Genomic DNA, 87,078 nt, shown 5'->3' on the forward strand with positions numbered 1-87,078 from the left:
TTCGCCAATGTTATCGGTCGGTAACTATCCAAAAAGCACTGTTTCAGTGACCTTAAAACTGTTTAACTTTTCGGTTCTAGAGCAGTAGACTAGCGGGAGCATCTACTGGTAGGTCTTGAACACTTGCCGATAACGTAGTCAATTAAGACTTAAGCTGGTCAGAATGGCTTGTTAGATTTCTCTTTCAAGCCTCATGCCTTTAGGCTGAGGTTCCTGACTAGGACTCAACTGCTATTGCCTACACCCTGGCTGTGGTTTTTTCCCATACTCTATTAATATTACAGCAGTTGGCGACTCTCTTAATACACAACCCTAACTCAAACTGCCAAGAATGTCAGCTTTTGTGTGAGTGATTTTTTTTTATGCCTATCATATTAAATAATTAAATCTCCCAGAATCGTGAGTGATGTACTCAGACTTTGCCTCTGGGAGATTGCCCTTACTCTAGCTAATGTCTTACCAAAAATTTATTTTGTATTACAAAACTTTGACATAAAATATCTAAAAGGGAACCACCAGAGCCTGAGTATGAATAGTAGATGCACCCTTTTTACCCAACCTCTGTTAACCATCTCTCAACCAGGATCGGAACCTGTAGCTAACAGAGGCTTTCTGTAACAACGGCGATTTGAGAAAATCTTTTGATTTTGATGCCGCTGTAATACAGTTGGGTCATACAAACCATCATACACAGTTTGAAACGTAAATATGGGTAGAAGTTTACGTTTGTTCATATTACGTTGTATTACGCAAACTTTCTCAGTCTGGCACAACTAAAGATTACAAGTATTTCTGTAAAAAGAGGCTTAACTTCTGCTTCGTCGCCTCTGGCACTTTGTCGAGGGGGGTCAAAATCGCGTACTTTAACGCTGAGTGTGCCTCGGATGGGGGCGGATTTTGGGCGATACGCCGCACGGTTTCTTGAATCACCTGTTGAGCATTGGTCGCATTGCGCTGTAAATTGCCAATTACCATTTCTACGGTTACGCTGTCATGATCGGGATGCCAGCAATCATAATCGGTGACGAGGGCTAATGTGGCGTAGGCGATTTCCGCTTCTCGTGCCAGTTTTGCCTCAGGTAAATTGGTCATCCCAATCACCGTTGCGCCCCAACTACGGTAGAGATGGGATTCCGCTTGGGTAGAAAAAGCAGGTCCTTCCATACAGATGTATGTGCCACCGCGATGGAGGGTGACATCGGTTAACTGCAAGCTAGCCACCGCTTCGGCTAAAACCCCGGCTAGTTGGTTACAAACGGGTTCAGCAAAGCCAATATGCACCACAATTCCATCACCGAAAAAGGTAGACACGCGATTTTTGGTGCGGTCAATAAATTGATCGGGTATCACCATATCTAAGGGTTTTGCCGCTTCCTGGAGGGAACCCACGGCGGAGGCGGAAATCAGATATTTGACGCCTAACTGCTTCATCGCGTGGATATTGGCGCGGAAGGGTAATTCCGTGGGCATGAGATGATGGTTACGACCATGACGGGCGAGAAAGGCGACAGAGGTTCCTTCTAGAGTCCCCACAATTAAGGCATCAGACGGTTTACCAAAGGGGGTATCGAGTTGCACCTCTTGCACATCTTTGAGGGCATCCATTTTGTAAAGTCCGCTACCGCCAATAATGCCAATTGTTGCTTGTGCCATGATGCCTACCTTTTGCTGCTACAATGCCCAGATATTGTATCGGGAAATGGGTCGCGATCGCTCAATTTGATTGGTATTGGCGTGCTGCATTTTCTGATATCAGATTGTATTGCGATCGCGTCTGGGCAAGATAGTCTAAATTAATCCCGATCAGGGATTGAAACCTCCTACCGTTCATTTCCCCAACTTCTGACGCAAACGACTCACTAAAATATCCACTTCTGGTAACTTCAACCGAGTCACCAAAACCGCAAAAATCCCCAACGCCACCGACATCGCCAAACTAAGCTGTAAAACTTGCAGTAGTAAATTCCCACTCCCAAAAACCTCTTGCCAACCCCAGTTAACCGCCCAACTGCCCAATCCAGCCACAAAACTACTCAGAGCCAACGCCACCAGCGCCATTCCCCATTCCCCTAAGGGTAAGCCATGCAGCCGACGATTCAGCACCCACAACAGCCAGCCCATAGAAATAATATTGACGCCAATCGTGGCAAAAATTAAACCCGGTGTCGCAAAAGCATTCACCAACAAATAATCCAGCACAGCATTAATAAAGATATTGGCAATACTGATCCGAAACGGCGTCTCCCCATCCCCCAAGGCATAAAATACCCGCACCAAAACATCCCGTGCTAAATAAAAGAACATGCCGAATCCATAAGCCATCAGTACCGGGGCGACAATCTGGGAAGCCTCCGCACTAAAGGCATAGCGTTCATAAATCACTCGGACAATTGGCACGGATAGGGAGATAAAAATAGCCGTCAAGGGTAACATCGTCAAAGCCGTAAGCAGTAATCCCTGACGAATCCGCACTTTCAACTCCGCCCAATTCTCCGGCGCCGCTAACCGGGAAAATACAGGCAGCATCGGCACCAATATCATATTAGAAATAATCCCCAGAGGCGTCAGTACAATAAAGTTGGAATAGCGCATCGCCGCCGCCGCATTGGGGATAAATGAGGCGAAAAATAGATCCGTATACACATTGATATGTAGCATCCCAGAGGATAGCGTCGCCGGTGCCATAACGCGCATCACCTCCTTTACCCCTGGAAGCTGCCAATTAAACCGTAACCGTAACCGCCCCATTCCCGATCGCGACTGGGCAATTAGTTGCATCACCCACTGCCAAATTGCCCCCGCCAGAGTGCCAACGGCTAAAACAATACTACCCAAGCGGATATACTCAGGCTGATTAACTTGTCCTCCAGAATACAGTGCCAATATCCCTAAGCCACCAATCACCGCCACACTGGAAAATAAAGGGCTAACACTGGGTAACCAATATTGATCTGAAGCATTCAGCGTCCCGAAACCAATGCCAATCAACCCCGCCAGAACCGCCAACGGTGCCATAATTTGCAACTGTTGAACTGCTAGCGATCGCGCGGGTTCCTCTAATCCTGGGGCGAGGATATCGATAAAGGTTGGCGCAAATAGAATTAAGATAATCGTAACCAGCAATAATATGCCACTTACCAAGGTGGTAACCGTTTCCACCAAGGGGGCGGCTTCCGATTTATCCCGTTTTGCCAGCACACTCACCAAGGCGCTGTGAAAGGGTCCATTAATCCCACCGAGTAAGATCAGCAGAAAGCCTGGAATCACGTAGGCGTAGGCATAAGCATTCACCACCGGACCCACACCAAACGCCGCCGCGATCGCTTGTTCACGGACTAAGCCAAAAATTTTACTAATCAGTGTAGCAATTGCCACAATAGAGGCAATTCCAGCAAGGGAACGAGACGGTTTAGACTTGTCAGACACGAAAGGTTACTATTTTTAGTGACTTATCCTATTTAATCCTGAATCGGGTCACACGCTTCAGGTAAATCTCACTAATTATCCACCAACACTTGCACCTCTGGAGTTACAGTAATCTAATCTGCCCGCACAGACGCTTCTGTGCCTTAACTACAATCTTTCACCAATCAACGGTCAGCCAATTGTATGTAAGGTGTTACATAAGGTAATCGTTTTCTTGAATAACACTGACAGCAGCAATGACACAAGTTATCCCCGCCCATGAACTAACACTGGCACAGGTTGAAAACCAATTCAATCTTCGGCAAGTTCTAGACAATTCCACCTTCTTCCCTGAAGCGCAGGACAATTTATCAGAACTCAACGATTTAGAAAAGCAAACCTTAGATCGGGTCAAAACAGAGTTTCTCTATCTCAACAAATATCCGATGTTAGAAGATTTGGTAAAAATGGTGGTACTTTCGCCCCTACTATCACTCGCCGGATTTTACCGTCCTCTGCTACATCCAGTCTTGGAAAAACGGGTAGATGTAGCGATAGAGACTAAAGAAAGAACGGTTTGGGGGCGAATTGATATCCTGCTGTTACAGCAACAACTATGGGTTGCAGTTGTTGAGTCAAAACAAGCCGGATTTGCTCTAAAAGATGCAACAGCGCAAACCCTATTTTACATGATGGCAAATCCAAATACTGAGCAACCCACTGTTGGATTAGTCACGAATGGTAGTCATTTTATGTTCATTAAAGTATTGTTCGGTGAGATACCCCAATATACCTTTTCCACAGAGTTCTCTCTATATCGACCAGAGAATGAGTTATATCCTGTCCTTCAGATTTTACAGAGGTTAGCGGCGTTGGCGACAAGGTAGCGATCGCGGATTTTTGTATTTGTTATGACTAACATTTTGCACCTGTCGCTGTCTTACCGCCTTGGGTTCAAACCCAAGGATCAAATCTCAAGTTGTCTAAAGACGACTAAATTCAGTGGTGGTGACAATAGGCAATAGAGAATCGTTGTAGTGTGAGCGTCTCGCTCGCTATTTTGTTGAGTTTTAAACCGATAAATGCTTAGGCTAAAGCCCTGACTACAAACCCTAGAAAAAACACCTGTATCAACCATGTAGGGGCGACCCGCTTGCACTAATGAACAACTGTAGTCCAGTCAATTGACTTGGGTCGCCCTTTCCCATCATTTGATATCGCGACTTCGTGTTACTATTCTGATGTTCCATCAGTCGATTGACGTTCTAGAATCAAATCTATTGCTATTTCAATGATTTCTTCTCGGTTAACCATAACACCGATTTCTTCAGTTTCATAGATTCCCTTGAACGCTTCTAGGGCTGCATTTCTCAGCGCTGATTCATAAGCATCCTGTAATGTTTCCCGTAATTCGTCTTCCGTTAAATAAGTTCCTTTTGCCTTATGGCGTCGATTCGTGCGTTGAATTTGCTTAACCGAATTTAATATAGAAACCTGCCAGGATTTCCTGGTGCGGTTTTCAGCAGCTTTTTTAATTAGATGCAATAATAAAATGATGCCATAGCTAAATATTTTATTGAGTTTATCGGATTTGCTCATCTCCTCTAATTCTTCAACAAGTTCCAAGGCTTCCGTAATTTTGCCTTGCTGGATAAATTCCTTTAAGGTTATGAGTTCTTCCATTCGCCTTTATTCCTCCGCTTCTCGATTTAGTTAATAGGTAATAATGTCGTACCATGACACAGCATCCAAGCCTGGTACTGGTGGCTGATGGACATCCTTATATTAATCCTCGAAGCCTTTTTAGTTGGGCTTGTGGAAAAGTCGGCTGATGGACTTCTAACTTGGCTGATGAAGCGGTTAAATGGTCAAAAAAAGGGCGATCGCGAAATCCATCCCCCCGAATCCTCTCACCCCACCGAATATCCAGAGACAGACTAACTCATAACTGACGCGATCGCACTTTCCCTTAATTAGGGCTTGCTGCACAACTCCCAAACCCTTAGCTATTAAGGCTTTGAGTGGCATTGATATTTGCTCCTGTTCAAGGAAAAAGGGTTTAACCCTTTTATACCCTTGCACCGCTATCAGGGAAAATGTACTATGGCTCCCCCAGCTCCCAGACGTAGCATGCTACGTCTCTACATGCTCCCCCGGCTCCCTACCCCCACCACAAGACTTATTCAGCAGACCCTAATTACCCTGCGGTTGGCGAAACTTATAGATATCCTGGATTACCCGTACCCAACCGGATACTAAAGACTCCAAGATGCGATCGCCTTTTTCCTTCGTTGCGAGTGTGGGATCACCCAATGTCCCACTCTGACTCAATTCTTGCGTCAACCAAGCAAAAGGTAACTTCCCCTCCATACTCAATAAACTATCCTCTGGTAACCCTTTAGGATATTCAGCAACCGCCCGTTCCATTTTCACCTGTTCCGGTAATAGGGATAACATCAAACTTGTTTCCGCATCCCCCGCATGAATTCCCAATTCCAACTCCTTGGCTGAAATTAAATCTTTTGCTACATTTGGCACCCGCCACGTAAACAGCGGAAACACCAGAAAATCCCCATACTTTTGATGAATATCTCGCGCCGCAATTTCCATCACCTGGGGTTGTCCACCGTGGGAATTCATCAGCACTAATTTACGAAATCCCGCCCGATAAATACTATCCGCCATCTCCATCAGCACCGCCAGCAACGTTTGGGCGCTGAGAGTAATCGTTCCGGGAAAATGCCAATGTTCATTCGATTTCCCGTAAAATAAATTCGGCAACGCATAAGCGGGTATATCTGGTTCTAGTTGGGCTAGGGCTTTACCCAGAACCCCGACACCAATCGCTGAATCCACAATTAAGGGCAAATGATGACCATGTTGTTCAATCGCGCCAACGGGTTGAATAATCACCACATTTGCCTTATCGGGCATTGTTTGGATATCTGCCCAAGTGAGATAAGGAAAGAAGCGTTCTGGGGGAATAAAACTGTGCATTTTAGTGTTTGAGTTCTTTGTATGGGCACACAGACGTGCGCCCGATTTAATCGTAAAATCTATGCCACAATTTTAGCTGTGTCAGTCCAGTAGTAGATGTTCGATTATTGAAATTGATAAGAACTCTCTTATCGCTCCTCCCATCCTCGCATTTTACCTGGATTCATCAACCCATACGGATCAACCTGTTCCTTAAACTGCACCTGTTCCACATCAATCATCTTACGTCCCCCATCTTCCAGAATATAAGTATGGGGATTAGCAATAAACGCCCCCTGTTCTTCGTGATAGCGAATAATCTCATTTAACCGTTCCTCCGTGGTATAGCGAACCAGTTGCAATCCGGCTGGAATCGCTTGACCATTCACCCGCATAAATTCCAAATGCATCATCACTTCATCACCAAAATGATCATACAGTTGCTCCACCCGTTCTAATGTAAAAAAGAAGGTTTGCAAATACGTCAGTGTCGGGTCAAGACTACGAGCATGTAATGTGGTATGATTCCAAGTAAACTCGGCTAAACTTGTGCCTTTGCTCCCCTCTTGGGCAGATTTTTGATAAGTAATTTCCCCGCCATACTCCCGCACTAATTCCTGAAACGGTTCTAAACAAGACTCCGCTATCATTAATAAAGCACAGTCTTTCCCATCGGGCAGATATTCCTTCAACCCACTAAAAAATGTGGGGATGGGATGAGCATGAATACTAATCAACTTTTTCACTAACCCATCTGCATCACCTAAAGCCTGACCAAAATGGGCAGCCGTGATAAAGTTATCGAAAATAACAATAACCTCTACCCAGGCATAAGCCGGGGCGAGAGGAACTTCTAACTCCGTAATAATCCCATTCGTGCCATAGGCGTGATTCACCTTCTGCACATCATCTCCCCGTAACTCAATCACACGGGGTTCATCCTCCAGTGTAACCACACGCACCGCCAAAAGATTGCCGCGATCGCGCAATTGCCCATAATTAATTGAACCAATTCCCCCACTTCCGCCACCAATAAAGCCACCAATCGTGGCACTACGATACGTCGAAGGCACCATCCGCCATTCCCAGCCGATTTCCCGCGCCTGTTTATCAAACGCCGCCAACTTCACCCCTGGTTCCATACAAGCTAAACCGGGCTTAATCCAACGAATCCCATTCATCCGGGTGGTATCCAAAATCACCCCACCGTGCAGTGGAATACATTGCCCATAATTCCCGGTTCCCGCACCTCGGATAGTCAGGGGAACTTTATGCTTGACACATATTTGTGCCACCTGTATCACCTGTGCTTCAGTCTGAGGGCGTACCACCAGATTCCCTCGCTTATCCCTTAAAAGGGGTTGCAGAACCGGACTGAAATGGTAGTAGTCTAGGGATAATTTAGCCACCTGAGTGGGCTCAGTAATCGTTTCTATCCCGGCGAATTCCGAGGCTAAAGCATCCCAGTCAAAGGATTGGGTAAGAGTTGAGTTCATTGCTGGTTAAGAATGGGAACAATAACAACTATTGATGAACTGCTGATTTTGACTTCACGTTAACCTTCTATCTTACCGTCCTCGTTCCCAGGCTTTGCCTGGGAATGCTCATCTTGAGGCTCCGCCTCCCCTACTCCTTTCGAGCTCTAATACCTACACTTTTGAAGCTGGGGAAGCTGGGGGAGCTGGGGGAGCTGGGGGAGCTGGGGAAGCTGGGGAAGCTGGGGGAGCTGGGGGAGATAAAAATAGGTAATCTTCTACCGGGAAGGGAGTAATAAGACACTCTAGGACTTCTGATAAGCGCGAATCATTGCCTGAGTGCCCTGTTCCCCTCCCGTACCGCCATCAAGCTGTTGAACCATCTTAAACAAACGCTCAGCAATATCCACTCCTGGCAATTCCTGACCCGATGAATTTAACGTCTCGGCTACCAACCTTAAATCCTTAAGGATATGCTTAATCATAAAACCCGGTTGGAAATCCGACGCCGCAATTTTCGGTCCCAAATTCGACAGCGCCCAAGAACCAGCCGCCCCCGTACTGCAAACCTCTACAATTAAGTTCGGGTCAATATCCTGGTGCTGTGCCAACTGCATCGCTTCACACAACGCCACCCCATGAACCGCCGCCAAAACCTGGTTACAAAGTTTGACCGCTTGACCACTCCCCATCGGTCCACACAGGCGAATGGTTTTACCCAAAACCTCCAACAACGGTTTACTTTCCTGAAAATCCTCAGCATCTCCGCCAACCATAATCGTCAGTGTGCCATTTTTTGCACCAATATCACCCCCAGAAATTGGCGCATCCAAAAAGCGCAACTTATGGTTTTGCAGTTGAATGCCTATTTCACGCGCCGCCTCTGGACCAATCGTACTGGTATCAATCACCAGCGTACCTGGACGCGCTGATTCGGCAACGCCTCCCGTTCCCAAAAGGACTTCTTTGACATCAGGAACGTCACTCACACAAGAAAAGACAATATCTGCTGATGCGACAGCCTCACGAATAGAAGACACCACTGATACCCCAGCCTGAGCCGCCATCTCGACACCAGGACGGTTAGGCGTTCGATTCCACGCCTTAACCAAGTAACCCGATGGCGCCAAATTTGCCGCCATAGGTCCCCCCATGACGCCGAGTCCGATAAAGGCAACCTGTTGATTCATATCTATTGACTCCATTGTCTGTACTTCTGATAAGTTGCTCTTGGTGTCATGCCTTTGTCATACTAGAATCTCTTGGAAGAAAATCGGCGAGTCTCAGTTTCACGCCAATCATCGAGTTGGTTTGCCAGAAAAGCTACAGGAAATAAGCAGTACTGGGTAAGCCGACGTAATCGAAAATAATCTATAAAAATAACCAGAATACTTTAGAAATACTATGGTAAATCCCAGCGAGATTCAAGATTCCACCCTTCAAGAGCGACAACTCGCTCATCAGCAGGTTGGGAAAATGGCGTTCGCCCTATCCATTGGCATCACGCTAATTTATCTGGCATTTCTCAAACCGGGGATTTGGGGCTTTGATGGCAATGACATGCTGGATGTTTCCAAGTCATTAGTTACCGAATTTGATTTTAGCGTGCCGCCCGGTTCCGGAGCATTAGGTCGCGATGGGCAATATTACTCAATTCGATATCCATTATTACCGATTATTGCCACACCCTTTGTTGCCGTGGGACTGGTGTTAGGTCACTGGTTCAATATACCGACGAACTATTCATCGGCAGTTTGTGCCTTAGTTGTATCTGTCTTATTAACAGCTTTAACCACATCACTTGTGGCTTTGTTGGCATTGCGCTTGGGAAGCAGTCGCACGGGTGCGTACTTAGCCGCCTTATGTTTTGCCTTGGGTACGACAGCGTTAGTCTATTCCAGAGAGTTCTTTGCCGAACCCCTACTCTCATTCATCACCGCCTCCAGCCTCTATCTCGCCCTAGGAAAAACCAGTCGTGAACATGCGGGTGCGAGTATTCTTTCCGGCTTAGCCTTGACCGCTAAACCTGCTGGTATTGTCATTGGACCGGTGTTGTCCGCCTATCTCCTGCTCAAGCGGTATCCCCTGCGGAATGCTCTAGGTCCCCTACTCGGTACAATTATGGGGTTCATGCTGTTCATGGCTTATAATTACCTGCGGTTTGGTAGTTTACTATCCAGTGGACAAAATGCCTCGAAATTTACCCTGGACGGAATGCTAGAACGATTTATCGGTTTGATCTTGAGTCCCGGCGCCGGGGGGGGGTTAATCTGGTACTGTCCGCCGACAATTCTGGCAATTATTGGGTTCCGCAACGCTCTCAAATCTAAACCCTTAGAAGCCTTAGCCATTGTGGGTATATTTGGTGGGTATTGGCTGCTCCATTCTTTTTGGGAATTTGGCGGCTGGAGTTGGGGACCTCGATTTTTAGTTCCCGCACTCCCAGGATTGATGGCGCTAGTCGCACTGATTGGGAAAAAGTGGTGGAAGTGGTTAATTGGTTTGACGGTACTCGGGTTCCTCGCCAACGCCCCTACTTTGGTATCGTATTTCCAACGCTACTATGCCGAAGCCTTAGATGGAGGATATATCAACCGTGCTAGAGCCTTGTGGGATTCGCCCAGCTATGCCCCCTTATTCAATGCTTGGGGCGCCGCCTATCGCCAGGTTAGCAGTGCTTTAAGTACAAATATTCGAGATGTCCTAGGGCAAGTTGGAGAACCACCGCCCGGTGACCAAATGACCAGCGCTCAATTGTTACATATTGTGGCGGTGTGGTGGTGGGTATTGCCTGCTGTGGGTATCCCGATTTGGGTGGGTGGACTTTTAGCCGCCCTGTTGATTGGAGCAGGGGTTTGGGTATTGCGTTGGGGCTGGCTGCAAGCTAGTGCCACAGAGCAAACAAATTTGACCAGACTTAGGTAGAAATACCTCCGTTTAGGGAGAGCCGAAAGATGAAATTAATTATCCAAATTCCTTGTTACAACGAAGAAGCCACTCTAGGACTAACACTGTCCGAACTTCCCCGTCAAGTTCCTGGAGTCGATACAGTCGAGTGGCTAATTATCAATGATGGTAGTCTTGACCGGACGGTTGAAGTTGCTAAAGCCTGTGGCGTGGATCACATTGTTAGCTTTGATCACAATCAGGGTTTAGCTAAGGGGTTTATGGCGGGGATAGAAGCCTGTTTAAAGGCGGGAGCTGATATTATCGTGAATACAGATGCCGATAATCAGTACTGTGCGGCAGATATTCCTAAGCTAATTGAACCTATTCTACAAGGTCAGGCAGAAATTGTCGTGGGTGCCAGACCCATCCAGCAAATTAAGCATTTTTCTCCCGCCAAAAAGTTTTTGCAAAAATTAGGAAGCTGGGTAGTACGAATCGCGAGTAAAACCAATATCCCAGATGCTCCAAGTGGCTTCCGTGCCATCAGTCGGAATGCGGCGCTGCAACTGAATGTCTTTAGCCAATATACTTATACTTTAGAAATGATTATTCAGGCGGGACAGAAAAACATAGCCATTGCTTCGGTGCCAATCCGAACCAACGATTACCTGCGCCCTTCCCGTTTAGTCAAGAGCATTCCGGCTTATATTCAGCGTTCTATTCTCACTATTATTCGCATCTTCATGACCTATCAACCGCTCCAGTTCTTCACCGTCCTGGGGACAGTTCCTTTAGGCTTGGGGTTGATTCTATGCGTGCGTTGGTTAGTGGTATTCGATCCCGATAGAAGTCGTGCGCCCAGCTTAATTGTGGCAGCCATTTTCATTCTGATTGGCTTTCAACTGTTGATGTTTGGATTAATTGCTGACTTAATGGCGGTGAATCGTAAGCTTTTAGAAGATATCCAACTGCGGCGGCGACGCGCCGATATTGAAGAGTACATTAAACAGAAATTATAAATCATCAATAAAGGCATAGTAAAAGGCTTTTATGAAACGAAAAAGATGAAAGACGTAGCTTGCTTCTGCAAAAGCGAGTATAACAAATGACGAATGACAAATGACATCCCTGTTCCCTTATTTACAATGAATAGAGACCTGTTTGCCCGCGAAGCCCTTGCCCAAATTCCCAAACTTCTCACCCTGCTAGACCGCAACCCACACAGTCCCACTTATGGCTGTTTTGACCGCAACTTCTGGCAGTATAAAATTATTGACTTTCCTAGCGGAATGGCTCAAGAGTTTGTTCTGCCCCTGGCATTGGCATATAATACCCGATTATCCGATAACCCTTTCTACCAACAACGAGCGATTCAAGATTGGGTGGAAGCTGGAATTCTTTATGGGGCTAAAAGCGCCCATCCTGATGGGTCTTGTGATGACTATTTCCCTTATGAACGAGCCGGAGGCGCAGCGGCATTTTCATTGCTTGCCTGTATTGACAGTTATCAAGAATTAGGGTTAAATAACCCAGTAGCGCTGAGGTTTTTTGAACAACGAGCCGATTGGCTAGCCCATCATCAGGAAAGTGGACGCCTGACCAATCACCAAGCGTTAATTGTTCTTTGCCTAGACTTACTGTCTACCCTATTACAAACAACAAAGTGGGATAGAGCCAGAGTACAACGTTTAGAACAAGTATTATCTTGGCAAAATCCCGAAGGTTGGTTTATTGAGTACGAAGGCTGTGACCCCGGTTACCATACGTTAACGATTTCTTGTTTAGCGCGGATTTATCAACTCAGACCTGATCCCCGTCTAAAAGAAGCATTAGTCAAAGCGGTTGATTTAGCGGCAGAATTTGTGCATCCTGATGGCTCTTATGGAGGAGAATATACCAGTCGCAATACTTACAATTTCTTTCCCCATGGCTTTGAACTGGTGGGACAGTGGTATCCCCAAGCCCTAGAAATTAATGATCGCGTTCTGGTGGGACTGGCGAAGGGACTAGCTCCCTGCTATGCTGACGATCACATTATCGGTCACCATACCTGGAACTATCTCCTTGCATGGCGAGATTTTGTGCAAACTCGACCTGATCCCACCCCCCGTTCTCCCGGTCGAGTTTGGTTTAGGGAGGCGCAAGTTTTAATTGACCGCCGCCAAAACACGGAACTGTATTTAGCGTTAAACAAAGGGGGAGTATTTAAACTGTTTCAAGATAACCGTTTAGTCGCCTCTGATACCCAATTTTCCTTGCAAGTGTCAACGGGGAAAAAGGTGAAAAATGCTGTGGGTCATTTGGTCGATACCTATCAGGTTAAGGTTGAGGAAAATGAAATTACGATTGAAGGAGAATTGGGATGGGCAAAACAGAAACAAATGACACCCATAAATTTACTAATTTTGCGAGTCGTCATGCTGACAGTGGGTCGCTTCTTCCCCAACTTAATCCGCAAACTCTTGCAAAAAATGCTAATTACAGGCAAGCAAAAAGCGCCGTTCCATTTCCGGCGTTCTTTCGAGTGGGAAAATGGACAATGGCATGTCAGCGATGAGTTGCAAGGCAAGTCCTGGAAAGATGTGATCGCAGCGGGAATTGGGGGCGACCAAACGTCGATTTATGTGGTCATGAGTCGCACGTTTCAACGGGGGCAATTACAGCCCTGGCTAGATTTAACGAATGAAATTAAGAAACTAGATGCTTATGAATGGCTGCGATTAGATCGGAAATTTTAGAATTATGAATGTTAATTCACTGTTCTGTGACCAATGACCAATGACCAATGACTAATTCATGAAACGACTAATTTCAATCGCTGTCAGCCTAATTATCCTGGCGGTAATTTACTCAAAAATTGATTTTCCCGAACTCGTTGCCGTTTTTCAAAATAGCGATCGCGTCTGGATGCCCGTGAGTCTGGGAATGGTTGTTCCCCTGACGTTATTCACGTCTTGGCGGTTGCAACAATTGATGCCCAGTGGCTCTCGCTTGGGCTTTTTTGAGGCAAATCGTTTAATCTTAGCGGCAAGTGTTTTAAATATGGTATTGCCGTCCAAGATGGGAGATATTGCCAAAGCCTATTTCATGAAACAGCGCGGTCATTTAAGTGGGACTCTTTCGTTATCACTGGTGATTTTTGAGAAAGCTTGTGATCTTTTATCCCTGCTGTTATGGTGTGTCTTTGGTTTATTGCTCTATGACCCGAAAGATTTGCTATTTTGGAGCATGACACTGGCTGTGAGCATCGGTTTAGTTCTGGGAATTTTTCTGTTGTCGTCTCGGAAATTTGCTTATTTTTTCTTTGTCGTGGCTCGCAAGATTGCCCCAAAAAAAATGCGTTCCAAATTAGAAACGATGCAAGGGTCTTGGGGCGATATGCATGACTATTTCTGGCGCGATAAACGTCAACTCTTAAAAGTTGCCGGAACGTCAATTTTTATTTGGTTTTTACACTTATTACAAATTTGGTTCTTTATCCTAGCGCTTCAGGCGACGACTCCGTTTCTGGTGAATCTAGCCTTGTCTCCCCTCGCCATTTTAGCCGGATTATTGCCCCTCACCTTTGCCGGAGTTGGCACACGCGATGCAGCATTAGTGTTGTTTTATCAAGACTATTTAGACACCCCAACCGCCGTCGCGTTGGGATTGCTGTGTACCTCGCGTTACTTTTTACCGGCTATTGGCGGGCTACCGTTCCTGAGTCAATTTTTAGCAACAGTACGTACAATCAAGGGCAATCAAAACGATTAGGGCTGATTGTAACTCATATCACTCCATTTAGTGATTTAAATCACAAGTCTTCCGGACTACATATCACTGAAGGAGTGATCCAAATCCTAGAAGCTAGTAGTAATGCCCATATATGCTTAGCAACGCCCCCATGTTACTTCCCAGCAGCGACCGTTTACTGAACAGTCCATCTGATTGGTCGGAGTCGGACAAGCCATTGTCCCCTAATTTTGTTGTTAAGCGAACTCGGCAGTTACAAGCGTTGAATGAGGAATTAGCTGATCAAATTCCAGAATGTCAAGATATGGAGTTAGCCCTCAAGAAGTATCGTAGTATGTTTGAGGGTGCCGTCGAGGGTATCTTTCAAACGACTCCAGACGGGCACTTTATCGACTGCAATCCAGCGTTGGCAAAGATTTATGGTTATGCATCGCCAGGGGAACTGTTGGAGGAGCTAACCGACATTGGACAACAACTTTACGTTAGTCCGAATCGGCGTCGGGACTTCATTGAGAAACTGCGATCGCACGATGCAGTCACGGAATTTGAATCCCAGGTGTATCGCAAAGATGGGCAGATCATCTGGATTTGTGAGAATGCTAGGGCGGTGCGCGATCGCGAAGGGACATTACTCTACTATGAAGGATTCGTCACAGATATCACCCAGCGCAAACTCGCCGAAGAATCCTTGCAGCGATCGCAAGCAAAATATAAAGCCCAAGCCGAACAACTTGAGGAGACATTAAATCAACTGCAACGCACGCAACAACAGCTCATCGAAAAAGAAAATCTTTCCACCTTAGGCAAATTGCTAGCTGGAGTTGCCCACGAAATTAATAATCCTGTTAATTTCTTATGTAACAATTTTCCCCATGCTCAACAATATACCAACGACTTATTAAAGTTACTCCAACTCTACAGCAAATATAACCCCCAACCTGCACCAGAAATTCAACAAGAAGCCGAACAAATTGATCTAGAGTTTCTGATCAAAGATTTTCCCAAAACCCTGTCATCTATGCAAATGGGGGCTGAACGTTTGCGCCAACTTGTTTATTCCCTCAAAACCTTATCTGGAGCAGACGAAGAGCAATCGATAGATATCCACCAAGGGCTAGATAGCACCCTAGTCATGCTCTACTATCGTTTGAAATCCAAAGGAAACAAACAAGAGATTCAAGTATTCAAGGATTATAGTAAACTGCCTTTAGTCACTTGTTATCCTGGTGGGTTAAATCAAGTCTTTATGAATGTGCTGTGCAATGCCATTGATGCCCTAAGAGACATGCGTTCTCAACCCCCTAATGAGGATAGTGAGCAAACGATAACGCCATCTATCTGGATTCGCACAGAATTAATTAATAATCAGCAATCGGGGGCGAATGCCGTTATTCGTATTATTGATAACGGACCGGGAATGGATGCAGAACTCCAACAGCGAATCTTTGAACCTTTTTTTACCACAAAACCACCCGGAAAAGGCACGGGTTTAGGATTATCAATTAGCCATCAAATTATTGTTGAAAAACATAGAGGAAAATTCACCTGTAATTCGTCACTGGGTCAAGGAACAGAGTTTGTGATCGAAATTCCGATTTAATTACTTGAAAAGTGCTGTATTACTAGATTGACACTCTAGCGGATGGGCAACTTGTTTCAGTTTCAGATAAAAGTCCGAATCATCCGGCAATGGTGTAAATTGATCAATGGGGTGTTGCTTAGCTTCGCGACGTGACCCATCCACTGGCTCAGGAAGACTGGTATGATCGGGAGAAGTTAGGTCTGGTGGTGTGCGATCGCACTCCCCCGTCAGTTCCATTTCCGTTTCAGTTTGGGCGGGTGTTTGCGGCAGGGCTTCAACGGATTCCGTTGCTGATTGAGTCACAACAAACTCCTCTGACTGTGCCACTTCAACCGTAGAACTTGACTCAAACCTATCCAGGAAACTCCCCATCAAGGACATCGATTCAGACGTCCTATCAACGGGGGCGTTCAAATCTTGCGGCAGTTTGCGACAAATCAACCGTTCAAACTCATGATTAAATCGATAGATAGGCTGTTCTCGTCGCCCCCAGACGGCTAAAATTTGCTCAACGGAAATCGCCTTATACCGTCCCTGATACAAAGCTTCAATGACCGCTAAACGAATCCATTGGGCGGGATACTCCTCCAACCAAAACTCAACTAATTCTGTCGCAGAATATCCCCTCAGTTCAAATCCATAGTGACTGAGTAACTCCACGGCATAAAAAATAGCTGAATCTATCTCATTGGTCATTGGTTATTGGTCATTGGACATTGGTTATTGGTTATTGGACATTGGTTATTGGTTATTGGTTATTGGACATTGGTTATTGGTTATTGGTTATTGGACATTGGTTATTGGTTATTGGACATTGGTTATTGGACATTGGTTATTGGACATTGGTTATTGGACATTGGTTATTGGACATTGGTTATTGGACATTGGTTATTGGACATTGGTTATTGGGCGAAGCATTCGCGTTGAAACTTGATTAAAAAACCGATATATCTGTGCGCGAATGCTTCGCCCCTACGATACTACGATACGAATCGAATGTATGTTCTCCTGCCTCCCTACCTCCCTGTGTCCCTGCGCTTCCTCATCCTCATGCTTGAACAATATACTGGGAATTGATAGCATTGACACGCCCTCGTTGCACCAATGCTTGATACAGAAACGCCGTGGCATCGGCGCGAGTGGCGGCTTGTTTTGGGTTTAACCAGGTGGGTTTAGGATAATTGACGATAATGCCGGCTTGAGTAGCCGCCGCTACAGCAAATTTGGCATAGATGGGAATATTATCTTGATCCTGATAAAATTCCAAGAGATTTTCCTCTGCCTCTGGTAAAGACAGCCCTTGGACTAAGGAGACAATCAATTCAACCCGCCGTAAACTTTGCTGGGGGTGAAAAGTTTGGTCGGGGAAGCCGGAGAGGAAGCCACCGCGATAGGCTTGAGTAATGACGGCTGACGCCCAGAAGTTCGTGGGAACGTCGATAAATTGAGTGGCGGGGCGGATGGGTGTGGGGTTAAAGACTTTGACCACTAACGCCGCATATTGCGCCCGATTTAATGGGGCATCCGGTTTAAAGCTACCATCAGCAAAGCCGCTAATCAAGTTTAATCCGGCGAGGGGGCGAATAAAATCAGCCGCCCAATGATTTTGAATATCACTAAATGAGGGAACATAACCCTCCGGGTTGACGATATAAGGGGATGTGATGGCTGAGGCTTTGCCAGTTGAGACTAACGCCTGGTAAATTAAGGCGGCGACTTCGGCGCGGCTAATCGCTTGCATGGGAACAAGTTCTTCAGGGCGGGGATAATTCACCACCAATTGCCGTTGTGTCGCCGTAGCAATGGCATCTGTAGCATAGCTGGGAATCTGGGCGCGATCGCGGTAAAACAAAAGTATGTTGCCATTCCCACCCCCTAATCCCAACCCATTCACCACAGATACCAGCGCCTGTATCCGCGTCAGATTTTCCTGGGGGCGAAACGTACCATCGGGGAATCCAGAGATAAATCCCATACTCGCCGCCTTGCGAATCGCCGCCGCCGCCCAAAAGTTATCCGCCACATCGCGAAATGATCCCGATGTCGCCCCAACCTGGCGGGGTAAGTTAAAGGTTTTGGCAAGAATCGCCGCATACTGGGCGCGGGTAATATTTGCTTCGGGCTTAAATGTGCCATCAGGAAAGCCACTAATTAACTCCCGTTTAACTAATTCCTGAATAAACATACTTGCCCAATGATTGCCCAAATCACTAAACTGAATGGGACCCAGGGCTGATGCGGGAACCTGTGCCGCACCAAAGGTAACCGCACCGGAAATACGGGCAGGATTTAACAAGTTGCCCACCGAAACCAAGGTTAAAGACGTACTATTTTGCAAATCAATTTTGCCATTATTTTGCAGAATATTCCCGGCTGGGTCTTGGCGATTCCCTAAATCCGGTTGGGCAGACCCATTGACAATTAGCCCCCCATCGGTATTATTTTCAATCCGATTCCGGCGCAAGACGGGTTGAGCTTGGCGAGATAGAACAATTCCTGCCTTATTATTAATTAAGGTATTATCGGCAATTAAGGGAGCCGCATTATCACTTAGGGCAATGCCATACCCCGTGCGTTGACAGCGATTGCGCCGCAGTTCCCCTTTGGCATTTCGCACCAGAAAGATACCACTAGAGGCATTTTCGCTTAATTCATTATCCATAATTACGGGTTTTGCCGTCCCTGTGACAAAAATCCCCTCACGACCGCAACGGGTTAGGGTAGTATTGGCGATAATCGGGGCGCTGGATTCAATCCAAATCCCAGTTCCCTTGGTGACTGGATTCGTCACCGTTACCCCGCGCAGTTCGGCTTGAGAGTCGGCTCTGACGGTAATGGATTGAGCGCCAAAACTGGGGCTATCATAATCACCACTCCCCACAATAGAGATATCCTTGCCTTTACTAGGTTCGTCGCCGATGACTCGGATTCCAGAGGGAATCACAATCGGGAATTGCTCACCGTTAGCCGCATTGTACATCCCCGCTGCCAAGGAAATCATGGTTCCAGCCGTGGCTTGTCTGATGGCGTGGGTTAAGGTGCGGTATGGAGCATCCACCGAGCCTGTATTCGCATCCTTCCCGGTGGCTGGGTTGACATAGAGAGTCGATTGAACCATTCGTTTAGAATTTCCGATATTAAAGTAACCTATTTCAGCTTAAGTGGTTGGACTGGAATAGATTTGTTTTGTCGTGAGGGAACTTTAGCCCTCTCCAGCTAGACTTTAAAGCACTCTTTATGCTTACTACAAAGCCCTATTTTACCTGTGTCACGCCAGTAGAAGCTAGGAGATTAAACAAATGAGTTTCGATAATTCATCGGTGACATAATTTATCAGTTCCATCTGTTACCCCATCCGCCGCCAATTTTTCCCAGCCACTTCCATCAGCGCCATCAGGGAGAATGGTCTAATCTATAGTGCAGGATTTGCAAATTATTACGGTAGAGAATAGTATTGGGATGATTAGAGCCTAACCGTTGTTCAGCAATGGCTAAGGCTTCTAGATAAAGAGGTTCTGCTTCCTCGTACCGTCCTTGAAAAAGGTAGAGTTCTGCTAAATTATTCAGGCTAGTCGCAACATCGGAATGATTGTCTCCCAGTCGGCGTTTTCTCAGTGCTAAAGCTTCTAGAAAAAGCGGTTCCGCTTCCTGGTAGCGTCCTTGAGATTTGTAGAGTCCTGCTAAATTATTTAGGCTAGTAACAACATAGGGATGATTGTCTCCCAGCAGACGTTTGTACAGTGCTAAAGCTTCTAGAAAAAGCGGTTCTGCTTCCTGGTAGCGTCCTTGAGATTTGTAGAGTCCTGCTAAATTATTCAGGCTTTGTGCGATATCTGGATGATTTTCTCCCAGCAGGCGTTTTCTCAGTGCTAAAGCCTCTAGATAAACAGGTTCAGCTTTTTCATAGCGTCCTTGAGAATTGTAGAGTAATGCTAAATTATTCAGGCTTTGTGCGATATCTGGATGATGGTCTCCCAGCAGGCGTTTTCTCAGTGCTAAAGCTTCTAGATAAACAGGTTCAGCTTTTTCATAGCGTCCTTGAGAATTGTAGAGTCCTGCTAAATTATTCAGGCTTTGTGCGATATCTGGATGATTTTCTCCCAGCAGGCGTTTTCTCAGTGCTAAAGCTTCTAGATAAACAGGTTCAGCTTTTTCATAGCGTCCTTGAGATTTGTAGAGTAATGCTAAATTATTCAGGCTAGTAGCAACATGGGGATGATGGTCTCCCAGCAGGCGTTTGAACAGTGCTAAAGCCTCTAGATAAACAGGTTCTGCTTTTTCATAGCGTCCTTGAGAATTGTAGAGTAATGCTAAATTATTCAGGCTAGTAGCAACATGGGGATGATTTTCTCCCAGCAGGCATTTTCTCAGTGCTAAAGCCTCTAGATAAACAGGTTCTGCTTTCTGGTAGCGTCCTTGAGAATAGTAGAGATAGGCTAAATTATTCAGGCTAGTGGCGACAGAGGGATGATTATCTCCCAGCAGGCGTTTTTTTAGTGCTAAAGCTTCTAGATAAAGAGGTTCTGCTTCCTGGTAGCGTCCTTGAGATTCGTAGACTACTGCTAAATTATTCAGGCTAGTAGCAACATCGGGATGATTTTCTCCCAAACGCTGGTGGGTGACAGATAGACAATCCTTACGCCAAGGTTCAGCTTGCTCATAGAGTCCTTGACCTTCGTAAAAACGACCCAACCCAACAAAAGACCAAATTAAATCATCATCCGTCAACCAATCTTGTTGACTCGTCGCCGCTTCTGCAAGATGAGGAATAACCGGATTTACCGCCTTAATCTCTGCTAGTGTCGGCGTCTCTGGAATTTTATCTGCCTCCCCTACCATCACCCGACAAAAATCCCGCTTCAACTTATCCGCTATCCCTGACGCTTCCCGCTTACTAATCAAAAATTCCCGAATCAGGGGATGTAATTGATACAAATCCTTCCCTTGACGCTGCACTAAATGCAGATACACCAACCCATAATCCCTAATTTCCTCCCACTCCTCATCAATCTCCGCCAAACACCCCTCCACCAATCGCCAGGGAATTGGCGTAGCTGCAAATAAACTTAACCCTATCCCCAATTCCTGCGCCGACTCATCCAAATCTTGCCAACTCAACTCAAACGCATCTCTTACCCCCAATTGCGCTGTCATATCATCCTCTGACTTCGGCTTTTTCAGCGCTAACTGTTCCAACCGTTTTGCCTGCAACCGAGATAACATTTCCTGTAAGCATAAATCCGGTTTTCGTCCCAAATATCGCCCCACCAACTCCAAACCCAAGGGCAAATATCCCAACCAGCGACAGAGTTTTCGCCCTTCCCAGGGTTCCTGTTGCAGCCGTTCTCGTCCAATCAGCGATTTCAACAACGCCAGTGCTGCTCTGGGTTTCAGCACATCCAGGGGTAACTGGCGAATCGACGCCCCCAAGTCTAACCGCGTCGTGATGAGCATCCTAAACCGAGAAGCATCCGAGGGCAAATACTGCCGCACTTGCTGAAAATCCGTGACATCATCAATAATAATCAGCACATGTCCCAGCGGTACCCAATTTCGCCAGCAGTACGCCACCTGAAGCGGAAACTTTAACCCCTCTGGAATCGATAAGGGTAAATAAGTTCTGGCAAATTGGACTATCTGAACCCCTAAATCCACACCTCGCCCATCCAACCAGCACACCCCACCCTCATACACCGATTCTGGCGGAATGTTTTCCCGATGGGAATAGCGCCTAGCATATTGCAGCGCCAATTCCGTTTTCCCCACACCTCCCATCCCCGCGACAGCAGAAATGGCAACCTGCTGATTATCTTGTAACTGGTGATGTAACGTATTTAATGCCTCTTCCCGTCCAAAAAATTGATCGTGGCGTACACCACTCCAAGGAAGATTGTGAGGCGGATTTACCGTTACCCGTTCCGCTACGGGCGACTGTAGTCAAAAGTGAACGCCACCGCTAAAATCCTTGAAAGTATTGCCAAAAACCGCTTTATCCACGACTTCTGCAACCTTACCAAATTCCTGTTTTGTCGTCGGTTGTTGCGCCTGAATTGCTGCTTCTAGGGCTTGCAGTTTTGCCAAAATTTCCCCATTGGCATTTTCCTGCGCCGCCGTCGCTACATCTTGCACCGCTTGCGCCACCTCTTGATCCTGCTGCGCGGCGGCTTCAAGTTCCAGTACCGCTTCTCCCCAATCTTCCGGTTGTTCCTCAACCCGCGCCAAGGCTGCATCGGCGTTAGGAAATCGCGCTTTGAGCAATGTTACCAACTTCCCACCCTGGGCTAATGCCTTTTCACCCAAAACCTCGCCCGTTTTCTCAAATGCTTTGGTAATCACCAGAGTTGCGATCGCAGCTGCCGATAGCGTCAGTGGTTCCATATTTTTATCCTAAGTCACCGCCATAGTTTTATTCTAAATCAGGGAGTCTCCCAGCAAGATCCCCGATTGGAGACGTCGGAAACCTGTCTGACTTTTCACGTTATGTGGCGCCTCTGTAGGGGCGGGTTTCACCACTATCTTTTCGGTTGCACCCAGATTTTACTAAACCCGCCCCGACGTTGCATGCAACGTCTCTACAACTTTTTGGTTGCACTCAGGTTTCTAGACTTCCAGTGAAAAGTTAGGGGAACCTGTAGGGGCGCACCGACGTGCGCCCGATTTAATCGTAAAATCTATCCATTTTCTTGTAGCCAGTTTGATAAGTCCTCTAAACTATTGAACCCTAAAACATCATTTCCTAGATGTTCGACTTGTTCAAACGATAAGTTTTGAATCTGGTTAAGAATTTCTGGAGCAATTAAGCCAAACTGCCGCTCCAGTAAACGTAATGTCCATCGGATTCCTTCCTCTCGACGCCCTCGCTCTAATCCTTGCTCTAATCCTTGCTCTAATCCTGGCTCCAAGCCTTGTTCTAATCCTCGCTCCAAGCCTTTGGCTAATCCATCCTGCTCTGCCTGAATAATAAATCCCCGTTGGTCTTCGAGAAACATTTCTTGTTTACGCAATTTTTCCAATTCCTCTACACTTAAATTCGCTTGATTCGCTATATTCATCGCTTTATCCAGTTCTGGAAGTTGACTAAATGTGGGTGGAATCACTTCCAAGCTGGGAGCTTCTTTAATAAAGTAAATCCATTTATCCGTTAAACTGTCTAATTCATCCAGAGTTTTAGTAAATTTGGGTAATTCCACAAAGATTAACTCGATTTCCGGATCAGGATAATCAAACAACTCCTGTGTTTCCTTTAAGCCAAAGCGTGTCAGGAACCGTTGAGTTTGGTTAAACATAGGGAAATCAGTAATAGTTAAGGCAATAGCGGGTTTAATATAAGAGTATCCTTCCCCATACTTGAGTTGATTCGCATAAGTTTTGGTCAGGTTATAAATGACGCGCTTCTCAAAGCACGCCACGTTGAGTACCTGCATTTTAATTAAGACTCTTGACCCATTATCTAGTAAGGCTTTGACATCTAGATAGCTATCTTTGAGATCAACGACATCTCTGGGATTATAAGGATCAATGATTTCTAAATCCTGAATTACAGGATTGGCGTCATAAATTAAGGCGTTTAAAAAGCTAATCAAGATATCTTTGCTGTCGTTTGACCCAAATATTTTCTTGAAAGCAAAGTCAGTTTTGGGGCTAATAAATCTCAGAGTCATAATTCTTCAACCATTTAATCAGGGTAAACATGATTATATCGTTTCCGTTGCACCCAAATGCAACTAAGCTGTCACGCATTTAAGTTGGGAATGGGTAGCGAGCAAGATGCTCGCACTACAAGAATTTTGTCATTATTGATATTAAACTTTAAATGGCAAACAGCTTAGGCTTAACCGCCGCGATTTGCAGTTCCTGGGTGATTCCAGAGGTAGCTTTAGCGATGTGCGATCGCGTGACATCTTTGCACTCTACTCCTAACCAGGATACCTCTCGAACATCTCCCGATCAATTGATTCCTGAAGACAGTAATACCGAGACTCAAGATGAAACCAATAGCACTCAGGATATCGATATAAAAATGCTCATCAACAATTCAGAATACCCTTAAAGGGCATAGCTAAAACTCCCAAAATCCGGCTCACCTCATTAATAAAATAGTCGCGTTTATCAATAAAAACCCTCTTATCGCTTAACTTGAGAAATTTCCAATCCGTTCCTGTAGTTACCGCCCCATAAATACTCTCCCTTGGCTCCTCGTTGCTTTGGTTAAACAGTTGAGCGGCAATCATTTCGGCAATACACTGTGCTAAACCTGACTTAATGCTTTCATTCTTGGCTTCCACCAGGGTGAGAACGGGAGTCCGAATTTCATAAGATTCTGGGGAAGCGGTCAGAATATAATCACAATATCCATTTAAGCCAGCGTCAGGAGCAACATTGAACTCTGACCCAGAGAAAAAGCCAATTTTAAACCCAAAGTGTCGCCGCACGTCCAAAAGCACAGGGGTAATAATTAACTCAAAGGATTCTCTAACTTGAGATAGAGTTTTGAAGTCACTATATGCCATACTAATCGTCCTTGGTCATTTGTTCTTTGTTAAGAAACCAGCGATGTTATTTGTCACCTAATCCGTTTTATCATTGATCATTCATAATTCAGATAGGGCAGGTTTAGTGACATCAGGGTCACCAAAAACATGAGTCGTGGAACCCGCCCCTACACCCTCAAAACACGTCTTCCTCTATGATGTATCCTAGCCTGAGTGCGGTTGCTCTACTGCCGAGTCCGATTACTGACCCCGTTGCTGTCTTCTTAACCATTTTGGCAATTATGTTAGTCGCGCCACTCTTGTTTGAACGGTTGCGACTTCCGGGTATTGTCGGCTTAATTCTAGCGGGTGTGATTGTCGGACCCAATGTTTTGGGTTTATTGGAACGGGATAGTACTATCGTCCTCTTGGGAACGGTGGGACTGTTGTTTTTAATGTTTATGGCGGGGTTGGAAACCAGTTTAGATGACTTGAAATATAATGCCGATAAAGCGGCAATTTTTGGTTTAGCCACGTTCTCTTTACCGATGATTCTGGGTACGGTGGCGATGTTACTTCTGGGATATAGTTGGCTGGCGTCGATTCTAGTCGCGTCCTGTTTTGCGACTCATACACTTTTGGCATTACCTATCCTAACTAAGTTGGGATTGATGCGGACACAAACCGTAACCACAACCTTGGGAGGAACACTAATTACTAATGTTTTGGGACTCTTAGTTTTGGCGGTGGTGGTGAAAGCCCATGGGGGAAATCTGACGCTAGGGTTCTGGTTGTTTCTGATTCCCGCCCTTACTATCTATACGGTGGCGACGTTATGGGGCGTGCCAAAACTGGGGCGCTGGTTCTTTCACCGATTTGGACATGATGAAGGGGCGGAGTTTATTTTTGTCCTGGCGACGTTGTTTGTCGTGTCATACACGGCGGGATTAATTGAGATTGAACCGATTATTGGCGCATTTTTAGCCGGAATCGCGATTACCCAAATTATTCCCCAATTGAGTCCGTTAATGAATCGGATTCAGTTTATTGGTAATACCTTATTTGTGCCATTCTTTTTGATTTCTGTGGGTATGTTAATTGACCCGTTAATCTTAGTCAAGCAGCCGAAATCAATTTTAGTGGCGTTGGTGATGATTGGCGCGGAAATGGCGAGTAAGTTTGGCGCGGCTTGGGGACCAGGGAAGCTGTTTGGGTTTCAGTTTCCGAGTATTATGGTCATGTTTGGTTTGTCTATGGCACAGGCGGCGTCTACTCTGGCGGCGATTACAGTAGCATACCAAATTAAACTGGTGGATCAGTTGACGGTAAATGGGATTATTGCCATGATTTTAGTCACCTGTGTGGCGTCTCCTTGGATTACCGAACGCTGGGGAAAACAGGTGAAACCCCACGGACAACAGGAGCAGGAAAATGCTCCAAAAACGCCATCTTTGGCAAGGCGGGTGTTAGTTCCGGTGGCGAATCCGAAGACGGAAGATAATTTATTACAATTGGCGTTAATTTTGGCGAAAACGGCGCAGGGAACGTTACTTCCGCTGCATGTTTTATCTGATAAAACGGGACCCATTTCCCCAGAGGCGAAGATGCTGCAAAGCCAACTTTTAGCGGCGGCTGAACGAATTGCCCATGGGGCTGTAACTAAGGTGGAACCGATTGGGCGGGTGGATGATACGATTGACCGAGGGATTACTCGCACGGCGGCGGAACGGGATGCGACGTTGATTATTTGTGGCTGGAAGGGGTTTTCTACGACTCGTGAGAGCTTTTTTGGCAGTGTGATTGATAATGTTATCTGGCGCTCTCAGGTTCCGGTATTAATTGCCCGATTTTCCCAGCCGATTGAGAATACTGCACGAGTGGTGTTGGCGGCGACGGATCAGGAGACGGTATCGGTGACGTTTAAACCGACGGTGATGTTGGCGCAAACCTTAGCGGCGGCGTTGAAAGCGACGTTTCGATTGGTGATTGTGGTGACGGGAGTGGGTGAGTTTGACTGTCAGCCGCAAGAGTGGGGGTTGGCAAGTACGAGTGGGTTGGTACAGGTGCGGGGGAATTTTGTGCAGAATGTGTCGCGGATGGTGCAACGTCATGATTTATTGATTTTGACGGCAAGTACCCATCCCAGTTACCTTTTGGCGATTCCTACATTGGGAGGAGAACCGGAGGCGATCGCACGAACACAGCAAGACACTTCTATCATTGTCGTACATTTTCCCACGATTAGCTGAAGGAGAAGGTTTTGATTGTGTAGGGGCGGGTTTGACGACTATTTTATGGGCGCACGCCATGCGCCCCTACGCCCATTAAACTCCTGTTATAGTCGAGGAATGTAGAGATGCGACGGGTATACCTGGAGGATAGGATGAATCACTTTTCCAGTTTGATGTCTTTTTTACGCGATCGCAAGACATTTCTGACCGAGGTTGAGAAGAAAATCGGACTCGATAGTAAAATTGTTTCATTATTAGTGTGTAGCGCTTCGTTTATCGCGTTGTACGGCTTGGTGATTGGGGCGTCGAGTCATTGGCTGCAGGCGATTAGTTCAGCGATTAAGTTACCCGGTCTTTATTTAATCACACTGCTGGTTTGTCTGCCCAGTTTATATATTTTCGAGGTGGTGACGGGTTCACAGCGCAATTTTCGCCAATATTTAGTGTTGCTCTTAGCCACCACGTCAGTGATCAGTGTCATGCTTTTGGCATTTGTTCCTGTGGTCTTATTTTTCCTGCTCTCGGTGAATGATTACGAGTTTTTCAAGTTACTCAATGTGGTCATTTTTGCCTTAACTGGCGTGATCGGTATTCAGTTTTTCTACCAAAGCATGAAATTGCTGCATTCTCATTCTCAAGATACGGATAAATCCCGTAATCTTAAGGTTGTCCAAGCTTGGTTATTTCTCTACGGTTTTGTTGGCAGTCAGTTGGGTTGGTCACTGCGACCCTTTTTTGGCACGCCGGGAAAAGACTTTGCGCTGTTTCGTCCTTTAGAGAGTAATTTCTATGTGCATATTTGGAAAACTCTGACTCACGCTTTAGGCTTAAGTTAAGCAGAAAAAATCAATGACTTCGGGAGATAATTTTATGCTGAATAATTTAGCCGAATTGCCGATTACTCCAACCGAATTAGAGCAAAGCGCCGGGTTAGATCTGAGTGCGGGGCTAGCCACAACGGTTTACCGGGGCTTATTTTGGCGTAACTCCCAACACCTGCGATCGCTGCTGTTTATTGAGGTCTTTAGTTTGGGTCTAATTCTGATTTTTGTTATGCCTGTGGGGTTTCTGGCGGTGAAGCGATCGGGGAATTTGCCGAGTGATGGGGCGGACATTGCCAACGTCTTTCTCTTGTTTTTTTTTGGGTCAGTTTTGATTTTAGTATTAGCGAATATTTGGCTGGTGAATCAGGCAAAACATTGGAAGTCTGTAGCTAAGTTGCTACGCCAAGTGGATAAGTACAATCGTGTGGTTAAATCCCTAGCCATGCTGAATCAACTGAGTCGCACGGAAAAAAACTGTCAAGGGGATAATTCCTTAGAAGCGGAAAAGGTGTTGCGGACGTTACGAATGACTAAAAATAGTTTGCTGCAAGCGATGAAAATAGAAATTATTCGCACGAAACAAGGGGGAATGGCACGACCGGATGAATTGATGGTTACACTAGAGAATAATTTAACCAGTTTGGTTGCGGGAGAACTTGATCCGCCAACGGATCAGTATGGTTATTTGCTCGATGAAGCCCTGCAAATTGCGATTAGTGTGGAGCAACAAATGCGAGATTTGTAATCTTATACCAAGAGTAATTAACCACCAGACGGAAAATCGCCATGACTATCAACATCCCTCGCCTAATCCAAGGAACTGGGAGTGCGATCGCGCTAGTAACCCTCACCAGTTGTGCATTTACCCCGCCCCCATCTAATACCACTACCGTTCCCCAAACCCCACCCGACTCGGTGGATTCAGCCTCATCCCAGGATGCGACAGATCCCGTCGCTACACCTCAAGGCTTCCAGAAAACTACCCTTGTTGAAGGATTAGATCATCCCTGGGGAATGGCATGGCTACCCGATGGTGCCATACTGATTACTGAGCGATCAGGACAACTGCGAATTGTCCGCGATGGGGTACTCGATCCCACACCCATCCCTGGAGTACCAGAAGTATTTGCAGTGCAGCAGGGTGGATTAATGGATATCTCCCTTCATCCCCGCTTCTCGGAGAATTCATTAGTCTATCTCACCTATTCCCACGGTACGCGCCAAGCCAATCATACACGAGTTGCCCGTGCCAAATTGGAGGGTAACGCCCTCCAGGATTTAGAGGTAATTTTCCAGGTATCTCAACTGAAATCAGGGGGACAGCATTTCGGTTCCCGCATTGTATGGCTACCTGACGATACCATGTTAGTCGCGATCGGTGATGGGGGAAATCCACCAGTTCAACTCGATGGTGATTTAATCCGTAAACAGGCGCAGAACCGCCGCAGTCATTTAGGTAAAATTATCCGCCTCAACGACGATGGTACAATACCCAATGACAATCCCTTCGTCGAATCCCCAGAAGCTGATCCAGCCATCTGGAGTTATGGACATCGCAATATCCAGGGACTCGCATTCGATTCCCAAACTAATCGGATTTGGTCTAGTGAACATGGCGCCAGAGGTGGCGATGAACTGAATCTGGTGGAAGCGGGTCAAAACTATGGTTGGCCCCTCGTCACCCATAGCCGCGAATATTCTGGGGGAATTATTTCTGATCAGCAGTCTCGTCCGGGTCTGGTCGATTCCAAATTCGTCTGGACTCCTGCGATCGCACCATCGGGTCTAGTAATCTATGATAGCGATCGCGTCCCCCAGTGGCAAGGCGATTTATTTGCAGGGGGGCTAGTTTCGCGGGATGTCCGCCATATTGAACTCGATGAATCCGGTAATGTCGTGAATGAGACATCCATCGATATCGGTCAACGGGTGCGGGATGTGCGCCAAAGTCCGGATGGACTATTATACATTCTCACCGATGAAGCCAATGGACAACTGATCCGCATCGAACCCCAGCAACCGTAGGGGTTTGGTTACCAAACCCCTGTTACCAAACCCCTCAGTCGGGGCGGGTGCGAGTTACATCTGGATGCAACCGAAACGATAATCGTGAAACCCGCCCCTACACAATCAAAACTTCTATGCTAGAGATGAGTTGAATCAGCTTTCGGATGCAGCACCTAGCATGGATAGCAACCCCGCCCAACCTCGACAATTTCGCCGGATCACAATTTCCCGTCAACAAAAACGCCAGTTAATCCTGGCAATTCCCGTCACCTGTCTAGTCACCTCACTCGCCACATTTAGCTGGTTGCAATTCCAAACCGCCCAAGCCGACACTCGATTGCGACAGACTCAACAGGTGCGTCTGGAAACTCAACGCTTACACTCCGATTTACTCGAAGCCGACACCGCCGTGCGAGGGTATGAAATTACCCGCCGTCAAGACTTTCTCACTCGCTATGAATCCGCGATCGCACAAATTCCCGTCACTCTGGATCAATTGCGTCAACTCGTCGCCCAGGAACATTCCCAAACCCATCGCCTGCAAACCATTCGCGCATTAGCCACGGCTAGAGTCACCTTACTCCAACGCAATCTCCGACTCGTGAATTCCCAACCTGAAACCGCCACAGAATCCCCAGAATTTATGGCTCAACTGCTAGAGGGGAAGCAAGTCATGGATCAGGTTACCGATGAAATCCAGCAGTTTCTGGCAATCGAACAACAACAACAGACTCAACTCAACCAACAATTAGAACAACAGCGACAGTTTACTGGCTTTGTCTTGGCACTTGTAGCTGTTATCGGTATCGGTGGTTCCAGTATCGCCGCCTACCTATCCTACCGTTTAGAACAACATTTACAAAAGAGCGATCGCCGTTGGCGGGAGAGTGAAGCCCGCTATCGGGCAGTCGTTGAAAACTTCCCCAATGGGGCGGTACTTCTATTTAATCATGAATTACGCTATCTATTAGCAGATGGGAGGGGTTTAGCCCGTGTCAGTTTATCCAAAACCCAATTAGAAGGGAAAACGATTTGGGAATGCTTTCCCCCCCAAACCTCTACCCAGCTAGAACCCATCTATCGCCAAGTCTTAGCGGGCGAAACTGTTACCCGTGAGATTCCCTTTCATAATCGTATTTTCTCAGTTCATGCCCTACCCGTAAAAAACCAGACCTGTGAAATCATCGCAGGTATGGTTGTGACTCAGGATATCACAGAGCGTAAGCGTTCCGAACAAGAACTCTATAGCGCCAATCGCGCCCTGCGAACCCTTTCTGAATGTAACCAAGCTTTAGTCTTGGCTACCGATGAAACCACCCTGCTGCACAATATCTGTCAAATTATTGTGGAATTCGGTGGCTATCGTTGTGTATGGATTGGTTTTGCTCAACCCGATGACGCCAAAACCGTGCATCCAGTTGCCCAAGCTGGGTATGAAGATAACTATATTGAAACCTTACAGATTAGTTGGGGGGATAATCAACGAGGTACCGGACCCACAGGGACAGCAATTCGCACCCAAGAACCCAGAATTATCCAAAATATTCTCACTGATCCAAGTTATCAGCTTTGGCGAGATGGGGCAATAAAACAAGGTTACGCCGCATCTATTGCCTTACCCTTAATTGTAGAAGGAACCTGTCTGGGGGCGTTGAATATCTATGCCAGTGAAGCCAATGCTTTTAATCAAGCTGAAGTAAAATTACTGACAGAATTGGCAAATGACTTAGCTTATGGTATCTCGGCATTGCGGACGCAAGTGGCATTGCGCCAAAATAAACAACGCTTAGATAGTATTCTCAATGCCCTTGATGATGTAGTTTGGTCAGTCTGTGCGACTACCCATAAGGTGCTGTACCTGAATCCAGCGACGGAAAGGGTTTATGGATGCCCAGTACAAGACTTTTTTGATCATCCCAACCTGTGGCTAGAGGTGGTTCATCCTGATGATTATGCCCAAGTCAGTACCTTTCGTCAACAGTTATTGGCACAGGGTACATACAGCCTAGAATATCGGATTCAGCGACCCGATGGAGAAATTCGCTGGTTTTACGATCGGGGGCGGGTGACTTACGATGAGGGTGGCTATCCCCTGCGACTTGATGGCATTGCTTCTGATATTACTGATCGCAAACAAGCCGAGGCTGCCTTGGGTGTTAGTGAGGAACGTTGGCATTTAGCCCTGCGGGGGAATAATGATGGCATCTGGGATTGGAATGTGAAAACGAATGAAGTGTTCTTATCGCCCCGTTGGAAAGAAATGTTGGGCTATGAGGATGATGAAATTGCCAATCATCTGGATGAATGGTCGAAACGAGTCCATCCTGATCACCTAGAGTGGGTGATGGGGGTGATTCAAGACCATTTTGATCAGAAGACTCCCTATTATAGTAGTGAGCATCGCCTCTTGTGTAAAGATGGCTCCTATAAATGGATTCTTGATCGCGGACAAGCCCTGTGGGATGAGTCGGGTAATGTGGTGCGGATGGTAGGTTCACACACCGATATTAGCGATCGCAAAGCGGCAGAAGCGGCATTACAATATCAATTAGACTTTGATCAACTCGTTGCCACTATTTCCACTCGCTTCATTAATCTGGCATCTGCCGATATTCAAGCCGGAATCACCCAGGCTTTAGCCGAAATTGGCGCTCTCACCCAAGTGGATACCAGTTATATTTTTCAGATGAGTCAGGATGGGCAGACGGCAAGGATGACTCATGAATGGGTGACACCCGGAATCAACCGTCAAATTCATGCCTGCCCAGAGGTTTCTATCTCAACCTTTCCTTGGGAATTTGCTCAACTGCAACGGGGTGAGGTGGTTTATATTCCCAGTATTAATCATCTACCTGATCAAGCTACCCTAGATCGCCACTATTGGCAAGCCTCTCATCGATGGTCTCATATCGCGGTTCCCCTAATCTATCAAGGGATGATCATGGGTTGGGTAGGATTTGATGCATTTCGCCAGGAAAAAATTTGGTCAGATAGCAGTATTCATCTGCTGAGAATCGTGGGTGAAATTTTAACCAATGCATGGCAACGACAAAAAGCCGAAGCCGCCCTGGGAGAGAGTGAAGCCCGTTTTCGTGCCATGTTTGAGAATAGTAAGGCAATTAAACTCTTAATCGATGCCGAAACCGGTGCAATTACTGATGCGAATTTGGCGGCGGTAGATTTTTATGGCTATGCGCGATCGCAACTGCTCACCAAGAAGATTACGGATTTAAACTGTCTACCACCGACTCAAGTTAAGGCGGAGATGAGACGGGCAAAATTAGAAGAACGCACCTATTTTGTCTTTCCTCACCGTCTGGCGTCGGGAGAGATGCGCGAGGTGGAAGTGTATTCGAGTCCGATTGAAATCCAAGGACGGATTTTTCTGGTTTCTATTATTCATGATATTACGGAAAGAAAACAAGCTGAACGGGCATTACAGGATAGTGAGGAACGCTTCCGCGCTATCTTTGAACAAGCCTCTGTCGGGATTGCTGTTGCTAAGCCTTCGGGAGAACTCTTGCGGGTGAATCAACGTTATTGTGACATTACTGGCTATCCTGAATTGGAATTAGTGGGGCGGCTGGTGCAAGATATTACTCACCCGGATGATCGGGAACAAAATAGTGAATATTTACAGCAGTTGATGGCGGGAGAAACTTATAACTACTCTCTGGAAAAACGCTATATCCGTAAAGATGGCAACTGGCGATGGGTTTATATTTCCATCTCGCGGGTGCGGGATTCAGAAAAGGATCAAAACTATGCCCTAGCGGTTGTGGAAGATATTAGCGATCGCAAAGAGACAGAAGCCGCCCTGCGGGAGAGTGAGGCTAAGTTCCGGGCGTTCTTAGAATCCGCTTCTGAAGCAATCATTGTCACCAACGCCCAGGGAGAAATGATTGTCTTTAATGCCAAAGCAGAAGAGTTATTTGGCTATAATCGCACCGAGGTATTTGGGCGAAAAATTGAATATGTAATGCCTCAACGCTATCACTTCATCCATCGTGAACATCGGGATAATTATCTCGCCCATCCGAGTAAACGATCTATGGGCAAATCTAATGATTTATATGCCAAACATCGGGATGGGAGTGAGTTTCCCATTGAAGTTGGGCTGAGTACGATTCAAACCCAAAATGGCACATTTGTGATTGTTTTTCTCACCGATATTACCGAACGTCAGCAGGCTGAGAATGAGATTAAACGTCTCAACCAGAAGTTAGAATGTCAGATTCGGGAAACCGAGACGCGATATGCCCAAATTGTGGAACTCGCAGAGGAAGGAATCTGGGTGATTGATGCCCAAGGAAATACTACCTACATCAATCAGGCAATGGCACGGATGCTGGGGTATACCGAAGTGGAAATGTTAGGACATGCGATCGCGGATTTTATCACGCCAGGGGATAACTATTTTGCCCCGTCGTTTCCTATCCAGCTCAATCAAAACCAAGTTCATCGACAAGAGGTGCAATTGTGCACGAAAGCCGGAAACAAGATCTGGGCGTATATGTCCACAAGTCCCGTCTTGGATGACCAAGGGAAACTATTATGGTCTTGTGCCTTAGTGTATGATATCACTGAACGCAAACAGGCAGAAAAACAGTTACGTGAAAGTAATGAGCGGATTAGTTTAGCCAATGCTGAATTAGCCCGGGCTACCCGTTTAAAAGATGAGTTTCTGGCAAGTATGAGTCATGAGTTGCGAACACCTCTGAATGCGATTCTGGGTTTAGCCGAAGCCCTACAGGAAGAAGTCTATGGGGAGTTAACCGCCAAGCAGCGAAAATCCCTGGTGACAATTGAACAAAGTGGCAAGCATTTGTTAGACTTAATTAATGATATTCTGGATCTTTCTAAAATTGAGTCCGGCAAAATGTCCTTCTCGCTTACTCCGGTTTCTGTAGACTATCTTTGTACATCGAGTTTAACCTTTATTAAACAGCAGGCGCAGCAGAAAAATATTAAACTCCATTACCAAATTGCATCGGTAGTCAGCGAGATTGAAGTGGATGAACGACGCCTGCGCCAAGTGTTAGTGAATTTATTAAGTAATGGGGTAAAATTTACACCAGACGGTGGCGAGGTGTCGTTACAGGTTACCGCAGATCCGGACAATGAACAGTTGCAGTTTAGTGTTACCGATACGGGGATTGGTATTTCCCCAGAAAACCTGAATAAACTGTTTAAACCCTTTGTGCAATTAGATAGTAGTCTCTCACGTCGCTATGCTGGTACAGGGTTAGGGTTAGCATTGGTGCGGCGAATTGTGGAATTACAAGGAGGAAGTATTGCTTTAGAAAGTGAGGTGGGTAAGGGAAGTTGCTTTACGGTGACACTTCCCTGGAAACATACCAAGTTGAAAGGACAAACCCTGAGGGAGGCTAAACTGGTGTCTAAAGAATTGCCTCCGATTCACAACGCCTTAGTCGTGGAAGACTCGGATGCTTCAGCGAACCATATTGCCCGTTATCTGAGAGAATTAGGAGTAACGGTTTTGATCCATCCTCAGGGTGAAGGTACGATTGATGCCGTGCATAAGTTTAAGCCGGATGTGATTATCTTAGACATTTTACTGCCGGATATTTCCGGTTGGGAGGTGTTGCTTCAGTTAAAAGGAAATCCGGCTACGGCATCAATCCCGGTGGTGGTGGTTTCCGTTGTAGATGATCCGACTAAAGCTTTAGAATTAGGGGCGTCTGACTATCTGCTTAAACCCGTTTCTCGTCCCCAGTTACAGTCTGTTTTGAGTCAGTTGTTTGCCCCAACATATCAGAGTGATTATCCACCAGTGGCACAACAGTTACCGTTAATTCTATTAGCAGAAGATAATGAAGCAAATATTTTGACAATGACGGATTATTTGCACAGTAAAGGCTTTCGCGTGATTTTAGCGCGAAACGGTATCGAAGCGGTTCAACAAGCTAAACAGCATACACCCGATTTAATTTTAATGGATATTCAAATGCCAGAAATGGATGGATTAGAAGCAACATGCCAGATTCGGGCGGACATGAATTTGCCTCGGATGCCAATTATTGCTGTCACCGCTTTGGCAATGCCTGGGGATCGGGAAAAATGCTTGGCTTCAGGGATAACGGATTACATGACGAAGCCGATTAGCTTGAAGAATTTGGTGACGCTAATTGAACAATATCTTGATCGGGAGTAAAAGGGTAAGTGGGTGGGAAATAATTAAAGTTAAGGGATTTTATCGTCATTCGTCTATATGTAAGGGTTTGAGGAATATTTACAGAATTTAATAACGACTAATCAAAGAGAATTCAAGAATCTAAAAATAATATAAGTTTTTCATGTTTTCCTATCCTTACCTCACCGTTGCTACATATATGCATAGCCTAAATCAGAATACGTCTATCTTAATCGTGGATGATGATCCGAATGCCTTTGATGTGATTGAAGCCCATCTATATCGAGAGGGGTATGATTTATTTTATGCTTCAAGTGGTGAAGAAGCGTTAAACCTGCTCGACTCCGTTGAACCGGATGTGATCTTACTCGATGTGATGATGCCTAAGTTAAATGGGATTGAGGTTTGCCGTACTATCAAATCCGATTCCCATTGGAAACACGTTCCCGTGATTATTGTAACCGCACTCAACTCAAAAGAAGACTTGGCGCGATCGCTAAATGCGGGTGCTGATGATTTCATCACCAAACCCGTCAGCGGAATTGAACTGCGGGCGCGGGTGCGCTCGATGTTACGCATCAAGCAGCAATATGACGCCCTAGAAGCTACATTGCGTCTGCGGGAAGATCTGTCGAATATGATCGTCCATGATTTAAGAAATCCGCTGACTAATATCTTACTTTGTAGCGACTTGTTATTGCAAACGTCCACCAATGGTAAAGATTTACAGCGATTGCAAATCATTGCTGACTCCAGTCGTGAACTCAACTCCATGATCGATAATTTGTTAATGTTGGCGAAAATGGATTCGGGTAAAATGGTTTTGAATCGGACGTTTGTTGATCTCAATGAATTAGTATCTACAGTAACCCTTCAGTTTCAATCGATTTCTGAACAGAAAAATATTCGACTGATCAGCAAGCTAGGAGAATCCCCAGAGTCTCTTTTGATCGATATGAATTTATTTCATCGGGTTTTGGAAAACTTAATTTCCAACGCGATTAAATTTTCACCTCCAGAAAGTTTGGTTATTCTCAGAGTGAGTTATCACGATGAATCCCTGTCCTCAGATTTTCCCAACTCAAAAGCCCAGCTTCAGATTATTGATTCCGGTTTAGGAATTAGTGAAGAACGCAAGCGCCATATTTTTGACAAATATGAAGTGGGAGATTTAATGAGTGGGGTTTCTCAGATTGGCTTAGGCTTAACCTTTTGTAAAATGGTAATTGAGGCGCATAATGGTAGAATATTCGTCGAAGACAACCAACCCCAAGGATCGATTTTTACGGTAATCCTGTAAGGGAAAGGGAAAGGGAACAGGGGTTCGTTCGTAGCGGTTCGTAGGGGTTCGTAGGGGTTCGTAGGGGCGAAGCATTCGCGCCCGTATGTATCGGTTTTCTACTAACATCGCAACGCGAATGCTTCGCCCAATCCCCAATCATCAATTCCCAATAATCCCCAATTTCCAATCCCCAATCATCAATTCCCAATAATCCCCAATTCCCAATAATCCCCAATCATCAATTCCCAATAATCCCCAATCACCGCGATCGCGGAACCAAAACAGATATCCCTTGTGGAATCAGGCGAAATTTTGCTGGCGTAGAAGTGGTAATTTCTCCATCCGTATTAATAGAACGAGGTTTGCGAGTATAAATCTCAAATTCTGTACCATGGAGAGTACGGACTCCCGGTAAATCCGCGTGACGTCCCTGCCATAACGCAGGTAGTATAGATAAAATATGCCACCAATGACGCATTTCCAGACTGTAGAAATCCAGCTTTTGATCATCAATTTTGGCATCATGAAACACGGTCATTCCCCCACCATAATGTCGCCCATTCCCTATGGCAATTTGAATCGTTTTAATCTGAATTGATTCTCCATTCATGCGAATTTCTGCCCGAAAAGGACGCGCGTGCCAAATTACCTTTAATGCTGTAGCTAGGTACGCTAAAACTCCCCAGCGACTTTTGGCTTCTTTGGTAAGGGACTGAGTAATTTGCACACTCAATCCACAACTGGCAACATTAAAAAAGTATTGATCATTAACCAAGCCCAAGTCTATTTTATGAGATCGACCTTTAGCAATCACTTCGCAAGCTTTCAGTAAATCAACGGGAATTTCCAACGTCCGAGCCAAATCATTCGCCGTCCCCAAGGGTAAAATGCCTAATGGTAACTGAGTATCCACTAACCCCTCTATCGCTGCATTAAGCGTACCATCACCACCACCAATGATTACTAGGTCTACCTGATGTTGATAGTGACGGATTATTTCTGGAAGCTTTAGTGGATCTTCGGTTAATTCTTCCAGTAAAGTCACACCCAATTGCTTAAGTTGATCTATGGCTTCGGATAGATGCTCCTGTCCGTGACGAGACTGACGGTTGACTAAGAATAATGCTTTTTTAGGCGGTAACTGGGGATTCATTCGTCATTTGTCCTTCGTTATTTGTAAGGGTTTGAGAACTCCTTACAGAACTGGTGGAGTGTTGAGTTTATTTCCACCGACTTACTTACTACATCTTATCGGTTTGATGCGATCGCACATCTTCTAACAGGTGGATAATTGCATTCCCATTCCACCAGTTGTCCAACCCCTGTAATCCTCATGTAGGGGCGACCCGCTTGGCTTAATTAACAACTAGAGAAACAGGGCGGGTTTACTCACATTGAGGTGCAACCGAAAAGATAGTAGTAAAACCCGCCCCTACAGAGGATCGGGTCGCCCTGTCTTGGTGATCGCCACCTCGGTTATCGGGGTTTAATGGATGTGCGATCGCGTCTTCCGATCGGGATAGATAAGATTAACAGAAACTGTTAAAACTCCATCATTAGATAGGTCGTATTTATTGAACGCCAATGAAATCTTTTTCTTGAGAAATTCAGATAAAGCCATAAGTTAAGCTACCTTTTTTACCTGTGATCTAGTCAACAACAAAAAATATGGTTATTAATGCACGGAGCGTGCGCCCCTACCGTTTTATAACTGAACCGGCTTTTTCTTCCCCCCAAATAATCCCCGAATCCAGTGATATAAGTTATCTACATAAGTAAATAACACCGGCACCACCACCAAAGTTAACAGGGTTGAAGTCGTAAACCCACCAATTACTGCGATCGCCATGGGACTGCGTACCTCGCCATCAGCCCCTAATTCTAAGGCAATGGGCATCATTCCAGCAATCGTGGAAACCGAAGTCATCAGAATGGGGCGTAACCGAGACACCCCCGCATCCACTACCGCTTTAAACTGGGGTTTCCCTTCCTGCATCCCGGCTAAAGCAAAGTCTACTAACAAAATGGCGTTTTTAGTCACCAATCCCATCAGCAAAACAATGCCAATTAAAGCAAACAAACCCAATTCTTTCTGCGTCACTAACAACCCCAGTAACGCCCCACCAACCGATAACGGTAGGGCGACTAAAATCCCAAACGGATACAAGAAATTGTTATACAGCAAGACCAAAATAGCATAAATCGAGAGAATCGCCGCCCCTAATGCTGTGGCAAACCGGGTAAAAATATCCTGCATAATCTTGGCATCCCCAGCCGGTTCCTCAGCCACATCTGGCGGGAGGGGATTCATCGCGGGTAATGCTTTCACCTTTTCTAAAGCATCTCCCAGGGCAATTCCTTCTAAATTTGCCTCTACCGATACCTGACGATTGCGATCAAAACGGTCAATTTGGGCAGGACCACTCCCCAAACGAATATCAGCAACCGCACTAATGGGAACCAGAGTCCCATTTTGACTGGGAACCTGTAAATTTTTCAGGGTACTAATATCTTCGCGAGTTTCCGGGTCAAGTTGTACCCGAATCGGAATTTGCCGATCCGCTAAATCAAACTTTGCCAGATTCGACTCATTATCCCCAATTAAAGCTAAGGATGCCGTGCGTGCGATCGCGCCCACAGAAACACCCAAATCCGCCGCCCGTTCTGGATCAGGCTGAATCACAATTTCCGGCTTGACTAAACTGGTACTAGAAGTAACTTCCACCAATCCTGGAATATCCCGCATCTGCTTTTCCAAGCTTTCCGCCGTTTGCGTCAACGCGGGGGCATTTTCACTCTTGAGAACAATCGATAAATCCTTACCTCCTCCCCCAGCGCCTTGACTTTGGAAACTAATCCGCGCCCCTGGAATAGTTCGGAACACCTGGCGCATTTGTTGTTCAAATTCCTGCTGGGAAACCTCGCGTTCATCCTTGGGTAGCAGGTTGGCGTAGACAGTAGCCGAATTTATCTGATCCGCCGTAGCAAAAACTTTCTCAACCGCCGGATTTTCTTGCAACGACTGGTTGAGTTGTGCCATGATATCTTTTGTGTCACTCAGGGTCGATCCGGGTGGGAGTTCAACCATCACCGTACTCAACCCCGTATCTCCACTACCAAATAAACCCTTGGGAATTAACGGCACCAGTTGTAAACTAGCGATAAAGAAGACAACCGCCATTAATAAAGTCGTAATCCGATGGCGCAATGCCCAATTGAGGATATTGCGGTAAGGGTGAATCCGTTTTTTCCCGGTTCCCTGTTGCCCGTTCCCTTTCGGTTTAAGCAAATAAGCACTCAACATTGGTGTCATGGTACAAGCCACCAGCGTAGAAAACATGGTGGATACAGCCACAGTGACGCCAAAGGGTTGGAAAAACTGACCCGGTATACCCCCCATAAATGCCACAGGAATAAACACCGCCACAATGGTTGCTGTTGTCGCCACCACAGCTAAACCAATTTCTCGTGAGGCATCCAATGCGGCTTGAAAGGGCTTTTTACCCATATCTAAATGTTGGTCGATGTTTTCAATCATACAAATCGCATCATCGACCAAGTTACCTACAGCTAAAGCTAAGGCTAAGAGAGTCATCCCGTTTAGGGTGTAACCGAGGGCTTTCATCACCCCAAATGTGGGAATAATTGACAGAGGTAAAGCTGTAGCTGTAATCAGCGTCACTCGCCAATCCCGCAAAAACAATCCAACGGCAATAACGGTTAGAATACAGGCTAAAATTAAGGCATCAATGGTGGCTTGATAGGAATCCCGAATCGCATCAGCAAAGGTGAAAATCAGTTCAAGATTCACATCGTTTGGTAGGGTTCCCTGCAATTCGGCAACCGCCTCACGCACCCCTTCTTCCACGGTGACTAAAGTGCTACCTGTACTCCGCAGCACCGAAAAAGCCACGACTGATTCCCCATTCAAAGACGCCGCCTGTCGCTGTTCGGCAAAACTATCCTCTACGTCCCCTAAACTGGATAAGGGAACCGTCGCGCCATTGGGGAGAACAATCCGATACCCTCTTAATTCTTCAACCGTATTGGCACTTCCCAGAGTCCGAATATTTTGCTCACTTCCGCCGACATTTCCCCGCCCTCCCGGTAAGTCAATATTTAAATTCCGGATTTGATCATTGACTTGGGTGGCAGTAATTCCGTAAGCTTGTAAACGACTCGGATCAAGGTCAACTCGAATTTCGCGATCCACACCGCCCAAACGGTCAATTTGAGCCACACCGGGTACATTCAGGAGGGCGCGGCTAATCGTGCGATCGACTAAATCGCTTAATTGCTCCACCGATCGCGTCTCAGACGCCACGGCGTAGGTCATAATTGAACCGCCAGCAAACTCTAGACGCTTGACAATCGGTTCATTCACATCCTGGGGCAAATCTTGGCGAATTTGGGCAACGGCATTACGCACATCATTCGTGGCGCGATCGCTATCGGTTCCCAAGACAAAGCTAACGGTAGTGGTGGAAATCCCTTCCGTCACAGTTGAGGTGAGTTCATCAATGTTTCCCAACCCCGCCACCGAATCTTCTATTTTCTTGGTGACTTGAGTTTCTAATTCTGTGGGTCCTGCACCGGGTTGGGTAACCGTTACCATCACGGCGGGGATATCGATATTTGGATTAGTGTCAATTCCTAACCGAAAAAAGGACACCAAACCAAAGATGCCCAAAATTAGGAATAAGACGACAGTAGGAACTGGTTTTTTAATTGACCAAGCGGAGAGGTGGAAAGACATAAACTTCGTTTGTAGTTGCGCTGCGAGCGCCATCAGGTTTAGGGTGAGTGTAATTATAATTGTAATTAATTATCTAAAATTATCTAACCAACGTTCCAAGTCTTCCATGGCTTGAAACGTCAAAATCGTCTCAATCAAACGATCTAATTCTGACAAAGATAATTTTTCTATAGTCGTCATTAGTTCTGGATTAACTGCTCCGAATTTCTGTTCGATGACCAGGGAAATAAATTTTAAATTCTGCTCAATTTTTGCAATAGCAATTTCACCCTTCCTATCGCCGATAAATACTTCCTGCTTGTGCAACTCCTCTAATTCTTGATGACTTAAATTAGCACGACTGGCAATAGTTAACGCTTCTTCTATTTCCGGTACTGCCCCTAGGGATTCGGGAATCATCTCTAAACTGGGGGCAGCTTTGAGAAAATAAATCCATTTATCGCTAAGGGTTTCTAATTCTGATAGTTCTTTATTAAATTTTGGCAACTCTATAAAAATCAATGTTAACTCGTCTCGATAGTTAAATAGCTGTTTTTCTTCCTTGAGTCGAAACCGATTAATCATTTGTGAGCTATTTTTAAATAGCAAAAAATCAGCAATACTCAAAGCAATAAAGGGTCGTAAGGTTGTATACTGTTCTCCCATATCTAATTGGTTCCCATAAGCCTTGGCAATATTGTAAATTACTCGTTTCTCGAATGCTTCAACGTTTAAGACTTGCATTTCGATGATTACTGTAGAGTCATTATCTAAAACTGCCCGAACATCGAGATAAGTATCTTTAAGCGTGCTGGTACTACCCGGATTATAGGGATCGATTATTTCTAATGATTTTATGGTGTTTTTGCCTTCATAAACGATAGCGTTAAGAAAGCTGATCAGGATTTTTTTACTGCGGTTTGAGCCAAAAATTTTCTTAAACGCAAAGTCAGTTTTGGGACTAATAAATCTCATGATCAGTGTTAAGGAAAAACAGCTTAGTTCTCCTACGTTGAGTATAACCCAAACTCCGCTTTGGATTTAGTCTAAAAATAGAGTAATGGGATGGTTACGGGATGAGAATGTTCTCCCGTACTTGTTTGGGACTATTGACCCAATCAGTTGACAACATTAACTTTATCGCCATCTTTTAGATAAGCGGCACCTTTAACAACGACGCGATCGCTCCCAGACAACCCACTTTTAATTTCAACACGATTATCACCGAGGACTTCTCCCACCTCAACAGGCTGGGCTTTGACGGTGTTATCGGGTTGCAGGATGTAGGCGATCGCACTGCCGTCACTTTGGGGCAGTATCGCTTTGGCGGGTAGGGTTAGCCCTTGGGAGGCTGAGGTGGTAATCGATGCCCGTAAAAACATGCCTGGTTTTAATGAGGCTGAGGCGGGTAAATCGATCTTCACCTTCGCCTGACGGGATGCTTCATCCACCATCGGGTCAATTTCCCGAACCTTGCCCGATAGTTTTAAGCTACTATCGGCGTTTGAGGTAATGATCACTGATTGTCCCGGACGAATTTGGGGAAGTTGAGTTTCGGGAACGTTGGCAACCAGTTCTAGGCGTCCGTTTTCGATTATTTTGAATAGAGTTTGGGAGGAGGAGGTGACATCTCCCACACGGGCATCGCGTTCGGCTATTTTACCACTGACGGGGGCAACGACTCGCGTGTTGTTGAGTTGTGCCATGGTGGATTGCACTTGTGCCTGTGCCTGTGCCAGTTGGGCTTCGGCTTGGGTAATGACTTCCCGCCTAGGTCCTGCTTCGAGCTGGGCAAGTTGCTGCTTTGCTTCTCGTAACCGGGCTTGTGCCTGTTCGAGTTGGGAACGGGTGCTGCGTTCTTGATTGTAGACTTCATCTAAGCGATCGCGGGCGATGGCACCTTCAGATTGGAGTATTTTATTGCGATCAACCCGTGTTCTGGCTAATTCTAAGTCTGACTCGGCGGCGGTAACGGCAGATTCAGCGCTGCTGACGGCTTCTTTGGCACGGGCAATTTCTTCACTACGGGAACCAGCCCGGAGTTCTGCAAGGCGGGCTTCGGCTTGAGCAACGGAGGCTTGGGCTTTATTTAATTGTGCCTGAAGCACCGAATCATCAAGACGGGCTAATAATTGTCCCGCTGTGACAACCTGCCCTTGTTCCACTAATACCTGTTGAATCTGTAAGCCTGTAGCCTGAGACATAACTGGACTCATCTCAAAAGCAGCAACGCTTCCTGTGGCGTCTAAGCTGCGGCTGACGCTTTCTGATGCCACTTGGGCTACGGTTACGCTCTGGCTAGGGGCAGATGAGGTGGCAACAGGGGGTGCTGCTGTGGGTGCGTCTGACTGTTGAGAAGAAACTAAACGGTTAGCCCCTAAGGCTAAGAGGACACCAATGCCGATGCCTAAAAACAGCCCCTTTCCTCCAGATAGCCAACCCGGGTTAGATTTGTGAGTTTTAGGTACGACAGAGCCATCTGCATCCTGCTCAAAGGGGTCAGGTTCAGCGTCAGGGACATAGAAGACGACATCGACATCCTGTTTGAGTTCGGCAGGCTTAGGGATAGGAGAAAGATTTAATTTGGTTTTCTTGTTGGGATTTGGGGCTGTCTGAGTCACGGTTATTCCTCTTTTACGGCTCGAGGTCGCTAGTTTTGTAAAGATAACTTAATGAATATTGGGTTACTTTCCTTAACACTACTTTACATTGTAGCGCACTCTTGACCAGGCGGTTGATTGGGGGAAATCCGAAAATTCTGTTCAGGAGGGAAAAAGTACGGATAGATACCCTCTTGGGGGGAGGCTGGAGTTGGGATAGATATAACCTTTCTTTAAGATAGGGCAGGAGTACTCATGTACACATCACCCATTGGAGTTATCCAATTGAGTGATTTGGTGTAAATAAGGCAGATGGCACAAGGGCATCATATAGATCTTCTAGATCTTCAATTGATGATAAATCCAATAAAATAAAGTAAAATTTAGGATTTATAGACAATAAAATTGAATTAGTATACTGAAATACTTTTGATTCAGATACTCGGTTCCCATGTCTGCTGCTGATGGCTACTGCATTCGCGCAATACTACCTGACCCTAATCAGGAATGTTAATCTGAAGTGTGGTTTTGCTCGCATCTGCACTTCTTATGTGTATTAGAATACTTTACCACCTCATTGGTCAGGAGTTGAGACAAAGGTCTCTGGAAACCATCTTGATTATCCCCTTTGTCGTGCCAATTGCCGCGATAGTAGGGTTAGTGGGATATGTGGCTTTCAGCAATGGACAAACCCTCAATGAGGTGGCTTCTCAATTACATCATGATACTCGCGATCGCGTCCAGCCGCCCCTCCCTACTGACTCAGCTACTCCTGCTCTGATTCATCCTATCCCTGTCAATACCATTTATCTAAGTCAGAGCAATTTACCCAGTAGACACATTATACAGCCCTCTAGAGTAGACCAGACCCTCCCAAATTTTCTCGGCAAGGCTTATAGTCAGTTAAATTTAGCTGAAATTAACAAATTTCTCCCGCCTAAAAATATTAACAGGACTACGACGATTATTTTATGTCTAGGATTATTCGTGAGTACGACAGGGATAGTCATTCTGATCGCCCCTTGGATAACTAAGCTAATCTCCCATTCGGCTACTAAAGCCAAAGAAGACTCTCGTGCTCAAGATTTATTTGAATCAATATTTAATGAATCGGCTGATGCAATATTTCTAGTTGATGCAGAAACCCTTTTAATTTTAGATTGTAATCGCTGTGCCGTGGAACTCTTTGAAGCCAAACACAAGCAAGAGTTACTCAATACAGAGGGACATCTCCTGCAGAAAGAAAGGTTTACGGCTGAAAAACTTCATTTTATCGCCCATGAAGTGAAGCAGTACGGATATTGGCATCAAGAGTTAGAATATATCAGTAAAAAAGGTAAGGTATTTTGGGGAAACTTGGCGATTCGAGCAATTGATGTAGCGGGTCAGAAAATGCATCTGGTACGGGTGAGTGATATCACCGGGCGAAAACAAGCCGAAGCCGCCTTGCAAATTCGTCAACGCCAAGAAGCCGCGATCGCGCAACTGGGTCAAGAGGCATTAATTGAGGCAGATTTATCCATCTTAATGGATTGGACAGTTACCCTGATTGCCAAAACTTTGAATGTAGACTATTGCAAAATTCTGGAACGTTTACCGAATGGAGAGGAGTTACTTCTTTTAGCAGGATTCGGCTGGAAAGAGGGATTAGTTGGTCAAGCCACGGTGAGTAGTAAAAAAGAGTCTCAATCGGGTTATACTTTGCTCTGTAGGGAACCAATTATTGTCACAGACTTACGCACAGAGACACGATTTCAGGGGTCACCTTTACTCCAGGAACACGGCGTTGTCAGTGGGATGAGTATGAGAATTCCGGGTCAAAACCAACCCTTTGGTGTGTTAGGGGTGTATACTACCCAGAAACGCCAATTTACGGACGATGATATTTACTTTTTGCAAACGATTGCCAATATCATTGCTACAGCAATTGAGCGCAAACGGGTAGAGGAAGCCTTACGGGAGAGTGCGTTGCGGGAGAGTGCGATCGCGACTGTCTTACAACGGATGCGTCAAACCCTCGATCTTGACAGAATATTCACGACGACAACAGAAGAATTGCGCCATGTCTTGGGATGCGATCGCGTCGCCATCTATCGGTTCAATCCCGATTGGAGTGGCGAGTTTGTGGCTGAGTCTGTGGCGGATGGATGGGTGAATCTGACGACAGAACAGCAAAATGATCCGTCTCTCAAAGCCGATGCTCTAGAATCAGAACGTTGTATCATCAAAACCTGGGATGGTTCAGAAAACCCTTGTGTATCCAATCCCCCATCCGATGACTCGCTACAAGATACTTATCTCAAAGACACTCAAGGCGGTGCTTATAGCCAAGGCGTAACCTATCGAGTTGTCGCCGACATTTATCAAGCTGGATTTACCCCCTGTTATATCAATCTCCTGGAACGATTTCAAGCCAAAGCCTACATCAATGCGCCTATATTTTGTGGTCAAAAACTTTGGGGATTACTCGCCATCTATCAAAATTCTAGTCCTCGCGCTTGGCGAGAATCAGAAATTAGTGTTGTGGTGCAGATAGCCACTCAGTTTGGCGTCGCCGTACAGCAGGCTCAATTATTGCAAAAGACTCAAGAACAAGCCTTAGATTTGGAACTCACTTTAAATCAACTAAAACGCACCCAAGCTCAATTAATTCACAGCGAAAAAATGTCCAGTCTTGGGCAAATGGTCGCAGGTGTGGCACACGAAATCAATAATCCTGTCAGTTTTATTTATGGTAATCTGACCCCCGCTAAGGAATATTTTCAAGATTTAATTCGTCTGATTCAGACTTACCAAAAGATCTATCCCACTCCCACAGCAGAACTTCAACAACTTCTTCAGGAAATTGACCTAGAATTTCTACTCGACGATTGGCAAAATCTGCTCAGATCGATGGAAGTTGGCACCGATCGCATCCGTGCCATTGTTCTATCCTTAAGAAACTTTTCCCGCTTGGATGAAAAAGAAATAAAGCGGGTTGATATTCATGAAGGCATTGATAACACCCTAGTAATCTTGCAGCATCGATTCAAGACAGCAGGTAATAGCCGAGGGATTCAGGTGATTAAACATTATAGTCAATTGCCATTAGTAACCTGTTATGCAAGTCAGTTGAATCAGGTATTTATGAATATTCTGAGTAACGCGATCGATGCTTTGGAAAACCAACCTTCACCACGATTCATTACTATCTCTACTGAGGTAGATTCTGGACTCAAACAACCAACCACGGACGATGGAAAAGCGAAAAAGGACTTTATTGTTATCCGAATTTCCGACAATGGTTCGGGTATAAAGGAAGATATTATGCAAAAAATATTTGACCCATTTTTTACCACCAAGCCTGTCGGTAGCGGTACGGGTTTAGGATTATCAATTAGCCATCAGATTGTCGTGGAAAAACACAAAGGGCAAATCTATTGCACTTCAACTCCTGAGCAAGGAACTGAATTTATAGTAAAAATTCCGTTGGAAAACAGGTGATATTATGTCCGGTTGAATACCCATAATTACGGTGATGGGGAGTAGGGGCTTGGTAACCAAGCCCCTACTTGGTAACTCACACAAATTTTGCTGGTATGGGGATAACCGATTACATCTCGCGCACTAGCGGTTTACCATCTTTCACTTCACCGATTAGCACCACATTAGCTACACCGACAAATAAACCATTCTCTAAAACACCAGGAATATTATTAAGTGTCTTTTCTAATTCACCTGGGTTATCAATAGAATCAAAGGTAACATCAATTACCATATTTCCCTGATCGGTTACCACGGGTCCAGCTTTCTTGACCCCCATCCGTAATTCAGGTTTTCCCCCCAATTTCTCAATCGCCCGCATCACAGGTGCATAAGCCATGGGAATAACTTCTACAGGCAGTTTAAACGTTGAACCTAGACGATCAACCAGCTTACCACTATCGACAACCACAATAAATTGAGCGGCTAGAGAATCCACAACTTTTTCACGAGTATGCGCCGCACCACCGCCTTTGATCAAATTCTTTTGCGGATCAACTTCATCAGCGCCATCAATGGCAACATCAATATGGTCTACGGCATCTAAGCTAGTTAAGGGAATACCATGCTCTTTAGCTAAAACCTCTGCCTGAAATGATGTGGGAATCCCCTTAATATCCTTCAGGTCACCTTTTTTGATGCGATCGCCGATATACTGAATCGCATAAGCGGTCGTTGACCCTGTACCTAAGCCAACAATCGTCCCAGATTTCACCCGTTCAGCCGCCGCTTTGCCGACTTCTTGCTTCATCAGCTTAACGGGGTCAGTTTCTGCACTCATACTAAAATCTCCTTCTTCGTTATGAATTACTGGGGATTGGGTATATTTCATCGTTGGTTTAACGATGCCCAGATTTCAGGGGTCACCCCAAAAGTAAGAGTATCATTGTCGGTAGAGATTTAGCGATCAACGTTACCTGGAATTTGCCAACAAAGACAGACACGGTAAATTTTTAGCACAATGATCTGCCTTTACCGTGTCCTGCGGTGAGCGCGGGTTTTCTAACGCCGCCTTTGTCTGTGTTCGAGTTAAGTGGGTTTGGCTTTTGATTCAGACCAACTCTAGGAATTATTCGGTTGTGCCGCCAAAAGTTCCTTGAGTTTTGCCAAATCAGCCGCCCACCGGGGGTCAGGTTGAACTGAACCCGAATCGGGTGTTTGGGAGGGGGAAGAACTCCGTTTGGATTTTTTATTACCCCCTCCCCGACGTCCAGGAGCACTACCACCACCTCCAGATGGGCGAGATTCCTCCTCACTGGCACTTTTTGACTTGGGCTGGGCTTTTTCGATTTTCAAGGTGCTGTCTTTAAAGACGTGACCGTTGAATTGCTCAATAATTTGCTCAGCCAACTCATCATTGGGAACGGTGACAAAGCCAAAGCCGCGACATTTCCCCGTTTTGCGATCTTTAATCACTTTTGTGGAAACCGATGGACTCGCTTCGGCAAAAATTGCTTGCAGTTCATCGCGATCAACGGGTTCTTTAGGCAGGTTGCCAACGTAAAGACGAACGGACATGAGAGATACCTCCAGATGTGATTGAATTTCAAATCCATGAGCATACACCAGCAATTGGGGTAGCTCAGGATCGAGAAAATGGATGAACTATTGCTACGTCCAGATATTTTTCCACTGATCCTGACCAACCTCAACAGCACAGACTGATGTAATAAAATCAAACTCTTTTGACCATTTACACGGTTTAGCTACGACCCTTTTATGAACTCTGGGTCGTAATTATTAGGTTTGAAGCTAATGCTTGGGCTTATATCTCTAATTATTACAGAATATTTACACTATTGTTAACCTAACACAAATTGCCGTAGGCAAGCTAGTATAACAGAAATATTTGGGTTTTTAACCAGATGTGAGCGATTGAGGACTCACGAGTAGGGCTAATCAAGTCGGATCAGGGATAACTCTTAAGGACAAACAGTGGCGGACGCTATGAGATAGGGGCGTGGTAAAGGATTCAACCGATGCGATCGCACCTCCTAATTGTTTGACTGTCCCCTTGAGATCATCCATTTGGGCCTCTGTCCAGTGACCCCGATACAAAATCGCTAAACCCCCCGGTTTCAGGAAGGGTAGAGCGTAGTCCGCACAAGCCGATGCCGAACTCACGGCACGAACGAGGGCGATATCATACCGTTGGCGATGGTGACGTTGTTGTCCAACTTTTTCTGCCCGACCGAGTACAGTGGTAGCATTAGGCATGGCTAACTGGGGAATCAGGCTATCGAGAAAGGTAATTTTTTTGCGCGTCGAATCGAGTAACGTCACCGAACTCGAAGGAAGCGCGATCGCGACAGGCAATCCCGGAAATCCTGCACCTGTACCAATATCAATAATTTTCAGCGGTTTCTCCTCCCCTGACAACCAAGAAACCACCCCTCGTAGCGAATCCCATAAATGCTTTTCCCAAAATTCCTCCGGTTGGGTGATGCGGGTTAAATTCAACTGACGATTCCCTGCCACAATCTCAGCATACAGGCGCTGAAACTGCCGTTGTTGACTTTCATTCGGTTGCCAATTTAAGGTTCCCCGCCAAACCTCAACCATCTCCGGGAGCAATTGTGTATTGTTCATTCGACTGTTCCCTGTTAAGAGTTCCCTGTCTAATGACAAAGGACAAATGACTAATGACTAATGACTCGTAACAGCCGCTTTTTGTCCCAGACTAGCCGGATCAACGGAGTTAAGTTCACCCTGTTGGATTGTCCAACAGCAGTCAGCAATTTGCAATAACTCACTCGCATCGTGAGTCACAACCAGTAAAGTCCAATGGGACTTGAGTTTTAAGAGCAAACTTGCTAACTGGCGGCGCATTGACCAATCCAGTCCGGCTGTTGGTTCGTCTAGCATCAATACTGTTGGTTGGCGAATCAATTGAACCGCTAAGGCTAAACGTCGCTGTTGACCGCCACTGAGAGCATGAGGGGACGTATACAGAGAAATCTCACCGAGTCCAACTTCACTTAAAGCTTCCTGAACCCGTTCTGAACCCAATTCTGGGTGTCCCATTCGCAATTCCTCTAGCACCGTACTCCCACAAAAGTGCCGTTCAGGAAACTGAAACACCAATCCGGCGAGTTGTTGCAAGTGATCAGGCGTCAGTTCCTGTTCACCCCAGAATATATCGCCCGATGTCGCTTGAGCTAAACCTGCCAAAATTTCTAATAAAGTGGTTTTGCCAGAACCACTGCGACCGATAATCAGTCCTAGTTGTTGCGGTGCGAGTGTTAGAGTCAGACCTTTTAAGATAGCGGTGGGGGTAGCGGGCGGGTGATAAGTTATATTTTTGAGATAAAGCATCCAAATCCGTTGAGCAAAAAGATGGTCGGATCTTCTTCATTGTGGCATCGATTGTCTTAGGATTGCGGACGGAACCTCCAATTACCGCCAACGTCGAACGTTAACAGACATTAGTTGTAGTTAAGACATGAATCATTGGTTGCCAACCCCCCGACGAACCGTAAACGCTTTAGCTGGTGCAGCGATGATGGTTGTCAGTTTTTGGGTGACTCCGAGTTTAGCTGGCGATCCGTTTCGTCCCAGTAATCCCCGCAATATTGGCGATAATACGGAAGCAGCATTTGAATCGATTTTCAAACAGGGCAATTATCAAGCCGCCAAAGACCACCTCCAGCAAGCTAAAGCGAGTGAGGGCAATGATCCGCTAGTCTATGCCATGCTCGCTGCGATCGCGTACACTGAGCGAGAGTTAGAAGCCCTGAATAATTACGCCACAAAAACCCGAACCACGGCTGAACAACTGATCACATCTGATCCACTACGCGGCAATCTTTACACCGCTGTCGGTCACTTTTTAGAAGGGACTTATAACTTTGAGAAAGAAGGTCCGGTTAGAGCGCTGAGTAAACTCCAGAAAGTCTTTCAATATTTAGACGCCGCCAAAGCAATTGATGCTACAGATCCAGAACTCAACTTGCTCACCGGTCACATGGATTTGATGCTAGCTGTCAATGTCCCCTTTGCTGACCCCGCTAATGCCATTGAAAAGTTAGAAACTCATGGCTATCCCAAGTATCTGACGTATCGGGGGATTGCCGTTGCTTATCGAGATTTGAAAAAATATAATCAGGCGATGGATTATGTCGAACGCGCTCTGGCAATGACGCCGGATAATCCCGAAGTCTTATACCTCAAAGCCCAAATATTAGTGCATCAAGATAAACCTGAAGCAGCGCTAGACTACTTTAAAAAAGCCTTAGAAAAACGGGCGCAACTTCCCAATTATTCGACGGGTCAAATTGTCTATGAGCAGTGTAAAGCGCAAGAAGAGGTTGATAATGTTGATCGGGATTGTCGGGGAGAACGCGATCGCGCTAGACTTGGAAATTAATAATGTAGAGACGTAGCATGCTACGTCTCTACACGGTGGGGGGTCAATCAACTATCCGCCCCACCTGGAACCCAACTATCAAAATATCAAGCATTCAACGTTTCAGTTCGCAATAGAGCCTTACGCAATCCATTTGCGGCTTCTTCCATTTCTACTAATTTATTAAGAGCCAGCGCAATATCATCTTCAACGTTCAAAAGTTTAGCGGCTTTCTTTACAGCTTTTTGCTCTTCAGATGAGTAATTTTCATCGGCACGAGCCATTTGAATGGCGTGATACAACAATGTCCTCGACGATGACCAAGTAGAAACATCAACCATAATATGGGATAATAATTCTTCCAACTTAGCACTTTTGTAGTCAAAGGATTTGTATTTTTCCATAAGTTCTTCTGGAGCGCCAACCATTCGCTGATGGTTCAGTAACCAGTTCATCTCGCCTGTTGAAACCTCTCCGTCAGCTCCGGCAATAGCTAGCAGTGCATATCCATAGTTAAGGTATGCTTCGTAGGGAGCTTCAGAAATTCCCAGGTTTTTTTTCATGTATTGAGAAGCCGGAACAACTTGTTTCTCAATGCTCATATTTTATCTCCTTTTTTGTTGAAATAAACAGAAGAAAATACTTTTATTTTTTTACCATTAAGTTTTTTTTTGTCAATACGACTAAAATGGTTTTGGCGATCACTAAGAGCTTGACGAGTAGCCTGAACTTGAGGCATCGCCTTGAGTTGGGGCGTTGGGGCGTTGGGGCGATTGGGCGGGTTCACGCCGCCATAGTGATTTAGGCGATAGCCATAAACAACCAAAGCCTTAGTCAATGGTGCGTTACGCTTCGCTAACACACCCTACTAACATGACGACAAACCCAATCTAATTAGGCGTGTCACTGGTTTATATTTACAGCACTTTCTGGTCTGATGCGATACCTGGATCAGGGCGCACGTCTGTGCGCCCCTACCGGATGAATCGCTAGATTGATTGGGAATGTCCTTGGTTGACGGATTGACGCTGACGCAATTGCCCTAAAGTCCCGCCAAAAACCCCAATTAAAAACAATCCGAATAGTGCGGAGGGTTCTGGTACATCTTTGGCAACAATAAAGGCATTATCCTGAATGTTGGTAATATCAGTATTGCGGCGGATAATATCAGAAAGTGTCGTATTGCCAATATCTGGTCTCAAATTCAGTAGATCCTGATCCGCCAGATAAAAGAAGCGATCGCCATCCTGTAAACGCTGGAATTGATCGGAGATAATTACATTGAACAGTTCGCCAACCATCCCACCTTTATAGGCGTCTTCAGCAATTCCCCCCATCCACAAATCGACTAAATCAATGTTATCTTGACCATCGGTTGTGCCGTAAATATCTCGGAAGCGCTGGGCAATTTCGGCGTTGGATGTAATTTGATCGAAACTCGTGTATCCGCCTAAACCCAACGCCCGACGTGCTTCATTATAACCGGGAAGTCCATGATCGCGTCCCCGTTGAATATTCACAGCGGGTAAATCCAATCCACCGTTTCCGGCGGGGAAGAGGAAATTGCGGACATCATCGACGATGAATGCATCAATAGTTTGCGATTTTTGAGAGGCTAATCCTAAAAGCAATGAATCAATCCCGTTATTGGTAATTTCTTGGGGATTAAAGAAACTATCTCTTAAGGAAATACTCCCCGCCGATGTACCATCATTGTTGATCCGTTGCAATTCTGGGGATAGCATGGTGTGACCGACTCGGTAGGCGGCGGTGGAAAATTCGTTGCTGATACTGGGGTTTACGGTTTCATCGTAGCGACTATAGGGATCGAGCGCCCCCTCACCCAAGAGTAAAGGCAAAAACTCATTGTAGGTAATTGCCTGAATTTGGGCACCGACAATCCGACGGGCGGTTTGGTAAGTATAGTCGTCTACAGAAAGTCCAGCGTTAGCCGCTTTTTCAGGAGTTGTCGGATCAGCCACAATTTCCTCGGCTAACCGATTGTGTTCTCGTACAAAAAGCGTATGAACTGCTGTTAAGCCAATCTGTTCATTTGCCCGCACATCCCCAGCGATAAATAAATCCTCAGAGTTGACACCAAAGGGATTGGCATTAGGCAAATTGGTAGTATTGAAGGGTAACAGATTACCCGCACCGGTTTTGAGTTTTCCGCCGTCTCCCGTGCGTAAAAAATTTGCCCGTTCTAAGTCTGATCCATAGACACTCGACCCATCAATATAAGCTGTAATCGCGTTAACTTGTTGGCGGGGATTATTACTATCTGTACCTGTTCCTGGTGCGGCGACATTTCTATTAAAGGGAATCTCTGATCCAGGGGTAAAGATTAAATCATTCTCTGGAACGATGATGGGTAACGGTTCTGCACCTTCAGGCGGATCAGTCAAGTCGATGTCATGATCCAGGAATTGTCCCCATTGCCATAGCCAATCGCTGGCGTGGAAGGGATTGGGGAGTGATTCGGATTGAGCTGCGATCGCGTTACTGATGGCGCGAGGGTTGGGGCGATTCATACCCGCAGGCGCGGAAATTCCATCACTGTAATCGGGTTCGAGGAGGCGAATCAGTTCAATTTCGGCTTCACCCCAGCTCGGATTATCCAGGTTATTGTTTGACCCGTCAATCGACCTAAATTCTATGGCTTGGGCGGGTAGGGATAGGGCAAATCCTACGCTAGCAAAACTGGTTAGGGTAAGCAGAGTGTGACGGATTTTGCGAGCAGTCATCATAGTTGAATTACACCTTGATAGTTATGAATGAACTGAAAACTTATGGTTCAGGAAAGTACCTGAAGGTATCAAATCATAAAATTCAGTTCTATCTATTACTCACGATTAAGCCGCCATTTTTACGCAAAAAGCGAATATTTGTTACATTTTTTCACAAAACCGCTCAGGGTTTACCTGCTATAGCAGTAGACACATTGATTAGGACAAGCGAACTGTTGTCAAGACTGCCGCCGGAACACCTCTACCAGGTTTTGGAGATTGCCGATCAAGGGGAATTTTGATAACGGGCGATCGCAGCCATGGCTTTTTCTTTATCGCCATAGTGCGATTGGATAGTTTGGGCGATCTGAACCGCTCGCTTATGCTCACCTGTAGCCGCTAACCGAGGCACAATCCCTACCCTTGAAGCCGCATCAAATAATAAGCTATGGGAATAATTCCAAACGAACCCAGATGCATCGACATAACTGTCATTGCCAGATTAGGATGCTTGTGCTTTAATAAATCTGCGATCGCAAACCCCTTGGTTACAAAGCCCAAGACAAAGCTAATCAGCAGTAATCCGGCTGTCACACCATATAGAAAAGCTATGTTTGCGGAACTATCCATGGCGCTGATCAGGAATAACGTAGCAAAGCCCAAAACAACAAAGAAAAGATACACCCAGAATTTAAACATTCCTTGGCTAATATTCTTTAAATACCCCCGACGCTGACAAAAGGAAAGACACATCGCCGCCGATAAAATCGAACCAATTGGAGCCAGAGGAAATATTACACTTAAGAAAACAGAACTAACAAAACTAGCCAACAGATAAAACCCATTCGCCAATCCTGCTATCAAAAAAGCTTTTCGGTAAGGAATCAATTCTCGCTTGCACAAGATAAAGGATTCAATTAAAACCGTAGCCAATAACGGTAATCCATACCCGTACATCAATGAAATAGCCGGAAGTGTAATTAGACTGGAGGCGAATAACAATTCTCTGTTCAATCCACCGCAAGCCATGGCGGGTAATGTCAGCATTAGCAGTAACCAGACTGTACCTCCTGTCACCTTAAGCCAAGAGAGTCTCGGCTGTTGCAGCTTGAGGGGGACACCAGGGTAAGGGATAAGGGGAGCAGGTGTCAGAGGGAGCAGAGTCATCTCCAGCGTTGGCTTCTGTGTCATCGGTATTCTCCAGCAACTCGTGTTATGTCCCCTCTAATCAGTCACGTCTTTGAGAACCCATCGACTCCTCATCGACTTAGTTTAGACGGGGTTACTGGACTATATCTCTCTAGTTCAGGAGGCTTATGCAATGCATTCCACATTTATATGCTCTAGTATATCTTTAGCGGCTTCTGCTCTTCATAACCGTCTTCACCCCATTGGATATCTTTTTCACCCAGTAGGGTGTATTTTTTTGATTAAAAATATTGTATGAATAATTAAATAATAATTGTCATTGTATCACTTTATTAATTAAAATCCATATTTATTGTTCTGCGAAATAAAATAGAATTAAAAAGATACATAGGTGTAATCATGCAATTTAGAAACGAGAACTTTTCAGGGTTGCCTCGTTTCCTCCATCGCTCTTTTTCGCTTCAGAGGACAGGGGCAAAACGATTAGCAAGCTCAAGGTTAACCAAAGTAGTAACACTAACCCTTGCCGTTGTGTTAACAAATTTGGAATTCACCTTAGCTCAAGCTCAAGTTCCTGGAAATAGCAATATTAACCCACCAACCTTCCAACCGTTACCCTCTCCTAGATTGCCCGGGCGTGACCTACAAGTAGAGCCTTTTCGACCTGCACCAATTCCGGCTCTCTACGAACATCCCGATTTCTTTGAGGAGGGACATGAAAAGTTTGAGGAACAAATCGACAATCTAAGACAGAGAAATAGGCAAGAGTCTTCCGAAGACGAGGACGAGGTACTCACAATTGAAGAGTCAGCGTACTGGGAAAATCAAAACCATGGAGAGAGTTGGTTGATAAACAAAGCCTACCTTGACCTAAATTAAGTGTTTGTAAGTAAGCGCTGTCTTCGCTTCTGCCACTAAAGTGGCGACTACAAACCCCGGCGCGATCGCACGATTTCTCTAGATGGTTATCCGGATCGAGCCACATTGTAGAGACGTTGCATGCAACGTCTCTACAATGTTGATTTGCCTAAAACCTTTTCAAAATAAAAAGTAACGCTGTGCCATCGGTAAACTCTCAGCCGGTTCGCAGGTTAACAATTCCCCATCTGCCCTCACTTGATAGGTTTCTGGATCAACTTCCATCTCCGGTAAAGCATCATTTAACTTCATATCTCGCTTACTCACTTGCCGCGTATTTGACACCGCCACTGTGGGTTTTTGTAAGTTCAATTGTGTGGCAATATCTCGGTCTAATGCCGCCTGTGATACAAAGGTTAATGACGTAGCCGCGATCGCACCGCCAAAACTGCCAAACATCTGGCGGCTGTGAATCGGTTGGGGCGTGGGAATACTAGCATTAGCATCCCCCATTTGCGACCAGGCGATCATACCCCCTTTAATCACAATCTCTGGTTTCACGCCAAAAAAGGCGGGTTTCCACAAACATAAGTCTGCCAGCTTCCCTTCCTCAACTGAACCCACATAGTCAGCAATGCCATGGGTAATTGCTGGGTTAATTGTATACTTTGCCACATACCGCTTTGCCCGAAAGTTATCATGATCCACCGTTTCCCCAGAAGATAAAACGCCCCGTTGCACTTTCATTTTGTGCGCCGTTTGCCAAGTGCGAATAATCACTTCTCCGACTCGCCCCATCGCCTGAGAATCGGAGGCAATCATACTAAATGCGCCTAAATCGTGCAAAATATCCTCAGCCGCGATCGTTTCTCGGCGAATCCGTGACTCGGCAAAGGCGACATCCTCTGGAATCCCCCGATCCAAGTGATGGCATACCATCAACATATCCAGATGTTCTTCCAAGGTATTCATCGTATAGGGGCGGGTGGGATTCGTGGAGGAGGGCAAAACATTGGCTTGCCCGCAAACTTTGATAATATCGGGGGCATGACCCCCACCGGCGCCTTCGGTATGGTAGGTATGGATGGCACGGTTTTTGAATGCCGCGATCGTGTTTTCCACAAATCCGGCTTCATTTAGGGTGTCGGTATGGATGGCGACTTGGACATCATACTCATCCGCGACGCACAGACAGGTGTCAATTGTGGCTGGTGTTGTTCCCCAATCTTCGTGTAACTTTAACCCCATTGCCCCCGCTAACACTTGTTCTACAAGTCCTTGGGGTTGACTACTATTGCCTTTGCCCAGAAATCCCAAGTTTACGGGAAAAGCTTCGGCGGCTTGCAGCATCCGGTAAATGTTCCACGGACCCGGTGTACAAGTGGTGGCGTTGGTGCCGGTTGCCGGTCCCGTACCGCCGCCTAACATGGTAGTAATCCCGGATGCGATCGCGACTTCAATTTGTTGGGGACAGATAAAGTGAATATGGGAATCAATCCCCCCAGCGGTGAGAATCATGCCTTCTCCAGCCACGGCTTCAGTCCCCGGACCGATAATTATATCGACGTTATCTTGGATATAGGGATTTCCGGCTTTGCCGATCTTGAAAATCTTGCCGTCTTTAATCCCGATATCGGCTTTTACAATTCCCCACCAATCCAAAATCAGGGCATTGGTAATCACCAGATCCACCGCCCCATCGGCATTAGATATGGGAGATTGTCCCATCCCATCCCGAATAACTTTACCGCCACCGAATTTGACTTCATCGCCATAGGTTGTCAAATCTTGTTCTACTTCAATGAATAATTCAGTATCAGCAAGACGGATGCGATCGCCTACAGTCGGACCATAAGTTTCAGCATAGGCGCGGCGATCCATTCGGTAACTCATCGCGATTTCTGTCAGAGATAATGGGGCGGGTTAATTATACGGCAAAAGGCGCGATCGCACGTCCCAAAATGAGTAAAAAAAGAGGAGAAAACCCAGGTTTCTCCCCATTTCTTACCTCCCAAAGGCAACGTGATTCTCAAACAAGGTTAAGTTTTGTTTAAAAATCTGTGCCAATGTGCCAAATTCATGCTATTTTTTATGCTGATAGCCGATGCTCATCAACGTCAACCTGCAACTGGCGACAGGGAATTTTTTCAATCTTGATGGCTTGACCCAGATACGGTGATAAGACTTCTAGCTGAGCCTCCGATGCCGCTTCAAATAATACGCGATCGCCGGGAAAAACAACACGCTCGAAACTGTAAGCGCCAGGATTGCCCATCCGAATCACTTGCAGGGAGCTAGTTGTATTGGCATAGCTACAAAGACGTTGAGCAGAAGCACTCGTCGGTTGTGAAGGAATGGCTGATGTAATCATGGGTCTTAGGTGTTCTTAAGTAACAAAGCGAAGGTGATTGACTCCCTCTATTTTAATTTTTACAAACTTAAGTTTAAGCTTGTTGAAAATAATCCTTAAATTTTTGATAAATTTTGATTTATTGTTACAACTTGATACAAAAAACGCTCTAAATTAAAACGAGTAGTCTGTCAACCTAGGGGGGAGGGGTTTGCAGTAGTCGTCTAAATACCTAGGTTTACCGATAATCGACCCAGAGATTCACAACTAAAAATCTCTGGTTCGATTGTTGTCTATAGGGGAAGCCGCCGCCGTAAAAGGAGTGTAGATAGACACCTTGAGGCGATGGGAGAAAGAAGGCAAAACCATGGCTATAACTTTGAGATGGTCAAGGATTTAGCCGCCGATGTATTAGAGATTATCACAGTATTCTCGGCTAGGTTGTATGGTTCACGTTCAAGGCGCAACCAGAAGATTCTAGAGAAATTGATTGAAGCTGTTGACACCTCTGGCAAATCTCCGTAAGCTTGAGAAAGCCGAGATTTAGTAATCTCCATGACCCTAGGCGAGTCTCGCACTTATGTCACCACAACAACCAATCAATGGGCGGTTGCGTTTTTGAATGACGCGGCGACTGTCGGCTATGATGCCAAGATTGAGTGCTTAAAGCTGCTCTTGGAGCAAAAGCCTCCAAGTAAGTCAAGGCTCAATACTCAACTACAGCTCTCATCAGACATCAACAAGCGACAGGCGAACAGCATCATCGCTTATGTTGAAGGCGCAGTTAAATCCGCCAAGGAGTGCCGTAGCAATCATCTAAAATTGCTGCAAGGCAAGCTTAAGCACACAACAGAAGTCATTGAGAATTTAGAGAAGAAAATTAAAGCGCACTCCTATTATCTACAAGCTGTAGAACAGGTGAACCGAGGGAAAAAGAAGAAAGTTCCCAAGTCCCTCAAACCTAAGTATCCAGACGCTTGCCCCAGGCGGTGCGCTCACCATTTAACCCTATACAGGCAAGCCCAAGTTAAACTTCATCACAAGAAACGGTACACCCACAAGCTAAAGCAGAACATCGCCCATATCAAAGCGTCTCCTGTGCACGTAAACTTGGGAAACAAATATACCGTGGAGATGATTGGTTCCAAAGATGAATCTTATGGAAATCAGATTTGCCAGTTGGATTTAATTGGCAAAGAACTTCATATTCGAGTTCCTTATGCTCTAGAAAAGCGATATGGGAAGTACATTCAGTTTCCTATCCGTTTACCCAAACATGGAACCGATAACCTAGCAACAGCCTGGTACAACAAGCAAGCTTTAACCTATCGATTCATCCAAAAAAGTTTGACGGAGTGGGAAATCCACATCACCTTTGATGTCGAACCTGCACCCAGGATAACTGCTCCCGTTTCTTGGGGAGCTATTGGTGTAGACCTTAATCCCAACTGTATCGGTTGGGCAATGGCTGACAAGGACGGAAACCTGGATGGCTTTGGTCAATTCAAGGTTAATATCCAGTCTCAACCTAAAGGACGTACTGAGGCTATCTTGGTCGATGTTGTGACTGATTTGACTAAGTTGGCTTTAGAGCATAAGCGCCCTATTGTTGTCGAAAAGCTCGACTTTAGCGACAAGAAAAAACGGTTGCGCGAACTAAATACTCGGCACAACCGTATGTTAAGTAACTTTGCTTACTCAAAATTTCTTCAACTCCTATTAGCTAGATGCTTCAAATTGGGCATCCAAGTCATTGAGGTCAATCCCGCTTACAGTAGCTGGATTGGACTAATTAAGTTCATGTCGATGTACGGCATGAATAGCGCCACCGCCGCTGCCTTCGTGTTGGCTCGACGTGGAATGTTTTTATCGGAAAGACTGCCAGCCAGAACCGCCTACCAAGAAACGGAATCTTTGAAGCACGTCTGGTCATACTGGCGGTCGGTGGCGAAACGAGTCAAAGGCTCGTCTCGCCACTCCTTCTACTTGCCTAGACTAACAGTCTACTCCAGGTTACGCCCAGTACGGAGCGGGGAGTCATGGGATGAACCGTCATCGGCTGTTGTCAATTCCTTCGGGGAGCTTGGAGAGGTCGGTGAGAATCCGACGGGAAGTCGTTAGTACCGCATGACGGCGTATCTTGCATAGTTTTGCATAGATATTTTTTAGCGGTTGACTTGGCTCAAGACCATTAAAATTGTTACAATACTCCCCGCAGCTTGCGAGAATGATCAACTAAACTCTCAGCAAACTCATCTAAACGCTTCGAGAGTTTCTCATCTAAAAGCTTGCCATCCTCACCAAAGGCTTGCCACGCCCGACCAAAGGCGATTTGCTCTGGAATCACCCAACCATGAACCCAACGTATAATCAGCCGTAGTTCATTGAGGGCATTACTGTTCGCTTGACCTCCTAACACACTCAGCAGACCCGTCACTTTACCCGATAAATGGTCAAATGTCATCAAATCCAGGGCATTTTTGAGTACCCCACTCACGCCCCCATGATATTCCGGTGTGACCAAAATTAAGCCATCGGCTTCCTGTACCGTTTCTCGTAACCGGACGACATCAGGATAACCGGGATAGTCATCGCTACCGATACAAAACGGTAACTGCATCTGTCGCAGGTCAAGGATTTCTGTGGATGCACCCAAGGCTTGCACGCGCTGAATGGCTAAGGTTAAGGCTTGATAGCTATAGGATTTAGCTCGCAGGCTACCATTAATGCCAACAATTTTTACCATGTCTTGCCAATTAATACCCTTTCATACAAAATACCTTAGCTTGACGCCTAACGCCTCACGCCATATCTGTATTTAGAATTTAGATTGGCGTGAGATGGATAGGCAGTCAATCAATGGGGTTCAATGCCCCAAAGATTGAGTAACGCTAAACTAGAAGTTGGTAAGCAGTTGAAAGTGCCACGTCACGCCTTGGCAGCATAACGCTGCGAGTTAATAGACAGGACCAACAAGGGAAATTTGGATGAACAACAGTTCCTGGATGAGATCATGGATGGGAGATGAACCACGTAGAGGTTCAACGGGTAAGCCAAAGCAGCCACAGATTAAACCTCGTTATTGGTGGCGTATGGTAACCAGCTTAGTGATCGTTCAAGGTGTGATCCTGGGTGTCCCTGCCCAAGCGCAACAACAGACAGAGCCAAAACCATCGCTAAGCTATGGGCAGCTTTTGCGGAAAATTGATGAGTGCACTCCGCCACCCCCATCCCAAGCTGAAGATACCCCACCGAGTCAGACATCGAAAGCGGATTGTGATATCAAAAAAGTCGAACTTGACTCAGCCCGTAATGTTGCCAGAGTCTACTTAGCCGGACAGGAAGACTCTGAACCTCCTCAAGAAGTCATGCTACTGGAGCAAAATGGCGAACTGATTGGGAAACTGCGGAACACCGATATTCCCTTGGATGTGACGCCAACTACAAATAATTCCGCCGCCTTAGGGTTGGTGATGCAGTTATTTTTGCTCTTACTCTTGCTAGCCGGACTGATGATGATTCTGCGCCGCTCGGCGAGTAGTTCGGGTCAAGCGTTAAACTTTGGCAAATCCCGCGCTCGCTTTCAGATGGAAGCGAAAACAGGCATACAGTTTGATGATGTCGCTGGGATTGAAGAAGCTAAAGAAGAATTGCAAGAAGTCGTCACGTTTCTCAAACAACCGGAACGGTTTACCGCAATCGGCGCTCGTATCCCTAAAGGGGTTCTGTTAGTCGGTCCTCCGGGTACAGGAAAAACGCTCTTGGCAAAAGCTATAGCGGGAGAAGCGGGTGTTCCTTTCTTTAGTATCTCTGGCAGTGAGTTTGTGGAGATGTTTGTCGGGGTGGGCGCCTCGCGGGTGCGGGATTTATTCAAAAAAGCCAAAGAAAATGCTCCCTGCTTGATCTTCATTGATGAAATCGACGCCGTTGGCAGACAACGGGGTGCGGGTATCGGTGGGGGTAACGATGAGCGAGAGCAAACCCTCAACCAGTTGCTCACGGAAATGGATGGATTTGAGGGGAATACGGGCATTATCATCATTGCGGCGACTAACCGTCCCGATGTTTTAGATTCCGCCCTGCTCAGACCTGGGCGATTTGATCGCCATGTTATGGTGGATCTTCCCACCTACAAGGGACGGCTGGGGATCTTGGATGTCCATAGTCGGAATAAAAAATTGGCACCGGAGATATCCTTAGAAGCGATCGCGCGACGCACTCCGGGATTTTCTGGCGCGGATTTGGCTAACCTGCTCAACGAGGCGGCTATCCTCACCGCCCGACGGCGTAAGGAGGCAATCACACCCCTAGAAATTGATGATGCCATTGATCGGGTTAGCATTGGTCTGCAAATGACGCCGCTTCTGGATAGTAAGAAAAAGCGATTAATTGCTTACCATGAGGTCGGACATGCCTTGCTGATGACCATACTGAAAAATTCCGATCCCTTAAACAAGGTGACAATTTTGCCCCGTTCCGGTGGTGTGGGTGGGTTTGCCCAACCCTTACCCAATGAAGAATTTATGGATATCAGTCGTTCCACCGATCTGGGTGATCTGTACTTGCCCCGGACTTGGCTAATCGATCAGATTACCATCGCCTTGGGGGGTAGGGCTTCGGAAGAAGAAGTCTTTGGTCATGGTGAGGTGACCATTGGTGCCGCCAGTGATATTAAGAAAGTGGCAGAACTGGCTCGTGAGATGGTGACTCGGTACGGTATGTCTGATTTAGGTCCGGTTGCTCTGGAACGCCCAGATAGCGAAGTGTTTCTCGGCGGCGGTTGGACTCAGCGATCGGACTATTCTGAAGCCATTGCCACCCAAATCGATCATCGAGTGCGAGCGATCGCGATGCAATGCTATGAGGAGGCTCGTCAGCTAATCCGCGACAATCGACCGTTGATTGATCGGTTGGTTGATATTTTGTTGGATCAGGAAACCATTGAAGGGGAGCAATTTCGACAAATTGTTGCCGAACATACCCAACTGCCCGAAAAACAAATGGCGGTAATACATTAGGAAGGCAGAAGGCAGAAGGCTCTCCAGGTTTACTGAGACGTTCCGCCGGAACGTCTCTACTAAATTCTGATGTGTCCTCACCGATGCCACCAATTTGTGTAACGTCTTCTTGCCATCATCATTTTGATGCTGTTTGCTGTCGGTACATTTCCCGGAGAACTAAGGCGGGGTCGATATAGTTGTCGGTGTACTTTAACCCCCAATGCAAATGAGGACCGGTGGTGCGCCCCGTCATTCCCACGCGACCAATTCGGGTGCCGGTGGGTATCTGTTGACCTTTCCAGATTTGAATCCCGCCACTGCGATCGCTCAAATACACGCCTTGGCTATCTGTTTCCACATGACCTTTGAGGTGACAGTAGATATGCTTCCACTCACCGGATTGGATGGTGATAGAGGTGCCACAGGCGGTATTATCGGAGAGGGATACTACCTGACCTGCCCACCAGTTGCGAATGTAACTGCCTTCAGGTGCGGCGATGTCTAAGCCTCGATGAAATTCTGTACCCGATCCACGGGGAGAACGACGGTAGCCGTAGGGAGAGGTATAAGCCTGAAAATTCTCAACGGGAAATGAACCTCCCTGCCAATAAGTGTTAGTTGTTATCTGAGTAGGTGTAACCTCTGAGGCGGTAACTCGGTTTTGGGTGATTACTCCCCAGAGGATTAAACTGATTAAACTTAGTCCCGCTAACAGGAGAAAGCGTTTTACGGCTGTCTTGTGTTTGCTGTGTCGTTGGCGTGGAAACACTCCTGACATTTCCTCACTCCTCGATGGGATGAACGAACAAGTGGCTTCGCTACCTTAACATTTCCCCGGCTGGGATAGGTAGATCCCCATCGACTTTATTCGGGAATATGGGACTATTTGCTCAGGCAGATACCGGGTGGAGAAGGCTATGATGGATTTTGACGTGGTAACGATTCCGACATCCAGCCAGACGCCTAAAAATCTTGATGGTGATTTCTACCGTTTTTACCCCTCTCTCTATGTCTTTCAACCTTTATATTTCATACTTCCGATGACAGCGACGGTCAAAATTCAGCCTTCTGGTTTCTGCGTTAAGTACCCCAACACCTCTTGGCGAGTCACTTTTGTTGAGGAAGCGTCGGGGAAGTTCCGGTTTTCACTGATTGGATCTGACTTTAAGTTTGAACCCAGAGATCGCTACCGCTACCCTTCTCATGATGAGGCTAAACGCGCTGCTATTTGCTTTCTGGAGTTGATGAAACGGTTAGCCCATTCTCGGATGCGCTTAAGCGTGCTAACTGAGATTGGTCTTTTGAAATTTCCCCAACAACAACATCGGGATTATAAACTGTGGTTGGTGGTAGACCGCGCCCGTTATTCCTGGGAAGCCACTCGACGAGATGGTCTTTGTATTCGATCGCAGCGCTGGTACAAGCGACCGGAAACCGCTTTATCTAAAGCACAGCAGCATATTGACTGCGAGTATGCTAAGTCTCAGATCCGGGATGTTATTGGCTGGGTTTAAGGCGTTGCTTTGTCAAAGTTCACTCCAACTCCCTCTGGCAAAATTTTGGGCTTAGACATCAGCGATCGCTACTGAGATTAAAGTCCAAACCTCCAGGAGGAGGCTCCATACCTAAAAACTCTCTATATATCCTGTCTTTATAGTCTTGACCAATTTCGTTCACAGCTTGAATAAATGATTGGTACGTACCTATACCTCCCACTTTTTCCCAAAATTCATTACCAATTAAAACAACTTCATCTTCTTTCATATTGAACCATCGAGTAGGTGGAGACCATGCATAGTCTTCTTTCAATCCGTAAGGGTTGTAGGGTAATGCAAAGTATGCCTCATCAACTTTTTTAGGGTTCATACTATACAACTTTAGGATTTTCTCTTTACTAACTTTTGTTTGATCGCTGTTAGGTAGTGGTGCTTTTAATTCAAAAGCGTATGTTTTGCTATTAGTTTTATCTTGAGCAAAAATATCACAGATTACCTGTACAGGTATATCTTCACCATCTCCCTGCAAAATATAAGACAATTCATTATCCCAATCAGGTCTTACTCTAGCTTCTTCTAAAGATGGGTGTTCTAGCCTATTGAGTACTTCTGTAATTCGCCTAAGCCTTTCAGTTTTTACTAATCCGTGAATGGTGTGATTCATCACTCCATCACCTAATCCTTCTTGAGCAGCTACTATAGCTAGTTTTTCCCAGACTTTACCAAAGGGAGTGACAAATCTTCTCTCAAAGTGAGAACCTTTGAAAATTTCATCGGGGACTAAAGCAGCATAGAGAGGTTTAAATGCTCTATGCTCTTCAGGAATGAAAGGATTTTTAATGAGTACATTCTCCATTACCTTATCCATCATTTCTTTGATGACGGATTGAATGGCAGTCTTGATTTTTTTTGAATCATTCATGTAACTTTCGCTATAAAATTACTTTCACTAAAGATTTAGCTATATGATAAACAACAGGAACTGATACTGCATTTCCAAATTGCTTTTTAGCCGTACTTTCCTTGTCAGCAATTGTGAACCAATCTGGAAAGCCCTGCAATCTAGCATAGTCTTTTGCAGATAAAGGTTTGTACTTTCCTTTTCTATAGATTTCTCGAATGAATGTATTTTTATAATCTTGAGGTTCTTGAGAATCTAGTGGTACAGTGGCAACAAAATCTCTAGTACCCGTTGCCGTCAACGTCCCAATTACATCTGAATTTGGTAAAAATATCTTAGAAATTCCATTGATTCCTGAAGAAATCTTAGAGTTAAAAAATTCATAGCCTTTGTGATCAATATATCGAAGTATTTTTTTGGTAATTAACTTGTCGAGTTCGGCGGCGGTCAAATTTGGGATAAGTTGATCTAGAACTTCAAATTTTAAAGGATTACCATCTTTCAAGCCATATTTCTTTTTTCTTCTATTTTTGAGTATTGTTTGACAAATCAATTTTTCTCGTTGAGTAGTCCTGACAAGATCCCAGGAGTGAATCGTGGTATGTCCATCTCGAATATCTGTAAAGATAAAGAAATCATTTAACTCATCATTTTTTTGAAATCTACCTCTAGAAGCCGGTATTTTTCCTCCAAACAAAATATCGGGAGAGAATTTTTTCTTTCTCACTTCACTAGCCTCAATACCCTCTATGAATTCATAAAGTTTTGGTTTAACGTGCAAGGGTTCAGGAAATTGGAAAGATTCGCTATTATCTAAATCATCTCTAACTCCTACTATAAATACCCTTTCTCTATCCTGAGGAACGCCAAAGTCATAGGAATTGATTACACTGGCTTTAACGTTATAGCCTAAGCTTTTAAGCTTGCTGATTATTAGTTCAAAGCTTTGCCTATGTCGCGGATCGGTTAAGCCTTTTACATTTTCAAATATAAACCCTTTTGGTTGATTTTGTGCTACAACTCTAATTACATCAAACCAAAGCTTTCCCCTTGGATCATCTAAACCTTTTATTTTTCCAGCAATAGACCAGGGTTGACAAGGAACTCCACCAACTACTATATCCACCGAAAAAGGAAATTTCCCAAGTTTGACAATATCCCCCAGATTTACTTCTTCTGAGTTCAAATAACTAATAAAGTTTTTTGTGTAAATTTTTATAGCTTCTTTATCAATTTCTGAATAGCCTAAGCATTTTCCTCCTAACTCTTCAAGAGCAATCCTAAATCCACCAATACCAGAAAATAAATCCACAAATGTAAATTTAGGATTAAACCATAGAAGGTTAGATGGTTTAGATGGATTAAATAGCTCTAACTGATTAGAAGACAATGCCGATTTCATCACCGATTTTAAGTTTGACAATCAACCCAAATTAAAAAATATTTCCACTAATCTACGTTTAGAGTTAAGCCAGGTTTTCTCTGAAATGTACTTGATTCGGTTAGAGTATCTAATCGCTGAGTTACCATCATGACCGTGGCTTAAGTGTGTAGATAGTATAGAAGGTATTATACTTGACTTTGATACCTGCGACTATACCGCTTCGCCTGGTTAATGTTCCCGGATACGCCTTTACTTTGACGCTTCGCCTCCACCATTGCTACCACCTGCAACTCTACAAACAAGGCATAATCCGCCCGTTTATTGGCTGTGGGATATTCCGCGATCGCGAAATTCCTGCCTTTTTGGGGCGAATTCCTTTATAATACTTAAGCTTTTCCGAGTCTACCTCCCACCCTGCTAACCGCAATTTAGCCAAGAAGGTCTTGAAAGTTGTTACAATCTTTAACTCAGTAGACCAAATTTATGTCCAGGTACTTCGTTCGGCAAGAGCCAAATCATCGTAAAGTATTATATCAATTTATTATCTTATTTTTCAATGAGCAAACTTCTGTATCATTCTTAGTCCACAAAAAGCAGAAAGGAGTAAAGTGAAAAAGTGAAGCTATAAAGCTTCCCTGACAGATAACCGCGTCTAGTCTAGTGTAACTTAAACATCACGATAACAAGGTCAAAAGATCTGTTTACCCCAATATCTGTCTCGTCAACAAACAACAGCAACGATAAACTGGATTGTTCATAATTTCCTCAAAGACAAGACTGGGAGCTATGCAACTGAAGGGTGTGAGGTCAGTCAGTGCAACTCCAAAACAACTTGTGTCACTAGAGGAAATTACGGGCAAAAATTTAAAAGTTGCTGTTGTTTTTCAATGGACAAAATTCTTTAGGGTTGACGTTTGCTCAAAGACGGGTTTTGTTGATAAATTATCAGTAACTAGCGACACCCTAAACTATCCCGCGTGGAAACGCCAGTGAAGGGATTAACACCCTCTGCCCGTTTACACATTAACGAGATTTGATAGGTATCAAGCAATGCACCGGAAAAATCTGCCCCGGTAATCGTGGCATCAAAAAAGCGGCTGCGATTGGCAATAGCATCAGTAAAAATAGCATTGGTTAAATTAGCACCGTCAAAGATAACTCGATCCGCTAAAGTCTCTGACAGGTTAGCTCCAGTTAAATCCGCCTCAAAAAACGCCGCTTTGGTGAGAATTGATCCTTGAAGAGACGCTCCTCGAAAAGAGGCGCCGCGTAGATCTGCGCCAGCAAAGGAGGTTCCCGCTAAGTTTTGATTGGAAAAATCTCGATAGTGTAATTCAGTAAGGGTGTAGTTGACAGTATTATCTTGTGCGATCGCGCAAGGCACATCTACCATCCACGCTATAACTGTCATCAACAATCCCATGCCAATTGCCAAAAGTTGCATAGCCTGGTGACTGGGGCGATTTTCGGTTCGTTTTTGGCTCGCAGTAGTCATATTCAAACAGATGGGGGCTAACTTACCTATTTTGCCGCAAGCTGGGATTGGTCATTTGTCAAATAACAGGGAACAGGGAACAGCGGCATTTTGTTAAGATACATTAATTACTCATTAGTCGCCCTATCCTACCAAGCCACTCATGATCACTGAACTTTTGCCCTTCCAATTTGAGTTAAATACGAGCGCGATCGCGGGTGCATCGTTGTGGGCGCTAGCGCTTTACTGGGGCTTCTCGACGCTAAGCCACTGGATCATGGAACAGCTAAATCGCTGGTTTAACTTTGCCGAGCGATCGCTCTACACCTCTGTGAAGGAATATGAACGCACTCGTCGGGGAAGAGAAGCCCAAAACACATTCTATGCTTCCCTGTTCAGCATTGTGCCATTTTTAATCGTTGGCGCTGGCTGCAACTGGGGTGTCGAACTTACTCTCGGTTCGAGTTGGGCAATTAGTATGGGGCTTCTGGCTTGTATCAGTGGCGCTGTTTATGAACTAGGGCGTCGTGATAGTCAGTCGAATTAATTATTTATCCTTTATCTTTCCTCAGAACCAGAATCCTCCATGTTAACCAGCGCATTGTGGATTTTATTGATGGGCTTTTTTGGGGGTCAAATTGCCCGTCGTTTAGGTGCGCCACCGTTGATCGGTATGATTTTGGTGGGGATTGTCCTCGGACCACAGGTTGGCAATGTCATCAGTTCAGATGTACTAGAGGTGGCGGATAGCCTGCGAACGGTTGCTGTGATGGTTATCTTAATGAAAGCAGGATTGGGGCTGGATCGGGAAAAGCTACTTTCTCAGGGAAGTGTGGCGCTGCGGTTAGGATTTTTGCCGGCGGGGTTTGAGGCAATTGCGATCGCGTTAGCCGCGATCTGGATTTTTCAGTTTGACGTTCCCACTGGGTTACTCTTGGGTTGCATCATTGGCGCAGAATCTCCGGCGGTAATTGTCCCAGGAATGCTGCGACTGAAACGTTTGGGTTGGGGGGTGACTAAGGGAATTCCCGATGCCATTCTCACGGGGAGTGCCTTATCCGATGTTCTATTATTACTTCTATTCAGTTTATTGTTGAGTTTTTTAGGTCAGGGCGGAATTGAAACCATCACCCTACCTGGAGGATTTACACTTTCAGCCGTACAATTACTACCGTTTCAAGTATTCATTGAAATCGGACTGGGCGTCTTAATTGGCTACGCGGCGGCTCGTTTAATCGTCTCGCTGCTAACGGAACAAAATTGGACACAAAACACGGTTCAAGATGTTTTAATTGCCGCTGGAATTGCTCTATTATTGGTAATTGTTGAGAAAACATTGCCTTATTCAGGTTACTTAGCCGCTATGGCGATGGGGTTCTTTTTGATTGAGTTGGATGCACCGTTGGCTCGACGCCTACGCGGTGGATTTGATAGCCTTTGGATTGTGGCGGAGATTGTCCTATTTGTCTTATTAGGCGCTAGCGTTCAACTCCAGGTATTAGGAAATACAGTTTTACCGGGACTTTTATTGTTAGCTATTGGTTTGTTTATTGGTCGTCCCGTGGGTTGGTATCTCTCGACGTTAGGGAGTAATTGGACATGGCAAGAACGGTTGTTTTTACTGCCGGGAAATATGGCAAAAGCAACGGTACAAGCGGCGATTGGTGCGATTCCTTTCGCTAGGGGAATTGAAGGGGGAGAAGTAATTTTAGCGATCGCGGCGCTTTCAATTTTGACCACGGCACCGATTGGTGCTTGGGCGATTCCTACGTTTGCGCCAAAATTATTGGAACGGGGAGAGGTTGACCCGACGAAAGTAACTGTGGTGACTTGTACCGTATTGTTAGCGGCTGTGGATACATCTCCCTTGGCGACAGAGGTTTTAAGGAAAGTAGCCAGTATTGCTCGGCGTACAGATGGTGAAGTGATTGTCTTACATGTTATCAATAGTGATGAGATAGAGGAGGTAGAAAAGCTGCGCGATCGCACTCAACGATTGCTCAGTGATATTCGCTATCAATTTATCACGCTCACGGGTTCCATTCCAGAGGAAATAGTTCGTGTGGCGCAAGAGTATCAAGTGGCAGATATTGTCATGGGAAAACGGGGACATCAACGTTGGCAACAGGTACGAGTCGGTTCCGTGTCGCGAGCGGTTCTAGAAATGAGTTCTCTTCCTGTTATCTTAGTCGAAGATCCACAAAATAATTTTCTGGCAAAAAGCAACACCTAATTTATAATTAAGATGACTTGTATTGACTATTTGTGCAAACTTTTAGTACGTCGAGACTATAGTGTTTTTGAATTGACCAAAAAAGCTCAAGAAAAAGGGTTTGATGTTACGGATATTACTGAATCTATTGAAAAACTCCAACGACTCAATTATCAGTCTGATACTCGCTTTGTCGAAAGTATGATTACGTCCTATCGCGGTAAATATGGAAAAGTAGTCATTAAGCGCAAATGCCGAGATAAGGGGATTGATTCTGAATTTTTTGAACAAATTTGGCAGTCTCAAACGGAAGACGAAGAACCGGGAAAACTGGATAGTTTAAAAGCTAAGGTTATGAGAAAATATAAAATCACTGATTTTCATAAGATTGACCCGAAAACGAAGGCAAAGGTATGGAATTACCTTCAATACCGTGGGTTTAATCCGGGTGAGATTTTAGCCCAGTGGCAGAGTGAACAAGATGAAGCGATAGAGTAGCCACAGTATCGGACATTCCGGATTTGTATTATGGATAAAGTGATGCCAGCTAGTTAGAGTAAAAATAAGTCTTGTTAAAACCATCAATATTTTTATAAAATCATGTCAAAATTTAACACATTGGTAAATGAGAAAACCTCGGTTAAAACTATTTTGTTCCTGGGAGCAACCGGCTATGTTGGGGGAGCATTATGTCAGAAGTTTTGCCAAACCCAAGATTTCCATGTTGTCGCACTTGTGCGCCCCAGTAGTAACAGTAAGACTATCGCACCGTTCTGTAAGGAAATAATCCACTCGAAAGAATCCAATTTTTCCACAGAGGAGATTGAAGCCGTAATTCGCGAGCATGATATTAAAACGATCATTAATCTGGCGTGGAATATGCCTCCAGAATCGACCCAAGAGGCTCAATTTACCAAAGATCGTATCGCCCTAGAAGCTGCTTTAAACGCTGCTAACGCTGTCTCACCGGATATTCATCTGATTACAACCAGTGGGAATTTTTCTCTAATCACTGCTGAAGGAGGACGAATCACGGAAACACCTCCGCCGCCCGGTTTCGCCAAGCCCAAGTATTTAGCATGGAGTGAATTATTATCAGGTGTAAATTTGATGAAGGATGCACTAACAGAAGAATACATCAGCCAAGGATTTAATGCTTCCATCCTGTATCCTTCGTCGGTGTATGGTGCATCGCCAACCCGAGAAATATTATAATAATTTAATAAGTTGTTTACTCAATAGTAATATGAGCCTCAAAGACCGCATCTCTGAAGACATCAAAGTCGCGATGAAGGCGAAAGATAAAGTATGGCTGGAAACGGTTCGCAGTATCAAAAAGCTGATCCTGGAAAAAGAGATAAGCGTGCGTCCTCAAGGACAAGACAGTCTCACTGAAACTCAGGAACTTGAACTTTTAGCTCAACTTGCCAAACAGCGTCGGGATTCAATTGAACAATATCGTAACGCTGGACGGGAAGACTTGGCAGAACAAGAAGCAAAAGAGTTAGCCATACTTGAAGAATATCTCCCCACCCCACTGTCGGATCAGGAAATTGAAGCGGTACTGGATGAAATTATTACCCTAACTGGCGCAAGTTCCATGAAAGACATGGGGAAAGTCATGGGACCTACAATGGAAAAGCTCAAAGGGCGTGCTGAAGGTCGCAAGATTCAAGCCATGGTGAAAGCTAAACTAAGTGGTTGACGCTTCCATCCCACACAGTGAGGGTCTTCTCAGGAGCCACAGAGAAACGTTTAGGAGTTTGGCGGAATGAGTGACACCCCAGATTATATTCTATTTGCCCAACACGGCTGGGCGGATACCGAAGTTGCGATCGCAGCGATGGCGCAAACGCTGGCGACTCCCCAGACTCTCGTGATTACACCCAATCTCGGTTGGTTAAAAACTTGGTGGCGGATTCAGCCATTAATCAAGCAAGTGGACGAAATAGCCACGGAAACAATTGCCAAGTATCCCGATACACCGATCCGGATTATCGGCTATTCCCTAGGGGGATTAGTCTGGGTGGAACTGCTTAACCGACATCCCGAATGGTGGTCTCAGGTGGAGTCGTTAGTCCTTGTGGCTTCACCCATCGGTGGGGTGGATTTAGCCCGAAATTTTACGGTTTTGGGAATGGGTGTCGGGATAGCTGGGGCAATGCTTGACAATCGCCGCCAGATGGCGGAATCTATTGCTAAAGTGATTCCCACATTAGTGATTGCGGGCGATATTGGTGGAGGAACGGACGGTGCAGTGACTCTAGAAGAGACAAAGGTTCCTGGTGCAAATTTCTTTTATCTGCCCACATTATCCCATCCCACCCTAAAAAATCATCCGGCTGTAGCGGAAGTGATTCGCGACTTTTGGCAAAATCCAGTAATAATTAATGGTTGATTTGTTATTGGTATTTCGTCATACTCGCTACCCTTGAGAAGCAAGCTACGTCATTCGTCCTTATTTGTTAAAGGTTAATTGATGATTATTCAGGAACGAACGTACCATAGTTCGGTGTAGGGGCGGGTTTCACTATTATCCTTTCTTAACCCACCCAGATGTAACTCGCGCCCGCCCCGACCGAGTTTCCTGTTCCCTTTGATAGATTGAGGTAAGCTGTTTGGCATTTAAACCTTAATGTCAATAATGGCGAAAGCCGTGTAGTGCGAGCATCTTGCTCGCTACTAATACCCAATTTAAATGCATGACAGCTTAGGCTCTCTTATTTCTATCAACAACGGTGCAATAATCAACTCTGAACGAGCTTTTTTAGTATCGTTATCAAAGGCGACTTTCAAATTACGAGTCAGGGTCATTTTGAGGTAGTCGCTCGGTTCAATCTGTTCGCTTTTGGGAAACAAATTAATTAGATTAATCGTCAGATCGAACTTAGCTTTAACTTGATTGATTGTTTTAAAATCCCTATAAGCCATGACTAAACAGTCTTGCTGCTTTTTGCTATAACCCTATTTTATTCCTGATGACTTCGTTCTCGATTGAAGCCCATGAACCAAACGCCAGATTTTATTCTATTTGCCCAACATGGCTGGGCGGATACCCATCACGCGATCGCAGCCTTAGCGAAAACCTTAGCCACTCCCCAGTCTCACTTGGTTACACCCAATTTGGGTTGGTTGAAAACCTGGTGGCGAATTGAACCATTAATTAAACAGGTAGAAGGGATAGCCACTGAAACTATTACCCAATATCCGGATACCCCGATCCGAATTATCGGTCATTCCATGGGCGGTTTAATTTGGTTAGAAATTCTCAATCAACATCCAGAATGGTGGTCTCAAATAGAATCCTTTGTATTGGTTGCATCCCCAATTGGCGGCGCAGATTTAGCCCGATTAATAGACCCCTTTAGTGTTGGTATCGGTATGGCTAGTGCGCTAGGGATGAATCGCCGCCAGATTGCCCAATCCATCGCCAAAAAGATTCCTACGTTAGTCATTGCTGGCGATAGGGATAGGGGTAGCGACGGTACAATTACCGTTGAATCAACCAAGTTTTCCGGTGCCAAGTTTGTGAGTATTCCCAATTTAGCCCATGCCCAACTCAAAAATCATCCCACTGTCATCGGAATTATCCGGGAATTTTGGGCAAATCCGACAATAACTAACCCTTCCCCCCTAGATTTTACCGCTCAGTTAATTGAACGCTTGCAGTCAGTACCTGGAATGACTGATGCTCATCCGCGAGACTTTACCCGGAGTCAACCCTACATCACTTTTGCCAACGGATTCACGATTCGCATCTGGACAAATCCGTTACAAGTTGACCATATCTTTGTCGCTAATCCCGAAGGGGAATGTCTTTACAGCGGGTTCGTTGGCTGGAGACATCGTGGGGCGTTACATCAAGCGTTAGCTGAAATTCAGAATCGGTAAACCAGTGGCTAATTTCATCTGAAGTTCCCCCAGCCAAAAAATCTTGCACTGCCTCACTGTGCGGCTTTGCGCGATTTTTTAGTCGCCCTACATGGGTACGCTTTTTGAGGGTGTTGAGCGATCAAACCACTACGGAATAAGGCTTTAGCCTGGGTGTAGTACATATGCACTGGTGGAACTTCAGATCTCGAACTCTTGCCTTCAACCTCCTATCTACAAATTTATCGGAATCACAACTTTATGTAGCCATGCAGTAAACTCGTCTCGCTTCAGGGTTCCCGCTGCCAAATTCAGCATCACCACTTCCTGATCATCAACCGATGCCTGAATTTCAAACCCATTGAGAACCAGAAACACTTCCATCGAAGCATGAGCTGTTCGCTTATTGCCATCCACAAATGAATGATTCATCGCCAAAGAAAACCCCAATGCGGCTGCTTTCTCTACTAACGTGGGGTATAGCTCTTCCCCGCCAAACGTCATCTGCGGCTGAACAACCGCTGACTCCAACGCACCCTGGTCTCGAATTCCAGAAGTACCCCCTGTTTGCTCAATTACGTGATCGTGCAACCTCAACACCTCTTTAACTGACAGATACCGCATCAGGAAAGGCGCTCGTATAGCTCTTTGTTCTTATCCAGCACATAGCTTGCAGCCTGAGCGAAATCATCTTCAGGTTGCTGTTCCAGAGGGGAAAACATCTTCTCAAAACGTGCCTTGAGATCATTCATCCAACTCATTTGAATCACCTCCTCATACTGCAACCGCCCCACTACAATGCCGGGATGGATACCAAGTTTACTGGCAAAGGCGTTAACACTCTCTTTAGAACGCAATTGAGGCAGTTCAGGCTCGTACTCGTGCGGAATCAAAAATTCCTTCGCCCATTGATTGGCTTCTGCTTCTTGCTGCGACTCCAGTTTTTCTCCCTTCTCCCACTCATCCAGAAAAATCTCCTTCTTCCCATGCAGCAGAATGTGTGCTGCCTCGTGAAAGAATGTAAACCAGAAGCGATCATTGGTCTTACCATAGAGCGAAAGTTGAATCAGTGCCTTATGAGGATTCAGCCAGCGAGCTACCCCACTCGTATGCGCCCGTGGAATCGCTGGAACTAAACAGAACACAACTCCTGCATCCAAGCACAACTGACGCATCTGAGGCATGAATTCTTCCGAAGGTAATAAAGTGAGTTGCCGAATTGCTTGAACCGCACTCTTAAACTTGGCTTTGTTGTATTTGGGACAGTTCAATCCTTCCGCCTCAATTTCTCCCCGGCGTAACCAAGCTGAAATTGCCCCCACATCACTTTGCTCAGTCCGAGTGCGGCGGAAAGCCGCCTCCATGTTGGCGTAGTAGTTTCGCCATTCCTTCGGTGAAGCGACGCCAAAAAAACGGAGCAACTCCCGGACAATGGCAGGCTTATTTTTGGTATCTCTACGCTGTTTTAGGATCACCCCTTGATCCATCAGTTCCTTGACAGGCAACTCATCCAACCAAGAAACCCACTTCTGAAAATCCTTTTCTGCTTCCTGTTGAGCGAGTTTGGCACGGTACTGTGCCTCCCGGCTCAACCAAAAACTCGCATTACTGCCTAGGACATTTGCTAACTTAAGCGCTGTTTCCTCGGTAATCGGTGCTTTACCATTGAGCAACAAGCTAACGTGCTTGGGGGTGTAATCCAGGCGTTTTGCTAGATCAGTTTGACTCCACTCTCGTTCCTCGATTAAATCAGCAATCGTATCTCCAGGGGGCGAGATCCAATCCGGCGTAAAAGTTTGTAAGACTTCAGTCATGATAATCCCCTATCCAAATAATGCGGACTCGTGTTACTCGACTCCAATCAATGCCACCGTCCTTAAGTCGGGGCACTGGGTCGTGATCTGGCTCAAACACCAAACGCTTTGGCTGCACTAAATCTAGAGCATACTGCCCTGCTCGGTCTCCTTTTAAAGGATGAGGACGACCCGCACACAGTTCAGTCACTGATGAAGCTGCCATTAAGTCAGCTAATCGGGCTTGTAACTTCCTAGCCATCTGTTCTCCCAACTTACGCTGAGCCAATTTTTCCTGCTCACACAGGGCTTTGAATTTCTTGTCCTTAAAATCAATTTCCATAAGAGTTTACAAAATAAAGTTTACCATATTGGTAAACATTTTACCACATCGGTAAATTTTATTTCTGGACTTGAAGGAAGGCGGGCATTTCCACCAGGTTATCCATCTCTTGCCAGAAGCCTTGCCCAAGCTCTTCCTAGTCTAACCAGACCTCCTTCTGGAAGGACTGATACAGCGTATTGCAAGTTCGTGAGGTACAGTATTGACCTGCAATCTGCTGTAAAGAGGGTAGTTAACCCAAATTGAGTATAAATACTTATTACATCGTCAAGTGCGGAATGTGAAATTGATCCAAAAAATCCCTCGGCATAAAGTCGAGGGATTCCCTATTTTTAATCTAATTCAATACTCTATCCAAACAAATCTGCTTCTTCCAGAGCTTCTTTAGACTCCTCGATTTCCGCAGCCTCTGGTGAACCTTTAAATGCTATTCGCAAAAAAGGTGGCGCTAAGAACGTCGTCAGAATCACCATAATGATAATCGCCGCTTCTAAAGGCTTACTCAGAACCCCACTGGCTGAACCAATTCCAGCAAAAACCAATCCCACTTCACCACGAGGAATCATACCAACCCCAATCGCAAAACGGTTAATTTGAGGTTGTCCAATAAATGTCCAACCTGTAATCAATTTCCCGATAATCGCCACCGCAATTAAGAAGACAGCAATCACTAATCCTTCCCGATTTTCCGGAACTGCAGGATTGAGAACCCCTAAATCCGCTTTCGCCCCCACAGTCACAAAGAAAATGGGTACCAAAATATCGGCAATGGGAACAACCTGCTTATCCAGTTCTTTGCGCTTATCTGTTTCATCCAGAACTAATCCCGCCGCAAATGCCCCTAAAATCGCTTCTAATTGGATCACATTCGCTAAAAACGCCATTAAAAAGGCAAAGGTAAACGCAGGAATAACCAATTTGCCTCGCGTTTGTAACTTATCAGCAATCGTGACAAAGGAGTGGTTGAAAAACTTACCGAGGAAAATAGAACCGAGGAGGAAAACAGTCGCACTAATAATCAGATAGATAACGTTGAAAACGTCAACCTCACCAGTTTTAGCGAGACTAGCAACCACGGCTAAAACGATGATACCCAAAACATCATCAATAACAGCCGCCCCGACAATAATCTGACCTTCTTTTGATTTGAGACGCCCTATTTCCGAGAGAACTTTGGATGTAATACCAATACTAGTTGCCGTTAACGCTGCACCGGCAAAAATTGCCGGAATCGCGGCAACATTAAAGAAAAACATCAACCCGGCTGTACCCGCCGCAAACGGGGCGACGACTCCCACCACCGCCACAATTGCCGCTTGGTAACCCACTTCTTTGAGTTCCCGTAAGTCCGATTCTAAGCCAATTTCAAATAAGAGGATGATCACCCCAATTTCGGCTAAAACCGAGACCACTTCACTTTGGGTTTCAAAGACACTGATGGCAGCCTCTGGGCTTAAATCACCAATCCATTGCAGCAGCTTCATTAGTAGCGAATCAGCCGCAACCGCGCCACTTTCAGGAAAAATTAGCAGATGCAACGCTGAAACACCCACCACAACACCGCCGACTAATTCACCTAAAACCGGCGGTAAATCAACTGCTTTAGATAACTCTCCACCTAGTTTACTGGCAAGATAAATGATGACTAAACTAAGCAACACGCCAGCGAGTACAATTGAACCATTTTCTGGCGCTGTTGCTACTATAGGAATCGGTTGGATCAGGTCTGAAAAACTCATGGTTTCCATCTACTGTTTATCTTCAACTCCGTGAGGTTAATTAATGACTTATCCTTGAGCTTTAGTGACACTCAAATACATTTAGTCCCTCAAAACGTGTTCCGTCAAGCCGCAGTGCTTAAACGGCTTGTCTCCTAAATCCATTAACATCTGAATTTAAGCAAATTCCTAACTAGAGCGTGCTGAGATAGAATGAATACCTATCACACAACCCTAACTTGACTAATCTATTATCAGATCGTCTGGATGGCTTTTTGGCACCGACCTATCCTTATCGGTCTGGACACAGGTTTGTTTTTAGTCAATTAGAAAAAGCAAACCTTATTTTACCGCATTTAACTCTTCCTACAATTATAAGTCTTTGTGACAAAATTAAGGAATTTACAGATTCAATATTTATAATAATTATCCCAATTCCTTCTTATGGTTTAGCTTACATATTACATTTGTGTTCCAAATTTCTATTCACGCCCATAAAAAATTCCCCCCATTGAAGGGAGGGGGATTATATATCAACCATATCCTATATAACTAGCCTTATTTGAATCTTTTAGTTGCTGATGGCAACATCATCGGCTTGAGTGGGATAGGCAGTTGAGGATGTACCATTTGCCGGGGGTTCATATCCCTTGACCGCAGCAACGGCTTGGCGCAACGCTTCGGTCCTATCCATGTGCAAATGATGTGCCGGTAAGAGTGACAGAATCCCCAGTTTTTGCAGGCGTCGTTTGATCTGACCCGTAGCACCAACAATGAAGACTTGACGACCTTTATCAATGGCTTCTTGAATGGCGTTTTCAATCGCCAGCGAAGAGGTAACACCTAAATGAGGGACATCACTTAAATCCACAATCAGGACATCATGATCTGCCATTGCATTATGCTGGCGGGAGATTGCCTTGGACACCCCAAAGATCATCGGTCCACTCAGATGGAACAATAGGATGCGACCATCGGTTTGATCGATCAGTTCTTTCTCTTCAGCACTCATCTGGATGGCATCATCAGCATCCGTAATCGTCTTAACATCATTGGCTTGGACTTTGGAGAGACGTTCAATGGTTAAGAGATTGGCAACAAACACACCAACGCCAACGGCAACAATTAAGTCAACAAAGACGGTAAGGATGATCACGCCATACATAATCATGGCGGCTTTAATCGAAACCTGATGCGCTCGCTTCAGGAAGCCCCAGTCAATAATATCTATACCTACCTTGAGGGCAATTCCTGCCAGAACCGCCATGGGAATCCAAGCGGTTAGATTGGCGGCGCCTAAAATGACAACGAGCAAAATTAAGGCACGAGTTAAACCCGATACGGCAGTTCTAGCACCGGTTTGGATATTGACCACGGTTCCCATGGTTGCACCAGCACCTGCAATACCGCCAAATAACCCGGACATCAAGTTACCTATACCTTGACCAATTAATTCTTTGTTCGAGTCATGCTGAGTACGAGTTAAACTATCGGCAACAACGGAGGTGAGTAGGGCATCAATACAACCAAGCATCCCCAAAACCAAGGCATCAATGAGCATACTTTGGAACTGATTCGCACTAAAGGTTGGCACTTGTAATGTAGGCAAACCTGTAGGTATCTCACCAATGCGTCGGATATCATCCATCAGGGGGAACGCATACAGAGCAACGACTGTTCCGACGATTAGCGCTACTAACTGCGCCGGCGGGACAAACTTCCTTATATTAGACGGTACAAGTTGTTGCACTAAAATTGGCATCACGACCAGAATAGCCACCGTCAAGACTGCCAAAGCCGTCTCACCGGGCTTGATATTCTGTAACAGCGTACCTATGTTTTGAACCGTACCCAGGATGCCACCCTTAGGACTTGCCTGTCCCAAAAAGGGTCCTAGTTGCAGGATGACTAGGATAAATCCAATCCCAGACATAAATCCGGACACTACGGTGTAGGGCATTAGGGTAACGTATCGACCCAACCGCAATGCGCCGAGAATAATTTGGATTACCCCTGCCATCATGACTACGGTAAATGCCATAGCCAGACCCTGTTCTGGGCTATCCGCCGTTACCGTGAGCTTGGCAATAACGGCAGTCATGACCACGGTCATCGGACCTGTGGGTTCGGAAATGAGAGTGGGTGTACCGCCAAACAGGGCAGCAAAAAAGCCAACTAAGACAGCACCCCAAAGACCGGCTGCAGCGCCAGCGCCAGAGGCAACCCCGAAAGCCAGTGCCATGGGAAGTGCGATAATCGCAGCGGTGAGCCCTCCAAATATGTCACCCTGTAGATTCCTAAAATGTATGCGATTAGTGATTTGCATTAGACTCGGAGGAGTGAGAGAACGACAGCTTACTCAGAGAGTGTTAAGCATTTGGAAAATCTTCTCATATTTTCCGGGAAGAGTTTAAGCTTTGTAACACTTGAGAACATTTCTTTAGTTAGATTAACTGAATATGAACAATTCTAAACATTGAAATTTTCAATAGAAAGCATAGAGAGATGGGGATGAGGGGATGGAGAAAAGCATCGGCTCATGCCCAGGAAAACCCGTCTAGCAGGGTGTAGGATGTAGGGTGACTGGCTGTAGAGAACAAGTGAACCCCTCTCGCCCCGCTCAAAAATGATTAAGATAGGCAAAATGCAGGGGACGAGAAAATGAGTTCATTAGGTTAATTTTACAAAAATTCACTCTATCTATAGACAGATATTATCAATGGATTGTATACAGGTCAATAAAATTCGCTCTTACGGCTATACGGGTTATCTGCCAGAAGAGCGGGTACTCGGACAATGGTTTGAAGTGGATCTCACGTTATGGCTGGATTTAGCCGCCGCCGGTGAGAGTGATGATATTGCTGATACCTTGGATTACCGCCAAGCCATCGAAACGGTTAAGCAACTGATTACAACCTCTAAGTTTTCCTTAGTGGAAAAATTAGCCAGCGCGATCGCACAGGCTCTGTTACAGCTAGATAGAGTAGAGCAAGTACAAGTGCGGCTGAGTAAACCCGCTGCCCCTATCCCTGATTTTGGTGGCAAAATTACAATCGATATCACTAGACCAGTGGTCTTGAAAAATAAGAGCGCGGGGTGATGCGCCCTCTCAACCTTACGCGATCGCTAAATCCGTCTCAGTCTGCTCCCCAAGGTTACCTCCTTGATCTACCCGCATCCATTCCTGAAACACGTCTTCGATGAATGTTCGTTTCTTCACTCCCGTCTCATTCACCACCTGCACTTCAACTTTGAGAGTGGGTAGATACACACTATCTATGAGTTGATGCCCATAAGCCACAACTTTACCCACGTTCCCCGTTGAACGATGACATGCATAGTCCCCAATATTGAGCAAGATATTCATAATTGCCCACAATAATTCGCTAAATGGACAATGCATACCATAGCAATGGGAGCAAGTTATGGCAATATTTCTTAATTTTTTTCGGCTATTGTTACATCGCTACATATTTTTATCATTTGTCTTATGTCATTCGTCCTTTGTCCTTTGGCGTATCCATTATTAAATAAGGAATACAATACTTTACAATGCTTATCATCCACTTAATAACGCTTCAACAAACTCATAACTTGAGAAGGGACGCAAATCTTCAATCCCTTCCCCAGCACCGATAAATCGAATCGGCAGTCCCAGTTGCTGCACGATCGCCAAAGCCACACCCCCCTTAGCCGTACCATCCAACTTAGTCAACACCACACCACTAAGTTTTGCCGCTTCCGAGAACACCTCAGCTTGACGCAAACCATTTTGACCAAGGGTAGCATCCAATACCAGCAAAGATTCCACCTTCGCCTCCGGTGCTTTTTTATCAATAATCCGGCGAATTTTCGCCAATTCCTCCATCAGATTTTTCTTGTTTTGCAAACGCCCTGCGGTGTCTATCAAAAGCAATTCCGTATTTCGGGCTTGAGCGGCTGTGATTGAATCGAATACCACGGCGGCTGGATCAGTATTCTTGCCCGGATTAGCAATCACCTCTGTGCCACTGCGTTCTCCCCAAATCTTCACCTGTTCCACCGCCGCCGCCCGGAAGGTATCAGCAGCGCCAATTAAACATTTGTAACCCGATTTATTGGCTAAGTGAGACAGTTTGCCAATGGTAGTGGTTTTCCCAGCGCCATTCACCCCAGTCATCAACCAGATATTCAGGGTATCTTTTTCCGGGAAAAAGGTGGAACCGTAAGACTCGTGACAGGGTTTATCCAGTAAATCCCGGAGAATTTGTTTCAAATACGCGATCGCTTGTTCAGGAGGTAAGACTTCCTGGCGCATTTTAGCTTGCAGGGTTTCAATAATGTAATCCGTTGCCTCAATACCCACATCCGCTTGCAACAGCAACGCCTCGATTTCCATCACGGCGTCTTGGTTCAACGGACCTTGACCAACAATCGCCTTGAGTTGATTGACTAAGCTGCGACGAGTTTTGCCGAGTCCAGAGCGGAGTTGTTTGAGCCAGCTAATTTCCTCGGCGGAAACATCGTCAGGGGTACGCCCTTGAGCCGCTAAGACTTTGGCTGACCACAAAAATTCTTCATCAAAGGCTACACCCGCTTCTGCTTCTAGTGGGGCGGTGGGTTGGGTGACGGGTTCCGGTTCTGGCGTCTCAATCGCCGTTGCTTCGAGCCGTTTGAGTCGTTCTTCCCGTTCAGCTTTCCTTGCCCAAATCGGGACAGTCGCTGATTCTTCTGTAGCCGGGGGTTCTGGCTGTACTGCTGGGGTTTCCGCTGCGGCTACGGTGTCTGAAGCAGTCGGAACCTCGATTTGGTCAGGTTCTGGTTGTTCGGTTTCAGCTTCAGTAACAACTGTGGATTCTGGAGGTACCGTTGGTGTTGGGGCTTCAGGTTCTGCCTGTGTTATTTCACCCTCTGGCTGCTCAACCACTGACTCTACAGATGCAGTCTCTTCTGGAGCCACTTCCACCGTTTCTGAGTCTGGGGAGGTTTCTTTTGATTCTGTAGTCTCTGTTATTTCAGCTTGAGTAGGTTCAGCTATGTCCGGTTGAACCTCTGGCGCTGCGGTTTGAGCTTCTGAGGGTGCTTGCTGCTGCTTTTGCAGGTTTGTATAAGCTGCTTTTGCCCAACTCAGATAGTCTTCAGCAACTGTTGATGACTGCTCCTGAGTGGCAGACTCACTCTCCGGTTGCTGTGATTCAACCTGGGGAGTTGCTGACTGCTGCTCCTGCGTCTGTTCGTCGGAAGCTGTTTCACTTTTACCAATTTGGCGGCGGAACCAATTAAACACCATTGCACCTAACCAGAAATAGTTTTGAGTTTTGACCCTTCGCTGCGATCGAGGGCATGGTTTTGAGTAGGGGCGGGTTTGACGAGTAACTTTTTTTGTTACCCCAATGTGATTAAACCCGCCCCTACCGACATTTTGAGTTGTTAGTTGGAGTTATGAGTATCCTTAGCAATATTTGACATCTTCCCCCACGTTACGATAGTTTTTTCGCGATCGCGATCAGGGTAGGGCTGATCGGATTGTACCTAGGGTTAACCTAACTAAACTATATGGACTTTTGTAGAATGGGTGAGTCTGGCTCATTTATCAGGGTAGTGACGCGACGCAACACGCCATTGACAAATCGATGCCCTTCTTCATCGCTGTAGCGTTTAGCCAGTTCTATGGCTTCGTTAATAGCGACGCGATCGGGAATGCCTAAAAAGGCTATTTCTGCCACCGCTATTCGCAAAATATCCCGGTCAATGCGGGGTAAGCGATTAATCTGCCAATCTTTAAGAGATTGAACTAATATTTCATCAATCTCTACTTGCCTGCGACCGATCGCCTGTAGAATTTCTATGGCATAAGCCCGCACCTCTGCTTGATTAGCCAGCTGAATCATTTCCGGCATTTCTACGGCGACACCGATACGGTTAATCGCTTTCTGAGTCAATTCTATGGCGTCAGCGACCATCGTTTTAGCACTTCGCACATCGATCGCGCGGGTTTCACTCCCCAGGAGGCGATCGCTCCCGCGTTTGAGTTCTGCTGCGGCTGTTTCTAATGCTTCGTGAATTTCATCGGTTAGAGTCCTCACGGCGATCAATACCATCTGACTCAGTTGTTTTTCCTCAAGCTGTTCCGGTTCAGTAGGCATCTGAGAGAGGCTTAAAAGCGCCAGTTCACGAGCAATTCTACGGGGTTGCATGGTTTTGTCCTTTGTCTTTTCTTTGTCTTTTGTCCTTTGTCCCCTTCTTCCCCTATCCCTAATCCCTAGGAACTTTCTTCCGTGGGTAACATCGGCTGCGGGCGCATATCGGGTAGAGGTTGCTCTCGTGTCGTCTTACCGTATGGCATCTTTAGGGGCATACCTATGGAGGATTCAGCCGGTCCAACAATTCCACCGGAGATTAATACCTTAAAGGCATCTTCGATCGACATCGAGAGATTAATCACTTCATTTTCCGGCACAACAGCATACCATCCTGTGGTCGGGTTTGGGGTAGTGGGAATGAAAATATTCAACATGGTGTCGTTGAGTTTGCTTTGAATTTCACCCGTGGCTGTTCCCGTGACGAAGGCTATCGCCCACATTCCCTGACGCGGATACTCCACCAAAATCACCCGCCGAAATTTGCTGCTGGAATCCTTAAGTAGGGTTTCCAATAACTGTTTGAGCGTTTTATAGACTGAGCCAGCCAGGGGAATTGCCTGTAACACTCGTTCTCCTAAATCCAGCAACCACCGCCCCGCAATATTACGTGCCATTAAGCCAATCAGCAGAATACACAGGAGGGGCACCGTTAGCCCCACCAATAAATTCAAGAGATTGACCAAAATGGGGTGGAGGTTATTATAGGGATTGAGTTGCTTGGGGATACGGGTGAGAAAATTGATCACCCAATTGGCGATGGTAATCGTCAGCCAGATTGTGGTAGCGAGGGGAATCACTACCAGTAGACCGGCGATTAGGTCGTTTTTTAAGTCCTGCTTGAAGCGTTGGATCACAGAGTACTGACTCTCCTTACAATGGATCTTAAATGTCTGTCATTGCTCCCTCAAGTACTGGTATAAGCTGTTGAAACCTTGACCCGATGAACGGCAATCGCCGCCAGCTTTCCCAGCCGTTGATGGGGATGAACTCCTGCTCAACCCCGTTTTGCTGCCCCGGTGAAGCAGTACTCTTGGTCGAGGGTTCTCTCTTTAGTTGTAAAGCTTGTTAAGAATTGTTGCAAGTATTGATATCTCTATTAAGGTTTCAGAATTAAGGTTGCCGAGGGGATTGGGGTGTCATTTCTCACGTTGCCTTTGTTTCCTGGCTGACTCTAGGGTAGTGGAGGATGTCGCATCACTGCGGTTGCCGATGAAATATTCCATTATTTTTAACAACTCTTACCTATGGATTCTTGTTTTAGATGACAAAGCTTTGACGTACTCCCCCATCTGAAGAAGGGGGATTCTTAAAGGATGTTACGAGGCGGACTGAAGTCGCGCCTCTCTACCCTTGTTCTTGCTTCTCGAACTCTTAACTAGACGGTTTCCCGTCCCCGTCAGACCGTCTCCACAAGCATTTTCTTTAATGTCCAAGATGCGTCCCACCTCAGAC

74 protein-coding genes and 2 pseudogenes are annotated in these 87,078 nt (G+C 45.7%); 31 read left to right on the forward strand and 45 right to left on the reverse strand.

Translation table 11 applies throughout. The annotated features are described in order from the left end of the window. Nucleotides 1–780: 780 nt before the first annotated feature. Nucleotides 781–1,653 carry an S-methyl-5'-thioadenosine phosphorylase gene (locus tag RID09_RS27970; protein ID WP_446339185.1) on the reverse strand — a complete coding sequence of 291 codons (873 nt, stop codon included), beginning with the start codon at nucleotides 1,651–1,653 and terminating at the stop codon, nucleotides 781–783. A gap of 12 nt (nucleotides 1,654–1,665) precedes the next feature. On the opposite strand from RID09_RS27970, the gene RID09_RS27975 reads away from it, so the two are divergent. Continuing rightward, nucleotides 1,666–1,797, forward strand: a complete 132-nt coding sequence (locus tag RID09_RS27975; protein WP_446339186.1) for a hypothetical protein — start codon at nucleotides 1,666–1,668, stop codon at nucleotides 1,795–1,797. 30 nt (nucleotides 1,798–1,827) lie between these two features. Here the strand turns inward: RID09_RS27975 and murJ are convergent, their stop codons facing one another. Then, nucleotides 1,828–3,426 (reverse strand): murein biosynthesis integral membrane protein MurJ, encoded by a 1,599-nt coding sequence (gene murJ / locus RID09_RS27980; RefSeq protein ID WP_446339187.1) that lies wholly within the window; start codon nucleotides 3,424–3,426, stop codon nucleotides 1,828–1,830. A 236-nt stretch (nucleotides 3,427–3,662) separates the two neighbouring features. On the opposite strand from murJ, the gene RID09_RS27985 reads away from it, so the two are divergent. Continuing rightward, complete coding sequence (locus RID09_RS27985; RefSeq protein WP_446339188.1) at nucleotides 3,663–4,292, forward strand: restriction endonuclease subunit R; 630 nt, start codon at nucleotides 3,663–3,665, stop codon at nucleotides 4,290–4,292. Nucleotides 4,293–4,638: 346 nt separating this feature from the next. Here RID09_RS27985 and RID09_RS27990 read toward each other — a convergent pair whose 3' ends face one another. The 5 genes from RID09_RS27990 to RID09_RS28010 form a co-directional block, all read right to left on the reverse strand. Further along, entirely contained in the window at nucleotides 4,639–5,088 is a 450-nt protein-coding gene (locus tag RID09_RS27990) for a DUF29 family protein (protein WP_446339189.1), read from the reverse strand. Nucleotides 5,089–5,265: 177 nt separating this feature from the next. Next, on the reverse strand, nucleotides 5,266–5,433 hold the full coding sequence (locus tag RID09_RS27995) for a hypothetical protein (protein ID WP_446339190.1): 168 nt from the start codon (nucleotides 5,431–5,433) through the stop codon (nucleotides 5,266–5,268). 165 nt (nucleotides 5,434–5,598) lie between these two features. Beyond that, complete coding sequence (locus tag RID09_RS28000; protein ID WP_446339191.1) at nucleotides 5,599–6,402, reverse strand: creatininase family protein; 804 nt, start codon at nucleotides 6,400–6,402, stop codon at nucleotides 5,599–5,601. Nucleotides 6,403–6,530: 128 nt separating this feature from the next. Further along, on the reverse strand, nucleotides 6,531–7,877 hold the full coding sequence (locus tag RID09_RS28005; protein WP_446339192.1) for an FAD-binding oxidoreductase: 1,347 nt from the start codon (nucleotides 7,875–7,877) through the stop codon (nucleotides 6,531–6,533). A gap of 284 nt (nucleotides 7,878–8,161) precedes the next feature. Further along, nucleotides 8,162–9,046 carry an NAD(P)-dependent oxidoreductase gene (locus RID09_RS28010; protein WP_446339193.1) on the reverse strand — a complete coding sequence of 295 codons (885 nt, stop codon included), beginning with the start codon at nucleotides 9,044–9,046 and terminating at the stop codon, nucleotides 8,162–8,164. A gap of 214 nt (nucleotides 9,047–9,260) precedes the next feature. On the opposite strand from RID09_RS28010, the gene RID09_RS28015 reads away from it, so the two are divergent. From RID09_RS28015 to RID09_RS28035, 5 genes are all read left to right on the forward strand, one after another. Next, nucleotides 9,261–10,781, forward strand: a complete 1,521-nt coding sequence (locus RID09_RS28015; RefSeq protein ID WP_446339194.1) for a hypothetical protein — start codon at nucleotides 9,261–9,263, stop codon at nucleotides 10,779–10,781. 29 nt (nucleotides 10,782–10,810) lie between these two features. After that, entirely contained in the window at nucleotides 10,811–11,764 is a 954-nt protein-coding gene (locus tag RID09_RS28020) for a glycosyltransferase family 2 protein (RefSeq protein ID WP_446339195.1), read from the forward strand. Nucleotides 11,765–11,890: 126 nt separating this feature from the next. Beyond that, nucleotides 11,891–13,483, forward strand: a complete 1,593-nt coding sequence (locus RID09_RS28025) for a hypothetical protein (protein WP_446339252.1) — start codon at nucleotides 11,891–11,893, stop codon at nucleotides 13,481–13,483. 58 nt (nucleotides 13,484–13,541) lie between these two features. Further along, on the forward strand, nucleotides 13,542–14,498 hold the full coding sequence (locus RID09_RS28030) for a lysylphosphatidylglycerol synthase transmembrane domain-containing protein (RefSeq protein WP_446339196.1): 957 nt from the start codon (nucleotides 13,542–13,544) through the stop codon (nucleotides 14,496–14,498). A gap of 196 nt (nucleotides 14,499–14,694) precedes the next feature. Beyond that, nucleotides 14,695–16,077, forward strand: coding sequence for a sensor histidine kinase (locus tag RID09_RS28035; protein ID WP_446339197.1), 1,383 nt, complete (start codon nucleotides 14,695–14,697; stop codon nucleotides 16,075–16,077). On the opposite strand, the gene RID09_RS28040 is transcribed toward RID09_RS28035, so the two are convergent. Further along, on the reverse strand, nucleotides 16,078–16,755 hold the full coding sequence (locus RID09_RS28040) for a hypothetical protein (RefSeq protein WP_446339198.1): 678 nt from the start codon (nucleotides 16,753–16,755) through the stop codon (nucleotides 16,078–16,080). Here RID09_RS28040 and RID09_RS28045 point away from each other — a divergent pair. Then, nucleotides 16,755–16,997: a hypothetical protein gene (locus RID09_RS28045; RefSeq protein WP_446339199.1), complete on the forward strand. Its 243-nt coding sequence runs from the start codon at nucleotides 16,755–16,757 to the stop codon at nucleotides 16,995–16,997. The genes RID09_RS28040 and RID09_RS28045 overlap by 1 nt on opposite strands. Nucleotides 16,998–17,107: 110 nt before the next feature. On the opposite strand, the gene RID09_RS28050 is transcribed toward RID09_RS28045, so the two are convergent. From RID09_RS28050 to RID09_RS28065, 4 genes and pseudogenes are all read right to left on the reverse strand, one after another. Next, nucleotides 17,108–19,177 (reverse strand): S-layer homology domain-containing protein, encoded by a 2,070-nt coding sequence (locus RID09_RS28050; protein ID WP_446339200.1) that lies wholly within the window; start codon nucleotides 19,175–19,177, stop codon nucleotides 17,108–17,110. A gap of 275 nt (nucleotides 19,178–19,452) precedes the next feature. Then, nucleotides 19,453–21,912: pseudogene (locus RID09_RS28055) on the reverse strand (tetratricopeptide repeat protein); the annotation flags it as partial. 84 nt (nucleotides 21,913–21,996) lie between these two features. Then, complete coding sequence (locus tag RID09_RS28060; RefSeq protein WP_446339201.1) at nucleotides 21,997–22,437, reverse strand: hypothetical protein; 441 nt, start codon at nucleotides 22,435–22,437, stop codon at nucleotides 21,997–21,999. A gap of 293 nt (nucleotides 22,438–22,730) precedes the next feature. Beyond that, nucleotides 22,731–23,714 carry an Rpn family recombination-promoting nuclease/putative transposase gene (locus RID09_RS28065; protein WP_446339253.1) on the reverse strand — a complete coding sequence of 328 codons (984 nt, stop codon included), beginning with the start codon at nucleotides 23,712–23,714 and terminating at the stop codon, nucleotides 22,731–22,733. A 158-nt stretch (nucleotides 23,715–23,872) separates the two neighbouring features. Here RID09_RS28065 and RID09_RS28070 point away from each other — a divergent pair, with 158 nt between their 5' ends. Then, nucleotides 23,873–24,109, forward strand: coding sequence for a hypothetical protein (locus RID09_RS28070; RefSeq protein WP_446339202.1), 237 nt, complete (start codon nucleotides 23,873–23,875; stop codon nucleotides 24,107–24,109). Here RID09_RS28070 and RID09_RS28075 read toward each other — a convergent pair. Continuing rightward, entirely contained in the window at nucleotides 24,087–24,569 is a 483-nt protein-coding gene (locus tag RID09_RS28075; RefSeq protein WP_446339203.1) for a hypothetical protein, read from the reverse strand. The genes RID09_RS28070 and RID09_RS28075 overlap by 23 nt on opposite strands. Nucleotides 24,570–24,745: 176 nt before the next feature. On the opposite strand from RID09_RS28075, the gene RID09_RS28080 reads away from it, so the two are divergent. The 6 genes from RID09_RS28080 to RID09_RS28105 all read left to right on the forward strand — a co-directional run bounded on the left by RID09_RS28080 (nucleotide 24,746) and on the right by RID09_RS28105 (nucleotide 37,046). Further along, nucleotides 24,746–26,779 (forward strand): cation:proton antiporter domain-containing protein, encoded by a 2,034-nt coding sequence (locus RID09_RS28080; RefSeq protein WP_446339204.1) that lies wholly within the window; start codon nucleotides 24,746–24,748, stop codon nucleotides 26,777–26,779. 107 nt (nucleotides 26,780–26,886) lie between these two features. After that, complete coding sequence (locus RID09_RS28085) at nucleotides 26,887–27,597, forward strand: actin-binding WH2 domain-containing protein (RefSeq protein WP_446339205.1); 711 nt, start codon at nucleotides 26,887–26,889, stop codon at nucleotides 27,595–27,597. Nucleotides 27,598–27,631: 34 nt separating this feature from the next. Next, the gene (locus tag RID09_RS28090; RefSeq protein ID WP_446339206.1) at nucleotides 27,632–28,330 is read left to right on the forward strand and encodes a hypothetical protein; all 699 of its coding nucleotides are present in this window, start codon (nucleotides 27,632–27,634) and stop codon (nucleotides 28,328–28,330) included. A gap of 41 nt (nucleotides 28,331–28,371) precedes the next feature. After that, the gene (locus tag RID09_RS28095; RefSeq protein ID WP_446339207.1) at nucleotides 28,372–29,610 is read left to right on the forward strand and encodes a PQQ-dependent sugar dehydrogenase; all 1,239 of its coding nucleotides are present in this window, start codon (nucleotides 28,372–28,374) and stop codon (nucleotides 29,608–29,610) included. Nucleotides 29,611–29,770: 160 nt separating this feature from the next. Next, entirely contained in the window at nucleotides 29,771–35,767 is a 5,997-nt protein-coding gene (locus tag RID09_RS28100; protein ID WP_446339208.1) for a PAS domain S-box protein, read from the forward strand. A 142-nt stretch (nucleotides 35,768–35,909) separates the two neighbouring features. Further along, nucleotides 35,910–37,046 carry a hybrid sensor histidine kinase/response regulator gene (locus tag RID09_RS28105; RefSeq protein WP_446339209.1) on the forward strand — a complete coding sequence of 379 codons (1,137 nt, stop codon included), beginning with the start codon at nucleotides 35,910–35,912 and terminating at the stop codon, nucleotides 37,044–37,046. Nucleotides 37,047–37,287: 241 nt separating this feature from the next. On the opposite strand, the gene RID09_RS28110 is transcribed toward RID09_RS28105, so the two are convergent. The 5 genes from RID09_RS28110 to RID09_RS28130 form a co-directional block, all read right to left on the reverse strand. Continuing rightward, on the reverse strand, nucleotides 37,288–38,181 hold the full coding sequence (locus RID09_RS28110; RefSeq protein ID WP_446339210.1) for a lipid kinase: 894 nt from the start codon (nucleotides 38,179–38,181) through the stop codon (nucleotides 37,288–37,290). 333 nt (nucleotides 38,182–38,514) lie between these two features. Next, on the reverse strand, nucleotides 38,515–38,649 hold the full coding sequence (locus tag RID09_RS28115; RefSeq protein WP_446339211.1) for a hypothetical protein: 135 nt from the start codon (nucleotides 38,647–38,649) through the stop codon (nucleotides 38,515–38,517). A gap of 84 nt (nucleotides 38,650–38,733) precedes the next feature. Then, the gene (locus RID09_RS28120; protein ID WP_446339254.1) at nucleotides 38,734–41,784 is read right to left on the reverse strand and encodes an efflux RND transporter permease subunit; all 3,051 of its coding nucleotides are present in this window, start codon (nucleotides 41,782–41,784) and stop codon (nucleotides 38,734–38,736) included. Between the two features lie 69 nt (nucleotides 41,785–41,853). Further along, on the reverse strand, nucleotides 41,854–42,738 hold the full coding sequence (locus RID09_RS28125) for an Rpn family recombination-promoting nuclease/putative transposase (RefSeq protein ID WP_446339212.1): 885 nt from the start codon (nucleotides 42,736–42,738) through the stop codon (nucleotides 41,854–41,856). A 143-nt stretch (nucleotides 42,739–42,881) separates the two neighbouring features. Then, entirely contained in the window at nucleotides 42,882–44,330 is a 1,449-nt protein-coding gene (locus RID09_RS28130; RefSeq protein WP_446339255.1) for an efflux RND transporter periplasmic adaptor subunit, read from the reverse strand. Nucleotides 44,331–44,912: 582 nt separating this feature from the next. On the opposite strand from RID09_RS28130, the gene RID09_RS28135 reads away from it, so the two are divergent. Next, complete coding sequence (locus RID09_RS28135) at nucleotides 44,913–47,846, forward strand: GAF domain-containing sensor histidine kinase (protein ID WP_446339213.1); 2,934 nt, start codon at nucleotides 44,913–44,915, stop codon at nucleotides 47,844–47,846. A gap of 109 nt (nucleotides 47,847–47,955) precedes the next feature. Here the strand turns inward: RID09_RS28135 and rpiA are convergent, their stop codons facing one another. The 4 genes from rpiA to RID09_RS28155 form a co-directional block, all read right to left on the reverse strand. Next, nucleotides 47,956–48,666 (reverse strand): ribose-5-phosphate isomerase RpiA, encoded by a 711-nt coding sequence (rpiA, locus tag RID09_RS28140; protein ID WP_446339256.1) that lies wholly within the window; start codon nucleotides 48,664–48,666, stop codon nucleotides 47,956–47,958. A gap of 281 nt (nucleotides 48,667–48,947) precedes the next feature. Further along, complete coding sequence (locus RID09_RS28145; protein ID WP_446339214.1) at nucleotides 48,948–49,403, reverse strand: RNA recognition motif domain-containing protein; 456 nt, start codon at nucleotides 49,401–49,403, stop codon at nucleotides 48,948–48,950. Nucleotides 49,404–49,784: 381 nt separating this feature from the next. Then, on the reverse strand, nucleotides 49,785–50,474 hold the full coding sequence (gene rsmG / locus RID09_RS28150) for a 16S rRNA (guanine(527)-N(7))-methyltransferase RsmG (RefSeq protein WP_446339215.1): 690 nt from the start codon (nucleotides 50,472–50,474) through the stop codon (nucleotides 49,785–49,787). A 57-nt stretch (nucleotides 50,475–50,531) separates the two neighbouring features. Next, nucleotides 50,532–51,200, reverse strand: coding sequence for an ABC transporter ATP-binding protein (locus tag RID09_RS28155; RefSeq protein ID WP_446339216.1), 669 nt, complete (start codon nucleotides 51,198–51,200; stop codon nucleotides 50,532–50,534). A gap of 127 nt (nucleotides 51,201–51,327) precedes the next feature. On the opposite strand from RID09_RS28155, the gene RID09_RS28160 reads away from it, so the two are divergent. Then, nucleotides 51,328–52,251: a Sll0314/Alr1548 family TPR repeat-containing protein gene (locus tag RID09_RS28160; RefSeq protein WP_446339217.1), complete on the forward strand. Its 924-nt coding sequence runs from the start codon at nucleotides 51,328–51,330 to the stop codon at nucleotides 52,249–52,251. 86 nt (nucleotides 52,252–52,337) lie between these two features. Here the strand turns inward: RID09_RS28160 and RID09_RS28165 are convergent, their stop codons facing one another. From RID09_RS28165 to RID09_RS28175, 3 genes are all read right to left on the reverse strand, one after another. Then, nucleotides 52,338–52,832 (reverse strand): TerB family tellurite resistance protein, encoded by a 495-nt coding sequence (locus RID09_RS28165; protein ID WP_446339218.1) that lies wholly within the window; start codon nucleotides 52,830–52,832, stop codon nucleotides 52,338–52,340. Further along, the gene (locus RID09_RS28170; RefSeq protein ID WP_446339219.1) at nucleotides 52,829–52,969 is read right to left on the reverse strand and encodes a hypothetical protein; all 141 of its coding nucleotides are present in this window, start codon (nucleotides 52,967–52,969) and stop codon (nucleotides 52,829–52,831) included. The genes RID09_RS28165 and RID09_RS28170 overlap by 4 nt, the downstream gene beginning before the upstream one ends. A 250-nt stretch (nucleotides 52,970–53,219) precedes the next feature. Further along, complete coding sequence (locus tag RID09_RS28175; RefSeq protein WP_446339220.1) at nucleotides 53,220–54,977, reverse strand: peroxidase family protein; 1,758 nt, start codon at nucleotides 54,975–54,977, stop codon at nucleotides 53,220–53,222. A 23-nt stretch (nucleotides 54,978–55,000) separates the two neighbouring features. Here RID09_RS28175 and RID09_RS28180 point away from each other — a divergent pair, with 23 nt between their 5' ends. Next, the gene (locus tag RID09_RS28180) at nucleotides 55,001–55,258 is read left to right on the forward strand and encodes a hypothetical protein (RefSeq protein WP_446339221.1); all 258 of its coding nucleotides are present in this window, start codon (nucleotides 55,001–55,003) and stop codon (nucleotides 55,256–55,258) included. Here RID09_RS28180 and RID09_RS28185 read toward each other — a convergent pair. Together RID09_RS28185 and RID09_RS28190 are read right to left on the reverse strand one after the other, a co-directional pair. Further along, nucleotides 55,243–55,368: a hypothetical protein gene (locus tag RID09_RS28185; RefSeq protein ID WP_446339222.1), complete on the reverse strand. Its 126-nt coding sequence runs from the start codon at nucleotides 55,366–55,368 to the stop codon at nucleotides 55,243–55,245. The two genes, RID09_RS28180 and RID09_RS28185, sit on opposite strands and share 16 nt — an antisense overlap. A 5-nt stretch (nucleotides 55,369–55,373) precedes the next feature. Next, the gene (locus RID09_RS28190) at nucleotides 55,374–56,147 is read right to left on the reverse strand and encodes a hypothetical protein (RefSeq protein ID WP_446339223.1); all 774 of its coding nucleotides are present in this window, start codon (nucleotides 56,145–56,147) and stop codon (nucleotides 55,374–55,376) included. Nucleotides 56,148–56,636: 489 nt separating this feature from the next. Here RID09_RS28190 and RID09_RS28195 point away from each other — a divergent pair, with 489 nt between their 5' ends. Continuing rightward, complete coding sequence (locus RID09_RS28195) at nucleotides 56,637–56,984, forward strand: hypothetical protein (protein WP_446339224.1); 348 nt, start codon at nucleotides 56,637–56,639, stop codon at nucleotides 56,982–56,984. 159 nt (nucleotides 56,985–57,143) lie between these two features. On the opposite strand, the gene ureC is transcribed toward RID09_RS28195, so the two are convergent. After that, the gene (gene ureC / locus RID09_RS28200) at nucleotides 57,144–58,856 is read right to left on the reverse strand and encodes an urease subunit alpha (protein WP_446339225.1); all 1,713 of its coding nucleotides are present in this window, start codon (nucleotides 58,854–58,856) and stop codon (nucleotides 57,144–57,146) included. A gap of 196 nt (nucleotides 58,857–59,052) precedes the next feature. Further along, nucleotides 59,053–59,334 (reverse strand): DUF1830 domain-containing protein, encoded by a 282-nt coding sequence (locus tag RID09_RS28205; RefSeq protein ID WP_446339226.1) that lies wholly within the window; start codon nucleotides 59,332–59,334, stop codon nucleotides 59,053–59,055. A gap of 375 nt (nucleotides 59,335–59,709) precedes the next feature. Between RID09_RS28205 and RID09_RS28210 the strand changes: the two are divergent. Beyond that, a pseudogene (locus RID09_RS28210) lies at nucleotides 59,710–59,838 on the forward strand (IS607 family transposase); the annotation flags it as partial. Nucleotides 59,839–59,868: 30 nt separating this feature from the next. Continuing rightward, nucleotides 59,869–61,434, forward strand: coding sequence for an IS200/IS605 family accessory protein TnpB-related protein (locus RID09_RS28215; protein WP_446339227.1), 1,566 nt, complete (start codon nucleotides 59,869–59,871; stop codon nucleotides 61,432–61,434). Nucleotides 61,435–61,513: 79 nt separating this feature from the next. On the opposite strand, the gene RID09_RS28220 is transcribed toward RID09_RS28215, so the two are convergent. Beyond that, complete coding sequence (locus tag RID09_RS28220) at nucleotides 61,514–62,059, reverse strand: NADPH-dependent FMN reductase (protein WP_446339228.1); 546 nt, start codon at nucleotides 62,057–62,059, stop codon at nucleotides 61,514–61,516. 271 nt (nucleotides 62,060–62,330) lie between these two features. Between RID09_RS28220 and ftsH the strand changes: the two genes are divergently transcribed. Next, nucleotides 62,331–64,331, forward strand: coding sequence for an ATP-dependent zinc metalloprotease FtsH (gene ftsH, locus RID09_RS28225; protein ID WP_446339229.1), 2,001 nt, complete (start codon nucleotides 62,331–62,333; stop codon nucleotides 64,329–64,331). A 118-nt stretch (nucleotides 64,332–64,449) separates the two neighbouring features. On the opposite strand, the gene RID09_RS28230 is transcribed toward ftsH, so the two are convergent. Next, nucleotides 64,450–65,091 carry a M23 family metallopeptidase gene (locus tag RID09_RS28230; protein WP_446339230.1) on the reverse strand — a complete coding sequence of 214 codons (642 nt, stop codon included), beginning with the start codon at nucleotides 65,089–65,091 and terminating at the stop codon, nucleotides 64,450–64,452. A gap of 139 nt (nucleotides 65,092–65,230) precedes the next feature. On the opposite strand from RID09_RS28230, the gene RID09_RS28235 reads away from it, so the two are divergent. Continuing rightward, the gene (locus RID09_RS28235) at nucleotides 65,231–65,827 is read left to right on the forward strand and encodes a hypothetical protein (protein WP_446339231.1); all 597 of its coding nucleotides are present in this window, start codon (nucleotides 65,231–65,233) and stop codon (nucleotides 65,825–65,827) included. 58 nt (nucleotides 65,828–65,885) lie between these two features. On the opposite strand, the gene RID09_RS28240 is transcribed toward RID09_RS28235, so the two are convergent. The 4 genes from RID09_RS28240 to RID09_RS28255 all read right to left on the reverse strand — a co-directional run bounded on the left by RID09_RS28240 (nucleotide 65,886) and on the right by RID09_RS28255 (nucleotide 69,589). Beyond that, on the reverse strand, nucleotides 65,886–66,731 hold the full coding sequence (locus RID09_RS28240; protein WP_446339232.1) for a TdeIII family type II restriction endonuclease: 846 nt from the start codon (nucleotides 66,729–66,731) through the stop codon (nucleotides 65,886–65,888). Nucleotides 66,732–66,741: 10 nt separating this feature from the next. Then, nucleotides 66,742–68,112: a DNA cytosine methyltransferase gene (locus tag RID09_RS28245; protein WP_446339233.1), complete on the reverse strand. Its 1,371-nt coding sequence runs from the start codon at nucleotides 68,110–68,112 to the stop codon at nucleotides 66,742–66,744. A 167-nt stretch (nucleotides 68,113–68,279) separates the two neighbouring features. Further along, entirely contained in the window at nucleotides 68,280–68,369 is a 90-nt protein-coding gene (locus tag RID09_RS28250; protein WP_446339257.1) for a hypothetical protein, read from the reverse strand. Nucleotides 68,370–69,046: 677 nt separating this feature from the next. Beyond that, entirely contained in the window at nucleotides 69,047–69,589 is a 543-nt protein-coding gene (locus RID09_RS28255) for a pentapeptide repeat-containing protein (protein WP_446339234.1), read from the reverse strand. Nucleotides 69,590–69,731: 142 nt separating this feature from the next. On the opposite strand from RID09_RS28255, the gene RID09_RS28260 reads away from it, so the two are divergent. The 6 genes from RID09_RS28260 (at nucleotide 69,732) to RID09_RS28285 (ending at nucleotide 74,178) form a co-directional block, all read left to right on the forward strand. Further along, nucleotides 69,732–70,115: a hypothetical protein gene (locus tag RID09_RS28260; RefSeq protein ID WP_446339235.1), complete on the forward strand. Its 384-nt coding sequence runs from the start codon at nucleotides 69,732–69,734 to the stop codon at nucleotides 70,113–70,115. A gap of 39 nt (nucleotides 70,116–70,154) precedes the next feature. Next, entirely contained in the window at nucleotides 70,155–71,801 is a 1,647-nt protein-coding gene (locus tag RID09_RS28265; RefSeq protein ID WP_446339236.1) for a cation:proton antiporter, read from the forward strand. A 12-nt stretch (nucleotides 71,802–71,813) separates the two neighbouring features. Beyond that, nucleotides 71,814–72,278 (forward strand): regulatory protein RecX, encoded by a 465-nt coding sequence (locus RID09_RS28270; RefSeq protein ID WP_446339237.1) that lies wholly within the window; start codon nucleotides 71,814–71,816, stop codon nucleotides 72,276–72,278. A 102-nt stretch (nucleotides 72,279–72,380) separates the two neighbouring features. Continuing rightward, the gene (locus RID09_RS28275; protein WP_446339238.1) at nucleotides 72,381–72,995 is read left to right on the forward strand and encodes an NAD-dependent epimerase/dehydratase family protein; all 615 of its coding nucleotides are present in this window, start codon (nucleotides 72,381–72,383) and stop codon (nucleotides 72,993–72,995) included. Between the two features lie 31 nt (nucleotides 72,996–73,026). Next, the gene (locus tag RID09_RS28280) at nucleotides 73,027–73,485 is read left to right on the forward strand and encodes a GatB/YqeY domain-containing protein (protein WP_446339239.1); all 459 of its coding nucleotides are present in this window, start codon (nucleotides 73,027–73,029) and stop codon (nucleotides 73,483–73,485) included. A 66-nt stretch (nucleotides 73,486–73,551) separates the two neighbouring features. Next, nucleotides 73,552–74,178 carry an alpha/beta hydrolase gene (locus RID09_RS28285; protein ID WP_446339240.1) on the forward strand — a complete coding sequence of 209 codons (627 nt, stop codon included), beginning with the start codon at nucleotides 73,552–73,554 and terminating at the stop codon, nucleotides 74,176–74,178. Between the two features lie 296 nt (nucleotides 74,179–74,474). Here RID09_RS28285 and RID09_RS28290 read toward each other — a convergent pair whose 3' ends face one another. Further along, the gene (locus RID09_RS28290) at nucleotides 74,475–74,711 is read right to left on the reverse strand and encodes a hypothetical protein (protein WP_446339241.1); all 237 of its coding nucleotides are present in this window, start codon (nucleotides 74,709–74,711) and stop codon (nucleotides 74,475–74,477) included. Nucleotides 74,712–74,783: 72 nt separating this feature from the next. Here RID09_RS28290 and RID09_RS28295 point away from each other — a divergent pair, with 72 nt between their 5' ends. After that, nucleotides 74,784–75,671, forward strand: coding sequence for an alpha/beta fold hydrolase (locus tag RID09_RS28295; RefSeq protein WP_446339242.1), 888 nt, complete (start codon nucleotides 74,784–74,786; stop codon nucleotides 75,669–75,671). Nucleotides 75,672–75,884: 213 nt separating this feature from the next. On the opposite strand, the gene RID09_RS28300 is transcribed toward RID09_RS28295, so the two are convergent. The 5 genes from RID09_RS28300 to bicA all read right to left on the reverse strand — a co-directional run bounded on the left by RID09_RS28300 (nucleotide 75,885) and on the right by bicA (nucleotide 81,830). Next, nucleotides 75,885–76,277 (reverse strand): type II toxin-antitoxin system death-on-curing family toxin, encoded by a 393-nt coding sequence (locus tag RID09_RS28300; RefSeq protein ID WP_446339258.1) that lies wholly within the window; start codon nucleotides 76,275–76,277, stop codon nucleotides 75,885–75,887. Beyond that, nucleotides 76,274–77,464: an ImmA/IrrE family metallo-endopeptidase gene (locus tag RID09_RS28305; protein ID WP_446339243.1), complete on the reverse strand. Its 1,191-nt coding sequence runs from the start codon at nucleotides 77,462–77,464 to the stop codon at nucleotides 76,274–76,276. Before RID09_RS28305 ends, RID09_RS28300 begins: the two co-directional genes overlap by 4 nt. Then, nucleotides 77,457–77,786 (reverse strand): type II toxin-antitoxin system RelE/ParE family toxin, encoded by a 330-nt coding sequence (locus RID09_RS28310; RefSeq protein ID WP_446339244.1) that lies wholly within the window; start codon nucleotides 77,784–77,786, stop codon nucleotides 77,457–77,459. Before RID09_RS28310 ends, RID09_RS28305 begins: the two co-directional genes overlap by 8 nt. A 350-nt stretch (nucleotides 77,787–78,136) precedes the next feature. Continuing rightward, entirely contained in the window at nucleotides 78,137–79,525 is a 1,389-nt protein-coding gene (locus tag RID09_RS28315) for a cation:proton antiporter (RefSeq protein WP_446339245.1), read from the reverse strand. Nucleotides 79,526–80,075: 550 nt separating this feature from the next. Beyond that, a complete protein-coding gene (gene bicA, locus RID09_RS28320; RefSeq protein ID WP_446339246.1) occupies nucleotides 80,076–81,830 on the reverse strand; it encodes a bicarbonate transporter BicA in 1,755 nt (584 codons plus the stop codon). Between the two features lie 393 nt (nucleotides 81,831–82,223). Here bicA and folB point away from each other — a divergent pair, with 393 nt between their 5' ends. Beyond that, entirely contained in the window at nucleotides 82,224–82,604 is a 381-nt protein-coding gene (gene folB / locus RID09_RS28325; protein WP_446339247.1) for a dihydroneopterin aldolase, read from the forward strand. Nucleotides 82,605–82,619: 15 nt separating this feature from the next. Here the strand turns inward: folB and RID09_RS28330 are convergent, their stop codons facing one another. The 4 genes from RID09_RS28330 to RID09_RS28345 form a co-directional block, all read right to left on the reverse strand. Beyond that, nucleotides 82,620–82,871 (reverse strand): hypothetical protein, encoded by a 252-nt coding sequence (locus RID09_RS28330; RefSeq protein WP_446339248.1) that lies wholly within the window; start codon nucleotides 82,869–82,871, stop codon nucleotides 82,620–82,622. 192 nt (nucleotides 82,872–83,063) lie between these two features. Beyond that, nucleotides 83,064–84,773, reverse strand: coding sequence for a signal recognition particle-docking protein FtsY (ftsY, locus tag RID09_RS28335; RefSeq protein WP_446339249.1), 1,710 nt, complete (start codon nucleotides 84,771–84,773; stop codon nucleotides 83,064–83,066). 262 nt (nucleotides 84,774–85,035) lie between these two features. After that, complete coding sequence (nusB, locus tag RID09_RS28340; RefSeq protein WP_446339250.1) at nucleotides 85,036–85,680, reverse strand: transcription antitermination factor NusB; 645 nt, start codon at nucleotides 85,678–85,680, stop codon at nucleotides 85,036–85,038. Between the two features lie 65 nt (nucleotides 85,681–85,745). Next, a complete protein-coding gene (locus RID09_RS28345) occupies nucleotides 85,746–86,480 on the reverse strand; it encodes a DUF502 domain-containing protein (RefSeq protein WP_446339251.1) in 735 nt (244 codons plus the stop codon). Nucleotides 86,481–87,078 lie beyond the last annotated feature (598 nt).

Origin of the sequence: Coleofasciculus sp. G1-WW12-02 (genome assembly GCF_040219735.1) — a bacterium.
In the GTDB taxonomy this organism is placed as follows: Bacteria; Cyanobacteriota; Cyanobacteriia; order Cyanobacteriales; family Coleofasciculaceae; genus Coleofasciculus.

Bases quoted from the DNA above. Each gene is read 5' to 3' on its own strand.
- RID09_RS27970 (WP_446339185.1), bottom strand. From the start codon at position 1,653: ATGGCACAAGCAACAATTGGCATTATTGGCGGTAGCGGACTTTACAAA.
- RID09_RS27985 (WP_446339188.1), top strand. From the start codon at position 3,663: ATGACACAAGTTATCCCCGCCCATGAACTAACACTGGCACAGGTTGAA.
- RID09_RS27990 (WP_446339189.1), bottom strand. From the start codon at position 5,088: ATGGAAGAACTCATAACCTTAAAGGAATTTATCCAGCAAGGCAAAATT.
- RID09_RS27995 (WP_446339190.1), bottom strand. From the start codon at position 5,433: ATGCCACTCAAAGCCTTAATAGCTAAGGGTTTGGGAGTTGTGCAGCAA.
- RID09_RS28000 (WP_446339191.1), bottom strand. From the start codon at position 6,402: ATGCACAGTTTTATTCCCCCAGAACGCTTCTTTCCTTATCTCACTTGG.
- RID09_RS28005 (WP_446339192.1), bottom strand. From the start codon at position 7,877: ATGAACTCAACTCTTACCCAATCCTTTGACTGGGATGCTTTAGCCTCG.
- RID09_RS28010 (WP_446339193.1), bottom strand. From the start codon at position 9,046: ATGAATCAACAGGTTGCCTTTATCGGACTCGGCGTCATGGGGGGACCT.
- RID09_RS28015 (WP_446339194.1), top strand. From the start codon at position 9,261: ATGGTAAATCCCAGCGAGATTCAAGATTCCACCCTTCAAGAGCGACAA.
- RID09_RS28020 (WP_446339195.1), top strand. From the start codon at position 10,811: ATGAAATTAATTATCCAAATTCCTTGTTACAACGAAGAAGCCACTCTA.
- RID09_RS28025 (WP_446339252.1), top strand. From the start codon at position 11,891: ATGAATAGAGACCTGTTTGCCCGCGAAGCCCTTGCCCAAATTCCCAAA.
- RID09_RS28030 (WP_446339196.1), top strand. From the start codon at position 13,542: ATGAAACGACTAATTTCAATCGCTGTCAGCCTAATTATCCTGGCGGTA.
- RID09_RS28040 (WP_446339198.1), bottom strand. From the start codon at position 16,755: ATGACCAATGAGATAGATTCAGCTATTTTTTATGCCGTGGAGTTACTC.
- RID09_RS28050 (WP_446339200.1), bottom strand. From the start codon at position 19,177: ATGGTTCAATCGACTCTCTATGTCAACCCAGCCACCGGGAAGGATGCG.
- RID09_RS28060 (WP_446339201.1), bottom strand. From the start codon at position 22,437: ATGGAACCACTGACGCTATCGGCAGCTGCGATCGCAACTCTGGTGATT.
- RID09_RS28070 (WP_446339202.1), top strand. From the start codon at position 23,873: ATGGCAAACAGCTTAGGCTTAACCGCCGCGATTTGCAGTTCCTGGGTG.
- RID09_RS28075 (WP_446339203.1), bottom strand. From the start codon at position 24,569: ATGGCATATAGTGACTTCAAAACTCTATCTCAAGTTAGAGAATCCTTT.
- RID09_RS28080 (WP_446339204.1), top strand. From the start codon at position 24,746: ATGATGTATCCTAGCCTGAGTGCGGTTGCTCTACTGCCGAGTCCGATT.
- RID09_RS28085 (WP_446339205.1), top strand. From the start codon at position 26,887: ATGCGACGGGTATACCTGGAGGATAGGATGAATCACTTTTCCAGTTTG.
- RID09_RS28090 (WP_446339206.1), top strand. From the start codon at position 27,632: ATGCTGAATAATTTAGCCGAATTGCCGATTACTCCAACCGAATTAGAG.
- RID09_RS28095 (WP_446339207.1), top strand. From the start codon at position 28,372: ATGACTATCAACATCCCTCGCCTAATCCAAGGAACTGGGAGTGCGATC.
- RID09_RS28100 (WP_446339208.1), top strand. From the start codon at position 29,771: ATGGATAGCAACCCCGCCCAACCTCGACAATTTCGCCGGATCACAATT.
- RID09_RS28105 (WP_446339209.1), top strand. From the start codon at position 35,910: ATGTTTTCCTATCCTTACCTCACCGTTGCTACATATATGCATAGCCTA.
- RID09_RS28110 (WP_446339210.1), bottom strand. From the start codon at position 38,181: ATGAATCCCCAGTTACCGCCTAAAAAAGCATTATTCTTAGTCAACCGT.
- RID09_RS28115 (WP_446339211.1), bottom strand. From the start codon at position 38,649: ATGGCTTTATCTGAATTTCTCAAGAAAAAGATTTCATTGGCGTTCAAT.
- RID09_RS28120 (WP_446339254.1), bottom strand. From the start codon at position 41,784: ATGTCTTTCCACCTCTCCGCTTGGTCAATTAAAAAACCAGTTCCTACT.
- RID09_RS28125 (WP_446339212.1), bottom strand. From the start codon at position 42,738: ATGAGATTTATTAGTCCCAAAACTGACTTTGCGTTTAAGAAAATTTTT.
- RID09_RS28135 (WP_446339213.1), top strand. From the start codon at position 44,913: ATGTGTATTAGAATACTTTACCACCTCATTGGTCAGGAGTTGAGACAA.
- rpiA (WP_446339256.1), bottom strand. From the start codon at position 48,666: ATGAGTGCAGAAACTGACCCCGTTAAGCTGATGAAGCAAGAAGTCGGC.
- RID09_RS28145 (WP_446339214.1), bottom strand. From the start codon at position 49,403: ATGTCCGTTCGTCTTTACGTTGGCAACCTGCCTAAAGAACCCGTTGAT.
- rsmG (WP_446339215.1), bottom strand. From the start codon at position 50,474: ATGAACAATACACAATTGCTCCCGGAGATGGTTGAGGTTTGGCGGGGA.
- RID09_RS28155 (WP_446339216.1), bottom strand. From the start codon at position 51,200: ATGCTTTATCTCAAAAATATAACTTATCACCCGCCCGCTACCCCCACC.
- RID09_RS28160 (WP_446339217.1), top strand. From the start codon at position 51,328: ATGAATCATTGGTTGCCAACCCCCCGACGAACCGTAAACGCTTTAGCT.
- RID09_RS28165 (WP_446339218.1), bottom strand. From the start codon at position 52,832: ATGAGCATTGAGAAACAAGTTGTTCCGGCTTCTCAATACATGAAAAAA.
- RID09_RS28170 (WP_446339219.1), bottom strand. From the start codon at position 52,969: ATGCCTCAAGTTCAGGCTACTCGTCAAGCTCTTAGTGATCGCCAAAAC.
- RID09_RS28175 (WP_446339220.1), bottom strand. From the start codon at position 54,977: ATGATGACTGCTCGCAAAATCCGTCACACTCTGCTTACCCTAACCAGT.
- RID09_RS28180 (WP_446339221.1), top strand. From the start codon at position 55,001: ATGAATGAACTGAAAACTTATGGTTCAGGAAAGTACCTGAAGGTATCA.
- RID09_RS28190 (WP_446339223.1), bottom strand. From the start codon at position 56,147: ATGACACAGAAGCCAACGCTGGAGATGACTCTGCTCCCTCTGACACCT.
- ureC (WP_446339225.1), bottom strand. From the start codon at position 58,856: ATGAGTTACCGAATGGATCGCCGCGCCTATGCTGAAACTTATGGTCCG.
- RID09_RS28205 (WP_446339226.1), bottom strand. From the start codon at position 59,334: ATGATTACATCAGCCATTCCTTCACAACCGACGAGTGCTTCTGCTCAA.
- RID09_RS28215 (WP_446339227.1), top strand. From the start codon at position 59,869: ATGACCCTAGGCGAGTCTCGCACTTATGTCACCACAACAACCAATCAA.
- RID09_RS28220 (WP_446339228.1), bottom strand. From the start codon at position 62,059: ATGGTAAAAATTGTTGGCATTAATGGTAGCCTGCGAGCTAAATCCTAT.
- ftsH (WP_446339229.1), top strand. From the start codon at position 62,331: ATGGGAGATGAACCACGTAGAGGTTCAACGGGTAAGCCAAAGCAGCCA.
- RID09_RS28230 (WP_446339230.1), bottom strand. From the start codon at position 65,091: ATGTCAGGAGTGTTTCCACGCCAACGACACAGCAAACACAAGACAGCC.
- RID09_RS28235 (WP_446339231.1), top strand. From the start codon at position 65,231: ATGATGGATTTTGACGTGGTAACGATTCCGACATCCAGCCAGACGCCT.
- RID09_RS28240 (WP_446339232.1), bottom strand. From the start codon at position 66,731: ATGAATGATTCAAAAAAAATCAAGACTGCCATTCAATCCGTCATCAAA.
- RID09_RS28245 (WP_446339233.1), bottom strand. From the start codon at position 68,112: ATGAAATCGGCATTGTCTTCTAATCAGTTAGAGCTATTTAATCCATCT.
- RID09_RS28250 (WP_446339257.1), bottom strand. From the start codon at position 68,369: ATGGTGGAGGCGAAGCGTCAAAGTAAAGGCGTATCCGGGAACATTAAC.
- RID09_RS28255 (WP_446339234.1), bottom strand. From the start codon at position 69,589: ATGACTACTGCGAGCCAAAAACGAACCGAAAATCGCCCCAGTCACCAG.
- RID09_RS28260 (WP_446339235.1), top strand. From the start codon at position 69,732: ATGATCACTGAACTTTTGCCCTTCCAATTTGAGTTAAATACGAGCGCG.
- RID09_RS28265 (WP_446339236.1), top strand. From the start codon at position 70,155: ATGTTAACCAGCGCATTGTGGATTTTATTGATGGGCTTTTTTGGGGGT.
- RID09_RS28270 (WP_446339237.1), top strand. From the start codon at position 71,814: ATGACTTGTATTGACTATTTGTGCAAACTTTTAGTACGTCGAGACTAT.
- RID09_RS28275 (WP_446339238.1), top strand. From the start codon at position 72,381: ATGTCAAAATTTAACACATTGGTAAATGAGAAAACCTCGGTTAAAACT.
- RID09_RS28280 (WP_446339239.1), top strand. From the start codon at position 73,027: ATGAGCCTCAAAGACCGCATCTCTGAAGACATCAAAGTCGCGATGAAG.
- RID09_RS28285 (WP_446339240.1), top strand. From the start codon at position 73,552: ATGAGTGACACCCCAGATTATATTCTATTTGCCCAACACGGCTGGGCG.
- RID09_RS28290 (WP_446339241.1), bottom strand. From the start codon at position 74,711: ATGGCTTATAGGGATTTTAAAACAATCAATCAAGTTAAAGCTAAGTTC.
- RID09_RS28295 (WP_446339242.1), top strand. From the start codon at position 74,784: ATGAACCAAACGCCAGATTTTATTCTATTTGCCCAACATGGCTGGGCG.
- RID09_RS28305 (WP_446339243.1), bottom strand. From the start codon at position 77,464: ATGACTGAAGTCTTACAAACTTTTACGCCGGATTGGATCTCGCCCCCT.
- RID09_RS28310 (WP_446339244.1), bottom strand. From the start codon at position 77,786: ATGGAAATTGATTTTAAGGACAAGAAATTCAAAGCCCTGTGTGAGCAG.
- RID09_RS28315 (WP_446339245.1), bottom strand. From the start codon at position 79,525: ATGAGTTTTTCAGACCTGATCCAACCGATTCCTATAGTAGCAACAGCG.
- bicA (WP_446339246.1), bottom strand. From the start codon at position 81,830: ATGCAAATCACTAATCGCATACATTTTAGGAATCTACAGGGTGACATA.
- folB (WP_446339247.1), top strand. From the start codon at position 82,224: ATGGATTGTATACAGGTCAATAAAATTCGCTCTTACGGCTATACGGGT.
- RID09_RS28330 (WP_446339248.1), bottom strand. From the start codon at position 82,871: ATGAATATCTTGCTCAATATTGGGGACTATGCATGTCATCGTTCAACG.
- ftsY (WP_446339249.1), bottom strand. From the start codon at position 84,773: ATGGTGTTTAATTGGTTCCGCCGCCAAATTGGTAAAAGTGAAACAGCT.
- nusB (WP_446339250.1), bottom strand. From the start codon at position 85,680: ATGCAACCCCGTAGAATTGCTCGTGAACTGGCGCTTTTAAGCCTCTCT.